Genomic DNA, 84,714 nt, shown 5'->3' with positions numbered 1-84,714 from the left:
GGGAGTAGCCGGTCGAGGCTGGTGGAAAGGAACGGGGTATTGCGGCTCGTCCCCAGCCGCCTGCCGGTACGGCCGAGTCGTTGCAGGAACGAAGAAACGGTGCGCGGCGCGTCGATCTGGATAACGCGATCGAGGTCGCCAATGTCGATGCCAAGCTCGAGGGTCGAAGTCGCGACAATGACCGTGTCTTTGGCCTCGGCGAAAGCACGTTCACTTTGTCGCCTCTCGTCAGCCGAGAGCGACGAGTGGGACACGAACGTCTGGACGCCGTGCTCGCGTAAGAGGAAGGCGATTTCCTCGGCGGACCGCCGTGATTCGGCGAACACCAGTCGCTTGTCGCCCCGATGCAACCGAGAAATGACCGTGGCGGCGTTGTCCATGCTGCCGACGTAGTCGATTGTGATCTCTGGGTTTACCGTCGACGGTGAGTCCTCGCGCACCACGACGACCGGTTCCCGACCTTCGGTCGAACCCTGCATCCATGCGCCAACTACTTCTGGGTTGCCGATGGTTGCGGAAAGCCCCACTCGCTGAATCCTGTGCCCAGCTATTCGTTCCACTCGCTCCAGCACGGCGAGTAAGTGCCAACCTCGGTCAGATCCAGCGAACGCGTGAAGTTCGTCGATCACGACAGCTCGAACGGAACCCAAGAAGCGCTCATGATCGACTCGCCGCGACACCAGCATGGCCTCAATGGATTCCGGGGTCGTCAGCAGAATGTCTGGCCTGTCGGCCAGCATGCCGCGACGCTCGGACTGTCCAATATCGCCATGCCACAACCCCGCGCTTCGGCCTAGCCAGGAGCAGTAGGCACTCACGCGTGGGTGAATGTTGTTCAGGAGAGCACGAAGTGGCGTGACGTAGAGGATCGTCGTACCTGACCAGTTGCCCTCGATCATCTCAGAGAGCAGAGGAAAAACAGCAGCCTCGGTCTTGCCACCGGCAGTCGGTGCGACAAGGACGCAGTCCGATCCAGACCTCACCGGATCGACCGAGGCTGCTTGTAGTGGCCTGAGCGCGGCCCAGCCCAGCGAGTTGACTATGTGGTACTCGATAGCCGGGTCGAGCCCAGTGGACGCCGACATCGGCTAGAGGTCCAACTCGATTTCGTCGACGCTTACTGCCGGAGCGCGGTTGGTGCGCGCGTGCGCCTCCCGCTCCGCCGGCGTCAGCTCGTCGGTGCTGACAGTGAGGTGGTAATCGCGGCGTGGATTGAAGTCCTCGAAGAGGTCCACGCGGTCGAGGACGTCGGACACCAACTTCTTGAGGAAGAGCCGCGGTGCGATTCCGGTTCGTCCACCCAACTCGCCGCCGACCGCGGCAGCGAGGTCCTTCAAGTAGCCGTCGTCGACGACGCTCCTGATCCGCTCAGGATTCTTAGCTCCGGCCGCGTAGATGTCTCGAACACGACTACCTAGCTCCAAGAGCGACTCTGGTGTAAAGCCGGTGAGGCGGACCTGCGTTGCGCGCGGGTTGTCGAAGCGCGCGTCGGTAGTGAAGTCAGTCTGAAGACGTTGGGCCAGTGGCGGAAGACGCTGCACGCCTTGCTGTCCGTCGAAGAAGGCGGGCGTTCCCGTGAGAAGGAGATACAGACCAGGAAATCGGCCGCCATCGATCTCGTCCATAAGCTGCCGAAGTGCGTTCAGCGACTTCTCCCGAACATCGCTTCTCATGCGTTGCAACGTCTCAACTTCATCGAAAACAATGACAAGCCCCACGTAGTCCGAATCGCGAAGAACCGTGAGGAGACCCTGAAGAAAACCGAGAGCACCGAAATGGTCGAGGTCGCCGCGCACTCCCGCGGCACGCTTCACGGAGGCCGCTACGTGAGGCTGACCACCGAGCCATGCCAATAGTCCATCTGCCTCCGCAGTGTTACCCGCAGCCTGCGCCAACCGATACTGCCGCAGCACCGCGGCGAAAGCCGGCGCCTCCTTCGAGACATCTGAGAGCCGGCGGTGGAGGAGTTCGAGTGTTTCTTCCGAACCGGTCGGCTGTCCGGCCCCGTCCTTTACGTCGTGATCAAGGATGTAGAACCAACCATCAATGACGTCTCGAAGAGCACCAGACTGAGTGGTCGAGGTAGAGAGGTTCTCGGTGATTCGCCGATACACGGTCTCCAACTTGTGCAGGGGCGTCTCCGTCTCGCTGATCTGCACTTCGGAGGTTGCAAACCCTGCGCGCTTGGCGCGCTCGGTGAGCCAGCGGGAGAAGAAGGTCTTACCGGAGCCGTACTCGCCGCGGACGGCTTTGAAGACGGCGCCTCCGCCGGAAACCGTTTGCAGCTCTTCATCGATCGCTTCCTCGAAGCGGCCCAGACCGACAGCGAGGACGTCGAGCCCTTGTTGTGGCACGGTGCCGCGGCGCAGCGCATCGATGATGTCCTTGCGACGGCGCGGGCTGATGCCGCCCGAGACGTCGGTCATCTCGCGCCTCTGACGTCGAACTGTTCGCGCAGGAGGTACTCATCGAGCCGCAGCGTGACGCCATCGGTGTCGAGCTCGACGACGCCGTACCCGTCGACATTGAATAACCGCCGAACGGCCGCAAAGACCTGTCCAAACTCGGCGGTTGGAATTCCGACGGCAGCGGCCACCGTGTCTTGGTGAGCGCGACCACCACGATCCACCAGTGCGCGCAAGAACGCCCCGGCAGTGCCGTCGTCGAGCGCACGCCGACCTGCCATCCGCTTTTGCTCGGCATACGTGGTCGATGCAAGCACCGCTTCGACAATCCCCGCGGGGGCTTTCGTCGACGTGGGCAACTCGTGGAGTTCGAACAACCCATCACGTTGACCCGACGCCTTCGTCTTCGTCGGCTGCCCGGTGGGCTTCGTCGGGGCCTCCGCGGTGGAGGCGACCGGATCGTTCCACCACAACGGCACCTGCGGCGCGGCCGGCTCCCACCCAGGTGCCCCGGCCGCCACTGCAGCAGCTTGAAACACGAGTACCGGAATCGTCAGCTCCGCGAGGCTGGCACCACCGTGGTAGCCCGCATGTCGGGGGCCGTAGTGCGCGTCATCACGCCAGAGCAACACCGCTTCGCCTCCTGGTGCGATCACCCGCGGCCCTGATACGAGCACTTCTCCATCGCCAGCAGCACCGGCCGAGGCCGGCCGCCAACGGGAATCGGCACCGCTGACGCTCAGCGCCTCGGTACCGCGCTCGACGACGTGGCCGTGATCTGACGTCAGGATAACTGCGCGCCGGGCGGAGATGGCGGCCTCCAGGAGCGCTCGCAGAGGATCGAGCGAACGCAGATCCCAATTCCACGCTGACAGGTCGTTCTTATGGGTCGCGTCATCGATTGCGTTGATCACCACTCCGACAACGGGAATGGCGCCATCCCTCACCGCGGCCATCACATCGCTAGGCAGCGACGCACCACCTTCGGACCGCAGGTCGTTCTTATGGAAAAGTTTTGCGCCGGGGAATGCCGTTGACAGCCCGCGTTTCTCGTCTTCACCGGTGCCTGAGCAGATCTCACCACAGAACAACGAAGCGCGAGAGACGTTCGTCAGCGATGGCAACGCCGCCGCCACAGCACGCCGTGCGTGCGTTGACGAGGGAACCCACTCCACAAGGCCCAACCGGGCAACTTCGGAAGCGAGCGCTGTGGCTATGGCGCTACTCATTCCATCCAGCACGATGAGAGTTGCACCGCCTTGGCGACGCCACGGATCAACGATCTCGGCGAGCAGTCGCTCCACACCGATCGCGTGTTGGTCGTCAGCCCCGTTGACTTGGTCTAGTCGCGATGCTGCGGCGCGATCACGCTGCTTGCGGCGCCCGTGCACCTTGTCGAGAAGCTGTTGATACGCAGCCGTGACAGTCGGGTCATCGGAACCATGCCACACAGCACCGGTGGCGGCGTCCACCCACGCACCGTCGTTCATCTGTCGTTGGAGATCGCTACCGAGTGATGCTGAGGAATTCTCATTGGTGGCAAGCCAGCGATGGAGGCGCACGGCCATCGCCGGTGCCTGCGAGGCATCGGCGTCGCGGTGTGCAAGGACGTGAGCTAGTGCCTGCTCGACGTTGTCACCGGAGGTCAGCGCCGACGCGAGTCCACGGACACGTGCCAGATACCCAGGATGCAGGACGGCCGATCGCTCGGTTCCCTCAGCCCAGCCGAGGTCACCGAGGAGTGCTTCTGCTTGCTGCAAGGCGACACCCAGTTCGGGAGGGTTATCCACCTCTAGGCGCAGCACGGCCGCCTTGGCCAGTTGCGCAGTGGCCTTCGCGACGTCGACAGGAACCGCCTTCCCAGCGATGAAGGCCTCGACCCGCACCCGCGCGGAAATCTGTGTCTCCGTGGGCGGAACACCGTCCTCAGGCCACAAGACGTCTAACACCAGGCCAACGGCAAGTGGGGTGACGTGCTCATTGCGCTGAGCGATCTGCAGGGCAACGGCTGCAGGATCGCCCAATTCGGTTCCAGCCCAATCGATCAAGTGCGCACGCAACGGCGCATCAATCGCGGCCCACGCAGCACGCACGTTTCGTCTCCCCAACGCCGTCAGGAGCACAACGCCATCCAGCTGAACCTCGGCACTCAGTCCGAGAACACGTGCGAGGAGAGAACCGACGGCATGGCGAGCGGTGAGCGCGGGTTCAACCGATCGCGGCCATCCACCTGGTGGCTGGTGATCGAGCAGTGCTGTTGCGGCCCAATCCAGACGCCGGAGGTCGCGACCGACCTCGATCGCCCCAGGAAACAGCCGAGGAACGGCCTGCCACTCATCTGGCAGTTCGATGACATTCTTGTACGCGCGAGCAAGAACTGCGTCGCCAAGGTCCTCCGCTGGCCGGTCGGTCAGAACGATTGCTCGCTCATCAGTTGCCAACGACGCCAGGATGTCGAGAACGGCGAGCTGAGACACACCTGGCAGTACTCGGACAACTGCGTCCCCAACCTTGACATCGCCGTGTCTCCACTCGGGACGCGCACGAAGTAAAAGGATCTGGGCATCCGACTTGACCAGGTCTGCTGCTCTCTGCTGCACCATCGCCGGCGAGATGCTGACGGTGCGGAGCCGCTCGCTCAGAACCATCGCCAGTCAATCCTCAACTTCTTGCCCTCCACCGGACGGCTGAGTTCGGCTGTCAGATTCTTGACGAGAGACTCGAGTTGCGAAACCGCCTCGACTTCGATCGTGTGTTGCTGGCTGGCGCGTGCTTCGGCTTCGCGTTGCGCCTCCTCTTGCCGACGGCGGAACTCGTCTTCCTGTTCCCGCAAGCGACGCTCGCGGTCGGCGGCTTCCTGCTCACGCCGCTTGAGTTCCTCTTCTTGCTCGCGTCGACGTTGGTCCTCTTGCTCACGACGGATTCGTTCTTGTTCTTCGTCGGCCACATGGTCGGGCTTAGGATCCTTGGGACGCTGCTCGACGAGGATCTTGGTGATCTCTCGAGCTGCTAAGACAAGGGCGGGAGCCAAATCCGCGTGCATCTGGTCGGCTTCGGCAGCGGCCCGCAACGTGGCAAGGAGAGCGGCGGACCGCTCTCCGCCCAAACTCGGAAGTTGGTTCAGGAGCTGCCAATTCGCGCCCTGAATAGCTGTCGCGACAACGGCTGCAGTGGCGAGCGATCGGGCAAGCGGCTGCAGTTCGTCCGGCAAGTCAAATTCGGCAACCACCCGAATCCGGTCGACATGGTCTGCGGCATCGCGCAAAGCCCCGATCAGATCCCGTGCACGACGCGCGGTACCAAGGCGGGGACTCACGTCCTCCAAGCCGAGCACGTCACTGTGCCCTTCAAGGGCTCCGACCAGGTCAGTCACTCCCCGGTCAAACTGCCGGACCTTCTCCATCAATTCGTCACCAAGCCGCTGTACAGCACTGCTGGACAGGTGGTGCTCACTGGCCCCTATTCCGAACAACGCTTTGACGCGGACGAGGGCGTTGGTCCAGTCCTCCGAACTTGGGAGGATTGGCTCCTGAAGGGTGATGTCGTTGGCCAATCCGCCGATCCCCGGCGAACCTGCTGATGACCCATGGCGGCGCAGTTGCCGATCAGTGAGTGCCACCCACGCCAAAATCAACAGATCCTGGGCATCGGTGGTCATGCCCGTGGGTGCGAGCGCGGTTCGGAGCGCGCCGACGGTCGGATCGCCACTGGCGAGTGCCTTCGTGAAGTCGTCATGCCAGGCAAAGCGCACCGTGTCCAGGACGTAGGTCACTTCGCTCAGGGCACCGACGCCGTAGGCATCGACCACCCGCCGCACCTTGCTCGCAGTGGTTCTGTCGACGGTGTCGATGCGTCCGCCCTGTGCCATTGCATTGCGCGCGAGGTCGAGCACGGCGCTGAACTCTGTCTTGCGGACTTCGTCAGTACGGCGATCGACAACTGGATGGGTCGGGAAACGCGCATCAAGCCCGCCTCCGAGAACTGCCACGACGGCATCGGCAAAGGAGGGCGAAGACGGTTTCTGCGGGTCGTAGTCGGGTGCGAGGGTGACGAAGGTGTTCCCTTCGGGCACTCGTTCGCCGAGGTGGTCATCAGTCGGCGCATCAATGCTGTAGGACTGGCGCAACGCCAGCACGATCTGTTCGCGCAGGGAATCTCGTTGGTTGGCGAGTTGCCTTCGGGCAGGCTCGCGGTCGTTGACCGGTAGGGATGTCGAATACTGGTCGAACCGTGCCCCGGTCAGCAGGTAGTCAAGAACGACGAGTTTGCCGATATCGTCCATGCGCGAAGCGGTCAGGAAATGTGGCAGCCACGCGATCGTGTCGCTCTCCAGACCGTCCAGCTTGAGTTGCACGAGGCGCAGCACATCATCGGACGGCGGGTGGCCCGCGTCGTCGAATGGGAAGTCGATCACCAGTTTCCAGCGTCCGCCAGTGGCGGTGAGAGCGCTATCAGGCAGCGCCCGTGCGTCACGGACGTTCCCGAATACGACATCAACCTCGCGCTTTTGGCCCCGCCACACATGAGCAAGGGAGTATTCGCTCCCCAACGTGCCAGTCGGCGAGGCACCGATCTGCTCGGCCAGCAGGCGCCGCAGCAAGCTGCGCCGGTTTTCGTGAGTGTCTTCGTTCTGTACGTGGACAAGGACCGAGTCATAGTCGACGCCCGACAGTTGCAGGGTGATGACCGGATCACCCGCTGGCGACCCGACGGTAATTTCACCGAACTCTGTCGTCCACTCGCGGGCAAGTGCGACAACCTGGATTGCTTCCTGCCCAGGAATCATCGTGACCACGGTGCCGAAGTTGAGCGCCGCCAGCTTCGAGGCGGTGAGGTCCTTCAGCGACGGTGCGCCCGGGGCGATGGCAGCGACCAAAAGCGTCTTGGCGAGCCGGTCGTCGCGCCGGAAGGGGTGGTTCCGCGGCAGTCCCTTCGCTTCCTCCTCGGTCAGGCTGTGCCGGTTCAGCAGGTAGGGATGCATCTTTCGGGTGTAGAAGGCACGCGCGGCACGAAACAGTTTCTTCATGTCGTCGGTCAGCGGCTCGGCGTCGCCAAGGACGACCACATCGAAGAGGTCGCCGACCGGGATCACGTCGCCGACGGTCAACTCGTCACGACCGCGCGACAACAACTCACTCATGATCTTCAGCGCCGTGCGCTCGCGCTGCATGATCGACGAGAGCGCGACCATGGCGTCTACCAGCGCAGGTGAGAACGGGTAGACCTGCTCGAAGTCGACGGCGGCCGAGCCGGCTTCGTCGGTGAGCAGGTATTTGAAGGCCACTGGGTTCGCGCGTACCCGAGCTACTGCCGCGGCGAGGGCGTCCCGACCGACTTCATTGGTCGGCTCGAGGAGTCGCTTGTGGACGATCTGGGGAAGGTTAGCTGCGGCGAGGGTGATCTTCTCGAAGCGGCCCTCCCACCACTGGAAGGAGTCATCGAGGGCGACCTGCTCCGCACCGACCGCCCCGCCGCCGAGGAAGTCCTTGAGGTTGCGCTGACGAGCAACAAAGGACACCAACGGAATTGGCAGTGCGCCGATGCCGGTCTCGACGAGCTTGGCGACCTTTGAGGTTTCGGTCTGGATGAACGCGGTGTCGCGCAGGTGGTTGGCCAGCCACAGCACCAGCTCATCGAGGAAGAGCACGACACCCTCGTAACCGAGGTTCTTGGCGTGCGCGGTCATGGCTTGCAGACCGTCGGTCATGTCCAGCCAGGTACCTGTGTTCTCGAAGGCTGGGAAATAGGTGCGAACGAGGTCGGCTACGACACGCTGGCGGTCGGCGTCGCCTGCTGGCTTGGTGCGTGCAGCGTCATACGTCTCAGGAGTCAACGTGGCGGCGAACGTGCCCCAGCCTGAGGAACCCGAGCCACTTGCCTCGAACCGGGCGAAGAACTGGTCGTCCCCGAGCTGCGAGCGCAACTGATCGGCGTTCTCGAACAGCGACTCCGACCGGTGCAGCACCGGCACCGGCGCATCTGGGTGGCGCTTTTTCATGGTCGCGAGGTAGCCACCGAAGAGTGCTGACTCGAAGGACTCTGCCCCGATGAGGTGGTAGTCGATCGCGAGCAGTTTGCGGTTGAGCAGGGCATCATGTTTAGCGACTTGGGCCTGGAGGCCGGGCAGCGCCTTGGCATCTGGGTTGCCGGCAAGGAGGAGATGCATGACGGCCATGTAGTGCGACTTACCGGAACCGAACGAGCCGTGGATGAAGGCACCTTTGGAGGATCCGCTCGACAGCGTGGCCTCGACCAGCGTCAGTCCCTTCTCGAACGACTCTGCGATCGACTCGGTGACCACGTAGTCGGCGAGTGTTTGAGACGCCGCTTCTTGTGCGCGGTGGATCTGTAGGACGAAGTCGTCGTCGTGGACGGCGTACGGGATGTCGATCGCGTCCCGCAAAGGCAAAGACAAGCTGGTCATCGCGACGTCTTCCGTCCACGGGTTGTGGCCGGCGGTGTCCACGCCGTCACCTGATCGCGTGTCTTCTCCATACGGGCAAGGTACTGGTCAACGACGCCTGTGATGACCGAGGCGGGGCTGGCGCCGAACTGAGGTTCGATCTCCGAGTGCCACTGCGTCAGCCAGGGTTCCAACTCCACAAGTCCTGCGACGAGCGGCTCCAGGGCCTCGTCGTCGGCACCGAGCGCCTGCTGGACAGGAATCTCGCGGGCGAGGGCGAGTGCCTGGTCTCGGTAGGACCAGCCAGCCCAGCCGAGCACCGGTGTCGCGTCTCCTTCGCGCGCCACACCGGGATATGAGATGAAACGCTCCTTCGGTACGTCGAGCTTGCCCCGTGCCTTCCAGTACGACGTCTTCCGGAAGTCGCCCTGCGAGTACTTCGGCGGCACCGGGATGGTGACCTTTTCGCCGGCGTCCTCACGCCGCTGCAGCGACCACACGCTCTGCCACGCGCGATACTTCTCAACGCCTGCAGGCTTGTAGCGGTGGGCGGCCAGGAACGGCACAGCCTCGTCGGTGACTAGGCCTCCGATGACGGCACCAAGATCCGGCTCAGCGGTGCCGGTGAGGGCGCGAGCGAGCTCTTTAAGTACCTGGTCGGTACGGAGCAGGTCAGCGAGTTCAGCCACCGACCTAGTGATCGGCCCCTGCGGATCCTGCCACAGGACCGGGTCTTCAAGCCGGTCGAGGACTGCCGCTTGCAGAGCGGCGGTGCGCTGTGCGTCCCAGGCGGTGACGGCCCAGCGGCGCTTGAATTCCGGCTTCTCCAGAAGCCGAACAGATTTGTCGGATTCCATCAGGTCAAGACGCTGCTGAACAAGTGCCTCGTAGTCGTCCGGCCAAGAGTCGGGCAGTTCAGTGATCGGGGTCGAACGGTGCCGCTCAAACCAGGCTGTCTTCTCAGAGCCATCCTCGACACGCCGAGCGAGAGCAATCTCAAATGCCCTTTGGCCCAGTGCAATTCCGTCGACGACGGAACCGGAGTACGTCAGGTCGGCATCGATCAAGCCGTACAGCCGGTAGACTTCCCAATCCAACTCTTCCTGCTCGAAGATCATCCGTGACCGGAGCCGACTCCAATCTGCTTCGGCGGTCAGCAGCGAATCGCCCAGGCTCCCGGTCGGACTGGCGAGCCAGGTCGCTGTCACAGCGGACGGCGTGGAGGCCTCGAGTTCTCGCGCCAGCTCATCAAGAATGCGCCCGCGGTCCAGCGGAAGCGTCGAAGGCAGCGGGAATTGTTGGAGTTTCGTGCCGGTGAACTCGTAGCGATCATCCCAGCCCGAGGCGCTGACACGCGCACCTTCCGAACCCACCGGGTCGCCGCCCTTCGGGTAACTGACCTGCTTGAGCCAGAAGCAGCCCGTGGAGGAGTTTAGGGCACCAAGCAGTTCCAGGTGCTGATCCTCAGTCGCACCTTCTGGCAGCTTGATCACAGGTGCTGACTTGTTGAACAGGTGCCCCCCTCGCTCCAAAGCGAAGTGATTATGCGTGGAGACGAACGCGTAGGTGATCAATAGGCCATTTGCATGCTTTCCCGGCTGGTAGATCGCGTGGTCGTACCAGCGCAAACCTCGCTGTTCTGGGGTCTTTCCGAAGTATATGGCTGAGCGAAGCAACTTCCGGAACAACCACACGTGCTGAATCGCGGTCAGCGGCGGTTCAATCGGACTGCCCGAAGCAGTCATCGACAAGAAGGCGACCGAACGAGAATCAAATTTGTAGTCGCGAACGACGTCACCTTCCACAAACGGGCGACATTGGGTTTCCATTCGTTTTCTGGTCGCCACTCGCGGGGGCATAAGAAATACATCGTCATTACCGGTGATGTCGGAAAACCCCGCTTCTTCCATTACCGACCCAAGCTTGCGAGGTGCTGCATCCTCAATGGCCTCACGTAGTTCAGCGGCGCCGCCACCGGTAAGCGACCACGGATGCGCCGATAAAACACTTCGATCGAGGTCGGCCACAGTGACAAAGTCTCCGTTGTATTCAGGACCACCGACGTGCTCCACAATCTCGGTCCACACCAGACCCTGCGAAGGGTCCGCTGGTTGGCCAGGCTCACCGCGTACACCAAGAACCGCACGCACCCGATCGGCAACAGGTCTGCGGCGGCGGCCAACGATAATCACCGTCGGGGTTCCGTGGCCGGGGATATAGGCGCCCGAGCTGTCGATAACCGTTGTGAGATCGATCGGGTTGCCGATGGCATGACCGGCGAATAGATACTCGATGAGCTTCTTACCAAACTCCCTCTTCATGAACGAATTCGACGTGATCTGCCCGACGTACCCAGCTCCTTGTGCCGGCTCACCGCGAATCGCGAGGCGGAATAGCAACTCCATGAACGGCGCGGATAGTGCGTACTTCCGGGAGGCCGAGACGTATGCGGCCCGGTACAGCGCATTGAGAGCTTTGTCCTTCGGCTGGATGTACGGCGGGTTTCCGACCACCACGTGGTACTGGCCTGGCTGAAGAATCCCGAAGTACTCGTTGAGGTCTTCGGTGTCGTAGGAGAACGCAGGCACGGCATCGTCCTCTTCGAAGTCAATCGTCTGAGCAAGGCCACCTTGGATGCCCAGCAGTGAGTCGCCGATGGCGAGGCGGAATCCCATCGCCGGCACACCAACGAGCGACCGTTCACCCGCCGCCTTCAGGCCGGCAACAGTGAGTCGGAACCGGGCAATCGCTGCGGCGAAGGGGTTGATATCCACGCCGTGAATCGACGCCATCGCTCGGCGCACCCGCTCCTTGGCGTCAAGTCCGGGTGCGGCTTCGAGCCACGCCTGGTTGAGCCGCTCGAAGGCACCGAGCAGGAAGTGCCCTGATCCACAGGCGGGGTCGATCAGCTTGAGGCCGTCGAGCCCGAACTCCGCAACCGCAGGGGTCAGCGTCTGGTCGAGGATGAACTCCTCCACGAACACCGGCGTCTGCAGCAGCGCATAGGTATCCCGGGCATGTTCCGAAAGGTCTTGGTAGAGGTCACCGAGGAATCGGGTCTCGAGGTCGGGGTCCGTGAAGTCATGGACGAGAGCGCCACCCTCATGGGTGCGCCGCCAGAATGCGATCAGCGCAGTCGCCGATTCCGGGCTGATCTCTGCCCGCCACACCGGATTGTGTTTCGGGTCGACCAATGACTGCCCCGCCGGCTGTGCGGCGAGCACGGCAAACCCCTGTTGGAGCCAGTGACGACGGTTGTGAGTCGGGTTGTCACGGAAATAGGCGGTGAGGTTCTCCTCAGCGCGCTGCACCCGGTCACCCGGTCCGGCGATCCAGCCAACGGCGATAGGCAGACCGTCGATCTTGGCGCCGACGAGAAGATCATTGTCCTCACAGAAGCGCAGGAAAGTCGTTGAGACAATCCAGGCCACGGCAGCCTGGTCGACCTCGTTGTCGCGCCAATCCACCCAATCCCAGCCGGTCCGCTTGCGGCGGAACGCTTCGGCGTACTCCTCTTTCAATCGCTCACCCCAGGAGTTCGAGGGGTCCTCGGCGCGCTGTTTCAGGTCAGCTTGGAGAAGCTTGAGCTGCGCCTTGAGGTCGGCGAGGAGGGCGGACGAGTCGATCACTTTTGTGCTCCTGAGTTACTGCGGGTGATTGTGTGCTCTGTAAGGAGCGAGAGGTCTGCGGGCAGCTCGACCCAGCCGCTAGGACCGAGCGGCACGGGCTTGCCCTCCAGCAAGGGGACGGCTTGGCTGCCCTGCTTGGCTACCAGCAGCCAGCGGGCAGCTGGGCGGGGAGTCCCGACATCGAGCAGCGTCGAAAGAAGCTCTGCCATGCCATATCTCACGAGCGGGCCAGCATTGACGATGATCAACGGCTTGTCCGCTGCGAGTCTTTCCTCCCAGGCTGGCTTCAGGGCTTGCTGGACAAGGCCGACGAGTCTCGACCAGCCCTCGCTGCCCTTCTGCTCGGCATCTGCGCCGAGAACGACCTCCCAGCTTGCTCCGCCCTGGTCGGCGAGTGCCCGCGCCGCATTCACAACAAGTGACGCCACATCAAGTATTTCGACGCCGTACCGGTTCGAAAGTTCGTGTGTTGCCTTCACGTATCGCTTGGGTGGTGTGGTCAGCGTGAGTGCACCATTACGCGAGAGCGACTCTTCCAGCTTCGTCGCGGCCTCTGCGACCACAACCGGCGCGAAGACCGTGAAACCGCTGGCGGTATGCGTCGCCGAGCGCACTTCGGAAGCTAGCTCATAGACACCGTTGCGGTTCACCACGCCAGGCAGGGCCGCGGAAACGAGTGCATCGAGTTGCTGCGAGGCAGCTGGGAGCGCCACCTCCGGGAAGCGTGCTGCCACACTGCGCCGGACGGCGGCCTCGCTGATGCGCCGGCCAGGTTTGCCGCGCAATGCGCGCTCGACGGCTTCCTTGGGGTCGAGGTCAAGTGGATACAACTCGTCGAACCCCGAGACGGCAGCCTTTGCCGAGACAGAGGCGGCCAGAGTCAAGAGCCGACGCCCTGTCAGGTCCATAAGCGGGAAAGCTCCTGCCTCGCTTACGATTTCGACCAGGGCGGTATTCGCTGTTGCGACGGGCACAACCCCGGCAGCGACAAGGTCGTCCGCTCGGCGGCCCAACTCGATTGCCGTCTCCGTCAGGATGTCGGCCGGCGCGAACTCGTGCCCTGTTTCATCAGGGTCTGCTGTCTCTCGGAGTGCGACGAGGTCGGGACGCTTCCCGATACCTCGCCGCAGTTCCAACGCTGGCTCGGGCATACGCGCATCTACCTCGTACGCTGTCCGCAGCAAGGCGGCACCTTGCCGAAGGCGATCGTCCCCGTCCAACAGAGAACCGCGCTGGGCAACCAGTGCGTTCGCGAGGGACGTCACCGCCATCACTCGGCCGTTGCGGGCAAGGAGTGTGGCCGCTTCGTCTCGCACGCCATCGATGGCAGGGCGGGCCTTCTTGCCCCACGCCGTGACTGCGTGATCCACCACATGCGCGACGCGCTCTCGGGTCATCCCAAATGATCGGGCTGTGTCTCCCGTGGAGGGCCATTCACCGGCGGCCGCGTCACCAGATAGTCCAAGGAGCCGCTCGATCACCGTCTGCTCTGCACCCTTGAGCTGGTCTACCAGTAAGGAGACGAGGCGCTCTGTGCCCATCGGCTGACCAGTGCCGATGTCCTCCGCACCGCTGAGCCGTGACCGCCAGCCGCGAATTCTTGCCTGAATTTCCTTGCGGTAGGTCTCCCCGAGGCCTCGTACCGAGTTGATCCGGGTCGGGTGGACGCCCAGCAATTGCCCGACGGTCGCCACATCGAGACGCGACACGCCGGACAACGCCCGCGCGGACAGGCCCGCGCGCTCCAAAGGGGTATCGAGCGTAGCGGCGTCGGCGAGGTCGTCGCTTCCGGCCCCGCCATCCTCCTTTGTGTCGAGAGCGGCGAACACTCCCTGCCACGCGACTGCCAACTCATCAGCGTTGCTGAATCGTGAACCGATGTCGGGGCTTAGGGCACGTTGGAAGAATGCCGTGAGCTGAGTTGCCACGGCCGGCTCGAAACTTGTGGGCTCGATGATCGGCGGGTCACTCGGGTCGGCGGGGCGTCCCGCACTCTCTCCCCACCATGGAAGCTGCCCCGTCGCCATCTCGAAGAGGGTGGTCGAGACAGCCCACAGTTCGGCTGCCCGGTCGTACTTCTGTCGCCGTCCTCGACCGAGGTAAGGATCCAGATAGCTCGGTGTGCCGGACGCGACGTTGTCAACACTCTCACTCGCGAGAGAGAAGTCGAACAGCACCAGGGACGGCCTCCTGGTGCCGGGATCTGGAGTGATGCCCAGATTCGCCGGCTTGATGTCGCGGTGAAAGACACCCTGGGATTCCAGGTAGATCATGGCTTCCAGCAATTGGCTGCCGTACTGCTCTAGCTGGCCCACCGTGGCCCGGCCCTCCTTGGAGAGTCGGGTAGCCAGTGTCTCCTTGCCAGCGTCACTGAGTAGAAGCGCGCGTCTATCTCCGACGTCGAGCGGCCCAGCGACGAGCCGCACCACCCGACGGTGATCGAGCGCTCTCAACACCTCGGCTTCGAGCCCGAGCCGGCGCCCTGCCGATTCAGTACGAGCGACTTTGAGCACGACCTCGCGGTTGGGATCCTCCGAGTCGGTGTCGTGGACTGCGAGCGCTACGCCGCTGGAACCTTCGCCACGACGAGCGGACACGATGAAGCGTTCGGCTACGGCGTCACCCTTTTGCGCGTCGACGGGGTCTTTCACCGGTGTCGGGTCCTCGACCTGGTCTCCGCGGCGAAGCTCGTCGCTCTCGCGCCGAAGAAGCTCCAACACTTCCTCAATCGTTGACAACCGCTCCGACTCGACCGCACGAGTTGCCAACGCCACGACGTCGGCGACACCGTCAGGCATGCCTGGCGACGCTGCGCGGGGATCAAGCTCGCCCGCGTCCGACAGCCGTTGTTCCAACTCCACAAAAGTTTCGGCCGGCGGCTTTCCCGTCAAAATGAGATAGGCCAGCACACCAAACCCATAGACGTCCAGCGGAATTGGAGGGAGCCCGTCGACCGAATGACGAGCCTCGGGGGCGAGCCAGATCCAGTCGTCCTGGTCGGCTACACCCATGATGTCGTCGACACCCGCACTGATAGCGGTCAGCCGGGATGCGTTCCGGGTCGAGCTGTCACGCTGAGCGAAGTACCAATCACGAATCGTGAGGTGCGGCAGGTCGTCGGCACCAGGGGTCGCCCACACACGTCGCGGCGACAACGCTCGATGGCGCAGGTGAACGTTATGAGCGGACCGCAGAATCTCGCCCAGGCGGATCACCAGAGCGATGCGGTGTTCAAGATCGAGCTCGGCTCCCTCCCCCGCGAGGTAGGCATCAAGCGGGAGTTCCTTGGCGTCGTACTCGAACACTAGAGCCGGGCCGTCATCGGTCCGCTTGAAGTCGATCGGAACTGCGATACCGCTGTGCCGCAGCCCCTGGGTGAGCTGGAACTCACGCTGCGCAAGCTGCTCGATCTGCTGGCGGTCCGCGGGCGACGCCGTCGCAGGCACGTCGTACAGGCGCAGTCGACGCTTGACATCGGGCAACGCCGGGAGGTTAACCAGCACGTCCTGCCAGTCCCGCCCCTGTGCGATCGGCTCGTCGTCGGCAACGACAAAGTCACCCACCATCCGGACCTTAGGTGTTGGTGTGAATCCCACCGCATCACAGAGCGCACGAACCTGTCTCGCCCGCTGGTAGTCGATCGGTTGCCGGAAATCCTGCGGCGGCTGGGCCAAGAAATCGGAGAACTTCAAGAGGTGGGGCGAAGACTTGACGTGGTAGCCGTCAAGGGTCAGCACTCCGATGTCGCCGGGGGTGGCGATACTGACGGTGCTGCCCTCACCATGCATGACCACGACGGCGTGGATGCGGGGTACCTGTCCCCTGGCGGATCGGTTCGGCGTGCGGTCCTGCAGTAGACCCTTCAGCCATTTCGCCTTGCGATCGGCCGCGAGTCGGGGGTTCTCGACGTTGCGCTGACGATGGTCCCAACGCTGCGCATTGCCGCGGATCGTGCCATGCCAGCCCTTGAGTTCGACGAGATACATCCCGTGAGCCGTCAGCAGGAGTACGTCGACCTCGGCCGTGCGCCCTTGGTCGTTTATGAAGGTCAGGTTTGCCCAGGCGGTAGTGATGCCATCGTCTGGGAGCAGCTCGCGGAACGCATCGAGCGCGGCAGCCTCAGCAGGGCTCGCCGGCTCACCCATCACCTTCCACAGTGGAGAGTCACGCTTCATCGCATCCTGCTTTTAGGCATGGAGGCGCGCGACCCACGCACACGTAGCAACCACAACCGCTTCACCCCGGAGACCCTATCTGTCGGGACCGACAAATAGGGTCACGTCACTCGTATGTCGTCGAATTACCGTATAGCGAAGCCCGACTCGGTCGTAGATACTTTGCGGCGTCCTTGGCGGTGTCGCAGTCGGCCATCATTCAGTTAGTGATCTCGATGCGCTCAGCGTTATCGATGTTCCCTGTCCGTTTGAGGTGGAACCCCGTCCACGGCACCGTGTGATTCAGGATGGCTCGTTCCTTAGCGGCTCACGCACTTATCAGGCAGATAGCCGAGAACGCCGATTAACATGCGGCGCGGTCAGTTCGACACCTGCACAGCGACATTGAATCTAACAACGCGCAAGCTACGCCAATTGCACGACGATGTACCGCAATCGTGCGACATGCCCCGTGACTACCGCGAAGGCGACTAGCTACCCGTGCGTTCAGGACTACGAAACTCTACAAGTCCGCTGTCCTGAAATGCGACGATGCTGAGCGACCGGGTGTGCAGTGGGGGGAGACAACCTTGAACGTCGCAACAGTGGAAGGGCCGGCGTGGTGCGCACCGGGCTTGAGCACCCGAAGTGGTGTTTACCCGCTCGCAGTCGAGCAACCCGTGCTGGCCCAGGTGAGCTTGCTAGTGCCGGGAGTTACGACGCTGACGACCATCGCCCGTTACTTCTCCTTCTACTGGGCGCTCGCAGACGTTGCCGCAACGCGCGACTTGGATGCCACTGCCAGCCGAACGCTGGTCCGAAATGCTGAGGTTGCTATGGCCTGGGCTTCCGCTGCGCAGTCACAAGCCAGCGAGACGACCGGCACTCAAAAAATGCACGGCGCTGACACAGTCAGCCGCCTACTTCAGAAAGGTAGAGGGGATGGCCTCGCCGACGTCGGGGCTGGCTCGTACTCCACCCGGTCGTGGGGCTATTGGTCCCAGTATCGAGGGTCAGCGCTCACCCTCAAGATCGCTGCGGCGGAGGGCAATGCAATCCGGCGGGGGTCGAGGTCATGTCCCGACACCATCAAGCAGATGTACGAGGCTTTGCTTTCCATGTCCGTGGCTCGCGCCCCCCGGGCCGAAGACGTCGCAGCCTACTTTGACCTGACAGTCGTGGACGACATATCGCCGGACATCGAGCCGCTCCGAGAACTGCTGTGTAGCACCAACAGCGGTGTTCACAACGCCGATGACTGGTTGCCCGCCGACCGGATGCGGCGATCAACATTGCGGATACTCGGAAGATCGGCTCAAGTGTGCCCCAACCCCAAGGGTTGGCGTTTCACACTGGCTGACGGCGTGGCATATGGAGATCACATCGACAACGACCCGGTGTTCGTGGCGGAACGACGCCAGTCCGAGGCATGGCGCGGAACGCTACTTCGACATCATTCGGTCGGAGCCTGGCGTGCGTTGTGGTCGGCACTTGTCGACGAGGTGATTTCCGCTGCCGACCCGGTCAGTCGCGAACAACTTCACGAGTGGGCCCGGAGCCAGGTCGGGAATGGCACGGTCGGCTCTTTCGTCGAAGGCCTGCCACCCGTCCAAGCGAACGGCCATCCTGCCGCGGCGGAGGAGGCAGTCGGTGAGCAGTACTCCGGGGTGAAAGCGTCAATCGGGATCCTGCTCCTTGGCGGGCTTCGCCTCGACTACCTGGACGGCGAGGTGCTTGCCTCGTTCTTAGGCGGTTCAGCTCAGCGTCGTGTCTACCTAGACCCACACTGGGTGCGGGGACAACACACTGAATACCAGTCCCGCTCGCTCGGCGACTTCGCGTGCGCACTCGTCGACGACATGCTCGCCCAATCACATCGAGTTTCACTTCGAAAAATGCGCATCGAAAACAGCGGCCAGATGATCCTGCCAACGAAACTCCATGAGCGAGAAGGGCGTTGGTTCGCCGAGAGCCGCGAAAGTGCCGGAAACATCGGGGTACGCGCATACCAATTAGGCCAGGTCTGTACGCAAGTCGGCGTGTTCACCGAGACGAACGGCGCTCCAAAGCTAACCGCCATCGGCTGTGCGCTCCTAGGACTTCCCGAATGACACACGTCCGCTTCGACTTTCAATCCCCATTGACGTTAATCCGCCAGTGGCAACAACGAGCCGACACCGCGAGGCTGCTCGAAGTACTAATCACCGGATACACCCTGGACCTTGTCTTCTTCGAGAAGCGTTGCGTGTCACTAGCTCGCGGGTTGGGCGCACGGATAACTGTGCTCGCCGATGCCCACCAGTCTGTTCACGACACCGCCGATGTGCGCCTCGCTGGAACGTCCTACCAGCATGCGAATGTAGTGTGCCGCGGAGCGTTCCATCCCAAGCTCGTGGTCCTTATCGGGGAGGACGACGTCTGGGTCGCGATCGGATCCGGAAATCCGACAACATCCGGCTGGGGCCATAACGACGAACTCTGGCTGGTTCTGAAGGCAAGTCGAAAGGCAGGCCCTGCCGCACTGTCTGCGCTCGCAGATTGGCTGCGGCACCTTCACACCCACGTCAAGATGCCCACTTGGATTGCATCCACCGTCGCCGAGATCGCAGACATGGTCACACCCGAGTTCACGGACGGTTCGGTGCCCGCACTGCGAATCCTGGGGAATCTCGATACACCGATAATCGACCAATTGCCAGCTGTCGAGGTGAACTCGCTAGCGCTCAGTGCGCCATTCTTCGACCACGCGTCAGCCGCAGTCCGTGAGCTTGTTACACGGTTCAACCCCAAGGAATTAATCGTCGGCGTACAACCGAGGTTGGGCAGCTATGACGGAGCCAGCCTCGCCGCCGTGACCGCGCACATTCCCGGGGCAATGTTTCGCGATCTTTCTGATTCTGACGGACGCGTGAGACATGGGAAGTTGGTGGAATGGACGGTCGACGGCAAGCCGACCGCGCTGATCGGAAGCCCGAACCTGAGCTATGCAGCACTCCTTTCCAGCACGGAGAGAGGCGGCAATTGCGAGCTGGCGGTGAGCTTTCCAGTCGACCAGACGCTGCTACCCGAGGGCACAAATGTAGCTGTAGAGACCATTCGGCAGCGCTCGAATCTGTCCGCGACAGAGGAGCGCCGGCAGAGCCCACCGGTAACGCTCCTCGGTGCACGCCGGGAACCAGAGGGCATCACTGTTGAGTTGATCATGGATTCGTCGGTTCGCATCGTGATTGAGACGTCGCCCAATGGTGGCCCGGGTACATGGCAGCAGTGCCATGTCGTCCGGCCCGACGACACAAGCGTCAGCGACGTTGTTGTGGAGCGGTTTCAAGCACCAGAGCAAATGGGTGCGGCAGTGCGCGCCGTAATCGACGATCCGAAGCACCCCTACACGTCCCCCGCTGTCTTCCTTACCGATACGACACGATGCCTTCCGCGACAGGTGAATTCATCTGCGCCTCGGTTGAAGCAGCAATTTGGGGATTTCTTTGGTGACGAGAAGTTGCAGAGACGCTTTGAAACCGATCTCCTTCGGCTGCTCGCCGAGAATGCGAGCCAACGCAGCCAGCCGGACATTTCTCGCCCAGCTCGTCAGCATTCTGCCCGTACATCCGGCACCGACAGATGGACTCTGTGGCTCCAAGGAACCGAAGCGACTATAGGCCCGACCTTTACCGTCTCGTTGTTCCCTTTCGCCTCTGTAACAAGAGCGCCTACTCCGTCACGGCTGCAACAGTGGGACATTGATCTCGCTGGTGGTTCGGAAGACATTGCCGAGGACGAAGATCCCCAGTCTGTCGATCCGATCGCCGATGACGAGGAGTCCGGAGGGCGGCCGCCACCAGTCGTGCCGGTCGCCATGCGACAAAAGATGCGACGCTTCGCAATCAAACTCGCCGCAAAGTCGCGGGACACTCCACGCCCCAGCCTCGAACTCCGGATGCTCGTCCTTCAACTTGTCTTGGACCTCCTCGCAGCCGGAGTGTGGGGCCCAGACGACGAGCAATGGCGAGCACCGCTGGCTGATGCGATTGCCGCGCTCCCGCCTACCGCGGACGAAGCGATACCAGATCGTGCGCTTGACTTTCTTGGTTCGCTCACTGCCGTTGGACTCGCTCTACTCGCCCAAGATGCTTCCCTACATGGCGGTCGCGAGCGAGACCTGATTTTCAAAAAGGCTTGGGAGACTGCAAGCCTGTACGCCGCCATGGCTGAGATCGAACTCAGCGAGCAGTATCTCTATCGGCCCGCCGAGGGTTACAGCCGAGTTGCGGGACTTGCAGGCGTCGAGGCGGTGATTGAGCTGGCGCAAGACTACATACACGATTCCAACGCCGCCGCTCGAACCGCCGTTGACGACGCTGTAGCTGAAAAGGGTTGGAACGTCGAGTTCGACGATGGGCTATGGCTCGTTTCAGCAGCACAAGCCAACCCGCGTTTGGTGGCCGCCAAGATCGCAACGGTGATCGGTGAGTATGAGAAGACCTGCGGTGTCTTCGTTCAGACCGACCGAGGAAAATGCGTTCTGCTCCGTCACAACACGACCCTCGCAGTTGCGGAGAACACCTGCTGGCGAGTGTCCCGCCTCCCCTCATCTTTGAGTACGCCAAGTTCGCTTCTAAGCGAAGGACCTCCACGCGGCGACACATATTCATTCGACGCCCCACCAGCACACGTGGTGAGCCTGGCTGATCAAGTGGGCGTCAGCATCGAACGCATACAAGCGCTGTTTTGACGACGAACCGACTCACGGACACTTCTCCGTATCCCGCACCACCCCAAACCTGACCGCAGTACTCGTCGTGATCGTCGCCCCCGCCGCCGGTGTCGACGTACACACGTGCCAGTTCCGGTCAATGATCTGCGCTCGTCCCTTGCCTGTCAGATCCGTCGACCCGCTGAACCACACCGCACCCTTGGTCAGCGACTGGATCGCGTCCTGAGCGCCCTGCAGATCCATCCCGACCAGATTCGGCATCGTCCACGAGGGTTCCGCAGAGACAACGGGGCTCAACGCCACAGCCACCCCGACCGTCATCGCTGCCACCAACAAATTCTTCATGTCTTCCTTCCAATTTGAGTGAGTCGCACATCGTCGCACCCACCACCGACAAGTTCGACCACCTACCCATACGGGCCTACTGTGGAAATAGACATCACCGTCAGGACGGACGACACGATGGCGACAGACGAGGCGGCGCACACCACGATCCCGGGCACACCAACCGGCGACCGTCAGCCCCTCGCATCGCAAAAGCCCGCGCCAACAAGCCCTTCCAGCCCGCCGCAGCGCCGCGTCGGGCCGACCAGCCGACCCATACCAACCAGGAGGCCCAACCATGGCTGATGCACAATCGCTCCAGACCGACATCTCCGGCGTTACCGCCAACGGCATGCCGCAACCCTGGCGCCGCGTCCTGGCCCGCCATCCCCGCAACATCGGCGACATCGTCGACGACCCCAACCGCGGCCCATGGAACTCCACCCACAACGGCCAGAACTACCAGGGCACCTTCGACGCCTTCGAACAGCAGGTGACCACCGCCGAGCAGATCGCCTGGGTGCACACCTTCAGCGACGGCATCACCCGCGACAGCGGTGACGTGCTCATCGAACTCATGGAGTTCGCCATCCAGTGGCGCAAGGCAAACGGACTCCCCACCACCGCGAAATGAGCTGAGCGATGACCACTTTCAGTGATATCGCCGCCAACATCTCCGGCGTTTACCACGTCCGCCACGCCGTCCTGACGTTTGCCGGCACGTGGGCCGCCCCCGGCACCGGCTATCCCTCCGACGTGGTCCGCGCCGCCGACCCCGACCTCGTCTTCGAAGTCCCCATCCAGGCCCCCTGGACGTTCGGTCCCATCCCGCCCGGCGCGCCGCTCTCCCCCAGCTACGCCGAGTCGGTGCGGATCGCGGTCACCAATGCGATCGGGTGGATCAACAACTACCCGAAGCAGACCTTCGCCCTCGGCGGCTACAGCCAGGGCGCCGAGGCCGCATCGCGGGTCCTCGCCGAGATCATGACCGGCAGCCTGCAATGGGCCCGGCCCAACCTGATCGGCGGCTACACCTTCGGCAACCCCTGGCGCCTGACCGGCCACACCTTCCCCGGCGGCACCGATCCGGGCGGCCGCGGCATCGCCGTCACCAACCTGACCGCCGCACAAATCCCCAAGGACAGCAACGGTATTGACACCTGGTGGGACTTCGCCAATCCCGGCGACCTCTACACCACCACCCCCAACAACCAGGCCGGCCGAGACATCACCGCCGTCTACAAGGCCGCCGTCCAGCTCGGCATCAGCATCAACGCCGCCGTCGCGCTGATCGCCGGCCTCACCGGCCAGGGCAGCCTCGCCCAGCAGGTGCTGGCGTTCGTCACCGACCCGATCGTGGGCGGCCCGGCGCTCGTCGAAGCCATCGACCGGGCCGTCGCCTTCTACGCGACCAACCCGCCGACCCTGCCGCACATCACCTACGAGTACGTCGACGCACTCCCCCACCAGAGCTCGGTGCAAGTCGCCACAAACCACCTCAACCAGATCGCCGCGGCCACCGCGGCGCGGATGGCCGCATAACGCGCGCTCACCCCCGATCAGGCAGTAGCGGCGGCTCCACGAGACCGCCGCCGCGACGCACCCCACAAGCCCACACCGATCCCCGCGACGGCGCCGCCGAGCCCGATGTACTTCTGCGACGGCCTCATCTCGTGATGAACACCCATGCTGCCCAACAGATCTGCCGCATCAGCACCACCCGAGGCCAGGAACCAGCCTCGCGTGTCCCGGCCCCGCAGCGCCGTCGCAGCGAGCATCCCGCCGATCAGCGCATCGCGGTAACCCATCGAGTGCAGCAGCAACCACGTGGATCCGGTCGGCTTCTCGGGGTCACCCCAGAGCCGGTTCGCCCGAGCCGGAGCGACCAGGAACGAAACCCCCGACGCGAGGCGGAGACCACCGACGACAAGCCCAACACGGTCGATCGACATGATTCGCAGCGTAGGGCGTCACGCCGCCGCATGCGGGCACGTTGGTCCGGTCGTGTCCGTCCATACCCGCGCTCAGCACCATCCCCCAGCTCCAGCGTTTCACCACGTGCCTGCGCCGCGCCGGCGACGCGGCCCGGTTGCACTGAACCGCACCGCGGCGGTGTGGGTGATAGTCGCGGCTACTTGTCGGACCGTTGCGCCAGACTCCCGGCATGAGCCGCCGTAACCGCCAGAAGCGCACCACCAAGCACCAGGACCGCCGCCGCACATCGCCCCGGCGAGAACGCCGGAGCACCGATCCCGGGTACGACCGGGCCGCCATCCTCGACCACCTCACCGCTGCCCTGTATAACTCAGCGCACTGCCCCGCCCACGACGCGGACTTCCACGCCGCCGAGCTACTGAACGAATTCCCCAGTCGGGCAAATGATCTCGACATTGCCTCCGAAGCGGCGCTGACCGACGCGATCGGCGTCGCGTGGCGAGTGGGGTGGTCACCCAACGATCTGCACGAGTTCGCCCGCCGCCGCCTCGACACGTCAGCAGCCGGCTATCTCGCCGAGGCCGTCGTTCGCGAGTCCCGGCAGTATCCCGTCTCCACCCTGCATCCCCGATGGCGCGCCGAACTCGCCGCGTTGCCCGCGACAGTCGTGCCCGGCGCTTGGCAGCTACGGGACTGGGCGGACAGGAACGCCATCGACCATCACGCGGCGTTGACCGTCATGCTCAAGGTGCTGCGGTTCCTGGGAACCCTCCCGAAACTCCAACCGTTGCTGCCGTTGCCCGGCGAGCACCAGCATGGCGCGATCGAGCCGAACACGGCCGACGCCAAAGCGCTCAGCCGGGTGCGCGCGCTGCTGGCCAAGGCTGAGGCCACCAACTTTCCCGAAGAAGCCGAAACCCTGTCGGCCAAGGCGCAAGAACTGATGAGCAGATACTCGCTGCACCACGCGATCCGCGACCACGAGCGCGGTCGCGCAGCCGAGGCGACCGCTCGCCGAATCTGGATCGACAATCCCTACGTCATCGCCAAGTCGGCATTGGTGCAGGCCGTGGCTACGGCCAACCGGTGTCGCATCGTGTGCGCGGAGAAGGTCGGATTCGTCGCCGTCATCGGTGCCGACTGCGACCTGGAATTCGTTGAGCTGCTTTCGACTTCGCTCTTGGTCCAGGCCAACCGTGCGATGCTGGCGGTGGGCCGCACAACCACCGGCGCGCAGGCCCGGACCCGCTCGTTCCGCCAGTCATTTCTCCTCTCGTACGCCGCACGCATCGGTGAACGCCTCACCGCCACCTCGACGACGGCGGCCACCGAACTGGACCTCGACAGGCTCCTTCCGGTGCTGGCAGCGCGCAGCCAGGCAACCGATGACCTCACCGACCGGCTCTTCCCATCGACGATCCCCCGCGTGATGTCGGCATCCGACGGCGCCGGATGGTCAGCCGGGCGTATCGCCGCCGACCTTGCCCAGCTGGATGTGCGCCGCCCGATCGCGGGGTGAGCAGCGCTCGGCCCAACGGGTATCCCTACCAAGGACTCTTCGCGTAATCCTTCAAGAAGCACCCGTAGAGATCCTCGCCCAATTCCCCGCGCACAATCGGGTCATACACGCGCGCAGCACCATCCACGAGATCCAGCGGTGCGTGGAAGCCTTCCTCGGCGAGCCGCAGCTTGGTGGGGTGCGGGCGTTCGTCGGTGATCCACCCGGTGTCGACGGCGGTCATGAGAATGCCGTCCTGCTCCAGCATCTCTCCCGCGCTCGTGCGGGTCAGCATGTTCAGCGCAGCCTTGGCCATGTTGGTGTGCGGATGCCCGGGTCCCTTGTAGCCGCGGCTGAACTGGCCCTCCATCGCGGACACGTTCACCACGTACTTGCGCCGCGCGGGCGAGGCGGCGAGAGCCGGGCGCAGCCGGCTGACCAGAATGAACGGCGCCGTCTGGTTGCACAGCTGCACCTCGAGCAGCTCCATCGCGTCGACCTCGTGCACCCGTTGAGTCCAGCTGTTGACGGACGCGGTGTCAGGCAGCAGCCCGCCCGCGTCGATCGCGAGGCCGGCGGCAATCCGCTCCGGTGACGCGCTACGGGCTTGCAGCGCAAGCGATGTCAGGGCGTGTGGGGCGGGGTGCTCGCCGAGACTCCCAGCCAGGGCATGCGGATGCGCGTCGCTGACGTGGTCGAAGGTGATGACGTCCACCAGCTCGGGTGGCGGCGTGCGCTCGGCCTCCACCAGCGCGGCGTACGAGCCCGGCGGGCGACGCACTGTCTGCGCCGCATTGTTGATCAGAATGTCCAGCGGCCCCTGCGCGGCCACCTCGTCGGCCAACGCGACCACCTGGGCCGGGTCACGCAGGTCGATCCCCACCACCCGCAGCCGGTGCAACCAGTCGGCGCTGTCCTCCATCGCGGCGAAGCGGCGCACCGCGTCGTTGGGGAACCGGGTGGTGATCGTGGTGTGTGCGCCGTCGCGCAGCAGACGCAGCGCGATGTACATGCCGATCTTGGCGCGCCCACCCGTGAGCAGCGCGGTACGCCCGGTCAGGTCGGTGCGGGCGTCCCGCTTGGCCCGGTTGAAGGCGGCGCATTCGGGACACAGCTGGTGGTAGAAGGCATCGACCACCGTGAAGTGGTTCTTGCAGATGTAGCAGTGCTGGGATCGCAGCAGCGTCCCTGCGGTGGCGCCGACCGCGGTGGACACCAGTGGTAATCCCTGCGTTTCGTCGTCGATCCGTCCCGGCGCGCCCGTGGCGGTCGCGGCGATGACGGCGCGATCAGCGGCCGCCACCCGGTCGCGTGCGGCGGCGCGGCGCTCCTTCTTCAATTCCTTGAACATCTTGGCGGTGGCCTGGCGTACGGCAATGGCGTCGGGATGCTCGGGCGGCAGCGCGCTCACCTCAGACAGCACCTTCAGGCAGGTGCTGAGCTGGTCAGGATCGATCGCGGTCACCGTGGAAGGGTACGGGGACGGGGCCGCAGCAGGCCAATTAGCGAACCGGCTGGCCCGATCCGTCGACCGATGTCGGTGCCTGCTCGTACCGTGGCCCTTATGAGCGAAGACACGACTCCCGAGCTTGGCGTGTTGGCTGTCGAGGCCCTCGACCTGCTCACCGCCGCCGTCCGTGACGTTCCCGCCGACCGCTGGGACGATCCGTCGATCCTGCAGGACTGGACCGTGCGCGAGTTGGTCGCGCACGCGACCGGCAGCGCCACCCGAATCATCGTGCTCGCCGAAGACGGCGAGCTCTGGGACGGCCCTTCCGCACCGTCGGACTGGATGTACGGCAACCCCGCCGATCAACTGAGCGCGTTGGCAATTCGGCTGCGCGACGCGCTACCCACCGCGGATCTCGATGCCCCGCGCAAGTCCCCGCAAGGCGAGGTTCCGCTGCGCCGCGCGCTGCTGTTCCCGATTGCCGATCTGGCCCTGCACACCTGGGATCTACGCCAGTCGCTGGGCGAGTCGATCGAGCTGCCCGACGACCTGCTCACCCTGTCCGAGGGGCTGGTCCACTCGGTGCCGGCGCAGATGCTCCGGCGCCCGGGCGCGTTCGGTCCGGAGCAGCCCGCGCCGGCGGGCGCGTCGCGCACCACCAAGTTGCTGGCGTTCCTCGGCAGGACCGTCAGCCCCAGTGCGTAAGGGCTCACCAGAGCCCTGGCGCATGAGTCGAGCGGTACCCGCGCCACAGACTGCGTCTCGCAGGGTCCAAACTTGTCCGGCCTGTCGAGGACGTCGCACTCAACTACTCAAGCTCGGCCTCCAGGTTCCAGCAATATGCTCAACAATCCGGTCCCCCATGCGTTTTGCCTCTGCCTGCGCACTCACCGGCAGCGAAGCAACCGCCCGCTCGAACGCACCAGGAAGTTGCTTTCGAAGTTCATCAACCCAAGCCACGGCCCGGTCCCCGGAGAGCCCGAGTCGACGGCCTACCGTGCGCCAATCAGAATTCGTAACGTCAAGCATCTTCCAGTGGTCACCGATTTTCATCGATGACAGCAGCCGCTGATGCTGGTCGTACGGTGCCGCCGACGCTACGTCATACAGGGGCGATACCTGCGCCCGCGCGCCAATGAGGACCAGCGAGTAGTTCTTAGCGTGAGCGTCCGTTCCGCCGATCAGCACGTTGTATGCCAGAGCTTTGAAGAAGCGCTCGGCATTGACCTCGCGGTCCTCGATCGGGAGCCTGGCGAGTAGATCCGCGATCTTGCCCACGCCCGGCCCTCCGTCGGACTGGTACTTCAAGCTGGGGTGTACCGACAATGCCTGGCACATGTCCTCTTGATGGACCCGGCGCCACGCGGTCCCGTCATGAAGCCGGTCGTAGCGCATCGAGATCAGTACCTGAACGTCAGCGATCTCGACTACCTCGGATCCAGCCGCAAGTAGACCAGCCTCACCGGCGGCGCTCAGACACAGCGCCTCGTTGATGTGGTGACGGGCATAACCAGCGATCGCAGGCTTGACGATCACGGTCGTCGGCGTGGCGTCACGCGGGATACCGAATCGCCCTGACGCCGGGTCACGGAACAGCGCTGCTTTTGGTTGGGCGCCGGCAAGACTCCAGCGCCCCCCGAATCTCCCTGGGTCCCAGTCGGATTGATGGGTAGCGAGGTCACGCACCAGCTCGGCGAAGTCGGTATCTCTGAGCCAGTCGATGTCACCGGTTCGATCACGCGCATCGGCCGGGTCGAGATCAGACGGAAGAATCTGAACTGCGCCGGCCGCATCGCGACCGACATGCGCGAGCAACGAGAACGGATTGTTCGGCGACACGTTGTACTCGCGTCCCCATCGCTGTCGCGCTCCTTCGCTGTCAGGCAGCAGGCCCTCAAGATATGCGCGGACCGCCTTGTCCCGGTGCCGCTTTGACAGGACCGGCAACGACAACGACAACGGCGTCGGATCACCTTGTTCGAGGTACTCGTCGTCGTAGCTGAAACTCAGCGCGCCCTGCGACGATTGCGCGGCCGTTCCGATAGGAGTTCCGTCAAGGTACACGCGTAACGTTCGAGTCGCCACTACGCCTTCTTCGGGCCGAAGAGCGCGTCAAACGGGTCACGGGGAACTTGCCGTTGCGATTTCGAAGGAGCTTTCAACGGTGTCCCGGAAACAGCGGCGTGGAGGTCAATACCAACGACACGCAGAGCGTCGAGAACCCGTTGCGCTTCGAGCCGCGGGTGCCCTTTCTCCAAACGAATTACCCAATCTCGGCTCGTGTGCAGTTGCGCCGCAAGATCGGCCTGCGTCATCCCGCGGGCGGTACGCGCCGAACGAACGAGCGCACCAAGATCACCCATCGTCTTGACTTGCATTTCGACACCTCATGTAGTCGTTCGACAACATCACAGATTGTAGCCGCTCGACAACATTCGCGAAAGATGCCGTTCGACAACTCTTCGCACTTCAGAAGCGGTGCGACTCGGCCACTCACGCACCAGCGGTGCACTGTAGGTCCCAGCTTCGAGCCTACGACTCTGCAGTGCGCTCCTGCGTGAGACGCAACCGCTGCTCGACCCAAGACCAGTCCACCCGCTCTTGCTCGAGGCGCACGCCGTCCCCCAACCCCCCTTCGACCAACTCGGAGTACAGGCGGTACTCGTCAGCAGTCAGTCGAGTGAGTAGCGATTTTGCCGGACGATCCTCACTCACCCAACGATCGCGGTGCGTCAGCAGGGTCTCCCGGTCCATCAGCACCGAGCGCGCGCTTGGCAGCCAGGCCCGCAGACGATCGAGTATCGCGAATCCATGCGTGTCGATGTCACCCCAGTAAATGACGTCTGCACCGGCCAGCCACTGCAGCTTCCCGGCATTGTCGACATCGAAACCCTTGCCCCAGATCACCACACCATTTGGAGGTACCGCAGCGCTGAGATAACTGATCTCGTTCTCGATGATCAGCGCAACATGCGGTTGCACGTCCAACTGCGCCAGTTCGTCGGTCCGTGCTGCAACCTCAGTCAGCGGTACCGGAAGGCCCAACGACGACGAAAGGCGCAACCGCAGAAGACTGGGCTTGGCCCGCAGGCCCAAATCAGCCAGAAATCCGCCAGGCGATGACGAAACACCAAGCATTCCAGCCAGATCGGACCGATAACGCTCGGCGAACTTGGTATCGACCCCGGGGGCGCTGAGCTCCCGCAGATATCGCTGTGAGTGCCTGTGACCGTCCAGCCACTCGTACGCTGCGACCAAGCGCGGCATCTCCGATACCAGTGACAGAGCACGGTGCGGGTACGAAGCAATCCAGTCACGGACAGGCTTATGCTGCGCCGTCAGCGTCAGCAGTCTATCGAAACGGCGGACTGTCGCCACCACGCCAAGCAACGTCCAAGCCTGTTCGTACGAAGAAACCACCGCGCGGATAGGTACTGCATTGCGACCAATCTGTCTGCCGCCGACGGTCTTCCATTCCAGCGCGTAACGGACGTCGTTGCCGCGACCACCGTCCAAGGCCACGACCCAATCACGCGCGGCAGCGATGTCGTCACCGATCTGAGCAAGCGTGGGGCCGCGCAGCGGCACCTCGATCGGCGCGAACGGCTCGGCGTTGGCGTAGCTCCGCAGTAGCGACCCGTCATCCCACCGACGCCTGACCCGTGCGGCTACATCCTCAGCCGAGGTCCAAGCAGCGTTCATACCGAGGATCCGTCACGACGGCTGCGGTACTCCTCGATTGTCATGGTCTGTAGCCGGGAGTATGTACCGCCCGGATTATCCACGATCCCAATGGCTTTCACATACGGCTCGATCACGTGCACCTTCTGCAGCGGCGTAACAATCAACAGCTGCAGCCCCAGCGTCGCGAACAACTCCAGCGCATATCGCGTGGAGACATCCGAACCGCGTCCGAACGCCTCGTCGATCACCGCGAATCGGAAGTCACGCGACCGTGAGACTCCCCATTCGAGGCCGAATTGGTAGGCCAGTGAGGCCGCCAGAATCGTGTAGGCAAGCTTCTCTTTCTGCCCCCCGGACTTGCCGTCCGAGTCGCTGTAGTGCTCCCACTCGACGTCTGTTTCCACGTCGCGTTCGGAGGCCGAGAAGACGAACCAGTTGCGCACGTCGGTTACCCGGCGGGTCCAGTTCTTGTCCGATTCAGCGTAACCGTCCCGCCCACGGAACCGCTCGATGATCCTCTTCACATCCAGGAACCGCTGCTCCGAGTACTGGTCGCCGTCGACAGCCAGCATGTCGTTGGTCAGGCTACGCAGATCCGAACGGAACTGTGCGACATCCTGATTAGTGGTGGGTTCCTTCTCCAACCGAATGAAGCGGCCCGGGTTGTATGGCACTGCGCCGAGCGCATCGTTGATCCGGTCGACTCGCTCATCGATGGCTGACGCCTGCCGCCCCAGCCAGTTATTGAACCCGGCGAGTTCTTGGATGGCGTTCTTATTCAGCTGTTCTTTGAATTCGCTCTCGAAACGCGGCAAGTCGTCGGTAGCGACGCGGTCACGAAACGCGAGGAAGTCGCCGCGAGCAGCTACAGTTGCGTCCATATCGGCGCGCTGCTCGGGCCACCGACGCAGCACCTCGCTCATGTACTGAGTCAGGTTCAGCGCGTGGCCACTTAGTTGACCAGAAAGCCGCTCGATGCGTCGATGCAGGTCCGCTGACAGTGTCGTCTCGATTTCGGCACATTGCGCTGCCTGTTTGGGCCGGCGTTCCCCGAGGCGTTCGTCGAGTGCGTGGTACGACGCCCGGGCGGTTTCCAGTTGACGCTCCGGCTGAGCAGCGACGAAATCGTCGTCCCGCGCACGGTCTTGCTTCGCGCGCTGCACGGACGCCGCCGTGGTGGCGAGCCGCCCGGTGATCTCCCTGCTCAGTTTCGTTGCGGCAGAGGACTGCTCAGCATTGTGTTCCAGCGCCAGGGTGATCTCTTCCAACCGCGACGAACCGGACTGCAAACGGACACGTTCGGCGTCATGTGCCGCGGCACGCGACGCAGCCTCGTCGACATCAAGGTCGGCCCACGAGCGGAACCCCTCGACGCGCAGGAACGCATCGAGCCGTTGCTGCAGCGCCTCCCTCTGCTCGCCCAACTGCGTAGCAACATCGGTTGCCTCCGAATGCTCCTGTTGCAGCTCGGTCAACTCGTTGCGCAGCGCGGCAATCTTGCGTTCATTGATCCAGCCCAGCACCCAGCGCCGCGGATCGTCGACGCGGTGTCGATCGTCCTTTTCGTGCCGGTCACCCGAGCGCACTTGTCCCTCACGGGTGACGGCGCGGGGATGATTGCGGAACTCATCGAGTGTCGCCGCGCAACGAAAGTTGGCCCGCTTCATCAGCTCGTGGCGGAGGTATTCCGTGAATGGCCCTTCCCGCACATCGATGCAGTCAGCCAGCAGCAGCCCATCCTCGACCGTCGGCTGCAGCCGTACCCGGTGCGCCGGTACTCGCTCGTAGACCAACTTGGCTCCCCGCCCCGCAACTGTGAGACTGCGTCCATTCACCCATGCGGCGACAGCGTCATAATGTCGTTGCGGCACCAGCAGGGACAGCGCAAACCCCCGGAGCACGCGTTCGGCAGCGCCTCGCCATTGCGAGTGCTCGTCGTCTACGTCGAGAAGCTCCCCGGCATAAGGTAATTCCCCCGGCGTCAGATTCAGCGCGGAACACAATTCGGCCCGGATGGCCACTTGTTCATGCGGCAGGTTGTTGGTGCGCTGTTCCAGGCTGCCGATCTCCCCTGTAAGGACCTCGCACTTTCGTCGAATTTCTCGCTCCCGTCCGATCGCGTCGACAACGGCCGTGTCCATATCGCGCTTCCGATTGGTCAAGCGGGGACGTTCGGCGCCAACCAACGTTGACAGCGCGGCGAACGCCCGCTCGTCGGAGACCGAGTCCAGGCCAGCGTCAGAGACGGCGGCATCAAATAGGACCCTGGTCTGTTGGCGTGCTTCTGTTTGAGCGCGTGCCTCGGCGGCCAGTCGTTCCAGCTCTCCGATCCGATCCCCACCCGCCTTCGCGCGCTGTTCGATCAGGGATTCACGTTCGTGGTTTAGCCGTCGCTGCTCCGATTCGGCCGCATCCTGCTGCGCCCACAGGGCCGCGCCCTCTGCCTCGAGCCGCGTGATCTCCGCAAAGAGCAGACCGGACCGAAGTTCTGCGATGTACGACCTGACTGCGGACCGTTCATGATCGAGTCCGTCGCGTTCGGCAAGTGCAGCGTCGTACTTGGCCGCCGTTTCCACGATAGGTTGGAGAGCCTCGAGCTGCTCGCGGGCCCGCTTGACGGCGTCGTGAGCCTTGGATAGGTCGTCGAAGTGTCCGATGATGTCACGAACCCGGTCAGTCGAGTCACTCGGTTCCAACATGTGATCACGGACGAAATCATTGAGGTTGCCAACGGATTTCATCGACACTGTCTGATGGAACAGCTCTAGTGCCTGGTCCGATCGGATACCGAGCAGACGACGCAACGAAGTCGCGTACTTGGGAAACTCGTCGAAAATTTCCGCGCCTGCCGCCCTCAGGCGTCGGCGCAGCGCGCGCAAGTCAGTACCAAAATCAGCGAAATCACCGGCGACCGACAGCTCTTTGATCGCGGTCACGAAGAACCGATACGGCTGACCGGTACTCTCGCGTTGCTGAAACACTTGGGCCAGCGTGACCGTCTCGTCGTAGCCGTGATTGTGGAAGACACCGAGAATCACCGAGTAGGTGCGCTTGTTCTCACGCAAGCCTTTTGGGCGGGATTTGCCAGTGGTCTCGTTGCGCTCGGACTTGTAGTGACCCTCGACGTAGGAGCGCAGCGTACGTTCCTTGGCGTCTGCACCGGCGGCCTTGTTGTAGGCGGCCTTGTGCGAGGGAACAAGTAAGGTCGTGAGCGCGTCGACTATCGTTGACTTGCCTGAGCCGATGTCACCGGTCAACAGCGCCGTATCGGTACCGGGCGTGAAGCGCCATACGTGGTCGTCGAAGGTTCCCCAGTTATAGACTTCGGCGTATTGCAGCCGGTATCCGGCTCGCTGTCCATCAACGAGTTCCACTGCGTCGGAGAGAGTTTCACTCACGGTTCGCTCGCTCATCGCCGACAGGAAGCCCTGCGTACTCGCGCAGCTTGCCGGCGAAGTCGGCTAGGGTCTGTGCATCGACGTAGGCCTTGAGGATGCGCCGCACCTCCCAATGATCGCGCTGACCGCGGAGCTGTCGCAGGAACCCGAGCTCGGCAGCCTTCTTGATTGTGGCCTCTGCTCGGTCGACAACACGGGCATCGTTCGTGGATTCCGCTTGGAACAGTCGCAGCAGTTCAACGATCTGGTCAGTGCTGAGAACCAATCTTCCCTCACCACCACTGGTTTCGAATTCAACCAGGCGTTTGCGCAACAGGACTAACAGCAGGCTGACGTTGTAGGTGAGCGCCCGCCGGCGCACCAGACGCGGTAGCGCCTCCACACCTTCTTCCTCCGACCGCGAACGCAGGTATGCGTAACCCTCGGCCTCATCAGTAACGACGTCGACGCCAATGGTGGCGAAATGGTCACGCACACCGGCACCCTGACGTTCTAGGACCAGCCAGGTGTCCTCGTCGGAGGTGCGGTAGACGACACCCTGCATTAGCCGGATGATGGTGGCCGCGACATCACGGTCCGTACTCATCGCCGTCGCACCGTCACTTTAGGTAGTCTGGCGCGCTTGATGAGGTCGGAATCGGCAACGTCCACGTATTCCAGAATGGTCTCCTCGGTCTCATCCATGTCGATGCTCACATCCTCATCGTTCAGCGCAAGGTAGCCGACGATCTCGGCCGCACCCTGTTCAATCGGGTGAGCAGCGATCACATCGGATAGCAGTGCTGATGTATTGCGAGGTAGCACAGCGCGGATAGTCTCGGCCAGTCGTACCTGGTCGATGTACGTCTGGTCGAACAATAGTGCGGCGTCGACCTGCTCGGTGGCTTCGCTTATTTGACTCTCGACAGCAACCGCCACCGGCGGCTGATACAGCGGACGCTCGAAGGGCAGTGCGATTTCGATGCCCGGCTCGTCGACCTCGAGACCGAAGGACGGCGGGTTCCTGCGCACCTCAAGGGCGGCCGTCTCCACTGCCCGGACGAGGCCCAACACACGGCGGTTCTCCAGCCAGACTTGATCGTCGAGAAAACGTCGCAGCTGTTCGGAGATCTGCCGGACCGTGCGCTGCGCCCTGTCGGCGGCCTCCGACCAGTCATGGTGGATTCCCTTGACGCTGTTGCTCCGCTGATCGGGTTCGATCGCGTCGAGAGCGGTAACCTTGGCCAGCAGATCGGCCAGCTCTGTCTGGCGTTGTTCGAGAGCAAGAAGTCATAGAACGCTTGAAAGCTGCGTCCTTGATCCGAGCCGGCGATCTCCGAGCGGCTACCAACCAACTCCGCGAGCAATTCGCCCTTAGCTCCTTCCCAAGCCGCGATCTTCTCGCGCGCGGCTCGATCCAACAACCGGAAATTGTCTTCGACTTCGCGGAAATCCGCCAGCAGTTCGCGGGCCGTTGCCGACAACTGCTGATAGCGGTCACGTACGCCGGTGGCGTCCAACATGGGGACGTTGCCCGCTTCAATCGATGCGATCTCCGCATCGAGTTCAGCTCTGCGCCGACGCAATTCAGCCGTCCGCACTTCGGGTTGAACTTCGGTTCCGTGCACAATCTGACGCAGTAGTTCGACAACGGTGTGCAATCTCGATTCGGTGCCGACGAAGGACCGCCCCCGCAGATTGAGAACCCAGGAATAGGACTTCTCGAATGCCGGTGTCACCTCGTAGTGAACCTCGTCGTCGCCTGGTGGGTAGAACCGCCGCAGGTATCCAGCCTCCGTAGCCGCCCAATCTTCCAGATAGGCGCGCGGCTCCTTGGGGTACCGGGCCTCGTCGGCATTCAGCGCATAAAGATGCTCATCGAGCGCACCGGCGACCTCGCTGGCAGAGCACGCGCCACGATTGCCCTCGACGAAGAACTCCCCTAGGAAGGACAGGATGAGCGTGGCATTGCCTGCACGCAGCAGCCGCCAGGCAGGATGCCGCTCCCGCAACGCACTGACCTCTTGATAGTCCACGCTATCGAGGGTAGGCAGGCGCACCGACAGCATCACACCGTTGCCCAAAATCTACGCTCGGTAGCCCGCACACATCAGACCGGAATCGACCCATACCTTCCGTTGACACCGAGGTGTTCATCGCGAAGTAGCCGACCTGCACCCTGTGCACACACCACCACTCAAGCTGCGTAAGGCCGCCCCGTCGATGACAGGGGCGGCCTCAGCGGTGACAGAAAGTCTCAGCGGTGGTTGTGCTGGTGGTGGTGATGCACCGGGCTGCCGGGCTGCGGGGCGTTCTGCTGGTGCGGGAACGCATGGTGGGTACCAACCGGGCTGCTGGCGGTCGTGACGTCGGCGTGTGCGGTGGCGGCACCGAGGAAGATGACGGCCGGCGCGGCGGCGAGGGCGAATCCGGTGGCGATGCGGCGGGTGATGTTCATGTCGACTCCTTTGGTGGATAAGGCTTTTCAAGTTCTTTCCGGTGTGTTCCGGTGTTGAACTAAGAATGCCGCGCACAGCAGTCGAGCTGTATCCGCCGACCGGCCCCTCCGTCGGGTGAAAGTCCTGTCCCCCGATCAGGGGACAAGAACCGGCGCCAAGACGACCTGGTCGGATCGGCAGGCTCTACGCCGAACGTGGCGCGTGCTGAGGCGCCACGCCGCGACGGACCATGCCAAGCGCCACACTCGACATAGGAAGCCAGGACAACCACTGTCCCAGACGAGCCCTCCGCGCGCGTCGGAGCCGTCCTCTACCGGTCAGGCCGGCAACCGGCTCAGCCACTCCTCGTCGTTGACGACCTGCCCATCGATGACCACCAGCGGCACGCCCGGCTCCGGGAACTCGTGCAAGAGCTTGAGGTTGTTGGCGGCGATGACTTTGGAGTCATAGCCGACGGGCAGGCCGAGCCGGATCAGGTCCTGCGCCGACTGCGGGGCGCCCGCGCGGCCCGCCAGCTCGGCCAACTGGTCGTTGCTCAGGTCCGTGTCGCCGCCTTCACGCGGCTGGTTCTCCTTCGCGAAAATCTGCTGGATGAAGCGCCACGCGACATCACTCGACTTCGACTCGCCGGCCGCGACGAAGGCCGCGTAGATCGCACGCTGGTCGTATGTGCCACTGGCCGAATACTTTTCGAGGAAGTTCACGAATCGCACGTTCACCCGCAGCGCGCCGTTGTCGATGCGCCGCCCCAGCTCCTCGCCGTCGGACCGGATCAGCTTGCCGCTGAACGGGCAGATGGGGTCGAGGTAGAGGTCGATCTGTCCGAGCGCGTGCGGGTCACCGATGGAGATGACGTCCCCGGCGGGCGCGGCCGCGGCAGCGTGCGCCTGGCCGGCAATCGGTCCGCCCATGAGCAGTCCGATCAGCAGCCCGACCACGACACCGAGGACACCTCGCCAGTTCACGTTCACGCCTCCATAATGGCGCAACGGCGCAGCCCCCGGCCGCTAAACCCCAAGACGTCCCGACAACCGATTCAGCCGGTCCGCGCTCGCGTCATCGAGCCCGATGAACCGCACCGTCTTGCCCCGCGATGCGTACTTCGTCCGGATCGCATCCAGCGTCGCCACCGACGAGGCGTCCCACACCGCGGTGCCCGACAAGTCCACGACGACGTCGGCGGGGTCACCCGCGTAGTCGAACTGATGAATCAGGTCATTGCTCGATACGAAGAACAGGTCGCCGCTCACTCGATACATCCCCGGTTCCACCGAGGACACCGAGGTGAAATGCGCGACCCGGCGGGCGAACGCCACCATCGCGGCCAGCACCCCGAGCGCGACGCCGATCGCCAGGTTTCCGGTGGCGACCGTCGCGCACACTGTGATGGCCATCACAAGAGTTTCGCTGCGCGGCAACACTTTCAGCGTCCGCGGCGCCACGCTGTGCCAGTCGAAAGTGGCGACGGAGACCACGATCATCACCGCGACCAGGGCCGCCATCGGAATCCGTCCGACCAGGTCCCCGAGGGCCAGCACGAGGATCAACACGAACACCCCGGTCAGCAGCGTCGAGAGCCGCGTCCGGGCGCCGGCGATCTTGACGTTCATCATCGTCTGCCCCACCACCGCGCAACCACCCATGCCGCCGAACAGCGCCGTCACCACGTTGGCGATGCCCTGCCCGCACGCCTCGCGGGTCTTGTTCGACGGAGTGTCGGTGATGTCGTCGACGAGCTTGGCCGTCATCAACGATTCGAGCAGCCCGACCAGCGCTGCGCCCACCGCGTACGGCGCGATGATCTGCAGCGTCTGCACGGTGAATGGAATATCCGGAATGCCGGGCAGCGGCAGCGAATCCGGCAGGGCCCCTTGATCTCCCACGTTGGGTACGTGCCACCCGAAGGCCACGACGGCGACCGTCAGCACCAGCACCACGACCAGCGGCGGCGGCACCGCGGTGGTCAGCTTGGGCAGCAGCACCATGATCGCGATGCCCGCCGCGGTGAGCGGATACACCAGCCACGGCACGTCGATCAGATGCCGGAGCTGGGCGACGAACACCAGGATCGCGAGCGCGTTGACGAAGCCGACCATCACGCTGCGCGGGATGAACCGCATCAGCTTGGCGACTCCGAGGAACGCCAGCAGCATCTGGATCACCCCGGCCAACGCGATGGTGGCGACCAGATACCCGACGCCGTGTTCGTGGGCCACCGGCGCCACGACCAGTGCCACCGCCGCCGTCGCGGCCGACACCATGGCCGGGCGTCCCCCGGCGAACGCGATGGTGATGGCCATCGTCACCGACGAGAACAGCCCGACGCGAGGATCGACGCCCGCGATGACGGAGAAGGCGATGGCCTCCGGGATCAGCGCCAGCCCGACGACCAGACCGGCCAGCACCTCGGTGCGCAGCACGGCGGGTGACAGCAGCGACTGTCGCTCGGGGCGGGATGCGGGCGCGCGGAACCCAGGCAGGGTGATGCTCATCGAATCTCCTTGACGGGAAGCCAGTTTGGTCAGGCGGCCGGGCGATGACCGAGGAAGTCCAGGATGTCGCGGCGGCGCCGCTGGTAGGACTCCTCGAATTGCGCCTCGGGGGTGCGGGGTTGCTCGATGGTGATGACGTCGGCGACGGTGGCGGGCCGGTGGCTGAGCAGGACGACCCGGTCGGCCAGCAGCAGCGCCTCGTCGACGTCATGGGTGACGAACAGCAGCGTCATCTTATGTTGCTCCCACACCGACATCAGCAACTGCTGCATCTCCAGCCGCGTCTGCGCATCGAGCGCGCCGAACGGCTCGTCCATCAACATGACCCGCGGCTTGCAGGCCAGGGTGCGGGCCAGCTGCACCCGCTGCCGCATGCCACCCGACAGCTGACTCGGCAGATGGTGCAGGTAAGCACCGAGGCCGACCTGCTCGAGCCGCGCCGTCGCCGTCTCCTTGAGCTCCTTGCCGCGCACGCCACGGAGCTTGAGCGGGAACTCGACGTTCTTGAGCGCGCTGCGCCACGGGAACAGCGCATCCTCCTGAAACACCATGGCGCACTGTGCCGCATTGCCGGTGACGGGTGCGCCGTCCACAGTGGCAGTGCCGCCCATGGGCTTGAGCAGCCCGGCCAGCGCCCGCAGGATGGTCGACTTGCCGCAGCCGGACGGCCCGAGGAAGACGACCACTTCGCCGCCCTCGATGGCCAGGCTGATGTTGGCCGCGACGACACCGTTGAAGCCCAGTTGCAGCTGCTGCAGATCGACAGCGCCGGCGCTCATCGGGCGGCCCTCGGCAGCCAGCGGTTGACCCGCCGTCCGACCCGCTCCACCAGCCACGCGGTGCCGAGGCCCAGCGCACCGATGGAGATCATGCCGACCACCACGCCGGCGTAATCGAGCAACCCGTAGGCCTGCCAGGTGTAGTAGCCGATGCCGTACTGGCCCGAGATCATCTCCGCGCTCACCACGCAGATCCACGCCACACCCATCGCCACCGAGAGTCCGGCGAAAATCCCCGGCAGCGCACCCGGGATGATCACGTGGAGCAACAACGACATTCGCCCGGCACCCATGGTCTGCGCGGCTTCCTCCCACACCTTCAGCATCGAGTCCATGGCGTGGATGGTGCTGACCACCACCGGGAAGAACGCGGCGAAGAACGTGATGAACACAATGCCCTGCTCGCTGGACGGGAACAGCAGGATGGTGAGCGGTACCAGCGCGATCGCCGGGATAGGCCGGATCAGTTCGATGAACGGCCGCAACGTCATTCGGGCGATCTCCGAGCGGCCGATCAACACACCCAACCCGATGCCGATCACCGCCGCAAGACCGAAGCCCAGCAGAATGCGCTGCAGGCTGGCCAGTAGGTCGTCGTAGAAGCCGCTCGAACTGGCCCGCGCCATCAGCGTGTGGAACACCGCCTCCGGTGCCGGCATCCGGTTGAAGCGCAACCAGGCGACGACGTTGTGGGCGGTCAGCAGATGCCACAGCGTCAGGAAGACGGCAATCGGGATGAGCGGCAGCAGCAGTGCCGGGACCCGTCGTGCGGCGGACGTCGACAGCAGGTCGGCCATCCTGTGCCGCACAGGCTTTCCGGTCCGGTTCGCCGGTGACCACAGTCGAGGGACGGCCAACGTGGGTCTGGTCATGAGCTCGGTCATGCGTTTCCTTTCTCTCCTGATGGTGTGATCAGCCGGCGGTGCGGGACTGCCCGATGGCAGCGGCGTAGCCGACGGAGACTGCTTGTGGGTGATTGGTCCGGTAGGTATCGGCGCCGGCGGCAGTGGCGAAGGGCTTGTACCGCTGAGTCGGCGGCACGGCCGGATCAGCAAGCCAGACAGCGTGATCGGCGAAGATCCGAAGTCCGGTCAACGTGTCGGGTACATAGGCGGCCCGGACGTGCGGTGTCGCAGCCAGCCGGCGCAGCAGACAGGTCGGGGTGACGGAGACCGCGGTGGTGCTGCCGGACGTCCACACTTCGGAGGCCTGCGCCGTGTCGTTGACCGGTAGTCCGCACACGTCGTCGAATCCGGTGAGCGTCATCGGATTGGCGACACTGGCCTGCCGCTGCGCGTAGTCGGGTCCGAACAGCTGCCGCAGGTATCCGTCGTTGACGAAGTTGGGGACGTCGAAATCCTTGGTCACCGCGCCACGTCCGACCAGGTAGGCCTTGATCGGCTTGAACGCCGCGAGCACCTGGTCCTTGAGCGTCATGTCGAAGCTCACGAAGCCGTTGGGGCCGTTGTACAGATAGATCACCTCGGGCTCGATCCCGGTCAGCGCACTGACCCGCAGGGCGGCCTTGAGCGGATGGGCGACGATCTCGTCGGTGGTGCGCTTCATGGCCCGCAGGAACGCCGCCATCACCTCGGATGGCCGTCGACGAACTGCCGGCGCGCGACGACACCGTGGAAGGTCGGCACATTGTTGTCACCGCCGTCGTAGAGCAGCCGGCCCTGGTTGCGGTAGATCACCAGTTGTGGCCACGGCACGAACTGCGCGAGGGCGTCGACCTGACCGCCGTCGATGGACGACGCTCCGACTGACGGATCCTGGTTGACGACGTGCAGTGAGTCCTTGCTGATGCCAACGGTTTTCACCGCGGTGGACAACATGCCGTCGCCGGCCGATCCGAGGCTGGTGGACACCTTCTTGCCGGTCAGATCGGCCAGGGTGCGCGCCGACGAGTCCGACCGCACCACCACCTGATTGAGCGATCCGCGCAGGTTGTAGCCGGTGGTGGCGACCAATTCCGTTGCCGCGTCATCGTATTTGTGGGTCTTGGAGCCGTTGGTCAGCAGCGGGTAGTCGCCCATCGATCCGATGTCGACGTGGGTGGCGATCATCTGCGCCGTCAGCGGAGCGCCGGACGCGAAGTCCTGCCAGACCACCCGGTACTTCGTGTTGGTGGTCGCGCCCAATTGCTTGAGCTGGTTCTCGAAGTCACCACGATCGCGCAGCAGCGTGCCGGCGTTGACCGTGTTGATGGTCTTGGATTGATAGCCGACGTTGACGACGACGGTGGGTTCCGACAGCAGGCCACAGCCCGTCAGCAGTTGGGCCCCACCAACCGTGAGCGCGGTCAGCAGAGCAACCGAGCGGGCCTGACGCGGGCTGCCAGTGCGCTGTTGCTTGTCCATGTCCACAAGGGTCAACCGTTTCTGTTACCTCGCTGTCATCTGAGGTTGCGCGGTAGTTACGCCATCTGCGCGGGCTGAAACCGCAGGTCAGATGGGGATTCGCCGCGATTGCGCCGCGCCGCCGATACCGCGAATTAACACCTTGTTACGCCACCTCCGCCGCCCTGGCACGACACAGAATTATCGGAAAGTCTTGTAGCCATGGACATTTCGAGCGTGACGTCCGCGCGTACCCCGATCGAGCCCGACTACCGGTTCACCCTCGCCAATGAGCGCACGTTCCTGGCCTGGCAACGCACGTCGCTCGGACTCATGGCCGCCGCGGTGGCGGTCGTGCAGTTCATGCCGGAATTGGCCATACCGGGCCTTCGGCATGTCCTGGGAGTCGGAGTCGGCGCCATGGCGGTATTGACGGCGGTCGCGGGACTGCGGCGCTGGAGCCAGGTGGACCGCGCCATCCGGCACGACGAGCCGCTACCGCAAGCCTCCGGCCCCACCTTGCTGACGACGGGTCTGGCGCTGATCGGACTGATCACCGTCGTGCTGGCACTGTGCGCCACGGTGCGATGACACTCACCCAAGATCGCGGGCTGCAGGCTGAACGGACGGCACTGGCCTGGAGCCGCACGGGGCTGGCGATCGCCACCTCGGGTGTTCTGGTGTTGCTACGCAACGTCGATACGTTCAACGGTGGTCACGACGCGACCCGGATCATCCTTGTCGCCGCGGTCGCGGTGCTCGCCGCTGTGGTGTGCGGGTTCGGCGTGAGCCGGCGCCGGCAGTTGGCCCGCGGGCACTATTTCGCGATGCGTTGTCTGCCCGCCGTCGGACTCGCGGTGATCGCCGAGGGCGTGCTGGTCCTGATGTACCTCATGCCGCTCGGCTAGCGTTGTTCACACCCGTCACTGCAGCCACTGGCTGTCTTTACCCACATGACTTCGGAACTCGGTATCGCCGGTGATACCGGGTTCCGAAGTCGTGTCGACCACCTCAGACGGGTACCCCTGATCAGACGTCCAGAAACCGAATGTCCCTGGCGTTGCGCACGATAAAGCTCCGGCGGGCTTCGACGTCCTCACCCATGAGGATCGAGAACAGCTCGTCGGCCGCGGCAGCGTCATCCAGGGTGACCTGACGCAGCACCCGGACCGACGGATCCATGGTCGTCTCCCACAGCTCCTTGGCGTCCATCTCGCCCAGACCCTTGTAGCGCTGGATGCCGTCGTCGGTGTTGATGCGCTTGCCGGCCTTCTTGCCGGCTTCCAGCAGGCCGTCGCGCTCCCGGTCCGAGTACGCGAATTCCGGTTCGCTGCGTTGCCATTTCAGCTTGTACAGCGGCGGCTGCGCCAAGAACACATGACCATGCTCGATGAGTGGTCTCATGAAGCGGAACAACAAGGTGAGCAGCAGGGTCGAGATGTGCTGGCCGTCGACGTCGGCGTCGGCCATCAGCACGATCTTGTGATAGCGCAGCTTCGAGATGTCGAATTCGTCGTGGATACCGGTGCCCAGGGCCGTGATGATGGCCTGGACCTCGTTGTTCTTCAGCACGCGGTCGATGCGGGCCTTCTCGACGTTGATGATCTTGCCGCGCAGCGGCAGGATCGCCTGGAACATCGAGTCGCGGCCACTCTTGGCCGAGCCACCGGCCGAATCGCCCTCCACCACATACAGTTCCGACCTGCTCGGATCGGTGGATCGGCAGTCCGCCAGCTTGCCGGGCAGACCACCGATGTCCGTCGCGCTCTTACGCCGCACCAACTCCCGCGCCTTACGCGCGGCCACCCGCGCCTGCGCCGACGACGCCACCTTGGTGACGATGACCTTCGCCTCCGCCGGATTCGCCTCGAACCAGTGCGTCAGCTCCTCATGGCAGACCTTCTGCACGAACGAGCGGATGGCCGCGTTCCCGAGCTTCGTCTTGGTCTGCCCTTCGAATTGCGGCTCAGCCACTTTCACGGAAATGATCGCGGCCAGGCCCTCCCGGATGTCGTCACCGGTGAGATTCGGGTCTTTGTCCTTGAGCAGCTTCTTGTCTTTGGCATACCGGTTCACCACGCCCGTCAGCGCCGCGCGGAAACCCTCCTCATGGGTGCCACCCTCATGCGTGTTGATGGTGTTCGCGAACGTGTGCACCGACTCTGAATACCCGGCGTTCCACTGCATCGCGATCTCGACCTCGCAGCCGGCCCCCGTGCCGTCGAACGCGATGATGCTCGGCTGGATGGACTCTTTCACGCGGTTGATGTGGCGGACGTAGTCGATCAACCCGCCAGGGTGATGGAAGACGCGGGTCTCCGCGCCGGGTTGGCGGTGGTCCGTCAGCGACAGCACCAGCCCCTTGTTCAGGAATGCCATCTCCTGAAGCCGGCGGGCAATGGTCTCGGCGTTGTACTCGGTGGTCTCGAAAACCTCTGGGTCCGACCAGAATCGGACGGTGGTGCCGGTCCGGGTGGACGGCGGCCCCTTCTGCAGGGTGCCGGGCACCGAGCGGTCGTAGTGCTGGAACCATTCGTACCCATCCCGGTGGATGAGCACCTCCAGCCGCGTCGACAACGCGTTGACCACCGAGACGCCGACGCCGTGCAGGCCGCCCGACACCTGGTAGGACTCGCCGTCGAACTTGCCGCCCGCGTGCAGCTGGGTCATCACCACGTCGACGGTCGGAATCCCGTTGGCGTGCATGGCAACCGGGATGCCGCGACCGTCGTCACTGACCTCGACGCCGCCGTCGGCGAGCAGCGTGACGTCGACGCGGCTGGCGTGGCCGGCCATGGCCTCGTCGACGCCGTTGTCGACCACCTCCCACACCATGTGGTGCAGGCCGCGCTCGCTGGTCGACCCGATGTACATACCCGGACGCTTCCGGACGACGTCGAGCCCTTCGAGGATCGTGATCGATTGGGCGCCATAGCTTTGATCGGACACTGCTGATCCCCTCGGATAGGGAAGCCCTGCCCCGTGTGGGGCAGGGCTTCGGTAGTACTGGCTGCTACTGGGTGCGGGCGGGGACGAAATCGATGGGCGCCCCGGCCGGAATGAGCTGTTCGGTCTCGACGCTGGCGTCGAACTCCTGGATGAACCGGTAGGCGTGTTGCATCACCCACCACCGCACCCACGTCTGGTTGACGGCCTCGCGTTCCTTCGGGTCCTCGAGGAGGTTGGTGATGCGGGCGAAGCCGAGTGGAATTTCCGGGTCATGGAAGTGCTGCTGACGCTTGAAGTTGATCTTGAACTGCGACCACTTCACCGCGTGCAGCTCCTCGTTGAGCCAGACCATGCAGCCGTCGCGCTTGGATTCCTCTGCCCCGCCGAAGAATTCACGCTGATCGATGCCGTCGATGATGCGGTCGTCGGGCACGTCGCAACCCACCCAGCGCAGCAGCGTCGGGAACATGTCGGTGACGTGCACCATCTCGTTGCTCTCCCGCACCGGCACATGACCGGGCCACCGGATGAGGCACGGTGTCCGGATGCCGCCCTCGGCCGAGCTGAAGTAGGAGCCGTCGAAGAAGCCCGCGGTACCCCGGCCGGCCAGGTGATCCTCGGCGCCGTTGTCGCCGGCCATGATCACGATGGTGTTGTCCTCGATGCCCAGCTCTTTGAGGTAGTCCAGGATGCTGCCGAAGTCGTGGTCGAGCATCAGCAGCGAGTCACCCCAGTTGCCGTTGGTGCTCTTGCCCTTGAACTCCGGGCGGACTTCCATCGGGAAGTGCATCAGCGAGTGGTTGTGGTACAGGTAGAACGGCTTGCCCGCATCGACGCTGCGCTTCATGAAAGCTTTTGCCCGGCGGTCGTATTCGCCGTCCACCTCGCCCTTGAGCTTCACCGTCAGCTGCTGGTCGGTGGTCTTGACGCCGCCTTCTTTGGTGCCGTCGTACATGTAGGAGTAGCCGTCGCGCTCGGCCTTGTACCAGGGGTCGTCGGGCCACAGGCACTCGTCATAGGTGCGGGCCGGGCCGTACCACTCGTCGAATCCGTGGTCGGTCGGCCAGCGGCCGTCCTCGGCGCCGATGTGCCACTTCCCGAAACACGCCGTGGCGTAGCCGGCTTCGGACAGGATGTCGCCCATGGTCCGCTCCCACGCCACGATGCCGCCACCGTTGCCGCCGAGCGCGATGGTGTGGTTACCGGACCGGATCGGGTACCGCCCGGTCATCAACGCCGAACGGGTGGGGGTGCACTGCGGTTCGACGACGAAGTGCGACAGCTTCAGCGATTCGGCGGCGAAGGCGTCCATCCGGACCGTGTCGGCCCCGCGCAGGATGCCGCCGCCGTAGCAGCCGAGCTCCCCCATGCCGAGATTGTCGACGTGAAAATAGACGATGTTGGGTTGTTCGGGCATGGTTGTACTACCTCTCTATCGATTGTGTTAATCGGTAAGGGGATTGGGTGATGTGAGTGCAGGTGCCGGCTACGGTGGCGGCGGTGCGGAATCCCTTGCGGCGGTGGTGATCAACGAGCAACGGTCGCCGCGGTAGCGCACCGTCTCGAGGTCGAAGGGTGTGCCGTCTTCGAGGTGGGTCAGCCGGTGCAGCAGCAACAGCGGTGCGCCGGGACGGATTTGGAGCAGTTTGGCGGTGTCCGCATCGGCCGAGACCGATTCCACGGTGATCTCGGCCCAACCCAGCCGCATCCCCAGTTCGGTTTCGATCAACGCGAAGACGTCCTGGTCGGCCAGATTGGCGTCGACCGGGATGGCCCCGATCCGCAACGACGTGGTGTCCAGCGACAACGGCACCCCGCCCACCGACCGCAGGCGTTCGATGAAGAGGATCGGTGCGCCCTCGGCCACTTGGAGTTTCGCCGCCACGAACGGCGAGGCGACGGACTCTCGCGCCGAGAGCACGGTGTTCTCCACCGGAAGTTGATGCCCGGCAAGCGATTCGGCCAGACCTTCCAATCGGTCGATCCGCTGACTGAGCTTCGCACCCGTGACGAACGTTCCCGCGCCCTGCACCCGGGTGATCAGCCCCTCGCCGCGCAGGAGCTCCAGGGCCTCGCGAATTGCGTTGCGGCTCACGCCCAATTCGGCGGCCAGCTCGTTCTCCGGTGGCAGCATAGGGCGCGCCGCGGCCAGGCCGCCGTACACGCCGTCGAGGATCTGACCCCGCAGCACATCGCGCGCCCACCGGGCCGCATCGGCGCGGGTGCCCGCATACTCCCGGGCCGCAGGACGGGGAAAGTCCTTCGGCGGGATGTGCGGGCGGCGGGTCATGAACTCACTGTGCCACCGATGGCGACAGGTGGCGATACGTACCGTGTTACGCCACCTGCATACACGTAAAGCCCTAGGCCAGGGACTATGCGACGGCGTTTGGCCGCCGCTTTCGCCACCTCAATCGGCGATACACCGGAAGCCGATGTGCGATGTCGCGCTGTCCTGCGACTGCGACGACCGCGCCGCCGGCCGGTAACGGTGGCAGTACTCCGGCGCGCACAGGTGCGAACCGCCCTTGAGCGTCTGCATCACCGACGGATCCCCACCGGGCGGCGGACAGCAGCCGGATACTTCCGGAGCGCCGCTGTGCCGCGGCGTGTACCGGGTGGTGGTCCACTCCCACACGTTGCCGATCATGTCGACGAGGCCAAAACCGTTGGGCGGGAACAGACCGACGGGTGTCGTGCCCACCCAGCCCAGCGCACCGGTGTTGTGATACGGGAACTGGCCCTGCCAGGTGTTGGCCATCAACTGCCCGTCCGGCCGAACGTCGTCACCCCAGGCGTAGGCCGTGGTCGCGCCCGCGCGGGCGGCGTACTCCCATTGCTCTTCGGTCGGCAGCCGCCTGCCCGCCCACGCCGCGTACGCCGCGGCGTCCGGGTAGGCGACCTGGACCACCGGGTGGTCCAGCCGGTCGGCGATCGACGACTCCGGGCCGAACGGGTGCTGCCAGGACGCCCCGGGAACCCACGCCCACCACTGCCGCCAATTGCGCAGATCCACCGGGCCGGCGGTGGGATGGAAAACCAACCCTCCCGGAATCAGCTCGTCAGCGGGCACACCGGGGAACGCGGCCGGATCCAGCTCCTGTTCGGCGACGGTCACATATCCGGTCTCGGCGACGAATTCGGCGAACTGACCGTTCGTGACCGGATGCCGCTCGATCGAAAACGGCGCGACCGTCACCTCATGCACCGGCGCTTCCTCGGGGTAGAAGTCCTGCGATCCCATGCGGTACGACCCGCCCGGGAGGTCGATCAGTTCGGTGAGCATCCCGACAGGTTATGCACATCGCCCCCGCATGCGCGTGGCGAGTTCCGCGTCATTCGTCGCGCCGATAGACCACACTGGGCCCATGACGGACACCGCCGCGACGCGTGTCGCGGTCTACCTCGACTTCGACAACATCGTCATCTCCCGCTACGACCAGGTCCACGGCCGCAACTCGTTTCAGAAGGACAAGGCCAAGGGTCTCGAACCGGACAAACTCACGCAGGCCACCATCGACGTCGGCGCGGTGCTCGACTTCGCTTCGTCCTTCGGCACATTGGTGCTCACCCGGGCGTACGCGGACTGGTCCGCCGACGTCAACGCGGGCTACCGGCAGCAGCTCGTCGGCCGCGCCGTCGACCTCGTGCAGCTGTTCCCCGCCGCGGCGTACGGCAAGAACGGCGCCGATATCCGGCTCGCGGTCGACGCCGTCGAAGACATGTTCCGGCTGCCCGACCTCACCCACGTCGTGATCGCCGCCGGCGACTCCGACTACATCCCGCTGGCCCAGCGCTGCAAGCGCCTCGGCCGGTACGTGGTCGGCATCGGAGTGGCGGGATCATCGAGCCGGGCACTCGCCGCGGCGTGCGACGAGTTCGTCACCTACGACTCGCTGCCCGGCGTCCCGGCGCTCGAACCCTCCACAGACCCGGCGCCGCCACGACGCGCCCGCCGCAAGACCGAGCCAGACGAACCTGAACTGCCCGACCCCCAGACTTCCGCCACTGCCCTACTGACGCGTGCGCTGCAGATCGGGTTGGAGAAGGACGACGTCGAATGGCTGCACAACTCCGCGGTCAAGGCGCAGATGAAACGCATGGATCCATCGTTCAGCGAAAAGTCCCTGGGGTTCAAGTCTTTCAGTGATTTCCTGCGCTCGCGCACCGATGTCGTCGAGTTGGACGAGAGCTCAACGACACGCCTGGTGCGGCTACGCAGCGCGCAATAGGGCCGGCCCGCCACCCGAAACCCACGTCATTGCGTCACGGCGACCAGGCGATGGGCCTGTTGAAAAGTGGACAGCACCGCGAGCGTCGACTCGGCGCCCTGATTGCGGTCGACTCCGTCGACACGCAGTCCGTCGAATCCGCCGCCCGTAGCCGGATCCCACATCGGCGTGCGAGCGTCGTTGGCGCCCTGGAACCAGGACGCGGCAAGCCGGACAGTGCTCGGCCAGATGGCACTGGCGTCAACGCCGGCCGCCCGGGCGCACGCATCGGCCAGCGCAGCCACCTCGACCGGCCGCTGAGCGAAGCCTGGCCGCGGTTCCCCCGCCGCCCAGCCGCCGGCCGGACACACCGACAGATGCCCGTCAACGGTCTCGCAATCGATCAGCCATTCCAGAAGGTCCAGTCCGCGCTTGCACAGCGCCGAGTCAGCGCGCGCGTCGCCGGCGGCGATCATCGCTTCGGGCAGCAACGCATTCGCAGACGTCAGGCGTGCCTCGGGCCACGGCCAATCGGCGTCACTGCTCCAGGCCGCCACACCTGCGGCGTAATCGTCGATGAGCCGGCGCGCCGCCATATGGCCGGGTTCGACGCTGAGCAGCTCTGCGGCGCCCACCGCTGCGAACGCCATCGCCCGTGGGCAGGCGGACCGGCCACGTGCAGCCCGTTCGAACTGCACCACCGACAAACTGCGGACCAAGCCGACATCGCTGTGTGCGGCGGCCGTGCCCAAGCCCCACAGACAGCGGCCCCAGCAGGCTTCGAAAGTGAAATCGTCGGTCCAATGACCGTTGCGTTCCAATCGATTACGGCAACCACCCGAAAACGACTGTGCGCTGTCCAGGAACTTCACCGCCACCCTGGCCAGACCGTGCACATCGTCGTCAGCGTCCGGCTCCCGGCTGGCGACCACCAGGACCCTGGCCATATCGTCAGTGCAGTAGCCATGCTCGGGCCGCGGTTCGGCGCCACAGGCACGCTCGCAGGTGCCATGCTGATCGGTCATCGCCAGCAGGTGATCGAACTTCGGGCGCGGCACTACCCCAGCCACGTGGGCTCCGGACGTCTACCCAGAATTCGTTGTGCCACAGCCTGATACGACCGCGCTACGATCGGCCACGACATCGACGGAGCCAGCCGCCGGGCCTCGGCCGCCATCGCGCCGGCCAACCGGGGCTGGGTCAACACCGCATGCAGTGCCGCTCGCAACGCCTCGGGGTCATTGTGGCCGACCACGATCCCCGCCCCGGTCGACAGCAATTCAACGGCGTGCGGGAACGCCGTCGCAACAACCGGGCGTCCGCAGGCGATGGCATCAACCAGTACGCCGGAGGTGGCTTGATAGGTGGAGTCGTAGGGCAGCACCACCACCGCAGCGGACACAATGAGTGCCATCAGGGACGAGGCGTCGCGGTATCCGGCGTCGAACTGGACCGCGGGACCCACCCCAGCGCGCTGGGCTTGCTCGGCACAGGCATCGCGGTAGGCCTCCCCCTGTGTGGCGAGCACCCGTGGGTGGGTCGGGCCGGCGATCAGATAGCGCGGCCGACCGTTGAGGCCGTGGAGTGCACCCATCGCATCGATGACCCGCTCGATCCCCTTACCCGGCCGCAGCAGGCCCCAGGTCAACAGCGTCGGTCGTCCAATACGGCCCGCGTGGGAACCGGTTGGGATGGTCGCGCCGCGCGGGATCGTGACTACCTTGCGTTGGTCGACGTCGAACCCGTGCCGCAGCTGCGCCCTGGCCGAGTCTGACATCACGACCACTTGGTCAGCGAGTGTCATCAGCGTCTCCAACACGCCACGCTGGCGCCGGGTGGGATTTTTCGGAATCGTGTGCGCGACCACGATCGACGGAACTCGCAGACCGCCGATGATGTCCACGACGTCGTCGCCGTCGGCGCCGCCGTAGACCTCGTAGTCATGCTGGATCACCGCGACGTCGCTCTGGCTGAGCAGGTCCACGGCTGCGGCGGCCGACGCCGCCGATCCGTTGGTCAGCTCACCGATGACGCGGCCATGGCTGGTAGCGGACCCGTCAGCCACACGCACCACACTGACGTCGGCGCCGTTGATGGCCAACCCACGGCTCAGCGCGGCGCTGAAAGTCGCCAGGCCGCATCGCGTCGGTGGAAATGTGCTGAGAATCCCGAAACTCGGCGAACCGGCACGTGCGGAATCCGGCACCGAAGGTTCTGAACGCTGAAGACTGAGTTGAGATTTCACGGCAGTCCCGTCGCATAGTGGTCACCGATGTGTCCGGAGCGAGCTGCTGCTCGGGGAATGCAACGGCAAGAGGCTGACTCGACTACGCCAGGGGCTGGCTGGTTCCCAACGCCTTCCACGCTACACCCCGGGCCCATCGGAGGCGCGGTAAGCAGCGTCGACTTGGACGTTCTCGCAGCCCAACGGGTGTAGGGTGGCGGTTACAGAGAACGTCAGTTGTTTCGAGCCCCACGTATCGGTGACCTTCGGCACCTTCGGATCACCACGGCCGACAACTCGCCGGCATGCCCGTCTGGGCGGTCGCTTGCGAAAACTGATGGTGCATAACCCGTTTCATCAAAGCAATTGCCCTCATCGATGGAACCGAATCTGGACTTCAGCGCGCACTCGCGCGTTGTGCACACGATGACAACGGAGAGATCGCGATCATGAATATCGTAAAAACCTTGGCACAGAAGGCTAAACGTGCTTCGGAGGCCACCAAGAGCTATTTCGGCTTCGGTGTCGACAACAGTGGTCCCTTCGACGAGGACCGAGCGCATCAGGCCGCCGTCGATGCCGGACAGGCGCGGACGAAGATCAAAGCCGTCTTCGACCGCTGACGATTATCCGCGGATGGCCGCCCATCCCTTGTCGGGCAAGGCGAGCCGGAAGATGGTCCGCAGGGTCTGTAAGTACTGCGAGATGAGCGAGCCCGTGGTGTACGGCAGGTCATACTTGTCACACAAGAGACGGACCCGAACACTGATCTGCGCGTACCGATTGCTCGGCAGGTCGGGAAACAAGTGATGCTCAATCTGGTAGCACAGGTTCCCACTCGAAAAGGCCAGTACCCGACCAGCTTTGAAGTTCGCGGCACCCAGCATCTGTCGCAGATACCACTCCGCCCGGGTCTCGGACTGCAGGACCTCCGGGGCAAACGTCTGCACGCCGTCGGGAAAATGCCCGCAGAAGATCACCACGTATGACCAGAGGTTGCGCAACAGGTTGGCGGTCGCATTGGCAGTCAGTGTTCGACGCCAGCGGCGCAGGCTGAGCGCGGGCACCAAGATGTAGTCCTTGGCGGTCTGCCGAGCGATCTTGATCAGCATCATCGTCTTCGCAGCCTGCTTACCGTCCTCGCTCCCGGCCCGATCCGCTTCAGAGTGATAGCCCTGGCGGGCAATTCCCCACTCGAAGGACAAGGCCAGCAACAGGTTTTGCAACGGCTGCCACAGATACACGGGCTTCCACGGTTGGTCACGGGTCACGCGCAGCACCCCGAACCCGAGGTCGTCATCCACGCCGACCACATTGGTGAACACATGATGGCGGTAGTTGTGCGCGTACCGCCACTGCGCGGACAGCCCCACCATGTCCCACTCCCAGGTGCTCGAATGGATTTCCGGATCGTTCATCCAGTCCCATTGGCCATGGCCGACGTTGTGCCCGATCTCCATATTCTCAACGGCTTTCGCGTACGCCAACGCTACGACCCCCACCGCCCAGCCGGCTCTCGATCGACTCCCCGCGATCTGCAACCGGGCGGCGACGTCCAGAATTCGCTGAAACGCGATGGTGCGCCGGATATAGGTCGCATCCTTCGTACCGAGCGACTCCTCGACGTCGGTGCGAATGGTGTCCAGCTCAAGCCCGAACGCCTCGACGTCCGCTGGAGACAGCCGCGCATACGCGGCAATATCACTGATAGACAAAAGAATTCCGGTTCCGTTTACGCGCGTGGCAACGGTCTCGGCCACCTAAGAGTGCGTGTCACCTCCAGCCTAGGCCCCATTTCGAAACGGCGCCACGTGGCGGCCTCGCCGCGCAACGCTCGATCCAGGCGACGACGTCACACCCCGACTAAGCGCATTGCGTGCCCGTCCGCGGTGCGCGTATGGTCGGGTGATTGGGACCACCCAGGCCCCCGAACAAAGGGGCGTGTCATGTCTGACAAATCTCCGCGGCAAAGTATGACCAAGAAAACCGGTAAGTCGCTCAAAGAGAAACGTGCAGAGAAGCGCGCCAAGACCGACCAGGCGCCGACCGACGGCGTACTGCACTCGAAGAAGCACTGACTTAGGTAACAACCAAGCAGTCCAACGCTTTTCGTAACTCGAACTGAGGTGCCGTCCGTCGGCCACACCTCGGCATCGTGCGGCCGCTTACCCGAATTTGTCTATGTTCCAACGTATTTCGCCGGCCGCCCGCGCGCATCCGGCTGCCTGGACTGCAGACATCCGGCCGAGTGCCGCTACGCCTCGCCCAGCATCGGCGCGCCTCGGTCGTCTAACCCTCCGCTCGCGGGAGGCCTGCGGCGAGCTCGTCACCTACACCACCGACGACGGGTAGGCCGATCAGAGCCGGCGGCGTAGCGGCGGAGAGTCACCTTTCGACGTCTTGGTGTGTGTCGACGAAAAGCAATATTGGTAAATCAACTAGACCCCGGCGACAACGCTGGGGTCACCTAAGTCGAATACACGACTCACAAGAGTGCGCGAGGGGGGACTCGAACCCCCACGCCCAAAGGACAATGGGACCTAAACCCATCTCGTCTGCCAATTCCGACACTCGCGCTTGAGCGCTGTCAGCCTACCGCCAAGCCGACAAACGAGATCTGTCGGTGGTCCGTAATACGTTGGTGATGCCACGTGATCGAGGGGGGGAACCGCGTGAGGTCAGCCGACGAATTCGACACTATCCAGCGACTCATCGCTGACGGGCTGAACAATTGCGCCATCGCGAGGACGACCGGCATCCCACGAACCACTGTGCGTGACTGGAGGCGAAGGCCCGGCATCTGGCGTCGACAAGCGGCCGGCGACGCCAGCTGCGGCATCGACCACGACTTCACTGCCTTACCTCCCGCCGAATACAGCTATTTGCTCGGCTTGTACCTCGGCGATGGCTGCATCTCCGCCGCTCCCCGTGGCGTATGGCGACTCCGAATCACGCTCGACAAGAAGTACCCGGCCATTATCGATCGCTGCCGGGAAGCGATCAGCGTCGTCATCGCGGGCAAGCAAGCCGGTGTGATGCAGCGGAAAGGTTGTGTCGAGGTGTATGTCTGCTCCAAACACTGGCCGTGCCTGTTCCCTCAGCACGGTCCTGGCAAGAAGCACACCCGCACCATCGCGCTGCAACCGTGGCAGCAGGCCCTTGTCGACCAGGCCACCGAGGAATTTCTCCTTGGCCTCATCCACAGCGACGGCTGCCGCATCGTCGCCAACGACCGCGGGGTCATGAGCGTCCGCTACCACTTCACCAACCTGTCCGAGGACATCCTCAACCTGTTCACTGGCGCCCTCGACCAACTGGGCATCCACTGGCGCCGCTCGTCAAAGAAGCAGCTCTCGATCTATCGCAAAGCAGACACCGCCCGCCTCGACGAATTCATCGGCCCCAAGTCCCGGCCTGTCCCGTGGCCGTGTGTCCAGCGTCCCGCGTCGTAGCCCCGGCCGCGAATCGCAAACCGCACGTCACGCGCGGTACCGTTGCCCTATGTCCACTACACGGCGTAGGAGGCCGGCGCTCATCGTGCTGGTGACCGTCGCTGCCCTGGGCTGCATGGCCCTGGCCTGGTGGCAGTGGTCGCGGTTCCAGTCCAGCGCCGGCACCTTCCAGAACTTGGGCTACGCCCTGCAGTGGCCGATGTTCGGTGCGTTCTGCTTCTACGGCTACTACAAGTTCGTCCGCTACGAAGACGAGGGCCCCGCCGCACCAGCAGCCAATAAGCCCACCGAAATCCCCGAGGGCCTGCTGCCCGAGCGCCCCAAGGCCGCCAAAGACACCATCGACGACATCGACCCCGACACCGCGAGATACAACGCCTACCTGGCCGAACTGGCCGAGAACGACAAACAGGACAGGACCACCACATGACCGAGTCGCAGCCGACCACCCTGTCGAAAGACACCATCCGCAAGGCACTGACCGCCTACCGCGTGATGGCCTGGGCGACCGGTCTCTGGCTCATCGCCCTCTGCTACGAACTGGTCGCGCACTACATCTTCAACGACGCCAGCCTGAACTGGATCGGCATCGTCCACGGCTGGGTCTACTTCGCCTACCTGCTCTGCACGTTCAACCTGGCGGTCAAGGTCCGCTGGCCGCTCGGCCAGACCATCGGTGTCCTGTTCGCCGGCACCGTCCCGCTGGTGGGCATCATCGTCGAGCACTTCCGCACCGAAGATGTGAAGAAGCGCTTCGACCTCTGACGGCCTCAGCCCAGGTGCTTGAGGACCTCGGCTGCCAGCTGCTCTCCCCTGTCCTCCTGCAAGAAGTGCGACGCGCCTTCGATCCGTACCTGCTCGGTGACGGTCGGGATCAGGTCGACGAAGGCCTCACCCGCGCGCGGGTACGGGAACACGGGGTCCTGGTCGGAGAACGCGACGAGCGTGGGCTTCTCCCAGCGCGATAGCACGTCGGTGACCGCGCGCATTTCCGTCGCACCCGGGGCGTCGTCGGTGATCGGAACCAAGAGTGGGAACTGTGCGGCGCCGGCCTTGGACTCCGCGGTCGGGAACGGCGCGTCGTAGGCGGCGACGATCTCGGGCGACAGCTCGGTCGTCGTCGCGCCCTGGATCACGAAGCCGACGGGTAGGTCGGGGTTGGCCTCCGCGAAATCACGCCACGCCATGAAGCCCTTGGACACCCGGCCGGTGAACAGCCCGGTGTTGAAAATCGCCAGTGCGCCAACCTGATCCGCATTCTCCGTGGCCCAGCGCAAGCCGATCGGCCCACCCCAGTCCTGCACGATGGCGGTGGCGTCCTGCAGATCCAAGCCGCCCAGCAGTCGGGTGACGAGGTCGACGTGCCGGTCGTAGCTGTACCAGCGCCGGTCGGTGGGCTTGTCCGAGCGGCCGAAGCCCGCATAGTCCGGCACGATCACGCGGTGCCCGGCCTCGACCAACGGGACGATCATCTTGCGGTACAGGAACGCCCACGTCGGCTCGCCGTGGAAACACACGATGGGCTTGCCGTCGCGCGGGCCCTCGTCGAGGTAGTGCAGCCGCAACCCGTCGATATCGACGTAGTTGGGGGCGAAGTCATAACCCGGCAGATTCGCGAAGCGCTCGTCCGGGGTGCGGAAAATCTCAGTGGTGGTGGCAGTCATGTCGTCAAGTTAGGCCATAGTTGACCGACCGGTCAACTATTACTTACGATTCACACGTGCCCCGAAGTTCAGACGCCCGCGAACGCCTGGTCTCCACCGCAGCCCGGCTCTTCCTCGAACGCAGCTACCAAGCCGTCGGAGTCGAGGAGCTCTGCCGCGCGACCGACATCAAGAAGGGCAGCTTCTACCACTACTTCCCGTCGAAATCAGAACTCGGCAAGGCCGTTATCGACTTGCACGCCAAGGCGTTTCAGCGTCAGCTGACCGGCTCCCCCACTGCTACACCGGCCGAAAAACTGCACGCGGTTCCCGATGCCATCGGCACCATCCAGTCCACCCTCGAAGCCCAATTCGGGCGCGCGGTGGGCTGCCCCTTCGGCAACTTCGCCGCCGAACTCTCCACCACCGACGACGATCTGCGCAAACACCTCGCACGCACCCTCGCCGCCATGCAGCACCACATGGCGCTCATCTGCCAGGAAGCCCTGGCCGACGGAACCCTGCGCCCGGGCACCGATCCCGAACAGCTCGCCCACGCGCTACTGGCGCAATATCAGGGCATCATCCTGCTGGCCAAGCTCAACGATTCCGGCGTCGCGCACCTCGCGCCAGCGCTGCACGATTTCCTCGACGGCTACCTGACCGACGCAACATCACGGCAACCAGGTCGCGTGCCGTCACCCGAATAACGAGCCAACGCACGTGCGTTCGCAAAGTGATACCGTCGGCGATACCGGGTTCCGAAGTCGTGTGGGCACAGACAGCCAGTGACTGAAGTGACAGATGTTAAAAGCGCCTGACAGCGAGGCCGTCCTCAGGAACCAGCCAACTCCCGCAGCGCCGGCACCAGCTGCGCCAACGCCCGCCCGCGGTGCGACGCTGCGTCCTTCTCAGCCGCACTCAGCTCAGCAGCAGACCGAGAACCGCCGGCAGGGACGAACACTGGGTCATACCCAAATCCACCCGAACCTCGCGGCTCCCGTGCAATGACACCGGGCCACTCTCCGCGCACCACAACAGAACCCGCAGCCGACACCAACGCGCAGCACGACACGAACGCCGCCCCGCGACGCGAATCCGGCACATCCTCGAGCTGGCCCAACAGCAGCGACAAGTTCGCCTGATCATCCCCATGCCGCCCAGCCCATCGGGCTGACAGCACGCCCGGCATGCCGTTCAACGCGTCGACCGACACTCCGGAATCATCTGCGACACAAGGGATTCCGGTGGCCTTAAACCCGTCGGCAGCCTTGGCCAACGCGTTCTCTTCAAACGTCGCCCCAGTCTCGGGCGCCTCCGGATACTCGGGCACGTCAGCCAACGACAACAACGTCAGGCCGACGACCCCGGCAGCGTCCAACACCCGCTGCAACTCCAGAAGCTTCTTCGCATTGCGCGAAGCGACGAGCAGCTCAGGCACCAAACGCCTTCTTGGCCGGCGTAGCAGACTCCGGCAGCACGCCCGGGTACGGCAGCTCCAAAGCCTCGCGCTGCAACGCGAACAACTGATCGCAGGCAGCCAAAGCCGCGTCCAAAAGCTTGTCCAGCGTCGAGCGCGGGAAGGTCGCGCCCTCGCCGGTGCCCTGCACCTCGACCAAAGTCCCGGTGTCGGTGGCGACAACGTTCATGTCGACCTCGGCGCGCGAGTCCTCGGTGTAGGGCAGGTCCGTGCGGACCCGGCCGTCGACCACACCGACCGACACGGCGGCGATGGCGCACGACAGCGGCCGCGGATCCTTCAACCGTCCGGCGGCAGCGAGGTAGGTGACGGCGTCGGACAACGCCACATACGCGCCCGTGATCGCCGCGGTGCGGGTACCGCCGTCGGCCTGCAGCACATCGCAGTCGATGGCGATGGTGTTCTCACCCAGCGCGCTGAGGTCGATGCACGCGCGCAGCGAGCGGCCGATCAACCGGCTGATCTCCTGGGTCCGCCCGCCGACGCGGCCCTTCACCGACTCACGATCAGAGCGGTCATGCGTCGCGGCCGGCAGCATCGCGTATTCAGCGGTCAGCCAGCCCAATCCGGAACCCTTGCGCCAGCGCGGCACGCCCTCGGAGACCGAGGCCGTGCACATGACCCGCGTCTCGCCGAACTCCACCAATACCGACCCTGCCGGGTGCTTGGTGAATCCTCGGGTGATCTTTACCGGGCGGAGCTCGTCGTCAAGGCGACCGTCTTCACGTCTGGACACCCGACAACCCTATCGGGGCGAGCGGAGCGACGGGTTGAAAGGGCAGTGCCGCCGAAAGCGGGGCCCCGACTTGCCCAAGTCTTACCGGCGGGTGATGTCGAACGACTCGTTGCAGACAACGCCGTGCACGGGTCCGTCGAACTCGGCCTTGGCCTCACTGATGACGTCCTCGCGGGACGTCCACGGCGGGATGTGCGTCAGCAGCAGCTCTTTGACGCCGGCCTCGCGGGCCGCGCGTCCGGCCTCGGTGCCGGACAGGTGCAGCTTCGGCGGACGGTCCGGCGAGTCGGTCCACGACGCCTCGCACAGGAACACATCGGCGCCGCGGGCCAGATCGATCAGCGCGTCGCAGTAACCGGTGTCCGCGGAGTAGACGAGCGTCGCGCCGGACGGATCGGTGAACCGCATGCCGTAGGACTCGGTCGGGTGACACACCAGCCGGGGCGTCACCGTCAGCGCGCCGATCTCGACGTCCTGACCGTCAACCCAGACCTGGATGTCGAAGATGTCGGTGATGTCGTCGATCTCGCCGCCCTCAGGCGACGACGCCGCACCGAGCCGGTGCCAGGTGGCCGCCGGACCGAACAGCAGCGCGCGACCGACCGGAGGATTCGGGTGATACCGCCGCCAAACGAAGAGCCCGGGCAAGTCCAGACAATGGTCGGCATGCAGGTGTGACAGCAATATATTTACGGCGCCCGGATCAGCATGACGCTGCAGTGCGCCGAGCACGCCGCCACCGAAGTCGATGACCATCGGTGTGGTGTCCGGAGCGGTCAGCAGATAGCCCGAGGCCGGAGAATCCGGCCCACCCACGCTGCCGGAGCAACCGAGAATGGTGAGGCGCACACCCCTAGCTTGCCACGTCAACACGTCCTGCGACGAAAAGACGCCACCATTGGGCGGCCAGTTTCTCGATTGGTCCCGAAAGCGATACCGATCACGCTTCCGGCAACACCGCGTGCGGCGAATTCCGAATTCAGCAAATTACGTCGGAATCGACGGCAGGGCCGAACCCTTACGCCGTTCGCGCGCTTCCCTTTCCGGACTGCTCAGCAAATACGCGGCGAGCACGCCGGCGATGCCACCGCACAGATGACCCTGCCACGACACGCCGAACGTCCCCGGCAGCGCGCCCCACAGCACACCGCCGTACACGAACAACACGATGATCCCGACGACGATCTGCCACGCGTGCCGCGTGAAGAACCCGAACACGATGAGGAACGTCAGCCAACCGAAGATCAGCCCGGACGCCCCGATGTGGACGGACTCCACGCCGCGCGGCGCGCCGATGTTGCCGATCAGCCAGGTACCGAAGCCACCGAGAATCCAGATGATCAACGTCGCCCCGAGGAAGCGGCCCATGCCGGCGAGCGTCACCAGGAACCCGAGCACGAGGGCCGGGCCGGTGTTCGCGATCAGGTGCGCCCAGTCGGCGTGCAGCAGCGGCGCCCACAAGATGCCCCAGAGCCCGTCGGACTCCAGCGGCCGGATGCCGTCCTGATTGAGCCTCTGCTGATGCAGCGCATCCCAGCCTTCGATGAGCCACAGCAGCGCGACGAAGCTGACGATCGTGACGCCGCCGACCTTCCACGTCGCGGGCGGCTTCGGCTTCGACGACGTGGGAGACAAGTCGTAGCTCATAGGGCCAGGTTACCGGCGCAACGCCTTATCCGAAGGCTCCCGGCAGCAGGTCGCGGTAGGTCGGAATCTCGGCGATCGACTCGGCAGCCAGCACGCCGACCATCACGGCGGTCGCGAGTGCGTCGGCGGCGGCCGCCCCGATCTCGGAGATGAGTCGCGTCTCGGGATTCATCTGCTCCGGCGTCGCGGGGTCCGGCTCGATGCGCACCCGGCCGGTCGCGAGCGCGAAGACGGTGTCACCGTCGACGGCGGTGTGCGCCGGACGGATGGTGTGGGCCAGCCCGTTGTGCGCGGCGACGGCCACCTTCTTACAGCCGCCGGGGCTGAGCGCGGCGTCGGTCGCGACGACGGCGATGGTCGTGTTGAGCGGCTTCGGGTCCTTCACCCGGGTCGCATACGCCTCGATCTGGTCGGGCGGCGGCGGCCGCAGCCCGAACCGGGCGATCTGGTCGGCCGACCACGGCAGCCCGGTCTGCGGGTCGACGACGTGCCCCGCCGCATTGACGATGACCAGCGCGCCGACCGTCACGCCGTTGTCGAGCGTCACCGACGCCGTGCCGAGGCCGCCCTTGAGTGCTCCGGCCCGAGCACCCGCGCCAGCGCCGACGTTGCCGGTGGGCACGTCGGTGCCGGCAGCGTCCGCAGCCTGGTAACCCCACTGTGCCGTCGGCCGGTTCGCCCACGCCCCTACCGGCAGGTCGAAGATCACCGCTCCTGGCACGATGGGCACCCGCCCGCCGGGCATCTTCACCCCGCGGTCGTGTTCCTCCAGCCAGGTCATGACGCCGTCGGCCGCGGCGAGCCCGAAGGCGCTGCCGCCGGTGAGCACGATCGCGTCGACGTGCTGCACGCTGTTGGACGGGTCGAGCAGGTCGGTCTCGCGGGTGCCGGGCGCTCCCCCACGGACGTCGACCGCGCCGATGGTTCCCGGCGGGGCGACGACGACGGTGGTGCCGGTGGCCCAGCCACCGCCCAGGGTGGCGTCTTCGATGCGGTGATGATTGCCGACCAGGATGCCGGCGACGTCGGTGATGGAGCCCGTCACCGCTCGTCCAGCAGGCTCAGCACCAGATACTCCTGCAGATACGTCAGCCACTGATACACCTCCAGATGCCCGGCCATCGGATGGTCCGGTGAAAGCCGTTGCGGCCCATCGGGTCCGATGTCCAGCATGGCGCCGAGCGCCAACCGGGCGTCGTTGATCGCGGACGCCCAGGCCTCGGCCTGTTCCTCGGTCAGCTCGAATTTTCCGGCCGGGTCCGGCAGTGAATCCAGAAGCTGTTGCGCGGCTTGTCGTTTGGCGTCGACGATGGTGGGCTCGTGCAGGCTGCGCAGGGCACCGTTGAGGCTCTCCCCGGCAGCGCGGCCGTCCGGATGCTTGGCCGGGTCGTGGTAGAAGTCCGGCAACAGCCGGCGCATGGTGTCGTCGTCGGGGGCCTGCGACGGCCCGATCTTCATGCCGGTCAGTTCGGCGAGTTCGTCACGCGGTGAGGAGGATTCGCGATCGTCGAGCATCTCGATGAGCGAGCCGACGAGGTTCCTGAGCATCGTGACTTCATGCGCTTCCAGGCCGGACTTGATGCGCACGCCCGACGACGTGTTGACGCGCTTCCACTTACGCACCGCTCAGCGGTCCTGCTGCATGGTTGCCCACAGTCCGGCTGCGTGCAGTTTGGTGACGTCGACCTCCATCGACTCGCGGCTGCCCGCCGAGACGACGGCCTTGCCCTCGGTGTGCACCTGCATCATCAGCTAAGCTCGGTGGCGCGCACCTCGCTGTAACCGAACAGCTTCTGGAAGACGTACGTCACATAGGTCATCAGATTCACCGGGTCGTCCCAGACGATGGTCACCCACGGACTGTCCAGGCCGGCCACCTCTTCGACATCAGTCGCGGGGCTTGTCCGCGCGACTACCGTCGACGAGCTGGCACCCAGAACCATGAGCCCAGAATAGCCGGGTGGTCGCGGGTCGCAGAACCAGTACGGTGAGGTCTGTGACCGCCGCGTTGCTGACCGACAAATACGAGCTCACCATGCTCGCTGCCGCCCTGCGCGACGGCACCGCACATCGCCGCGCGTCGTTCGAAGTGTTTGCCAGGAGACTGCCCTTCGGTCGCCGGTACGGCGTGGTCGCCGGGACCGCACGGTTCCTGTCGGCGCTCGCCGAGTTCCGGTTCGACGACGCCGCGCTCGCCTCGCTGGACTTTCTCGATGCCGAGACGCTGCGCTGGCTGGCCGACTACGAGTTCCGCGGCGATATCGACGGCTACCCCGAAGGTGAGCTGTACTTTCCGGATTCCCCCGTGCTCTCGATCCACGGCACGTTCGCCGAGTGCGTGATCCTCGAGACCCTGGTCCTGTCGATCTTCAATCACGACACCGCGATCGCCTCGGCCGCCGCCCGTATGGTCAGCGCCTCGAGCGGCCGGCCACTCATCGAGATGGGCTCGCGGCGCACGCATGAGCAGGCAGCTGTCGCGGCCGCGCGGGCGGCGTACATCGCCGGGTTCTTCTCGTCGTCGAACCTGGAGGCCCAGCGGACCTACGGCGTCCCCGCGCGGGGCACCAGCGCGCACGCCTTCACCCTGGTGCACACCGCGGCGAGCGGTCCCGACGAGGTCGCCGCGTTCCGCGCCCAGGTCGACGCGTTGGGCGTCGGGACGACGCTGCTCGTGGACACCTACGACATCACCCAGGGCGTGGCCAATGCCGTCGCCGTGGCCGGGCCCGAGCTAGGCGCGGTGCGGATCGACTCCGGCGACCTCGGCGTCATGGCCCGCCAGGTGCGCGACCAGCTCGACGGGTTGGGCGCGACCAAGACCCGCATCGTGGTGTCCGGCGACCTCGACGAGTACTCGATCGCCGGGCTCGCCGCCGCGCCCGTCGACGTCTACGGCGTGGGTACCTCGGTGGTGACGGGCTCCGGTGCGCCGACGGCGTCGATGGTCTACAAGCTCGTCGAGGTCGACGGCATGCCCGTGGCAAAACGCAGCAGCCACAAGGAATCTCACGGTGGCCGCAAAGCCGCGATACGATTGGCGAAAGAGTCGGGAACCATCGTCGAAGAGGTGGTGCACCCCGCCGACGCAGTGCCCGCGGACGACGGCCGGGTGCTGACAGTTCCTTTGGCGCGGTCCGGCGCGGTCGTGTACGACTCCTCGCTGGACGACGCCCGCGCCCGCGTCGCCGCCGGCCTGCACAGCCTGCCGTGGGACGGACTCAAGCTCTCCCGCGGTGAGCCGGCCATCCCGACCCGACTGGTGGGTGCATGAGCCGAAAGACCGATCCGACGGACGTGTCGGCACTGCTTTCCATCGCGGTCTCCGCCCTCGGCGGCGCCGAGCGCAGCGGCCAGATCGAGATGGCCAAGGCCGTCGGCAACGCCTTCGACAAGGGTGAGCACCTGGCCGTCCAGGCCGGGACCGGCACCGGCAAGTCGTTGGCGTACCTGGTCCCGTCCATCGCGCACGCCGTCGCATCGAACCAGCCGGTGGTGGTGTCAACGGCGACCATCGCGCTGCAGCGCCAGCTGGTGGACCGCGACCTGCCCCGCCTGGCCGATGCCCTCGCCCCGCACCTGCCCCGGCGTCCCGAGTTCGCGCTGCTCAAGGGCCGCGGAAACTACCTGTGCCTCAACAAGGTTCACAGCGGCGCGCAGGCCGAGGAGGACCTGCCGCAGGAGGAACTGTTCAACCCCGTCGCGGCCTCGGCTTTGGGCCGCGACGTCAAGCGACTCATCGAATGGTCGTCGGACACCGAAAGCGGTGACCGCGACGAAGTGGTGCCGGGTGTGCTGGACCGGGCCTGGTCACAGGTCAGCGTGGGCGCGCGCGAATGCATCGGCGCCACCCGATGCCCTTACGGCACAGACTGTTTCGCAGAGAAGGCTCGCGCCAAGGCCGGGGCCGTCGACGTCATCGTCACCAACCACGCGCTGCTGGCCATCGACGCCATCTCCGAGGTCAACGTCCTGCCCGAGCACCAGCTGCTGGTGGTCGACGAGGCCCACGAGCTGGTGGACCGCGTGACCAGCGTCGCCACCGGCGAGTTGTCCGCGACGTCCATGGCCGTCGCGCACCGACGGGCCGCCCGGTTGGTGGAACCCGAACTGGCAGAACGCCTCGAGGCCTCGATCGCCACGTTGTCGTCGGCCATCCACGACATGGAAGCCGGCCGCATCGACGTGCTCGACGACGAGCTCGCCACCTACCTGACCGTGGTCCGCGATTCGACCGACAAGGTGAAGATGGCGATCGACACCGCACCGTCGGACCCCACCGCCGCAGCGGCCCGCAGCGAAGCCGTTACGTCACTGACCGACCTGAGCGACACCGCGTCGCGCATCATCGACTCGTTCGTCCCGGCCATCCCCGACCGCTACGACGTGGTGTGGCTCGATCGCGAAGAGTCCAGGGGCTCGGTGCGTCACATCCTGCGGGTCGCGCCGTTGTCGGTGGCTGGGCTACTGCGTGGCCGGCTCTTCGGCGAGGTGACCGCGGTCCTGACGTCGGCGACGCTGACCATCGGTGGGCGCTTCGAGTCGATGGCGCGGGCGTGGGGGTTGTCGATTCCGGAAGACAGCACCGCGACGCCGCCGAAGTGGAAGGGCATGGACGTGGGATCGCCCTTCTCCCATGCCAAATCGGGCATCCTGTACGTCGCCAAGCACTTGCCGCCGCCGGGCCGCGACGCCGCCGCACCGGAACAGATGGACGAGATCTACGAGCTGATCACCGCCGCCGGCGGCCGCACCCTCGGACTGTTCTCGTCGATGCGGGCCGCCAAGGCCGCCGCCGAGATCATGCGCGAACGGCTCGACACCCCCGTGCTGTGCCAGGGCGACGACTCGACGTCAACGCTGGTGCGGCGCTTCACCGAAGACGCGGAGACATCGCTGTTCGGCACGTTGTCGCTGTGGCAGGGCGTCGACGTGCCAGGGCCGTCGTTGTCGCTGGTGATCATCGACCGCATCCCGTTCCCCCGCCCCGACGATCCGCTGCTGACGGCGCGTCAGCGCGCCATCGCGGCTCGCGGCGGCAACGGGTTCATGGCGGTGGCCGCGTCGCATGCAGCGTTGTTGTTGGCGCAGGGCGCCGGTCGGCTGCTGCGCAGCGTCAACGACCGCGGCGTCATCGCCATCCTGGATTCCCGCATGGCGACGGCCCGTTACGGCGGGTTCCTGCAGTCGTCACTGCCGCCGTACTGGTCGACGACCGATCCGGTCCGGGTGCGCAGCGCACTGGAGCGGCTGGCTGCGTCGAGCTGACGCCGCCCGTTCACATCCCCCGCAACCGCGCGACGTGCTCGCGTTGCAATTCAGCTGCCCGCGTGAGGAATTCGGTGATCAGTTCCAGCTGTTCGACGCTGTAGCGACTCAGCAGGGTGCGCTGTCCCGCATCGACCAGCGGGCCGATCAGTGCGAGGGCCCGCTCCCGCGCGACATCCGTGGCGTGGACCAGCAGTTTGCGCCGGTCGCTGGGATGCGCTGAGCGCGTCACGTACCCGACCTTCTCCAGGCGGTCGAGCATCGTCGTGGCGCTGCCGGTCGTCAGGCCCAACCGGTCGGCCAACTCCCGCGGCGTGACACCAGGTGTTTCCTGGATCAGGATCTCGAGGCAGCGCGCATCCGTCGTGTTGATGCCGAGCAGACGCGCGACTTCGCGGTCGAAGTCGTCGACCGCGGCTTGGTAGTCCTGCACCGCGGCGCCCAAACGGTCGGCCACCGGATTTTCGCTTGACAATCGAGCGATCCGCCTCTCATCCTATTGCTTGATGATCAAGCTATCTGACTATCGAGCAGTCTGGGTAGGAACCGAGGAACGCGTATGACCGAAGCACTCATCATCGGCGCCGGAGTCGCCGGCCCGGTGCTGGCCATCGCATTGCAGCGCGTGGGTATCGACGCCCACCTCTACGAGCGTTCCCCGTCCGGTGCTGACCTGCGCGGGGCCTGGCTGAACTTCCAGGCCAATGGCATGGACGCACTGCGTGCCGTCGACGCGGCCGACCCACTCGAGAACCTGGGCTACCCGAACGACACCATCAGCTTCATCGCGGGCAATGGCAAGGAACTCGGCCGCATCCCGATGGCCGCACAACGCCCCGACGAGCAACTGTCGGTCATGATGCGGCGCGCCGACCTGTACCGCGAACTCAACACGCTGGCCGCGGCCCGTGGTGCCCGGTACGACTACGGCAAGGAATTCGTCTCCGCGACAACGGCTTCCGACGGCCGCGTCCGGGCACAGTTCGCCGACGGCAGCAGCGCAACCGGTGATCTGCTCATCGGCTGCGACGGTATCCACTCCACGGTGCGCCGCATGATCGATCCGGCGGCACACACGCCGCGCTACGTGCCGGTGCTCAACGTCGGCGGCTACATCCCGAACTTCACCGTCGACGTGCCGCCGCGAGAATTCCGGATGCAGTTCGGCACCCGCTGCTTCTTCGCCTGGTTTCCCACCCCGGACGGTGGCACCGTCTGGTTCGCCAACCCGCCGATGGCGCGCGAGCCAGAACGCGGCACCTTGTCCGACATGACCGACGTCGACTGGCGAAACTGGCTGCACCAGTTGATGTCCGGCGACGTCGGCCCGGCGCACAACATCATCGACGCCGCACCCGGTCCGATGGTCGGATGGGCCACGTATGACCTGCCGGTGGTGAAACGCTGGCACAACCATCGCAACCAGATCATCATCGGCGACGCCGCCCACGCCACCGCGCCATCGGCCGGCCAGGGCGCGTCGATGTCGGTTGAGGACGCCGTGATTCTCGCGCAGTGCCTGCGCGATTGCCCTGATATCCCAACGGCATTCACGACGTTCGAGTCGCTGCGCCGACGCCGCGTGGAGAAGATCGTCCGGCACGGGCACCGGTCGGCCAACAGTAAGGCCGCGGGACCGGTGGGCCGGCTGGTGCGTGACCTGGTCCTGCCGGTGGTGTTCCGGCAAGCGGCGAAAGACGGCGGCCGCTCGATGATGTGGTTGCAGGGCCACCACATCGACTTCGACCAGACCATCCAGCCGGTGGCGCGCTAGACCGGCAGCCGCACCACGAACCCGGACTCCAGCGCCACCCACAGCGCGCCGTCCCGATCGACGGCCAACCCGTGCGGCTCACTGCCCGGCGGCAGGTCGAACGTCGAGACCTCCCCATCAGCGGTGACCCGCGCGATCGCATCAGCGCCCCACAGGCTCACCCACACGCCGTCGGCCTCGTCGGCGACCACCGCGTGCGGCTTGCCCGGCAGATCCAGTTCCTGAATGGCGTCGTTCAGCGGGATGCGGCCCAGCTTGTCCGCGCCGATTGCCGTGAACCACACCGCATCATCGTGCGTCGCGCAGATGCCGACCGGCCCCGCCGACGGTGTCGGCGTCGGCCGAGTCGAGAGCTTGCCGGCGACAGTGAGTCGTCCGATCGCGGACTTCTGATTCAGCGTGAACCACAACGCGCCGTCGCCGCCGGCGGTGATCATCGAGGGCATCCCGCGCGGCACGGCAACCACCTCCGCGACGCCGTCGGCGCCCACCCGGCCGACCGTCCCGGCGTCCATGGCGGTGAACCAGACGGCGTCGTCGGGCCCGGCGGCGATGCCGAACGGTGCACTGCCCGTGTCCAACTCGACGAACGTCAGCGCACCGTCACCGGAGATTCGGCCCAGCCGATCGGTGCCGGAACAGGTGAACCACACGGCCCCGTCGGGACCGGCGCAGATCTGCATCGGCCGGCTGTCGGCGCCGATCTCGAACAGCCGCACGTCGCCACCCGCGTCGATCCGGCCCACCGAACCCGCCGACACCAACGTCACCCACATCGCGCCATCCGGGCCGGCCGCCAGCGCGTACGGTCCACCATCGACCGCAACAGTCAGAGCACTCACGCCAGCGTGACCAGCCCCAGCTCGTTGTCGGCAGCCAGTAAGGCGTTGTGCGGCAACACCCGAACGGTGTACCCGACCGGCCCGGCCACCGGCAGCGGCGTGGTCGCCGAGAACACCTCGACACCGCCCTCACCGGAGCCCGTGTGCGCCATCGGCACCGTCACCGGGTCCACCAGTTGGTCACCGGCATCGACCCGGCCCAGAACCGCCTGCACCACAACCTCATCGGTGCGCAGGCCGGCCAACTGCACGGTGGCGGTCAGCGATAGCTCCGAACCCAGCAGCGGCGTGTCGGGCAGCCCGTAGCTGTCAACGTCGGTGATCTGAATCTTGGGCCACGCCTCGGTCACCCGCTGCCGGTAGGCCGCAAGCGAGCGGGCCGCGCCGAACGGCACGCCGTCGATGGGCTCCACCGTGCGCCGGAACGACTGTGCCGCAGGGGCGTAGTACTTCTCGGTGTAGTCGCGCACCATGCGCGACGCCAACACCTTGGGCCCGAGCGACTGCAACGTGTGCCGCACCATCTCCACCCAGCGCATCGGGACACCGTGCTCGTTGCGCTCGTAGAACTTGGGTGCCACCGAGTTCTGCATCAGGTCGTACAGCGCGGCGGCTTCGAGGTCGTCACGCCGGGCCTCGTCCGTGACACCGTCGGCAGTCGGGATTTCCCAACCGTTTTCGCCGTCGTACCACTCGTCCCACCAACCGTCACGGATCGAGAGGTTGAGCCCGCCGTTCAGCGCGCTCTTCATGCCCGAGGTACCACAAGCCTCCAGCGGACGCAGCGGGTTGTTGAGCCACACATCGCAGCCCCAGTAGAGCAAGCGGGCCATCGACATGTCGTAGTCCGGCAGGAAGGCGATCCGGTGCCGCACCTCGGGCCGGTCGGCGAACTTCACCACCTGCTGGATCAGCGCCTTGCCACCGTCGTCGGCCGGATGCGACTTGCCTGCGACGATCAGCTGCACCGGCCGCGACTCATCGAGCAGCAGCTTTTCCAGCCGTTCCGGGTCGCGCAACATCAACGTCAACCGCTTGTACGTGGGCACTCGACGCGCGAACCCGATGGTCAGCACCGAGGGGTCGAAAGCGTTTGCGATCCAGCCCAATTCGGCTTCTGTGGCGCCGCGCTCGAGCCAGGAACGGCGCAGCCGGGCCCGCACATCGGCGATCAGCATCTCGCGCAGCTGCGACCGGATCCACCAGAGGTGACCGGGGTCGACGTCGTGCAACCGCTGCCATAGCTGCGGCTCCCCGGCCGCCTGGTCGACGGCCTCCATCCCCTCGACGCCGACCAACTCGCGGCCCAGCTCCAGCCATTGCGGCGCGGCCCAGGTCGGCGCGTGCACGCCGTTGGTGATGGACCCGATGGGCACCTCGGACTGGTCGAAGCCCGGCCACAGTTCGTTGAACATGCCGCGGCTGACCCGGCCGTGCAGCAGCGACACTCCGTTGGCGCGCTGCGCGAGCCGTAAACCCATGTGCGCCATGTTGAATTTGTCCGGGTCATCCTCGGCGCCGAACGCGACCACTCGGTACAGCGGCACCTCGGGCAGCAGCGGCGAGGCCACGGTGTCGTCGAAGTAGCGGCGGACCATCTCCACCGGGAAGCGGTCGATACCGGCCGGCACCGGGGTGTGGGTGGTGAACACCGTCGACGAGCGGACCACCGTCAGCGCGGTCTCGAAGTCCAGTCCCGACCCGCTGATGTACTCCCGAATGCGCTCCACGCCAAGGAAACCCGCGTGGCCTTCGTTCATGTGGTAGACCTCGGGCGCCTGGATGCCCTCGATCTCGGTGAATGCCCGGATCGCGCGGATGCCACCGATACCGGCGAGCAGCTCCTGCTTGATCCGGTGCTCCTGGTCGCCGCCGTACAGCCGGTCGGTCACCGAACGCAGCTCGTGATCGTTCTCCGGAATGTCAGAGTCGAGCAGCAGCAACGGAACTCGCCCGACCTGCGCCACCCAGACCCGCGCCCGCAGCACCTGCGATTCGGGCAGGTTCAGCGACACGAGCGCCGGCTGGCCGTCGGCTCCGGTCAGCAGCCGTAGCGGCAGGCCCTGCGGATCGAACGACGGATAATTCTCGTTCTGCCAGCCGTCGGCCGTCAGCGACTGCTTGAAGTAGCCGGACCGGTAGTACAGCCCCACCGCGATCAGCGGCAGACCGAGATCGGATGCCGACTTGAGGTGATCGCCCGCGAGGATGCCCAGACCACCCGAGTAGTTGGGCAGCACCTCCGCGACACCGAACTCCATGGAGAAGTACGCGATGCCCTTCGGCATGGCGGGGCCGCCGTCCTCGGCGAGGTCGGCCTGCTCCTGGTACCAGAGCGGGCGGCTCAGATAGCTGTCCAGCTCGGCGGCCCGATGGTTCACGCGGCCGACGAAGTCGTCGTCGGCCGCCAGTTCGTCCAGCCGTGCGGGGCTCACGGCCCCCAGCAGCGCCACCGGATCGGCGCCGACCTGTTCCCACAGCACCGGATCGATCTCGGCGAACAGCTCCTGTGTCGGCGTATGCCAGGACCAGCGCAGGTTGATGGACAGCCGCTCCAGGGCGGCGAGGCGTTCGGGCAGGTGGGCACGGACGGTGAACCGGCGGAGGGCTTTCACACGAGCCAACCTTACTGACATTTTTTTCACGTGCAGGGTCAGTTCAGCGACTGTGCACAACGCATCCAGCCGCTCGCTGCCCCTGTGGTGTCATCGGCCACTACGGTGGGTATCAGAGCACGGGCGGGCCTTTGAGCCACTACGGCGTGTGGTGGCGTATGCCCGGGTAAGGAGTGGTTTGGGTGGCCGGTCGGATCGAGATCGACGACGTCGCACCAGTGGTGTCCGCAGGCCGATATCCCGCCAAGGCCGTGGTCGGCGAAGTGGTTCCGATCAGCGCGACCGTCTGGCGCGAAGGTCACGACGCCGTCGCCGCAAGCCTGGTGGTGCGGTATCACGGCCCCGTCTACCCGCAGCTCGCCGAAACCCCGCCGGGCGCTACACCGGCGCCGGCCCCACCGCGGGCCAAGGTCAAGCCGACCCGGCTGCCCATGGCGCCGGGCTTCACGCCCGACGTGTTCCACGGCCAGTTCACCCCCGACGCCGTCGGCCTGTGGACGTACCGGGTCGATGGCTGGGGCGACCCGATCGCGACGTGGCGACATGCCATCACCGTCAAGCTCGAAGCCGGCCAGAGCGAGGCTGAACTGACCAACGACCTCCTGGTCGGTGCGACCCTCCTGGAGCGCGCCGCCACCGCGGTCCCCCAGGACGACCGCGCCCCGCTGCTCGCGGCCGCGCGACGGCTGCGGGAAGCCGGCGACCCATACATCCGAGCCGCGGCAGCGTTGGCGCAGGATGTCACGGACCTGCTGCGCAAGTACCCCCTACGTGAATTGATCACGCGCGGAGAGCAATACGGCATCTGGGTCGACCGTCCGCGGGCCCGGTTCAGTGCCTGGTACGAGCTCTTCCCCCGGTCCACCGGCGGCTGGGACGCCGACGGGAAGCCGGTGCACGGCACGTTCTCCACGACCGCGAAGGCCATTCCACGCGTTGCCGCAATGGGTTTCGACGTCCTGTACCTGCCACCGGTACACCCGATCGGCAAGGTGCACCGCAAGGGCCCGAACAACAACGTGACCGCGGCGCCCGGCGACGTCGGCTCCCCCTGGGCCATCGGCAGTGACGAGGGCGGGCACGACGCGGTGCACCCGGACCTGGGCACCATCGCCGAGTTCGACGACATGATCGCCGCAGCCCGCGACAGCGGCCTGGAGGTGGCGCTCGATCTGGCGCTGCAGTGCGCGCCTGACCACCCGTGGGCCAAGGAGCACCCGGAATGGTTCACGGTGTTGCCCGACGGCACCATCGCCTACGCCGAGAACCCTCCGAAGAAGTACCAGGACATCTACCCGCTCAACTTCGACAACGACCCGGCCGGCCTGTACGACGAGGTGCTGCGCGTGGTCAAGTTCTGGATGTCGCACGGCGTCAAGATCTTCCGCGTCGACAACCCGCACACCAAGCCGGCGAATTTCTGGGCGTGGCTGATCGCGCAAGCCAAGAACATCGACCCCGACGTGCTGTTCCTGTCGGAGGCGTTCACCCGCCCGGCCCGTCTGTACGGGCTCGCGAAACTCGGCTTCACGCAGTCGTACACGTATTTCACGTGGCGCACCTACAAGTGGGAGATCACCGAGTTCGGCCAGGAGATCGCCAAGTACGCCGACTTCTACCGGCCCAACCTGTTCGTCAACACCCCCGACATCCTGCATGCCAGCCTGCAGCACGGCGGTCCGGGCATGTTCGCGATCCGCGCGGTGCTGGCGGCGACCCTGAGCTCGTCGTGGGGCGTGTACTCCGGCTACGAACTGTTCGAGCACGTGGCCGTCCGCGAGGGCAGCGAAGAGTATCTCGACTCGGAGAAGTACCAGTTGCGGCCACGGGACTTCGAGGGCGCGCTGGCCGGCGGCCGGTCCCTGGAGCCGCTGCTGACCCGGCTCAACGAGATTCGGCGCGTGCACCCGGCACTCAGCCAATTACGGACCATCAAGTTCCATCACGTCGACAACGATTCGATGTTGGCGTACAGCAAGTTCGACCCGGTTACCGGCGACACCGTCCTTGTGGTGTTGACGCTCAACCCATACGGCCCCGAGCAGGCAACGCTCTGGCTGGACATGGGCGCCCTCGGTATGGAGGACCACGACCGGTTCTGGGTACGAGACGAGATCACCGGTGAGGAATACCAATGGGGCGCAGCAAATTACGTTCGACTGGACCCGGGCAGAGCGGTAGCCCACGTACTGAACATGCCGCAAATCCCGTACGACAAACGGCTGAACCTCCTGCGGAGGCAGCCGTGACCAGCAACCTGCGGCCACCCGTGGCCGACCTGGCCCGGCTACTGGCCGGTGAACACCACGACCCGCATTCGATCCTGGGTGCGCATGAATACGGCAAGCGCACCGTCATCCGGGCCCTGCGCCCGCACGCCACCGGGGTCACCGCGCTGATCGGCAAGAAGCGCTACCCGATGGAGGCCATCGAGGGTGGCGTGTTCGCCGTCGAGGTGCCGTTCACCGATCTGGCCGACTACCGCTTCGAAGTCGAATATCCCGGTGACGTCGTGCACACCACGGCCGACCCTTACCGCTTCCTGCCGACGCTCGGTGACATGGATCTGCACCTGCTGGCCGAGGGACGGCACGAACGGCTGTGGGAAATCCTTGGTGCACAACCCCGTTCGTTCACCACGCCGGACGGCGTGGTCGAGGGATTCTCGTTCGCGGTGTGGGCGCCGAACGCCAAGGGCGTCAACCTGATCGGCGACTTCAACCACTGGGACGGCACCGAGGCGCCGATGCGGGCGCTGGGCTCGTCCGGGGTGTGGGAGCTGTTCTGGCCCGGCTTCGAAGCCGGCAGTTTGTACAAGTTCCGTATCCGGACCAGCACTGGCGCCATCAGCGACCGCGCCGACCCGATGGCCTTCAGCACCGAGGTGCCGCCGCTCACGGCGTCGAAAACCTTTGTCAGCAACTATGTCTGGCATGACGACGAGTGGATGACCGCCCGCGCCGAGCGGAACCCGATCTTCGAGCCCATGAGCACCTACGAGGTGCACCTGATGTCCTGGCGCCCCGGACTGAGTTACCGGGAGCTGGCCGTAGAACTCACCGAATACGTGGTGGCGCAGGGCTTCACCCACGTCGAACTCCTGCCGGTGGCCGAGCACCCCTTCGGCGGGTCCTGGGGCTACCAGGTGACGTCCTACTACGCGCCGACCTCGCGGCTGGGCACGCCCGACGATTTCCGTTACCTCGTCGACACGCTGCACCAGGCCGGCATCGGGGTGATCGTCGACTGGGTACCTGCCCACTTCCCCAAGGACGCGTGGGCACTGGGCCGCTTCGACGGCACCCCGCTGTATGAGCACGCCGACCCCCGCCGCGGCGAGCAACTCGACTGGGGCACCTATGTTTTCGACTTCGGGCGCAATGAGGTCCGCAACTTCCTGGTGGCCAACGCGCTGTACTGGCTCGAGGAATTCCACGTCGACGGCCTTCGCGTCGACGCCGTCGCGTCCATGCTGTACCTGGATTACTCACGCCCCGAAGGCGGTTGGACGCCCAACGTCTACGGCGGCCGCGAGAACCTGGAGGCGGTGCAGTTCCTGCAGGAGATGAACGCCACTGTCCACAAGCTGGTCCCCGGCATCGTCACCGTCGCCGAGGAATCCACGTCATGGCCCGGCGTTACCCGGCCGACAAACCTTGGTGGCCTTGGCTTTTCGATGAAGTGGAACATGGGGTGGATGAACGACACCCTGGACTACATCAGCCACGATCCGGTGCACCGCAGCTACCACCACCACGAGATGACGTTCTCCATGCTGTACGCCTACAGCGAGCACTACGTCCTGCCCATCAGCCACGACGAAGTCGTCCACGGCAAGGGCACGCTGTGGACCAGGATGCCCGGCAACGACCACGCCAAGGCCGCGGGTCTCCGCCAGCTGCTGGCCTACCAGTGGGCACATCCGGGCAAGCAATTGCTGTTCATGGGACAGGAATTCGGCCAACGCGCCGAGTGGTCCGAAGAACGCGGGCTCGATTGGTTCCAGCTCGGCGAGCACAGCTTCTCCACCGGGGTGCAGCAGCTGGTCCGCGACATCAACGGCATCTATCGCGACAACCGCGCGCTGTGGTCCCGCGACAGCAATCCCGAGGGTTATTCGTGGATCGACGCCAACGACTCGAGCAACAACGTGCTGAGCTTCCTGCGGTTCGGCGACGACGGGTCGGCCATCGCCTGCGTCTTCAACTTCTCCGGTAGTGAGCACTCGCAGTACCGGCTGGGCCTGCCGCACACCGGGACCTGGCAGGAGCTGCTGAACACCGACGCCACGGTCTACAACGGTGCGGGTGCGGGCAACATGGGGGCCGTCGAGGCGACCGCCGAGCCCTGGCACGGCCGTCCCGCCTCCGCCGTCCTCGTGCTCCCGCCGCTGTCCGCCCTCTGGCTCAAGCCCGCTTAGCGTTCGTCCGCCAGGTTACGTGCGCAGCCCGTCGAGGAGACGACACACCGCGGCACCGATATCGCGGCGCGCGCGAATGGGATCTGGCGCGCCCGCGATCGCGGCCACGGCTTGATTGCTGAGCCCCATCAGCAGCACCGCCAGCGGTGAAATCGGCTGCGGCGCAAGCACACCCTGCTCCAGCAGGCTGACGAGGCCGGCCTCGATATTGGCCAGCGTGTAGCGGGCGTTGCGCTCCTGCCACTTCTGCCAGCCCAGCACGGCAGGCGCGTCGACCACGCGGATCCGCTGCAGCGGCGCGTCAATCGCGGTGTCCAGCACTGCATCCCAGCCGGCGAGGAACACCGACCACGCATCCTCGCCACGCTCGGCCGCCGCCGCGGCAGCCTCCCGGACCCGGGTGCTGACGACCTGGTCGGCGCGGTCGAAGACCTCTTCGAAGAGCGCTTCCTTGTCCGCGAAATGGTGATACAGCGAGCCACGGGTCACGCCGCTGCGGCGGACGATCTCCTCCGTACCGGTCTGGTGATAGCCGTGCTCACCGAACAACTCGGTCGCGACTGCGACGAGCCGCTCCCGCGAATCCCCCTTGACCGTGACCATACAAGCTGTATGGTATCAGCATACAGCTTGTATGGAGGTCGCCATGACGACACCCGACACCCACGTGCCCACCCGCCTGGGCGACCTACACGTACGTCGCACCGGAACGGGACCTCCCGTCGTCCTATGGCACAGTCTCTGGGTCGACTCACGCAGTTGGGGTCCGCTCATTGACACCCTCGGCGCTCAGCGGCAGGTCGTGACCATTGACGGCCCGGGCTACGGCACCAGCAGCCCCATCCACCGCGACTTCACACTCGACGAATGCGCCTACGCCGCAGGCGAACTGCTCGATGCCCTGGGCCTCGATGTGGTCGACTGGATCGGCAACGCCTGGGGCGGCCACGTCGGCATCACACTGGCCGTCACCGAACCGCAGCGGCTGCGCAGCCTGACCACCATCGCCGCACCGGTCCTGCCCGTCAGCCGGCGGCAGCGCTGGACCCAGACCTACCCGCTGGCCGCGGCCTACCGACTGCTCGGCCCCAACCCGCTGCTGGCCAAGATTCTGTTCGACGTCCTACTCGGCTCCGAAGCCACCGCCGCCTCCCCTGAGCGCGCCGCCGAACTCAAAGCCGCCTTCCGAGCCACCGACCGCGAATCCATCAGGCGCACAATCCGATACATGCACTCCTGGCAGGCGCTCACCGACCAATTGCCCGCCGTCAGCGTCCCCACACTGCTGATGACCGGCGATCTCGGCGACCAGCACTGGTCCCCCGCCGACGCCCGCGCCGCGGCCGAAACCATGCCCGATGCCCGCGTCGTGACACTCACCGGCGACGGACACGTGGGCCCACTACTGGTCGACAGCGACCTGATCGCTCAAGCCGTCACCGACTTCTGGGCAACAATCGCGAGGAAAGGCGACCCTAGTAGAGCGCGTTGGCGAGGTTGCGTCGGCCGGCGATGACCTCGGGGTCAGCCGGGTCGAACAAGTCGAACAACTCGATGAGCCGGGTGCGTACGCGGGTGCGGTCGTCGCCGGCGGTCTTCTTGACAAGTGCGATCAGCCGGTCGAATGCACCGTGGACATCGCGCTGGAACAGCTGCACGTCGGCGGCCGCGAAGGCCAGGTCGATGTCGTCGGGCGAGGCGTCGGCCAGACGCACGGCCTCCGGACGCTGCGCGGACGCGCGCTGCAGGAACGCGATCTGCTGCACGGCACCCTTGGCCTCGACATGCGCCGGATCGGCATCGAGGATCGCCTGGTACGCGGCCAGAGCCCCGTCGAAGTCTCCGGTGTCCAGGGCTTCCCGGGCCTGGGCGAGCGCAGGGTCGACCTGCTCCTCCTCGCCTCCGGCGCCACCGCCCAGCTTGCCGGCGGTCGCCTGCAACAACGAGTCGACCCAGCGCCGCAGCTGATCCGCCGGCTGGCCACCCTCGAATGAAGTGATCGGCTGTCCACCGGCCAGGGCGACGACCGTCGGCACACCCTGGATGCCGAACATCTGGGCAATGCGGGGAGAGGTGTCGACATTGACGGTGCCGAACGACCACTTGCCACCGTCCTCGGCGGCCAGCGCGGACAGTGTCTGCCCCAGCTGGACACTCGAGTCACTGCGCGGCGACCACAACAGCACGACGACCGGTACCTCGCCGGAGCGGATCAGCACCTCGGCTTCGAGATTGGCCTCGGTGATCTCGATGCCACCCGGCGCGCCACCGGCAGCGGCAGCACCTTCGGCGGGACGGTTCTTGAGCGCGGAGAGGTCCACCGCACCAGCCAGCGCGGGACCGATAGGACGCGGACGAGTCACGCTCTCCAGTCTGTCACGCGACGGCAGAGGTCTCCGGTTCGGCCTCGGTCGCAGCAGGCCCGACGACCAGTGCGCCATTGCGGTCGGCCCAACGCACGAAGATCACGCTGGCCAGCGGCACAACGCTGGACACCGCCGCCGCTACCCAGGTGACCAGCGACCACCGCGCGGCCCAACCGACGACCAGTCCGGTGGCCACGAACGCCAGGAACACCAGGCCATGGACCATGCCGAAGATCTGGACACCTATCTCGGTGCGGGGCGTGCCGAGGTACTTGAAGTACATCCCGGTCAGGAGCCCAACCCAGCTGACGGCCTCGGCCAGAGCGATCAAACGAAACCAGCCCGCCACCCGGGGCACAACAGCGTTCATGGCGCCATTGTGCCCGAGTGACGGGCCGACTACTACGAGGCGTAGTTCACACCTCGCGAAAACTACGGGCGGCGCAGGATCAGGGCGTCGCCCTGACCGCCGGCACCACACAGCGCCGCGACGGCGTAACCCGAACCCTTGCGGGCCAGTTCCAGCGCCGCGTGCAGCGTGATCCGGGCACCCGACATCCCGATCGGGTGACCGATCGCGATGGCGCCACCGTTGACGTTCACCTTGGCCGGGTCCACCCCGAGTTCCTTGGTCGAGGCCAGCGACACCGCCGCGAACGCCTCATTGATCTCAATGACGTCCAGCTGGTCGACGGTGATGCCCTCACGCTCCACAGCCTTCTTGATGGCGTTGGCCGGCTGGGACTGCAACGTCGAATCCGGGCCGGCGACCACGCCATGGGCGCCGATCTCACACAACCAGGTCAACCCCAGTGACTCGGCCTTCTCCTTGCTCATGACCACCACCGCACACGCGCCATCAGAAATCTGCGACGACGACCCCGCGGTGATGGTGCCGTCCTTACGGAACGCCGGCTTCAACCCGCCCAAGGACTCGGCGGTGGTGTTCCCGCGGATGCCCTCGTCCTCGGCGAACTCGATCGGATCCCCCTTGCGCTGCGGGATCGACACCGGCACGACCTCGTCGGCAAACACCCCGTCCTTCCAGGACGCGGCCGCCTTCTGATGCGACTGGGCGGCGAACTCGTCCTGCTCGGCGCGGGTGAACTGGTCCTGATCGTTGCGCTGCTCGGTCAACGCGCCCATCGGCTGATCAGTGAACACATCATGCAACCCGTCATAGGCCAGGTGATCGAGCGCGGTCACGCTGCCGTACTTGTAGCCCTCCCGGCTCTTGGGCAACAGGTGCGGGGCCTGGCTCATCGACTCCTGCCCACCGGCCACCACGACCTCGAACTCGCCGGCGCGAATCAGCTGATCCGCCAGGGCGATCGCATCGATACCCGACAGGCACATCTTGTTGATCGTCAACGACGGCACATCCCACGGGATACCGCCACCGACCGCCGCCTGACGCGCCGGCATCTGCCCGGCACCAGCAGTCAGCACCTGGCCCATGATCACGTAATCCACCTCAGAGGCGTCCACACCAGCCTTCTCGAGCGCGCCCCGGATCGCCACCGCGCCCAGGTCACTGCCCGAGAAATCCTTCAGCGAACCCATCAGCTTGCCCACCGGAGTGCGGGCACCGGCAACAATTACCGAGGTCGTCATTTCCATCCTCCAACAAATCTGTAACGGCTAATGTGGCCGATCACACAGGCGCAAATTCGGTCGTATCAGGTTACCTTTACGTTATGACCACCGAACATGTCGATGCCCGTCCCGCGCTGGCCAGCGCCCTCGTGACCGCCATTGATCACGTCGGTATCGCCGTGCCGGATCTGGACGTCGCGATTCGCTGGTACCACGACCACCTCGGCATGATCGTCCTGCACGAAGAGGTCAACGAGGACCAGGGCGTCCGCGAGGCCATGCTCTCGGTCCGTGGCGCTGCGGTGGGTAGCGCCCAGATTCAGCTGCTGGCGCCGCTCGATGAGAAGTCGACCATCGCCAAGTTCATCAGCACCCGCGGCCCGGGCCTGCAGCAGCTGGCTTACCGCACCAGTGACATCGAGGCCCTGTCCGAGCGCCTGCGCGCCGACGGCGTGCGTCTGCTGTACGAAGCCCCGCGCCGCGGTACCGCCAACTCGCGTATCAACTTCATCCACCCGAAGGATGCCGGTGGCGTGCTGATCGAGCTGGTCGAGCCCGCAGCGGACTCACACCACTAACTCCATTTCCGGGTCGGGCTCCTGGTCCCCCGATTCGCCCAGCACGGCGTGTGCCAGTGCCGGCGGTCTTCGGCGTCGTCGACCCGTAACACCACCACATGCGCTGTGCCCGGGCGGATTTCGTGATCACACCCCGGGCACCGGTACGTCTTGACAGCGCGCGAGCCCGCCACCGGCCGTACCTCGTAGTCGTATCCGTCGGGCCCGGTCTCCACCCGGCGCGACGACAGCCCGAACAGCGGCGGCGGTTCACGCCGTGGCCGTTCCGGACGCCGTCTGGGCATCAGAACAACCGGAACTCGTCGTTGTCCATGCCGCGCATCTTGTCGTAGTCCAAAGTCACGCAACGGATTCCACGGTCCGTGGCGAGCGTGCGGGCCTGCGGCTTGATCTGCTGGGCCGCGAACACCCCGGCCACCGGTGCCAGCACGCTGTCGCGGTTGAGCAGGTCCAGGTACCGCGTCAGCTGCTCGACGCCGTCGATCTCGCCGCGGCGCTTGATCTCCACCGCGACCGACGCACCGGTCTCATCGCGGCACAGCAGGTCCACGGGGCCGATCGGCGTCGGGTACTCGCGCCGCACCAGGGTGTATCCGACCCCCAGCAGCTCGACATGCTCGGCGAGCAGCTCTTGCAGGTGCGCCTCGACACCGTCCTTCACCAGACCGGGGTCGACCCCGAGCTCATGACTGGAGTCGTGCTCGATGTCCTCGACGGTGATCCGCAGCTGCTCGCCGGCCTTGTTCTCGACGACCCACACCAACGCCGAAACGCCGTCCTGCGCCGCTTCCTCCACGGTCCAACACGGCGGCGTCATCCAGTTCAACGGCTTGTAGGCACGGTCGTCGGCATGCACGCTCACCGATCCGTCGGCCTTGAACAACAGCAGGCGACGGGCCGACGGCAGATGTGCGGTCAGACGTCCGACGTAGTCAACAGTGCACTGGGCGATCACGAGACGCACCCGACCCACCTTAGGGCCAGTGGGTTCCAGCGCCGGGAAGCGGCCACCAAATGCCCCGTTCGTTGCGGTGCACGAATTAGGCTGACGCCACCATGACTGCCGACAACCCCGTGGCGCACCGCCTGGAGCGGGTGCGGGAGGCCATCACCCCGCGCGCGACCAACGAGTACGGATCCTGGTTGTTGGGTCGGGTGTCGGAAAGTCAGCGCCGGCGCCGCATCCGGATTCAGATCATCCTGACGACGTTCGTCATCGTCGCCAACCTCATCGGCGTCGCGGTCACCACCCTGGTGACCAACGTCCTCTTCCCCACCCCGAACGTCTACGGGCCCGACGTCTTCTGGATCACCGTCGTGTTCACACCGCTGTGGGTTTTCGCCACCTTCGTGGTCGGCGCCGTGTGGGCAAGCAGCACGGTCATCGGCAGCTTGCGGTGGGCCCTCGCCGAACTGCCACCCACGCCCGCCGATCAGATGGCCGTCTTGCGTGCCCCCGGCCGGTTGACCCGCGTGGTGCTGTTCCTCTGGTTCTCGGATGCGGCCGTGATCACCACGCTGTACGCCGTCCACAACCCGGAATTCATCCCAAAGTTCTTGTTGGGTATCACGTTTCCCGGCATCGTCGTGTCCACCAGCTGCTATCTGTTCACCGAGTTCGCGCTCCGCCCGGTGGCCGCGCAGGCACTGCAGGCCGGTCGGCCGCCCGCGCGGCTGGCGTCGAGCATCATGGGCCGCACCATGATGGTCTGGGCCATGAGCTCGGGAGTGCCGATGCTCGGCATCCTGCTCGCCGCGGTCGTGGCGTTGACCATCAGCAGCCTGACGCCCACCCAGTTCGCTTTCGCCATCGCGGTTCTTGCGGTGTTCGCATTGGTATTCGGCTTCTTCCTCATGTGGCTGCTGTCGTCGATGACGACCGCGCCGATCCGCATCGTGCGGCGCGCACTCAGCCAGGTCGAAGCCGGCGACCTGGATACCGACCTCGTCGTGTTCGACGGCACCGAATTGGGTGAGCTGCAACGCGGATTCAACTCGATGGTGCACGGGCTGCGGGAACGCGAACGGGTACGCGACCTGTTCGGCCGGCACGTCGGACGTGAAGTCGCCGCGCTCGCCGAACAGGAGAAGCCGCAACTCGGCGGTGAAGAGCGGCACGCGGCGGTGATCTTCGTCGACGTCATCGGCTCGACCCAGCTGGTGGCCAGCCGCCCCGCCGTCGAGGTCGTCGACCTGCTGAACCGCTTCTTCGCCGTCATCGTCGACGAGGTGGACCGGCACCACGGGTTCGTCAACAAATTCGAAGGTGACGCTGTTCTGGCGGTGTTCGGGGCGCCGGTGTCGTTGCAGTGCACCGAAGGTGACGCCCTCGCCGCCGCCCGGGCCATCGCGTCGCGGCTACGTGACGAAGTGCCCGAGCTGAAAGCCGGGCTCGGCGTCGCCGCCGGCACTGTGGTCGCCGGCAATGTCGGCGCCAAGGAACGGTTCGAGTACACCGTGATCGGTGAGCCGGTGAACGAAGCGGCCCGCCTGTGCGAGCTCGCCAAGTCCGTCCCGGGGCATCTTGCGGCCGCCGCAGACATGCTCGACGCCGTCAGCGAATCCGAAAGGGCGAACTGGACTTTGGGTGACACCGTCACGTTGCGTGGGCTGTCCGAGCCGACGCAACTGGCCGTGCTGGCCTGACATTCACAGCACGTTCCGGCGGCCGAGTGCCCTCATTCGGAGGATCATGGGCACCATGAAGCGACACATCGCGCTGGCCGCAGCAGCCGGTGCGCTCGCGACGTCGGTGACGCTGGCGCCGCTCGCCACCGCCGATCTCCTGCTCAATACGGGCGGTTCGGCCGCCGACGTCGTCAACAACCTTCAGGCCGCGGGCTACCTCGTCTACATCAACTGGACCAACGGTTTCGACGTCAAGCCACTCAGCGTCTGCTGGGTCACCAACGTCAACAACCCGGGCAACATCAAACCGGGCGGCCCGGTCGCTGCCACGGTTTACGTGGACGTGCAGTGCCCGAACCACGAATGGTGAATCACACCTGGGGGTAAGGCGCGAAGCGGCTGTCGAACCCGGCCTTGCGCGCATCGAGGGCCGCCTGCCGTTGCGCCGCAGTGACATACGTCGTGCTGGCCGGCAGGACGGTGCCGAGGTCGCTCAGCGCGACGACCTGTGAGCTCACTTTCGGCAGCTCGGCGCCCGGAGTGGTGTCGACGTCCTGGAAGCGGATCGAGATGGTGCCCTGGTTCAGGCCACCGGTGGACACCCAGTTGGCCACGCCGGGATCGGTCGGCGATACGACGATGGTGTAGCTGCCGTCCGCATTGGCCACCGACTGCGCGATGTTCAGACTGGTCTGCTGATCCCAGTAGTTCTTGGTGATGGTCCAGTCATTGGTCACCGGGACGACGAAATAGCCCGCGTCGCCGGGCTTGATCGTCAGCACCAGGGCCTCGTTATCGGCCAGTTGGAAGTAGCCCGGGCTCTGCACCTGTGTCGACAGGAAGGTCGCGTTGCTCTCGGGATCGGTGAAGACGTTGGGCGGCTTCGTCTTTCCCGATGAATCTTTTGTCGCCACATCCATGTACTGCGGTTCCATCCGCAGCCCGAGCGCGAGGATCACCGACGACTCCAGGCCCTGCAGGAACCGCGGCATGAATGGCAACGGCGGGACGAGCGAGACCAGATTGGTCAGGAACGGATTACCCGAGACGGTTGGCCCCAGCCCTGGAATGTCGAAGCCACCGATCTGCGCGAACAGACTGTTCCGCGGACCACTGACCCGCTCGATGGACAAGCTCATCGGCTCCTGAGCGTTCCAGTCCGACAAGGTGTTCCGCGCCACGATCAGGGTGGTGTCGGTCGGGATCTGCAGGTGATTCTTCTCGCCCAGAGCGCCCGGCTTCGAACTGACCGTCACGGTGAAGGTCCCGTCCGGGTTGATGTCCATGTCCTTCGCATTGAGCACCACGGCCGTCTTGCCGCCGAGACCGGTCAATACGCTGAACGTCGTCTCCGCCGGCCGCTCACCCGGGCCGAACTTCCCGCTGATGACGTACGACGACGTCGAGTTGACCGCCATCATCCGGTAGATGGTGTCCGGATTGTCGTACAGGATGCGGGTCCCGGTGACCGACCGACCGAACCAATTGTGCGGCGGCATAACCATTTCCAGGACCGTCGGCCGCATCGGGTTGAGCAGTTGGTATTCCATGGCGGCCTGCTGGGCGTACTCGTCGACCGCCTGGCTCAGTTGGTCCAGGTTCTCCCGATCCGGACCACCGATCTTCCGGAACTGTTGCTGTGCATTGAAATAGAACGCCACCTTCAGGATCACCTTCATGAACTGCATCGGCAGCGTGTTCACGATGGCGGTGGCCTTCTTCTCGGCCGCCAGTTGCTGAGACGTGCCGAGCACCGTGGGATTGGCCTGGAGCGTCGCCGGTGCGGCCGCCAAAGCCGTTGTCGCAGAGGATGCCGCAGTCTCCCGACGGGTGGCGCCCAGCAGCGCCGACAGCGCGGCATTCTGCAATGGTGCCACCGGGTTACCGGACGCATTCGCAGTCCCGAGCAGCCCCACCGACGAGAGTGCGTGCGACACAGCCGCGTTGACCGCGGCGACCGGGGCGCCGATCGCCGCCACCGGCACGACCACATGCGCCCGCGGCGCCGGACGTGCAGGTGCGTCTTGCACCGCGGCCTCCGGCGTCGTCACATGCTTCTGCGTTGCCGTAGCAGTCGGTGTGGCCGACACCTTCTTGATCGCGGGCTTCACATCAGGGCCAGACGCCGTGTCGGTGTCGGTCGTGTCCTTCGCAGCCGACGGCGTCGCAACGTCCACCTTTCCTGTGGGACGCTTCGACGACTTCTTTCCCGACTGCGCCGCACCGGAACGCTTGGCGCCTTTGTCGGCCTTGGGCTTGTCGTCATCGGCCTTGTCGCCGGCGCCCTTGGCTTGGCTCTCGCCCTTGGCTTGGCTACCCGTCGACGATCCCCCGGCGTCACTCGGCGCGGCGAACGCGACGCCAGGGCTGCTCGCCACGGCCACACCGATCCCCAGGGCGACGGCCAACGCACCGACCCGCCCAACGAATCTGGCTGCGCCAGTTGGCAACTGCTGACGGCTGTGCATTGGCATGGGCTTCCCCCTCAGACCCCGACTAGAACGCGTTCCAGTTATAACAAAGCGAAACACGCGAGTCAGCAAAAAACGAGACATATGATCAAAAATGTCTCGTCGATCACGTTGATGTCGTGGCGAGTCCCCGATTCTGAGTCCACCCGGAATTAGAGTCGGGTTTGTT

At 65.2% G+C, this 84,714-nt stretch carries 67 protein-coding genes, 1 tRNA gene and 3 pseudogenes; 24 read left to right on the top strand and 47 right to left on the bottom strand.

The genetic code is table 11. The features are described 5' to 3' along the window. The 6 genes from EB75_RS12795 to pglW form a co-directional block, all read right to left on the bottom strand. A partial coding sequence (locus tag EB75_RS12795) for a DEAD/DEAH box helicase (RefSeq protein WP_142239575.1) occupies positions 1-1,085 on the bottom strand: 1,085 nt, incomplete at its 3' end. Between the two features lie 3 nt (positions 1,086-1,088). Continuing rightward, positions 1,089-2,426 (bottom strand): BREX system ATP-binding protein BrxD, encoded by a 1,338-nt coding sequence (gene brxD / locus EB75_RS12790; protein WP_073695755.1) that lies wholly within the window; start codon positions 2,424-2,426, stop codon positions 1,089-1,091. After that, positions 2,423-5,053, bottom strand: coding sequence for a BREX-2 system phosphatase PglZ (gene pglZ, locus EB75_RS12785; RefSeq protein ID WP_083612208.1), 2,631 nt, complete (start codon positions 5,051-5,053; stop codon positions 2,423-2,425). Before pglZ ends, brxD begins: the two co-directional genes overlap by 4 nt. Continuing rightward, a complete protein-coding gene (locus tag EB75_RS12775; protein WP_073695752.1) occupies positions 5,044-8,871 on the bottom strand; it encodes a DUF6079 family protein in 3,828 nt (1,275 codons plus the stop codon). The genes pglZ and EB75_RS12775 overlap by 10 nt, the downstream gene beginning before the upstream one ends. Next, complete coding sequence (gene pglX / locus EB75_RS12770) at positions 8,826-12,437, bottom strand: BREX-2 system adenine-specific DNA-methyltransferase PglX (RefSeq protein ID WP_073695751.1); 3,612 nt, start codon at positions 12,435-12,437, stop codon at positions 8,826-8,828. The genes EB75_RS12775 and pglX overlap by 46 nt, the downstream gene beginning before the upstream one ends. After that, entirely contained in the window at positions 12,434-16,612 is a 4,179-nt protein-coding gene (gene pglW / locus EB75_RS12765; protein ID WP_083612207.1) for a BREX system serine/threonine kinase PglW, read from the bottom strand. Before pglW ends, pglX begins: the two co-directional genes overlap by 4 nt. 569 nt (positions 16,613-17,181) lie before the next feature. Between pglW and EB75_RS12760 the strand changes: the two genes are divergently transcribed. Together EB75_RS12760 and EB75_RS12755 are read left to right on the top strand one after the other, a co-directional pair. Continuing rightward, positions 17,182-18,702, top strand: coding sequence for a hypothetical protein (locus EB75_RS12760; RefSeq protein WP_142239574.1), 1,521 nt, complete (start codon positions 17,182-17,184; stop codon positions 18,700-18,702). Then, positions 18,699-21,323: a phospholipase D-like domain-containing protein gene (locus EB75_RS12755; protein ID WP_073695749.1), complete on the top strand. Its 2,625-nt coding sequence runs from the start codon at positions 18,699-18,701 to the stop codon at positions 21,321-21,323. Before EB75_RS12760 ends, EB75_RS12755 begins: the two co-directional genes overlap by 4 nt. Positions 21,324-21,335: 12 nt before the next feature. Here EB75_RS12755 and EB75_RS12750 read toward each other — a convergent pair whose 3' ends face one another. Further along, complete coding sequence (locus tag EB75_RS12750) at positions 21,336-21,650, bottom strand: hypothetical protein (RefSeq protein WP_073695748.1); 315 nt, start codon at positions 21,648-21,650, stop codon at positions 21,336-21,338. A 277-nt stretch (positions 21,651-21,927) separates the two neighbouring features. Between EB75_RS12750 and EB75_RS12745 the strand changes: the two genes are divergently transcribed. Together EB75_RS12745 and EB75_RS12740 are read left to right on the top strand one after the other, a co-directional pair. After that, a complete protein-coding gene (locus EB75_RS12745) occupies positions 21,928-22,263 on the top strand; it encodes a hypothetical protein (protein ID WP_073695747.1) in 336 nt (111 codons plus the stop codon). A gap of 8 nt (positions 22,264-22,271) precedes the next feature. Continuing rightward, positions 22,272-23,171 carry a hypothetical protein gene (locus EB75_RS12740; RefSeq protein ID WP_073695746.1) on the top strand — a complete coding sequence of 300 codons (900 nt, stop codon included), beginning with the start codon at positions 22,272-22,274 and terminating at the stop codon, positions 23,169-23,171. Between the two features lie 17 nt (positions 23,172-23,188). On the opposite strand, the gene EB75_RS12735 is transcribed toward EB75_RS12740, so the two are convergent. Continuing rightward, the gene (locus EB75_RS12735) at positions 23,189-23,581 is read right to left on the bottom strand and encodes a DUF4267 domain-containing protein (protein WP_073695745.1); all 393 of its coding nucleotides are present in this window, start codon (positions 23,579-23,581) and stop codon (positions 23,189-23,191) included. Between the two features lie 212 nt (positions 23,582-23,793). Between EB75_RS12735 and EB75_RS12730 the strand changes: the two genes are divergently transcribed. Next, complete coding sequence (locus tag EB75_RS12730) at positions 23,794-25,083, top strand: DUF2786 domain-containing protein (protein ID WP_073695744.1); 1,290 nt, start codon at positions 23,794-23,796, stop codon at positions 25,081-25,083. Positions 25,084-25,108: 25 nt separating this feature from the next. Here EB75_RS12730 and EB75_RS12725 read toward each other — a convergent pair whose 3' ends face one another. Beyond that, complete coding sequence (locus EB75_RS12725) at positions 25,109-26,527, bottom strand: SDR family NAD(P)-dependent oxidoreductase (RefSeq protein WP_073695743.1); 1,419 nt, start codon at positions 26,525-26,527, stop codon at positions 25,109-25,111. A 99-nt stretch (positions 26,528-26,626) separates the two neighbouring features. Here EB75_RS12725 and EB75_RS12720 point away from each other — a divergent pair, with 99 nt between their 5' ends. Continuing rightward, positions 26,627-27,217 (top strand): TIGR03086 family metal-binding protein, encoded by a 591-nt coding sequence (locus tag EB75_RS12720; RefSeq protein WP_073695742.1) that lies wholly within the window; start codon positions 26,627-26,629, stop codon positions 27,215-27,217. 99 nt (positions 27,218-27,316) lie between these two features. Here the strand turns inward: EB75_RS12720 and EB75_RS12715 are convergent, their stop codons facing one another. The 12 genes and pseudogenes from EB75_RS12715 to EB75_RS30290 all read right to left on the bottom strand — a co-directional run bounded on the left by EB75_RS12715 (position 27,317) and on the right by EB75_RS30290 (position 41,666). Further along, the gene (locus tag EB75_RS12715) at positions 27,317-28,597 is read right to left on the bottom strand and encodes a type II toxin-antitoxin system HipA family toxin (protein WP_064857932.1); all 1,281 of its coding nucleotides are present in this window, start codon (positions 28,595-28,597) and stop codon (positions 27,317-27,319) included. After that, entirely contained in the window at positions 28,597-28,890 is a 294-nt protein-coding gene (locus EB75_RS12710) for a helix-turn-helix domain-containing protein (RefSeq protein ID WP_073695741.1), read from the bottom strand. Before EB75_RS12710 ends, EB75_RS12715 begins: the two co-directional genes overlap by 1 nt. A gap of 154 nt (positions 28,891-29,044) precedes the next feature. Next, complete coding sequence (locus tag EB75_RS12705) at positions 29,045-30,214, bottom strand: Wadjet anti-phage system protein JetD domain-containing protein (RefSeq protein ID WP_073695740.1); 1,170 nt, start codon at positions 30,212-30,214, stop codon at positions 29,045-29,047. Next, positions 30,211-33,594: an ATP-binding protein gene (locus EB75_RS12700; RefSeq protein ID WP_073695761.1), complete on the bottom strand. Its 3,384-nt coding sequence runs from the start codon at positions 33,592-33,594 to the stop codon at positions 30,211-30,213. The genes EB75_RS12705 and EB75_RS12700 overlap by 4 nt, the downstream gene beginning before the upstream one ends. Next, positions 33,587-34,180 (bottom strand): DUF4194 domain-containing protein, encoded by a 594-nt coding sequence (locus EB75_RS12695; RefSeq protein WP_064857931.1) that lies wholly within the window; start codon positions 34,178-34,180, stop codon positions 33,587-33,589. The genes EB75_RS12700 and EB75_RS12695 overlap by 8 nt, the downstream gene beginning before the upstream one ends. Continuing rightward, positions 34,177-35,642 (bottom strand): annotated as a pseudogene (locus EB75_RS12690) (DUF3375 domain-containing protein). Before EB75_RS12690 ends, EB75_RS12695 begins: the two are co-directional and overlap by 4 nt. Before the next feature lie 188 nt (positions 35,643-35,830). Further along, positions 35,831-36,031 carry a hypothetical protein gene (locus EB75_RS12685; RefSeq protein WP_064857930.1) on the bottom strand — a complete coding sequence of 67 codons (201 nt, stop codon included), beginning with the start codon at positions 36,029-36,031 and terminating at the stop codon, positions 35,831-35,833. Positions 36,032-36,349: 318 nt separating this feature from the next. Then, on the bottom strand, positions 36,350-36,943 hold the full coding sequence (locus EB75_RS12680) for a DsbA family protein (protein ID WP_064857944.1): 594 nt from the start codon (positions 36,941-36,943) through the stop codon (positions 36,350-36,352). Between the two features lie 96 nt (positions 36,944-37,039). Then, entirely contained in the window at positions 37,040-38,524 is a 1,485-nt protein-coding gene (locus EB75_RS12675) for a SulP family inorganic anion transporter (protein WP_073695739.1), read from the bottom strand. Positions 38,525-38,553: 29 nt separating this feature from the next. Next, on the bottom strand, positions 38,554-39,303 hold the full coding sequence (locus tag EB75_RS12670; RefSeq protein ID WP_061007257.1) for an ABC transporter ATP-binding protein: 750 nt from the start codon (positions 39,301-39,303) through the stop codon (positions 38,554-38,556). Continuing rightward, positions 39,300-40,187, bottom strand: coding sequence for an ABC transporter permease (locus EB75_RS12665; protein ID WP_083612204.1), 888 nt, complete (start codon positions 40,185-40,187; stop codon positions 39,300-39,302). Before EB75_RS12665 ends, EB75_RS12670 begins: the two co-directional genes overlap by 4 nt. 28 nt (positions 40,188-40,215) lie before the next feature. Further along, positions 40,216-41,666, bottom strand: a pseudogene (locus tag EB75_RS30290) (ABC transporter substrate-binding protein). Between the two features lie 201 nt (positions 41,667-41,867). Between EB75_RS30290 and EB75_RS12655 the strand changes: the two are divergent. After that, positions 41,868-42,236, top strand: a complete 369-nt coding sequence (locus EB75_RS12655; RefSeq protein WP_073695738.1) for a YidH family protein — start codon at positions 41,868-41,870, stop codon at positions 42,234-42,236. Continuing rightward, positions 42,233-42,553: a DUF202 domain-containing protein gene (locus tag EB75_RS12650; protein ID WP_073695759.1), complete on the top strand. Its 321-nt coding sequence runs from the start codon at positions 42,233-42,235 to the stop codon at positions 42,551-42,553. Before EB75_RS12655 ends, EB75_RS12650 begins: the two co-directional genes overlap by 4 nt. A gap of 121 nt (positions 42,554-42,674) precedes the next feature. Here the strand turns inward: EB75_RS12650 and gyrB are convergent, their stop codons facing one another. From gyrB to EB75_RS12630, 4 genes are all read right to left on the bottom strand, one after another. Then, a complete protein-coding gene (gene gyrB / locus EB75_RS12645) occupies positions 42,675-44,594 on the bottom strand; it encodes a DNA topoisomerase (ATP-hydrolyzing) subunit B (protein WP_073695737.1) in 1,920 nt (639 codons plus the stop codon). Between the two features lie 64 nt (positions 44,595-44,658). Beyond that, positions 44,659-46,011 (bottom strand): arylsulfatase, encoded by a 1,353-nt coding sequence (locus EB75_RS12640; RefSeq protein WP_073695736.1) that lies wholly within the window; start codon positions 46,009-46,011, stop codon positions 44,659-44,661. 69 nt (positions 46,012-46,080) lie between these two features. Then, positions 46,081-46,785: a GntR family transcriptional regulator gene (locus tag EB75_RS12635; protein ID WP_073695758.1), complete on the bottom strand. Its 705-nt coding sequence runs from the start codon at positions 46,783-46,785 to the stop codon at positions 46,081-46,083. Between the two features lie 219 nt (positions 46,786-47,004). After that, positions 47,005-47,880: a formylglycine-generating enzyme family protein gene (locus tag EB75_RS12630; RefSeq protein WP_073695735.1), complete on the bottom strand. Its 876-nt coding sequence runs from the start codon at positions 47,878-47,880 to the stop codon at positions 47,005-47,007. A gap of 82 nt (positions 47,881-47,962) precedes the next feature. Between EB75_RS12630 and EB75_RS12625 the strand changes: the two genes are divergently transcribed. Beyond that, a complete protein-coding gene (locus EB75_RS12625) occupies positions 47,963-48,826 on the top strand; it encodes an NYN domain-containing protein (protein ID WP_073695734.1) in 864 nt (287 codons plus the stop codon). A gap of 26 nt (positions 48,827-48,852) precedes the next feature. Here the strand turns inward: EB75_RS12625 and EB75_RS12620 are convergent, their stop codons facing one another. Together EB75_RS12620 and EB75_RS12615 are read right to left on the bottom strand one after the other, a co-directional pair. Next, entirely contained in the window at positions 48,853-49,875 is a 1,023-nt protein-coding gene (locus tag EB75_RS12620) for a glycosyltransferase (protein ID WP_073695733.1), read from the bottom strand. Beyond that, on the bottom strand, positions 49,863-51,011 hold the full coding sequence (locus EB75_RS12615) for a glycosyltransferase (RefSeq protein ID WP_073695732.1): 1,149 nt from the start codon (positions 51,009-51,011) through the stop codon (positions 49,863-49,865). Before EB75_RS12615 ends, EB75_RS12620 begins: the two co-directional genes overlap by 13 nt. 485 nt (positions 51,012-51,496) lie before the next feature. Between EB75_RS12615 and EB75_RS29290 the strand changes: the two genes are divergently transcribed. Continuing rightward, a complete protein-coding gene (locus EB75_RS29290; RefSeq protein WP_168176036.1) occupies positions 51,497-51,652 on the top strand; it encodes a hypothetical protein in 156 nt (51 codons plus the stop codon). A 3-nt stretch (positions 51,653-51,655) separates the two neighbouring features. Here EB75_RS29290 and EB75_RS12610 read toward each other — a convergent pair whose 3' ends face one another. Continuing rightward, positions 51,656-52,744 (bottom strand): fatty acid desaturase family protein, encoded by a 1,089-nt coding sequence (locus EB75_RS12610; RefSeq protein WP_073695731.1) that lies wholly within the window; start codon positions 52,742-52,744, stop codon positions 51,656-51,658. 231 nt (positions 52,745-52,975) lie between these two features. Between EB75_RS12610 and EB75_RS29950 the strand changes: the two genes are divergently transcribed. Continuing rightward, positions 52,976-53,107 carry a hypothetical protein gene (locus EB75_RS29950; protein ID WP_110772214.1) on the top strand — a complete coding sequence of 44 codons (132 nt, stop codon included), beginning with the start codon at positions 52,976-52,978 and terminating at the stop codon, positions 53,105-53,107. A 416-nt stretch (positions 53,108-53,523) separates the two neighbouring features. Here the strand turns inward: EB75_RS29950 and EB75_RS12605 are convergent. Next, positions 53,524-53,606: transfer RNA gene (locus EB75_RS12605), tRNA-Leu, on the bottom strand. A 95-nt stretch (positions 53,607-53,701) separates the two neighbouring features. On the opposite strand from EB75_RS12605, the gene EB75_RS12600 reads away from it, so the two are divergent. The 3 genes from EB75_RS12600 to EB75_RS12590 are packed head-to-tail and all read left to right on the top strand — an operon-like array spanning position 53,702 to position 55,246. Further along, complete coding sequence (locus EB75_RS12600; protein ID WP_073695757.1) at positions 53,702-54,481, top strand: helix-turn-helix domain-containing protein; 780 nt, start codon at positions 53,702-53,704, stop codon at positions 54,479-54,481. A 49-nt stretch (positions 54,482-54,530) separates the two neighbouring features. Then, positions 54,531-54,911, top strand: coding sequence for a hypothetical protein (locus EB75_RS12595; RefSeq protein WP_073695730.1), 381 nt, complete (start codon positions 54,531-54,533; stop codon positions 54,909-54,911). Continuing rightward, positions 54,908-55,246, top strand: coding sequence for a DUF3817 domain-containing protein (locus EB75_RS12590; RefSeq protein ID WP_029119231.1), 339 nt, complete (start codon positions 54,908-54,910; stop codon positions 55,244-55,246). Before EB75_RS12595 ends, EB75_RS12590 begins: the two co-directional genes overlap by 4 nt. Before the next feature lie 5 nt (positions 55,247-55,251). On the opposite strand, the gene EB75_RS12585 is transcribed toward EB75_RS12590, so the two are convergent. Beyond that, on the bottom strand, positions 55,252-56,145 hold the full coding sequence (locus EB75_RS12585) for a haloalkane dehalogenase (protein WP_073695729.1): 894 nt from the start codon (positions 56,143-56,145) through the stop codon (positions 55,252-55,254). Between the two features lie 56 nt (positions 56,146-56,201). Between EB75_RS12585 and EB75_RS12580 the strand changes: the two genes are divergently transcribed. Next, the gene (locus EB75_RS12580; RefSeq protein ID WP_073695728.1) at positions 56,202-56,834 is read left to right on the top strand and encodes a TetR/AcrR family transcriptional regulator; all 633 of its coding nucleotides are present in this window, start codon (positions 56,202-56,204) and stop codon (positions 56,832-56,834) included. A 125-nt stretch (positions 56,835-56,959) separates the two neighbouring features. Here EB75_RS12580 and rdgB read toward each other — a convergent pair whose 3' ends face one another. The 7 genes and pseudogenes from rdgB to clpS all read right to left on the bottom strand — a co-directional run bounded on the left by rdgB (position 56,960) and on the right by clpS (position 61,930). Continuing rightward, positions 56,960-57,568, bottom strand: coding sequence for an RdgB/HAM1 family non-canonical purine NTP pyrophosphatase (gene rdgB, locus EB75_RS12575; protein ID WP_174557660.1), 609 nt, complete (start codon positions 57,566-57,568; stop codon positions 56,960-56,962). Beyond that, on the bottom strand, positions 57,558-58,340 hold the full coding sequence (gene rph / locus EB75_RS12570) for a ribonuclease PH (protein ID WP_073695726.1): 783 nt from the start codon (positions 58,338-58,340) through the stop codon (positions 57,558-57,560). Before rph ends, rdgB begins: the two co-directional genes overlap by 11 nt. 81 nt (positions 58,341-58,421) lie before the next feature. Further along, positions 58,422-59,189, bottom strand: coding sequence for a cyclic nucleotide-degrading phosphodiesterase (locus EB75_RS12565; protein WP_073695725.1), 768 nt, complete (start codon positions 59,187-59,189; stop codon positions 58,422-58,424). A gap of 138 nt (positions 59,190-59,327) precedes the next feature. Further along, a complete protein-coding gene (locus tag EB75_RS12560; protein WP_061007275.1) occupies positions 59,328-59,987 on the bottom strand; it encodes a rhomboid family intramembrane serine protease in 660 nt (219 codons plus the stop codon). A gap of 25 nt (positions 59,988-60,012) precedes the next feature. Next, a complete protein-coding gene (locus tag EB75_RS12555; protein WP_073695724.1) occupies positions 60,013-61,032 on the bottom strand; it encodes a P1 family peptidase in 1,020 nt (339 codons plus the stop codon). Further along, positions 61,029-61,610, bottom strand: a complete 582-nt coding sequence (aosR, locus tag EB75_RS12550; protein WP_073695723.1) for an oxidative stress transcriptional regulator AosR — start codon at positions 61,608-61,610, stop codon at positions 61,029-61,031. Before aosR ends, EB75_RS12555 begins: the two co-directional genes overlap by 4 nt. A gap of 3 nt (positions 61,611-61,613) precedes the next feature. Further along, a pseudogene (gene clpS, locus EB75_RS12545) lies at positions 61,614-61,930 on the bottom strand (ATP-dependent Clp protease adapter ClpS). 53 nt (positions 61,931-61,983) lie between these two features. Between clpS and EB75_RS12540 the strand changes: the two are divergent. Together EB75_RS12540 and EB75_RS12535 are read left to right on the top strand one after the other, a co-directional pair. Then, positions 61,984-63,261 carry a nicotinate phosphoribosyltransferase gene (locus EB75_RS12540; RefSeq protein WP_073695722.1) on the top strand — a complete coding sequence of 426 codons (1,278 nt, stop codon included), beginning with the start codon at positions 61,984-61,986 and terminating at the stop codon, positions 63,259-63,261. Beyond that, entirely contained in the window at positions 63,258-65,255 is a 1,998-nt protein-coding gene (locus EB75_RS12535) for an ATP-dependent DNA helicase (protein ID WP_073695721.1), read from the top strand. Before EB75_RS12540 ends, EB75_RS12535 begins: the two co-directional genes overlap by 4 nt. 10 nt (positions 65,256-65,265) lie before the next feature. Here EB75_RS12535 and EB75_RS12530 read toward each other — a convergent pair whose 3' ends face one another. After that, positions 65,266-65,712 (bottom strand): MarR family winged helix-turn-helix transcriptional regulator, encoded by a 447-nt coding sequence (locus tag EB75_RS12530; protein WP_073695720.1) that lies wholly within the window; start codon positions 65,710-65,712, stop codon positions 65,266-65,268. 102 nt (positions 65,713-65,814) lie between these two features. On the opposite strand from EB75_RS12530, the gene EB75_RS12525 reads away from it, so the two are divergent. Beyond that, the gene (locus EB75_RS12525) at positions 65,815-67,029 is read left to right on the top strand and encodes an FAD-dependent oxidoreductase (RefSeq protein WP_073695719.1); all 1,215 of its coding nucleotides are present in this window, start codon (positions 65,815-65,817) and stop codon (positions 67,027-67,029) included. Here the strand turns inward: EB75_RS12525 and EB75_RS12520 are convergent. Together EB75_RS12520 and EB75_RS12515 are read right to left on the bottom strand one after the other, a co-directional pair. Then, complete coding sequence (locus tag EB75_RS12520; protein ID WP_073695718.1) at positions 67,026-67,871, bottom strand: virginiamycin B lyase family protein; 846 nt, start codon at positions 67,869-67,871, stop codon at positions 67,026-67,028. The genes EB75_RS12525 and EB75_RS12520 overlap by 4 nt on opposite strands. Continuing rightward, positions 67,868-70,486: a glycosyltransferase family 1 protein gene (locus tag EB75_RS12515; RefSeq protein WP_073695717.1), complete on the bottom strand. Its 2,619-nt coding sequence runs from the start codon at positions 70,484-70,486 to the stop codon at positions 67,868-67,870. Before EB75_RS12515 ends, EB75_RS12520 begins: the two co-directional genes overlap by 4 nt. Positions 70,487-70,668: 182 nt before the next feature. Here EB75_RS12515 and EB75_RS12510 point away from each other — a divergent pair, with 182 nt between their 5' ends. Further along, the gene (locus EB75_RS12510; RefSeq protein WP_073695716.1) at positions 70,669-72,735 is read left to right on the top strand and encodes an alpha-1,4-glucan--maltose-1-phosphate maltosyltransferase; all 2,067 of its coding nucleotides are present in this window, start codon (positions 70,669-70,671) and stop codon (positions 72,733-72,735) included. Further along, entirely contained in the window at positions 72,732-74,906 is a 2,175-nt protein-coding gene (gene glgB, locus EB75_RS12505; protein WP_073695715.1) for a 1,4-alpha-glucan branching protein GlgB, read from the top strand. Before EB75_RS12510 ends, glgB begins: the two co-directional genes overlap by 4 nt. Before the next feature lie 15 nt (positions 74,907-74,921). Here the strand turns inward: glgB and EB75_RS12500 are convergent, their stop codons facing one another. Beyond that, a complete protein-coding gene (locus EB75_RS12500; RefSeq protein ID WP_073695714.1) occupies positions 74,922-75,509 on the bottom strand; it encodes a TetR/AcrR family transcriptional regulator in 588 nt (195 codons plus the stop codon). Between the two features lie 43 nt (positions 75,510-75,552). Here EB75_RS12500 and EB75_RS12495 point away from each other — a divergent pair, with 43 nt between their 5' ends. Next, positions 75,553-76,422 (top strand): alpha/beta fold hydrolase, encoded by an 870-nt coding sequence (locus tag EB75_RS12495; protein ID WP_286150168.1) that lies wholly within the window; start codon positions 75,553-75,555, stop codon positions 76,420-76,422. Here EB75_RS12495 and EB75_RS12490 read toward each other — a convergent pair. The 3 genes from EB75_RS12490 to EB75_RS12480 all read right to left on the bottom strand — a co-directional run bounded on the left by EB75_RS12490 (position 76,382) and on the right by EB75_RS12480 (position 78,886). Continuing rightward, entirely contained in the window at positions 76,382-77,269 is an 888-nt protein-coding gene (locus tag EB75_RS12490; RefSeq protein ID WP_073695712.1) for a tetratricopeptide repeat protein, read from the bottom strand. The genes EB75_RS12495 and EB75_RS12490 overlap by 41 nt on opposite strands. A gap of 13 nt (positions 77,270-77,282) precedes the next feature. Beyond that, positions 77,283-77,642 carry a DUF3817 domain-containing protein gene (locus tag EB75_RS12485; RefSeq protein WP_073695711.1) on the bottom strand — a complete coding sequence of 120 codons (360 nt, stop codon included), beginning with the start codon at positions 77,640-77,642 and terminating at the stop codon, positions 77,283-77,285. Positions 77,643-77,704: 62 nt separating this feature from the next. After that, entirely contained in the window at positions 77,705-78,886 is a 1,182-nt protein-coding gene (locus EB75_RS12480; RefSeq protein ID WP_073695756.1) for an acetyl-CoA C-acetyltransferase, read from the bottom strand. An 83-nt stretch (positions 78,887-78,969) separates the two neighbouring features. Between EB75_RS12480 and mce the strand changes: the two genes are divergently transcribed. Continuing rightward, positions 78,970-79,446 (top strand): methylmalonyl-CoA epimerase, encoded by a 477-nt coding sequence (gene mce / locus EB75_RS12475; RefSeq protein WP_073695710.1) that lies wholly within the window; start codon positions 78,970-78,972, stop codon positions 79,444-79,446. On the opposite strand, the gene EB75_RS12470 is transcribed toward mce, so the two are convergent. Beyond that, the gene (locus EB75_RS12470; protein ID WP_073695709.1) at positions 79,443-79,730 is read right to left on the bottom strand and encodes an Rv1322 family protein; all 288 of its coding nucleotides are present in this window, start codon (positions 79,728-79,730) and stop codon (positions 79,443-79,445) included. The genes mce and EB75_RS12470 overlap by 4 nt on opposite strands. Continuing rightward, positions 79,730-80,410: an endonuclease NucS gene (gene nucS / locus EB75_RS12465; protein WP_073695708.1), complete on the bottom strand. Its 681-nt coding sequence runs from the start codon at positions 80,408-80,410 to the stop codon at positions 79,730-79,732. Before nucS ends, EB75_RS12470 begins: the two co-directional genes overlap by 1 nt. 92 nt (positions 80,411-80,502) lie before the next feature. On the opposite strand from nucS, the gene EB75_RS12460 reads away from it, so the two are divergent. Both EB75_RS12460 and EB75_RS12455 read left to right on the top strand, forming a co-directional pair. Next, the gene (locus tag EB75_RS12460) at positions 80,503-82,092 is read left to right on the top strand and encodes an adenylate/guanylate cyclase domain-containing protein (RefSeq protein ID WP_073695707.1); all 1,590 of its coding nucleotides are present in this window, start codon (positions 80,503-80,505) and stop codon (positions 82,090-82,092) included. Positions 82,093-82,147: 55 nt separating this feature from the next. Continuing rightward, positions 82,148-82,444 carry a hypothetical protein gene (locus tag EB75_RS12455; protein ID WP_142239572.1) on the top strand — a complete coding sequence of 99 codons (297 nt, stop codon included), beginning with the start codon at positions 82,148-82,150 and terminating at the stop codon, positions 82,442-82,444. Between the two features lies 1 nt (position 82,445). Here EB75_RS12455 and EB75_RS12450 read toward each other — a convergent pair whose 3' ends face one another. Then, on the bottom strand, positions 82,446-84,548 hold the full coding sequence (locus tag EB75_RS12450) for a DUF1214 domain-containing protein (RefSeq protein WP_286150167.1): 2,103 nt from the start codon (positions 84,546-84,548) through the stop codon (positions 82,446-82,448). Between the last annotated feature and the right edge of the window lie 166 nt (positions 84,549-84,714).

It is taken from the genome of Mycobacterium sp. ST-F2, assembly GCF_001905655.1.
GTDB lineage: Bacteria > Actinomycetota > Actinomycetes > Mycobacteriales > Mycobacteriaceae > Mycobacterium.
The sequence above is the reverse complement of the archived record's forward strand: the minus strand, read 5'-3'. Positions and strand labels throughout refer to the sequence as shown.

Bases quoted from the DNA above. Each gene is read 5' to 3' on its own strand.
- brxD (WP_073695755.1), bottom strand. From the start codon at position 2,426: ATGACCGACGTCTCGGGCGGCATCAGCCCGCGCCGTCGCAAGGACATC.
- pglZ (WP_083612208.1), bottom strand. From the start codon at position 5,053: ATGGTTCTGAGCGAGCGGCTCCGCACCGTCAGCATCTCGCCGGCGATG.
- pglW (WP_083612207.1), bottom strand. From the start codon at position 16,612: ATGAAGCGTGACTCTCCACTGTGGAAGGTGATGGGTGAGCCGGCGAGC.
- EB75_RS12755 (WP_073695749.1), top strand. From the start codon at position 18,699: ATGACACACGTCCGCTTCGACTTTCAATCCCCATTGACGTTAATCCGC.
- EB75_RS12750 (WP_073695748.1), bottom strand. From the start codon at position 21,650: ATGAAGAATTTGTTGGTGGCAGCGATGACGGTCGGGGTGGCTGTGGCG.
- EB75_RS12745 (WP_073695747.1), top strand. From the start codon at position 21,928: ATGGCTGATGCACAATCGCTCCAGACCGACATCTCCGGCGTTACCGCC.
- EB75_RS12740 (WP_073695746.1), top strand. From the start codon at position 22,272: ATGACCACTTTCAGTGATATCGCCGCCAACATCTCCGGCGTTTACCAC.
- EB75_RS12735 (WP_073695745.1), bottom strand. From the start codon at position 23,581: ATGTCGATCGACCGTGTTGGGCTTGTCGTCGGTGGTCTCCGCCTCGCG.
- EB75_RS12730 (WP_073695744.1), top strand. From the start codon at position 23,794: ATGAGCCGCCGTAACCGCCAGAAGCGCACCACCAAGCACCAGGACCGC.
- EB75_RS12720 (WP_073695742.1), top strand. From the start codon at position 26,627: ATGAGCGAAGACACGACTCCCGAGCTTGGCGTGTTGGCTGTCGAGGCC.
- EB75_RS12710 (WP_073695741.1), bottom strand. From the start codon at position 28,890: ATGCAAGTCAAGACGATGGGTGATCTTGGTGCGCTCGTTCGTTCGGCG.
- EB75_RS12705 (WP_073695740.1), bottom strand. From the start codon at position 30,214: ATGAACGCTGCTTGGACCTCGGCTGAGGATGTAGCCGCACGGGTCAGG.
- EB75_RS12695 (WP_064857931.1), bottom strand. From the start codon at position 34,180: ATGAGTACGGACCGTGATGTCGCGGCCACCATCATCCGGCTAATGCAG.
- EB75_RS12685 (WP_064857930.1), bottom strand. From the start codon at position 36,031: ATGAACATCACCCGCCGCATCGCCACCGGATTCGCCCTCGCCGCCGCG.
- EB75_RS12680 (WP_064857944.1), bottom strand. From the start codon at position 36,943: ATGGGCGGACCGATTGCCGGCCAGGCGCACGCTGCCGCGGCCGCGCCC.
- EB75_RS12675 (WP_073695739.1), bottom strand. From the start codon at position 38,524: ATGAGCATCACCCTGCCTGGGTTCCGCGCGCCCGCATCCCGCCCCGAG.
- EB75_RS12670 (WP_061007257.1), bottom strand. From the start codon at position 39,303: ATGAGCGCCGGCGCTGTCGATCTGCAGCAGCTGCAACTGGGCTTCAAC.
- EB75_RS12665 (WP_083612204.1), bottom strand. From the start codon at position 40,187: ATGACCGAGCTCATGACCAGACCCACGTTGGCCGTCCCTCGACTGTGG.
- EB75_RS12655 (WP_073695738.1), top strand. From the start codon at position 41,868: ATGGACATTTCGAGCGTGACGTCCGCGCGTACCCCGATCGAGCCCGAC.
- EB75_RS12650 (WP_073695759.1), top strand. From the start codon at position 42,233: ATGACACTCACCCAAGATCGCGGGCTGCAGGCTGAACGGACGGCACTG.
- EB75_RS12640 (WP_073695736.1), bottom strand. From the start codon at position 46,011: ATGCCCGAACAACCCAACATCGTCTATTTTCACGTCGACAATCTCGGC.
- EB75_RS12630 (WP_073695735.1), bottom strand. From the start codon at position 47,880: ATGCTCACCGAACTGATCGACCTCCCGGGCGGGTCGTACCGCATGGGA.
- EB75_RS12625 (WP_073695734.1), top strand. From the start codon at position 47,963: ATGACGGACACCGCCGCGACGCGTGTCGCGGTCTACCTCGACTTCGAC.
- EB75_RS29950 (WP_110772214.1), top strand. From the start codon at position 52,976: ATGTCTGACAAATCTCCGCGGCAAAGTATGACCAAGAAAACCGGTAAG.
- EB75_RS12595 (WP_073695730.1), top strand. From the start codon at position 54,531: ATGTCCACTACACGGCGTAGGAGGCCGGCGCTCATCGTGCTGGTGACC.
- EB75_RS12590 (WP_029119231.1), top strand. From the start codon at position 54,908: ATGACCGAGTCGCAGCCGACCACCCTGTCGAAAGACACCATCCGCAAG.
- EB75_RS12585 (WP_073695729.1), bottom strand. From the start codon at position 56,145: ATGACTGCCACCACCACTGAGATTTTCCGCACCCCGGACGAGCGCTTC.
- EB75_RS12560 (WP_061007275.1), bottom strand. From the start codon at position 59,987: ATGAGCTACGACTTGTCTCCCACGTCGTCGAAGCCGAAGCCGCCCGCG.
- EB75_RS12535 (WP_073695721.1), top strand. From the start codon at position 63,258: ATGAGCCGAAAGACCGATCCGACGGACGTGTCGGCACTGCTTTCCATC.
- EB75_RS12525 (WP_073695719.1), top strand. From the start codon at position 65,815: ATGACCGAAGCACTCATCATCGGCGCCGGAGTCGCCGGCCCGGTGCTG.
- EB75_RS12500 (WP_073695714.1), bottom strand. From the start codon at position 75,509: ATGGTCACGGTCAAGGGGGATTCGCGGGAGCGGCTCGTCGCAGTCGCG.
- EB75_RS12495 (WP_286150168.1), top strand. From the start codon at position 75,553: ATGACGACACCCGACACCCACGTGCCCACCCGCCTGGGCGACCTACAC.
- EB75_RS12485 (WP_073695711.1), bottom strand. From the start codon at position 77,642: ATGAACGCTGTTGTGCCCCGGGTGGCGGGCTGGTTTCGTTTGATCGCT.
- EB75_RS12480 (WP_073695756.1), bottom strand. From the start codon at position 78,886: ATGACGACCTCGGTAATTGTTGCCGGTGCCCGCACTCCGGTGGGCAAG.
- mce (WP_073695710.1), top strand. From the start codon at position 78,970: ATGACCACCGAACATGTCGATGCCCGTCCCGCGCTGGCCAGCGCCCTC.
- EB75_RS12470 (WP_073695709.1), bottom strand. From the start codon at position 79,730: ATGCCCAGACGGCGTCCGGAACGGCCACGGCGTGAACCGCCGCCGCTG.
- EB75_RS12460 (WP_073695707.1), top strand. From the start codon at position 80,503: ATGACTGCCGACAACCCCGTGGCGCACCGCCTGGAGCGGGTGCGGGAG.
- EB75_RS12455 (WP_142239572.1), top strand. From the start codon at position 82,148: ATGAAGCGACACATCGCGCTGGCCGCAGCAGCCGGTGCGCTCGCGACG.
- EB75_RS12450 (WP_286150167.1), bottom strand. From the start codon at position 84,548: ATGCCAATGCACAGCCGTCAGCAGTTGCCAACTGGCGCAGCCAGATTC.